Origin of the sequence: Roseburia sp. CLA-AA-H209 (assembly GCF_020687575.1) — a bacterium.
Lineage (GTDB): Bacteria > Bacillota > Clostridia > Lachnospirales > Lachnospiraceae > Roseburia_C > Roseburia_C amylophila.
Genome location: NZ_JAJEQU010000005.1, coordinates 111,752 through 208,905, shown reverse-complemented (window position 1 = coordinate 208,905; position 97,154 = coordinate 111,752). Strand labels below are relative to the sequence as shown.

The 97,154-nt window shown below is 43.8% G+C and carries 83 protein-coding genes and 2 pseudogenes (1 of these 85 cut by a window edge); 78 read left to right on the top strand and 7 right to left on the bottom strand.

All coding sequences use genetic code 11. The annotated features are described in order from the left end of the window. Window positions 1-642 precede the first annotated feature (642 nt). The gene (locus LKD41_RS06965) at window positions 643-1,128 is read left to right on the top strand and encodes a deoxycytidylate deaminase (RefSeq protein WP_022242836.1); all 486 of its coding nucleotides are present in this window, start codon (window positions 643-645) and stop codon (window positions 1,126-1,128) included. A gap of 274 nt (window positions 1,129-1,402) precedes the next feature. Here LKD41_RS06965 and LKD41_RS06960 read toward each other — a convergent pair whose 3' ends face one another. Further along, window positions 1,403-1,627: a hypothetical protein gene (locus LKD41_RS06960; protein WP_117841862.1), complete on the bottom strand. Its 225-nt coding sequence runs from the start codon at window positions 1,625-1,627 to the stop codon at window positions 1,403-1,405. Between the two features lie 223 nt (window positions 1,628-1,850). Between LKD41_RS06960 and LKD41_RS06955 the strand changes: the two genes are divergently transcribed. From LKD41_RS06955 to LKD41_RS06905, 11 genes are all read left to right on the top strand, one after another. After that, entirely contained in the window at window positions 1,851-2,105 is a 255-nt protein-coding gene (locus LKD41_RS06955) for an AtpZ/AtpI family protein (RefSeq protein WP_022242837.1), read from the top strand. Beyond that, window positions 2,086-2,493, top strand: coding sequence for a hypothetical protein (locus tag LKD41_RS06950; RefSeq protein WP_227700778.1), 408 nt, complete (start codon window positions 2,086-2,088; stop codon window positions 2,491-2,493). Before LKD41_RS06955 ends, LKD41_RS06950 begins: the two co-directional genes overlap by 20 nt. 79 nt (window positions 2,494-2,572) lie before the next feature. Next, a complete protein-coding gene (gene atpB / locus LKD41_RS06945) occupies window positions 2,573-3,259 on the top strand; it encodes a F0F1 ATP synthase subunit A (RefSeq protein WP_117698891.1) in 687 nt (228 codons plus the stop codon). 25 nt (window positions 3,260-3,284) lie between these two features. Then, complete coding sequence (gene atpE / locus LKD41_RS06940) at window positions 3,285-3,539, top strand: ATP synthase F0 subunit C (protein WP_007890533.1); 255 nt, start codon at window positions 3,285-3,287, stop codon at window positions 3,537-3,539. Window positions 3,540-3,587: 48 nt separating this feature from the next. Further along, on the top strand, window positions 3,588-4,103 hold the full coding sequence (gene atpF, locus LKD41_RS06935) for a F0F1 ATP synthase subunit B (protein ID WP_022242840.1): 516 nt from the start codon (window positions 3,588-3,590) through the stop codon (window positions 4,101-4,103). Further along, on the top strand, window positions 4,091-4,657 hold the full coding sequence (atpH, locus tag LKD41_RS06930) for an ATP synthase F1 subunit delta (RefSeq protein ID WP_022242841.1): 567 nt from the start codon (window positions 4,091-4,093) through the stop codon (window positions 4,655-4,657). The genes atpF and atpH overlap by 13 nt, the downstream gene beginning before the upstream one ends. Further along, on the top strand, window positions 4,654-6,159 hold the full coding sequence (gene atpA, locus LKD41_RS06925) for a F0F1 ATP synthase subunit alpha (protein WP_022242842.1): 1,506 nt from the start codon (window positions 4,654-4,656) through the stop codon (window positions 6,157-6,159). Before atpH ends, atpA begins: the two co-directional genes overlap by 4 nt. A 32-nt stretch (window positions 6,160-6,191) precedes the next feature. Next, on the top strand, window positions 6,192-7,046 hold the full coding sequence (atpG, locus tag LKD41_RS06920; RefSeq protein WP_227700777.1) for an ATP synthase F1 subunit gamma: 855 nt from the start codon (window positions 6,192-6,194) through the stop codon (window positions 7,044-7,046). A 41-nt stretch (window positions 7,047-7,087) separates the two neighbouring features. Further along, window positions 7,088-8,479, top strand: coding sequence for a F0F1 ATP synthase subunit beta (atpD, locus tag LKD41_RS06915; protein WP_022242844.1), 1,392 nt, complete (start codon window positions 7,088-7,090; stop codon window positions 8,477-8,479). A gap of 11 nt (window positions 8,480-8,490) precedes the next feature. Further along, window positions 8,491-8,898, top strand: coding sequence for an ATP synthase F1 subunit epsilon (gene atpC, locus LKD41_RS06910; RefSeq protein ID WP_022242845.1), 408 nt, complete (start codon window positions 8,491-8,493; stop codon window positions 8,896-8,898). Window positions 8,899-9,268: 370 nt separating this feature from the next. Then, window positions 9,269-11,734, top strand: coding sequence for a cation-translocating P-type ATPase (locus LKD41_RS06905; protein WP_227700776.1), 2,466 nt, complete (start codon window positions 9,269-9,271; stop codon window positions 11,732-11,734). On the opposite strand, the gene LKD41_RS06900 is transcribed toward LKD41_RS06905, so the two are convergent. Next, on the bottom strand, window positions 11,697-12,143 hold the full coding sequence (locus LKD41_RS06900; protein ID WP_022242847.1) for an Lrp/AsnC family transcriptional regulator: 447 nt from the start codon (window positions 12,141-12,143) through the stop codon (window positions 11,697-11,699). The genes LKD41_RS06905 and LKD41_RS06900 overlap by 38 nt on opposite strands. A gap of 729 nt (window positions 12,144-12,872) precedes the next feature. Between LKD41_RS06900 and LKD41_RS06895 the strand changes: the two genes are divergently transcribed. Beyond that, a complete protein-coding gene (locus LKD41_RS06895) occupies window positions 12,873-14,285 on the top strand; it encodes an aspartate ammonia-lyase (RefSeq protein ID WP_022242848.1) in 1,413 nt (470 codons plus the stop codon). Window positions 14,286-14,553: 268 nt separating this feature from the next. Beyond that, window positions 14,554-15,663, top strand: coding sequence for a DUF362 domain-containing protein (locus LKD41_RS06890; RefSeq protein WP_227700775.1), 1,110 nt, complete (start codon window positions 14,554-14,556; stop codon window positions 15,661-15,663). A gap of 93 nt (window positions 15,664-15,756) precedes the next feature. On the opposite strand, the gene LKD41_RS06885 is transcribed toward LKD41_RS06890, so the two are convergent. After that, window positions 15,757-15,924, bottom strand: coding sequence for a hypothetical protein (locus LKD41_RS06885; protein ID WP_227700774.1), 168 nt, complete (start codon window positions 15,922-15,924; stop codon window positions 15,757-15,759). A 285-nt stretch (window positions 15,925-16,209) separates the two neighbouring features. On the opposite strand from LKD41_RS06885, the gene LKD41_RS06880 reads away from it, so the two are divergent. From LKD41_RS06880 to LKD41_RS06870, 3 genes are all read left to right on the top strand, one after another. Beyond that, the gene (locus tag LKD41_RS06880) at window positions 16,210-18,159 is read left to right on the top strand and encodes a bifunctional UDP-sugar hydrolase/5'-nucleotidase (RefSeq protein WP_331470902.1); all 1,950 of its coding nucleotides are present in this window, start codon (window positions 16,210-16,212) and stop codon (window positions 18,157-18,159) included. Between the two features lie 61 nt (window positions 18,160-18,220). Continuing rightward, the gene (gene purM, locus LKD41_RS06875) at window positions 18,221-19,159 is read left to right on the top strand and encodes a phosphoribosylformylglycinamidine cyclo-ligase (protein ID WP_227700773.1); all 939 of its coding nucleotides are present in this window, start codon (window positions 18,221-18,223) and stop codon (window positions 19,157-19,159) included. A gap of 21 nt (window positions 19,160-19,180) precedes the next feature. After that, window positions 19,181-19,912 (top strand): hypothetical protein, encoded by a 732-nt coding sequence (locus LKD41_RS06870; RefSeq protein ID WP_227700772.1) that lies wholly within the window; start codon window positions 19,181-19,183, stop codon window positions 19,910-19,912. Window positions 19,913-19,942: 30 nt separating this feature from the next. Here LKD41_RS06870 and LKD41_RS06865 read toward each other — a convergent pair whose 3' ends face one another. Further along, window positions 19,943-20,533, bottom strand: coding sequence for a hypothetical protein (locus LKD41_RS06865; protein WP_022242853.1), 591 nt, complete (start codon window positions 20,531-20,533; stop codon window positions 19,943-19,945). A gap of 234 nt (window positions 20,534-20,767) precedes the next feature. Between LKD41_RS06865 and LKD41_RS06860 the strand changes: the two genes are divergently transcribed. From LKD41_RS06860 to LKD41_RS06795, 14 genes are all read left to right on the top strand, one after another. After that, window positions 20,768-21,457 carry a response regulator transcription factor gene (locus LKD41_RS06860; RefSeq protein ID WP_227700771.1) on the top strand — a complete coding sequence of 230 codons (690 nt, stop codon included), beginning with the start codon at window positions 20,768-20,770 and terminating at the stop codon, window positions 21,455-21,457. 15 nt (window positions 21,458-21,472) lie between these two features. Next, on the top strand, window positions 21,473-23,857 hold the full coding sequence (locus tag LKD41_RS06855) for a HAMP domain-containing sensor histidine kinase (protein ID WP_227700770.1): 2,385 nt from the start codon (window positions 21,473-21,475) through the stop codon (window positions 23,855-23,857). 176 nt (window positions 23,858-24,033) lie between these two features. Further along, window positions 24,034-26,319, top strand: coding sequence for a hydratase (locus tag LKD41_RS06850; protein WP_022242856.1), 2,286 nt, complete (start codon window positions 24,034-24,036; stop codon window positions 26,317-26,319). Window positions 26,320-26,345: 26 nt separating this feature from the next. Then, window positions 26,346-27,680, top strand: coding sequence for an AI-2E family transporter (locus LKD41_RS06845; RefSeq protein ID WP_227700769.1), 1,335 nt, complete (start codon window positions 26,346-26,348; stop codon window positions 27,678-27,680). A 181-nt stretch (window positions 27,681-27,861) separates the two neighbouring features. After that, window positions 27,862-30,306, top strand: coding sequence for a tetratricopeptide repeat protein (locus LKD41_RS06840; RefSeq protein WP_227700768.1), 2,445 nt, complete (start codon window positions 27,862-27,864; stop codon window positions 30,304-30,306). Between the two features lie 27 nt (window positions 30,307-30,333). Next, a complete protein-coding gene (glgB, locus tag LKD41_RS06835; protein WP_227700767.1) occupies window positions 30,334-32,241 on the top strand; it encodes a 1,4-alpha-glucan branching protein GlgB in 1,908 nt (635 codons plus the stop codon). Between the two features lie 315 nt (window positions 32,242-32,556). Then, complete coding sequence (locus LKD41_RS06830) at window positions 32,557-34,446, top strand: oxidoreductase (protein WP_227700766.1); 1,890 nt, start codon at window positions 32,557-32,559, stop codon at window positions 34,444-34,446. A gap of 38 nt (window positions 34,447-34,484) precedes the next feature. Further along, a complete protein-coding gene (locus tag LKD41_RS06825; RefSeq protein WP_227700765.1) occupies window positions 34,485-35,864 on the top strand; it encodes a PTS transporter subunit EIIC in 1,380 nt (459 codons plus the stop codon). Between the two features lie 135 nt (window positions 35,865-35,999). After that, complete coding sequence (locus LKD41_RS06820; protein ID WP_227700764.1) at window positions 36,000-36,857, top strand: MurR/RpiR family transcriptional regulator; 858 nt, start codon at window positions 36,000-36,002, stop codon at window positions 36,855-36,857. Window positions 36,858-36,940: 83 nt separating this feature from the next. After that, window positions 36,941-37,441, top strand: coding sequence for a PTS sugar transporter subunit IIA (locus LKD41_RS06815; RefSeq protein WP_227700763.1), 501 nt, complete (start codon window positions 36,941-36,943; stop codon window positions 37,439-37,441). A gap of 46 nt (window positions 37,442-37,487) precedes the next feature. Further along, on the top strand, window positions 37,488-37,745 hold the full coding sequence (locus LKD41_RS06810) for a hypothetical protein (protein ID WP_227700762.1): 258 nt from the start codon (window positions 37,488-37,490) through the stop codon (window positions 37,743-37,745). A 169-nt stretch (window positions 37,746-37,914) separates the two neighbouring features. Further along, window positions 37,915-41,016 carry a DUF6240 domain-containing protein gene (locus tag LKD41_RS06805; protein WP_227700761.1) on the top strand — a complete coding sequence of 1,034 codons (3,102 nt, stop codon included), beginning with the start codon at window positions 37,915-37,917 and terminating at the stop codon, window positions 41,014-41,016. A gap of 81 nt (window positions 41,017-41,097) precedes the next feature. Then, window positions 41,098-42,486, top strand: coding sequence for a flagellin N-terminal helical domain-containing protein (locus LKD41_RS06800; RefSeq protein ID WP_117841879.1), 1,389 nt, complete (start codon window positions 41,098-41,100; stop codon window positions 42,484-42,486). Window positions 42,487-42,501: 15 nt separating this feature from the next. After that, a complete protein-coding gene (locus LKD41_RS06795; protein ID WP_227700760.1) occupies window positions 42,502-42,978 on the top strand; it encodes a flagellar export chaperone FliS in 477 nt (158 codons plus the stop codon). Here the strand turns inward: LKD41_RS06795 and LKD41_RS06790 are convergent. After that, the gene (locus LKD41_RS06790) at window positions 42,942-43,196 is read right to left on the bottom strand and encodes a YaaL family protein (protein ID WP_227700759.1); all 255 of its coding nucleotides are present in this window, start codon (window positions 43,194-43,196) and stop codon (window positions 42,942-42,944) included. The two genes, LKD41_RS06795 and LKD41_RS06790, sit on opposite strands and share 37 nt — an antisense overlap. 154 nt (window positions 43,197-43,350) lie before the next feature. On the opposite strand from LKD41_RS06790, the gene LKD41_RS06785 reads away from it, so the two are divergent. From LKD41_RS06785 to LKD41_RS06720, 14 genes are all read left to right on the top strand, one after another. Further along, window positions 43,351-43,623: a pro-sigmaK processing inhibitor BofA family protein gene (locus LKD41_RS06785; RefSeq protein WP_227700758.1), complete on the top strand. Its 273-nt coding sequence runs from the start codon at window positions 43,351-43,353 to the stop codon at window positions 43,621-43,623. A 56-nt stretch (window positions 43,624-43,679) separates the two neighbouring features. Continuing rightward, a complete protein-coding gene (locus LKD41_RS06780) occupies window positions 43,680-44,225 on the top strand; it encodes an A24 family peptidase (RefSeq protein ID WP_227700757.1) in 546 nt (181 codons plus the stop codon). Beyond that, entirely contained in the window at window positions 44,225-45,226 is a 1,002-nt protein-coding gene (locus tag LKD41_RS06775) for a hypothetical protein (protein ID WP_227700756.1), read from the top strand. The genes LKD41_RS06780 and LKD41_RS06775 overlap by 1 nt, the downstream gene beginning before the upstream one ends. A gap of 54 nt (window positions 45,227-45,280) precedes the next feature. After that, window positions 45,281-46,507: a CpaF family protein gene (locus LKD41_RS06770; protein ID WP_117841883.1), complete on the top strand. Its 1,227-nt coding sequence runs from the start codon at window positions 45,281-45,283 to the stop codon at window positions 46,505-46,507. Between the two features lie 717 nt (window positions 46,508-47,224). Continuing rightward, the gene (locus LKD41_RS06765) at window positions 47,225-48,448 is read left to right on the top strand and encodes a type II secretion system F family protein (RefSeq protein ID WP_227700755.1); all 1,224 of its coding nucleotides are present in this window, start codon (window positions 47,225-47,227) and stop codon (window positions 48,446-48,448) included. Between the two features lie 96 nt (window positions 48,449-48,544). Then, the gene (locus LKD41_RS06760) at window positions 48,545-48,769 is read left to right on the top strand and encodes a Flp1 family type IVb pilin (protein ID WP_330408293.1); all 225 of its coding nucleotides are present in this window, start codon (window positions 48,545-48,547) and stop codon (window positions 48,767-48,769) included. A gap of 37 nt (window positions 48,770-48,806) precedes the next feature. Further along, entirely contained in the window at window positions 48,807-50,249 is a 1,443-nt protein-coding gene (locus LKD41_RS06755; protein WP_227700754.1) for a DUF5702 domain-containing protein, read from the top strand. 158 nt (window positions 50,250-50,407) lie between these two features. Continuing rightward, window positions 50,408-51,154 carry a TadE family protein gene (locus LKD41_RS06750; protein WP_227700753.1) on the top strand — a complete coding sequence of 249 codons (747 nt, stop codon included), beginning with the start codon at window positions 50,408-50,410 and terminating at the stop codon, window positions 51,152-51,154. Window positions 51,155-51,247: 93 nt separating this feature from the next. Next, a complete protein-coding gene (locus LKD41_RS06745) occupies window positions 51,248-51,664 on the top strand; it encodes a prepilin peptidase (protein ID WP_022242876.1) in 417 nt (138 codons plus the stop codon). Window positions 51,665-51,723: 59 nt separating this feature from the next. Further along, the gene (locus LKD41_RS06740; protein ID WP_227700752.1) at window positions 51,724-51,864 is read left to right on the top strand and encodes a hypothetical protein; all 141 of its coding nucleotides are present in this window, start codon (window positions 51,724-51,726) and stop codon (window positions 51,862-51,864) included. After that, window positions 51,848-53,080 carry a DUF6382 domain-containing protein gene (locus tag LKD41_RS06735; protein ID WP_022242877.1) on the top strand — a complete coding sequence of 411 codons (1,233 nt, stop codon included), beginning with the start codon at window positions 51,848-51,850 and terminating at the stop codon, window positions 53,078-53,080. The genes LKD41_RS06740 and LKD41_RS06735 overlap by 17 nt, the downstream gene beginning before the upstream one ends. An 87-nt stretch (window positions 53,081-53,167) precedes the next feature. Then, window positions 53,168-54,268: a rhomboid family intramembrane serine protease gene (locus LKD41_RS06730; RefSeq protein ID WP_227700751.1), complete on the top strand. Its 1,101-nt coding sequence runs from the start codon at window positions 53,168-53,170 to the stop codon at window positions 54,266-54,268. 79 nt (window positions 54,269-54,347) lie between these two features. Continuing rightward, entirely contained in the window at window positions 54,348-55,340 is a 993-nt protein-coding gene (locus LKD41_RS06725) for an SCP2 sterol-binding domain-containing protein (RefSeq protein WP_117698112.1), read from the top strand. A 15-nt stretch (window positions 55,341-55,355) separates the two neighbouring features. Beyond that, complete coding sequence (locus LKD41_RS06720) at window positions 55,356-55,775, top strand: HIT family protein (protein WP_022242880.1); 420 nt, start codon at window positions 55,356-55,358, stop codon at window positions 55,773-55,775. A gap of 51 nt (window positions 55,776-55,826) precedes the next feature. Here LKD41_RS06720 and LKD41_RS06715 read toward each other — a convergent pair whose 3' ends face one another. Next, window positions 55,827-56,909, bottom strand: coding sequence for an undecaprenyldiphospho-muramoylpentapeptide beta-N-acetylglucosaminyltransferase (locus LKD41_RS06715; protein ID WP_117947307.1), 1,083 nt, complete (start codon window positions 56,907-56,909; stop codon window positions 55,827-55,829). Window positions 56,910-57,061: 152 nt separating this feature from the next. Here LKD41_RS06715 and LKD41_RS06710 point away from each other — a divergent pair, with 152 nt between their 5' ends. From LKD41_RS06710 to LKD41_RS06700, 3 genes are all read left to right on the top strand, one after another. Next, window positions 57,062-58,465 carry a hypothetical protein gene (locus tag LKD41_RS06710; RefSeq protein ID WP_227700750.1) on the top strand — a complete coding sequence of 468 codons (1,404 nt, stop codon included), beginning with the start codon at window positions 57,062-57,064 and terminating at the stop codon, window positions 58,463-58,465. Window positions 58,466-58,584: 119 nt separating this feature from the next. Then, window positions 58,585-58,884: a hypothetical protein gene (locus tag LKD41_RS06705; protein ID WP_227700749.1), complete on the top strand. Its 300-nt coding sequence runs from the start codon at window positions 58,585-58,587 to the stop codon at window positions 58,882-58,884. A 93-nt stretch (window positions 58,885-58,977) separates the two neighbouring features. Beyond that, window positions 58,978-60,324, top strand: coding sequence for a glucose-6-phosphate isomerase (locus tag LKD41_RS06700; RefSeq protein WP_022242884.1), 1,347 nt, complete (start codon window positions 58,978-58,980; stop codon window positions 60,322-60,324). Between the two features lie 243 nt (window positions 60,325-60,567). Here LKD41_RS06700 and LKD41_RS06695 read toward each other — a convergent pair whose 3' ends face one another. Further along, window positions 60,568-62,352, bottom strand: coding sequence for a methyl-accepting chemotaxis protein (locus LKD41_RS06695; protein WP_227700748.1), 1,785 nt, complete (start codon window positions 62,350-62,352; stop codon window positions 60,568-60,570). A gap of 250 nt (window positions 62,353-62,602) precedes the next feature. Here LKD41_RS06695 and LKD41_RS06690 point away from each other — a divergent pair, with 250 nt between their 5' ends. From LKD41_RS06690 to LKD41_RS06545, 30 genes and pseudogenes are all read left to right on the top strand, one after another. Then, window positions 62,603-63,784, top strand: coding sequence for a cell wall hydrolase (locus LKD41_RS06690; RefSeq protein WP_022242886.1), 1,182 nt, complete (start codon window positions 62,603-62,605; stop codon window positions 63,782-63,784). Window positions 63,785-63,916: 132 nt separating this feature from the next. Beyond that, on the top strand, window positions 63,917-64,843 hold the full coding sequence (locus LKD41_RS06685; RefSeq protein WP_022242887.1) for an SPFH domain-containing protein: 927 nt from the start codon (window positions 63,917-63,919) through the stop codon (window positions 64,841-64,843). Between the two features lie 100 nt (window positions 64,844-64,943). Next, window positions 64,944-65,933: an ornithine carbamoyltransferase gene (argF, locus tag LKD41_RS06680; protein ID WP_022242888.1), complete on the top strand. Its 990-nt coding sequence runs from the start codon at window positions 64,944-64,946 to the stop codon at window positions 65,931-65,933. Window positions 65,934-65,939: 6 nt separating this feature from the next. Continuing rightward, window positions 65,940-66,917, top strand: a complete 978-nt coding sequence (locus LKD41_RS06675) for a biotin--[acetyl-CoA-carboxylase] ligase (protein ID WP_118088021.1) — start codon at window positions 65,940-65,942, stop codon at window positions 66,915-66,917. A 93-nt stretch (window positions 66,918-67,010) separates the two neighbouring features. Continuing rightward, complete coding sequence (locus LKD41_RS06670) at window positions 67,011-67,358, top strand: DUF6145 family protein (protein ID WP_022242890.1); 348 nt, start codon at window positions 67,011-67,013, stop codon at window positions 67,356-67,358. A 1-nt stretch (window position 67,359) separates the two neighbouring features. Continuing rightward, window positions 67,360-68,130, top strand: coding sequence for a type III pantothenate kinase (locus tag LKD41_RS06665; RefSeq protein WP_118088022.1), 771 nt, complete (start codon window positions 67,360-67,362; stop codon window positions 68,128-68,130). Continuing rightward, a complete protein-coding gene (gene dusB / locus LKD41_RS06660; protein ID WP_118088023.1) occupies window positions 68,127-69,101 on the top strand; it encodes a tRNA dihydrouridine synthase DusB in 975 nt (324 codons plus the stop codon). The genes LKD41_RS06665 and dusB overlap by 4 nt, the downstream gene beginning before the upstream one ends. Further along, window positions 69,098-69,727, top strand: a complete 630-nt coding sequence (locus LKD41_RS06655) for a hypothetical protein (RefSeq protein WP_227700747.1) — start codon at window positions 69,098-69,100, stop codon at window positions 69,725-69,727. Before dusB ends, LKD41_RS06655 begins: the two co-directional genes overlap by 4 nt. A 29-nt stretch (window positions 69,728-69,756) precedes the next feature. Beyond that, window positions 69,757-70,236 (top strand): transcription elongation factor GreA, encoded by a 480-nt coding sequence (gene greA, locus LKD41_RS06650; protein ID WP_022242894.1) that lies wholly within the window; start codon window positions 69,757-69,759, stop codon window positions 70,234-70,236. An 18-nt stretch (window positions 70,237-70,254) separates the two neighbouring features. Next, window positions 70,255-72,183, top strand: a complete 1,929-nt coding sequence (gene lysS, locus LKD41_RS06645; protein WP_227700746.1) for a lysine--tRNA ligase — start codon at window positions 70,255-70,257, stop codon at window positions 72,181-72,183. Window positions 72,184-72,436: 253 nt separating this feature from the next. Further along, entirely contained in the window at window positions 72,437-73,837 is a 1,401-nt protein-coding gene (locus LKD41_RS06640; protein ID WP_173727954.1) for a zinc-ribbon domain-containing protein, read from the top strand. A 13-nt stretch (window positions 73,838-73,850) separates the two neighbouring features. Further along, window positions 73,851-74,030: a hypothetical protein gene (locus LKD41_RS06635; protein ID WP_055194971.1), complete on the top strand. Its 180-nt coding sequence runs from the start codon at window positions 73,851-73,853 to the stop codon at window positions 74,028-74,030. 563 nt (window positions 74,031-74,593) lie between these two features. Then, a complete protein-coding gene (locus tag LKD41_RS06630) occupies window positions 74,594-75,424 on the top strand; it encodes a ParA family protein (RefSeq protein ID WP_227700745.1) in 831 nt (276 codons plus the stop codon). Further along, window positions 75,375-76,328: a ParB/RepB/Spo0J family partition protein gene (locus LKD41_RS06625; RefSeq protein ID WP_173728683.1), complete on the top strand. Its 954-nt coding sequence runs from the start codon at window positions 75,375-75,377 to the stop codon at window positions 76,326-76,328. Before LKD41_RS06630 ends, LKD41_RS06625 begins: the two co-directional genes overlap by 50 nt. A gap of 244 nt (window positions 76,329-76,572) precedes the next feature. After that, window positions 76,573-77,238 carry a hypothetical protein gene (locus LKD41_RS06620; RefSeq protein WP_173728685.1) on the top strand — a complete coding sequence of 222 codons (666 nt, stop codon included), beginning with the start codon at window positions 76,573-76,575 and terminating at the stop codon, window positions 77,236-77,238. Window positions 77,239-77,306: 68 nt separating this feature from the next. Next, a complete protein-coding gene (locus LKD41_RS06615; protein WP_173728687.1) occupies window positions 77,307-81,563 on the top strand; it encodes a SpaA isopeptide-forming pilin-related protein in 4,257 nt (1,418 codons plus the stop codon). Window positions 81,564-81,715: 152 nt separating this feature from the next. Then, on the top strand, window positions 81,716-82,027 hold the full coding sequence (locus LKD41_RS06610; RefSeq protein WP_055282132.1) for a hypothetical protein: 312 nt from the start codon (window positions 81,716-81,718) through the stop codon (window positions 82,025-82,027). Between the two features lie 18 nt (window positions 82,028-82,045). Beyond that, entirely contained in the window at window positions 82,046-82,300 is a 255-nt protein-coding gene (locus LKD41_RS06605; protein ID WP_173728689.1) for a hypothetical protein, read from the top strand. 23 nt (window positions 82,301-82,323) lie between these two features. Further along, window positions 82,324-82,971 (top strand): annotated as a pseudogene (locus LKD41_RS06600) (hypothetical protein); the annotation flags it as partial. A 1,137-nt stretch (window positions 82,972-84,108) separates the two neighbouring features. Continuing rightward, a complete protein-coding gene (locus LKD41_RS16035) occupies window positions 84,109-84,462 on the top strand; it encodes a TnpV protein (RefSeq protein ID WP_173728694.1) in 354 nt (117 codons plus the stop codon). A gap of 329 nt (window positions 84,463-84,791) precedes the next feature. Next, window positions 84,792-92,258, top strand: coding sequence for a DEAD/DEAH box helicase family protein (locus LKD41_RS06590; protein WP_349225237.1), 7,467 nt, complete (start codon window positions 84,792-84,794; stop codon window positions 92,256-92,258). Between the two features lie 155 nt (window positions 92,259-92,413). After that, window positions 92,414-92,725, top strand: coding sequence for a DUF6664 family protein (locus LKD41_RS06585; RefSeq protein WP_155219387.1), 312 nt, complete (start codon window positions 92,414-92,416; stop codon window positions 92,723-92,725). Between the two features lie 136 nt (window positions 92,726-92,861). Beyond that, window positions 92,862-93,488 (top strand): alpha/beta fold hydrolase, encoded by a 627-nt coding sequence (locus LKD41_RS06580; RefSeq protein WP_173728698.1) that lies wholly within the window; start codon window positions 92,862-92,864, stop codon window positions 93,486-93,488. Window positions 93,489-93,505: 17 nt separating this feature from the next. Next, window positions 93,506-93,925, top strand: a complete 420-nt coding sequence (locus tag LKD41_RS06575; protein WP_155219394.1) for a nuclear transport factor 2 family protein — start codon at window positions 93,506-93,508, stop codon at window positions 93,923-93,925. 63 nt (window positions 93,926-93,988) lie between these two features. Next, a complete protein-coding gene (locus LKD41_RS06570) occupies window positions 93,989-94,372 on the top strand; it encodes a GNAT family N-acetyltransferase (protein WP_055194945.1) in 384 nt (127 codons plus the stop codon). 23 nt (window positions 94,373-94,395) lie between these two features. Next, window positions 94,396-94,830, top strand: a complete 435-nt coding sequence (locus tag LKD41_RS06565) for a GNAT family N-acetyltransferase (protein ID WP_173728700.1) — start codon at window positions 94,396-94,398, stop codon at window positions 94,828-94,830. Between the two features lie 88 nt (window positions 94,831-94,918). Next, complete coding sequence (locus LKD41_RS06560; RefSeq protein WP_191868110.1) at window positions 94,919-95,548, top strand: CatB-related O-acetyltransferase; 630 nt, start codon at window positions 94,919-94,921, stop codon at window positions 95,546-95,548. A 93-nt stretch (window positions 95,549-95,641) separates the two neighbouring features. Then, window positions 95,642-95,944 (top strand): annotated as a pseudogene (locus tag LKD41_RS06555) (DUF3848 domain-containing protein); the annotation flags it as partial. Window positions 95,945-95,975: 31 nt separating this feature from the next. Next, window positions 95,976-96,299 carry a hypothetical protein gene (locus tag LKD41_RS06550; protein ID WP_173728704.1) on the top strand — a complete coding sequence of 108 codons (324 nt, stop codon included), beginning with the start codon at window positions 95,976-95,978 and terminating at the stop codon, window positions 96,297-96,299. Window position 96,300: 1 nt separating this feature from the next. Beyond that, window positions 96,301-97,154, top strand: partial view of a DUF3991 and TOPRIM domain-containing protein gene (locus LKD41_RS06545; protein WP_173728706.1) — the 5' portion only. The gene runs 115 nt beyond the window's last position; the window shows 854 of its 969 coding nt (coding positions 1-854); the start codon lies at window positions 96,301-96,303; the stop codon falls past the right edge of the window.

Below are 97,154 nucleotides of genomic sequence, written 5' to 3'. Positions count from 1 at the left end.
ATCGGCTCTGCCCATTTGTAACTATTCACAAATCTTATATCAGTTTTTAACGTTTACACAAAACTTGAAACGGTCTCGTTCTTAAGTTGAAAGGCTTGAGAACCTTTTTTACATTACTGTCTGGCGCAGTCCACATCCTTCACTTTGAATACGGCATAAAGCCTGCAGGGGACACTAAGAATTTCGAAAAAGATACAGTCTATTCCGGCAACCGGTGCAAATTCACATCCATGTTCATCTGCACCTCACCGGCACATCCCTGTGCCGGTGTTGCCTAGAAACAGACGAAATTCCAAGTGCCCCTAACAGCCTTTATCATGTATCCCAAGTGAAGGAAGCGGGCTTCGCCCATCAAGTGGCAATCAAATATTCTATTGAGCCAAATGCACCGTTAAGAAACTCATCAGGCTTCCTGACAAGCTTACTGTTTATCTGCTTATCGAAAAACGAGTCCATTGCTTCTTTGAATTTAAGAACTGTGTCATTTCCGTAAAAATCTCACAGAAACCGTATAAAACCATAAAAAAATATGGTAAAATAGCAACAGAAAAATAGCAGCATAATGATAATAAAATACAAAGCAGAAATAATGAAAAGTGAAATAAAAGAAAATGTAAAAAACCGCAGCAAGGAGGAAATAAAATGAGCCAGAAACGGGAAGACTATATTAGTTGGGATGAATATTTTATGGGCGTGGCAATGTTATCCGGAATGCGCTCCAAGGACCCGAATACACAGGTGGGAGCCTGCATTGTCAGTGAGGATAACAAGATACTTTCCATGGGATACAACGGACTGCCGAAGGGCTGCTCCGATGATGAATTTCCATGGGTAAGAGAAGGTGCACCTCTTGAGAATAAATATTTCTATACCACCCACAGCGAACTGAATGCCATCTTAAATTACCGGGGCGGTTCGTTGGAGGGAGCGAAAATGTATGTGTCCCTGTTCCCTTGTAATGAGTGCGCCAAGGCAATCATTCAGGCTGGAATCAAGACTATCGTATATGACAGTGACAAGTACCAGAATACACCGGCAGTTATTGCTTCCAAACGGATGTTAGATGCGGCAGGAGTCCGTTATTATCAGTACACCCATACCAACCGGGAAATAAATATTACCCTGTAACGAATGGAGAAATAACGAACAATGGCAGAGGTTTACAACCAATTGAACAAATGACGAAGGTGCGGGAAAAACCCGCTGGTAATATTTGTTAAAATTATGTAAAATTGTAAAATCGTAAAGCTGATTTATAGACATTTTTCATAAAATATTTATAGACAATTTCCTCAAAAATGATATAATGAGCGTAAGCGAGTGCAAATGGAAAGCGATTTGTTTTGAAACTTTTTGATTAGAAAGGGCATTTGTCTGATATGCATTGAAATGCCAGCAGTTCTTAGATATGTGTTTTGCTTGATTGTGAACTGTCTTTTCGCTGCTTTGACCGGCTGCCCGGTTGTCCGTCTGCTACAGATACTTCCACAAACCCGTAAGGAGGTCTAGGCATTCTGACAAATAAGTTTGTGATTCCGGCAACCGGCGCAAATTCATATCCATATTCAACTGCGCCTTGCAGGCACATCCATGTGCCTGCATTGCCGGTTGCATAACAGAATGCCAAGACCTTCTAACAGGCTTGTTTATGTATCTGTATGCAGGCGGACAACCGGTGCAGACTGTCAAACATTGGAAAGACTGTTTTAATATCAGAAAGCAAAACATATATCTTAGAACTGCGGTATTTCAGGGCAGAAGAAAAGTCCTTTCTATATCAAAAAAGTTTCTAAAATAAAAGCTTAGTATTTGCAGAGCGTTTCACGAAAATGTAAGGGAAGGAGCTATTCATGAAGAACAGAAATAAAGTGTATGATTCCTTGATTTTAATCATGCAGTTCGGTATCAACATGATAGTTCCTATTTTTTTATGTGTTGGACTCGGGGTTTTTATTTACCGAAGATACGGTCATCCGTGGCTGGTGATTCTGCTGTTTTTCCTTGGGGCGGCAGCGGGATTCCAGAATTGCTACCGGATGGCACAGAGGCTTTGGCAGAAAAAAGACACGGGAAAGGTTAAATCAGATGTTAAAAAGGATAAATGATGCATTACCGGAATTAATTCTGGGAATCCTTATATACGAAATTGTGGTGGAATTTACCGGTATCTGGTTTGTAAAGGACAAATTGGGATATTCCATCGGCCTTCTGATTGGAGCAGCAACCGCAATCGGAATGGCAATCCATATGGCAGTGGTTCTGCGGGACAGTATGGATATGGCAGAATCCGGAAGGACAAGACGGATCGCATTGCAGTATGTGCTGCGGTATCTCGTAGTTGTAGCAGTCTTTTTTGCTACGGCATACTTTGAAATAGGCAATGTGATTGTAGCATTTGTGGGAGTAATGGGATTGAAGGTTGGAGCTTACGTTCAACCCTTTACACATAAAGTAATTTTAAAACTTTTAGGGAGAGGTGATGAATCTTCTTAGGGTGAAGAAAAATATAATATAAGGAGGTGAAAGCGTGGATAACGGAATTTTAGCAGCGGGTGCCCAGGATATAGATTTTATGATTCATGGACTGTTTTCCTATAAGATTTTCGGACATGAGGTATGGATTACTACTTCTCATGTATGTATTCTGATAATCATGCTGATACTGATTGCCTTTTCGTTTATTGTAAAGCATAAGATGAAAGCGGCAACGGAGGTACCGGGCGGATTCCAGAATGTAGTAGAACTTATGGTGGAAAAATTAGATGGCGTGGTTGACGGTGTCATGGGGAAAAATGCACCGAAGCTGGTGAATTACATCAGCACCATTTTTATCTTTATTCTCATGAGTAATATATCTGGATTATTCGGGCTAAGACCGCCTACCGCAGATTATGGAACGACATTGGCGTTGGGACTTATCACCTTTTCGCTTATCCATATCTGTCAGATAAAGTACCAGAAACCAAAGAAAATCTGGGAAGATATGTGTTCGCCGTTACCACCATGGCTGCCACTGTGGCTGCCAATCAATATCATCAGCGAGATTGCCGTGCCGATTTCCCTGTCACTTCGTTTGTTCGCAAACGTATTATCAGGAACCGTAATGATGGCATTGGTCTATGGACTGTTGTCCAAGATTGCAATTGTCTGGCCGGCAGCGCTTCATGTGTACTTTGATTTGTTCTCAGGAGCAATTCAGACGTATGTATTCTGTATGTTGACTATGACATATGTGAACCAGCAGATGGAAACAGAATAGAACAGTATAAGGAGGATTTATAATTATGAACATTACAGGACAGGATTTAATTTTAGCATGCTCAGCAATTGGTGCAGGACTTGCAGTTATCGCAGGTATCGGACCTGGTATTGGACAGGGTATTGCAGCAGGACACGCAGCAGCAGCTGTAGGCCGTAACCCGGGAGCAAAAGGAGATATTATGTCAACCATGCTTCTTGGACAGGCAGTAGCAGAGACTACCGGTCTTTATGGTCTGTTGATTGCAATGCTTCTGCTTTTCGTAAAACCACTGGTATAAAGTGCGAAGGAATGATTACGAAAAGAAAGGAGGCACAGCAGGAAGAAAATGACCAGATTATTTAATCTTGATTTTCAGTTATTGCATGATACCATCCTTATGGCGATATCCGTTTTCGTATTGTTTACCGTAATGTCTTATAACCTTTTCGAGCCGGTTCGTAAGATGTTAAAGGGACGTCAGGAGAAGATAAAGACGGAACTGGAATCTGCGGCAAGCGACCAGGCAGAAGCAGCAGAATTAAGACAGCAGTATGAAGAGAAGCTTAAGAACGTCGATAAAGAGGCGGAGGTTATCTTAAGTGAAGCCAGAACCAAAGCCCTGCACAATGAGAACCGCATCATTGGCGAGGCAAAGGAAGAGGCTGCGCGGATTATCCGGCGTGCCAATGAAGAGGCAGAACTGGAGAAAAAACGCGTGATGGATGAGATGAAACAGGAAATGATAGAAATTGCATCTATGATGGCAGGCAAAGTGGTAGCCGCATCCATTGATACAACAATACAGGATGCCCTCGTGGAAGAAACCTTGAAAGAGATGGGTGATACAACATGGCAAAATTAGTTTCCAAAACATACGCAGATGCATTGTTTGAACTCGCCGTGGAAAAGGGATGTGAAGATGCCTGGTTAGAAGATGCGAAAGCACTTCTTGAGATTCTCCATGAGAATGAGGAACTGGCAAAATTGATGAATCATCCACAGATTGTAAAAGAAGAGAAGCTTCAGATTATTGAAAACATATTCAAGGGAAAGACCGCGGACGAGATCGTGGGATTGATGTGCCAGCTGATAGAAAAAGACCACTTTAAAGATATGGAAAGCGTATTTGCATGCTTTGTGGATTCCGTAAAAGAATATAAAAATATCGGAACGGCATATGTCATTTCTGCGATGGAGCTGTCAATGCAGCAGAAAGATGAAATCGTAAAGAAACTATTAGAAACCACACATTATGTAGAAATTGAAATGAATTATGAGGTGGATGCATCACTCATTGGAGGCATGGTCATCCGCATAAAAGACAGGGTAGTGGACAGCAGTATCAAAACCAGGCTGCAGAAGCTAACCAGTGAATTATCCAAAATACAGTTGAAAGTAGGTGAAACCGCTTCATGAAATTGAAACCAGAAGAAATCAGTTCCGTTATCAAAGAGCAGATCGAGCGGTATGCATCCCAGTTGGAAGTGGCAGACGTAGGAACTGTCATTCAGGTGGCAGATGGAATTGCACGAATTCACGGCCTTGAAAATGCAATGCAGGGAGAACTTTTGGAATTCCCGGGCGAAGTATATGGAATGGTGCTGAACTTAGAGGAAGATAATGTAGGTGCGGTTCTGTTAGGAGATAAGCGTTCCATCAACGAAGGTGATACCGTAAAGACCACCGGACGTGTAGTAGAGGTTCCGGTCGGAGATGCATTACTGGGACGAGTAGTAAATGCGCTGGGTCAGCCGATTGATGGAAAAGGACCGATTGAGACGGAGAAATACCGCCAGATTGAACGTGTGGCATCCGGTGTTATTTCCAGAAAATCCGTAGATACACCATTACAGACCGGTATTAAGGCAATCGATTCCATGGTGCCGATTGGACGTGGACAGCGTGAGCTTATCATCGGAGATAAGCAGACCGGTAAGACGGCAATTGCAATTGATACCATCATTAACCAGAAGGGACAGGGCGTAAAATGTATTTACGTTGCCATCGGTCAGAAAGCATCTACCGTAGCATCCCTGGTAAAAACATTAGAAGAATTCGGTGCATTAAGCTATACCACAGTTGTTGTATCAACAGCAAGTGAGCTGGCACCATTACAGTATATTGCACCGTATGCAGGATGTGCAATTGGTGAAGAGTGGATGGAGAACGGAGAGGATGTATTAATCGTTTATGACGATTTGAGTAAACATGCTGCTGCATACCGTACCCTTTCCTTGCTGCTTAAGAGACCACCAGGACGTGAGGCTTATCCGGGAGACGTATTCTATCTGCATTCCAGATTATTAGAGCGTGCAGCAAGACTTTCCGATGCTTTGGGTGGAGGTTCCCTGACTGCACTGCCGATTATCGAGACACAGGCAGGAGACGTATCCGCATACATTCCGACCAACGTAATTTCTATTACAGACGGTCAGATTTATCTGGAAACAGATATGTTTAACGCTGGTTTCCGTCCGGCAATCAATGCAGGACTTTCCGTATCCAGGGTTGGTGGAGCTGCGCAGATTAAGGCAATCAAGAAGATTGCAGCACCAATCCGAGTAGAGCTGGCACAGTATCGTGAGCTGGCAGCATTTGCACAGTTTGGTTCTGAGCTGGATGCTGATACCAAAGAGAAATTAGCACAGGGTGAAAGAATCCGTGAAATGTTGAAACAGCCACAGTATCAGCCGATGCCGGTGGAAAAACAGGTAGCAATTATTTATGCTGCAACCAAGAAATATTTACTGGATATTCCGGTGGATGAGATTCTGGCATTTGAAAAAGCATTGTTAGAACTGATTGATACCAAGTATCCGGAGATTTTCGAATCCATTCGTGAAACAAAACAGTTAGACGAAGAAACAGAGCAGAAATTAATTACAGCAATTGAAGCATGTAAGAAAGATTTCAAATAGGCATGTAATAGGGTAAAAGGCGGTGAGAGACTATGGCGTCCATGCGTGATATAAAGCGGCGCAAAAGCAGTATTTCCAGCACACAGCAGATTACAAAGGCCATGAAGCTTGTTTCTACCGTAAAACTGCAGAAAGCGAAGGGACATGCAGAACAGGCAAATCCGTATTTTAATTATATGTATCAGACCGTAACTTCCATGCTGGCAAAGAGCGGTTCCATCAATCATCCTTACCTTACCGGTAAAGATTCCGGGCAGAAGGCAGTGATTGTAATTACCTCGAACCGTGGACTGGCAGGAGGCTATAATGCGAATGTCGTAAAGCTGATTACAGAGAGTGACCTTCCAAAGGACAGGCTTTCCATTTATGCAGTTGGTAATAAGGGAAGAGAGTCCTTAGAACATAAGGGATATTCCATTGTAAAGGAACTTCCGGAGCTGATAGAGACACCGGCTTATGATGAGGCGTCCGCATTGGCAAGGGAAGTGCTGGCAGCCTATGAAAAAGGTGAAGTTGGCGAAATTTACCTTGCTTATACACATTTTAAGAATACGGTGGTACATGAGCCGAAATTAATCAAGCTTCTTCCGGTGGATATCGAAGATATGCCGAAGCAGGAAGAAGATAATGTGCTGATGAATTATGAACCAAACCAGGAGGAGGCGCTTAATTTAATCATACCAAAGTATGTAACGAGCCTTCTTTATGGAGCACTGGTAGAAGCAGTAGCCAGTGAAAATGGTGCAAGAATGCAGGCAATGGATTCTGCAACCAGCAATGCAGAGGATATGATCAGTGACCTGTCACTGAAGTATAATCGTGCCCGTCAGGGTTCCATTACACAGGAACTGACAGAGATTATAGCCGGAGCATCGGCAATTTCTTAATCATATCCATAAGAATAGAGAATAAGGAGTGATAGAAAAAGATGGCAGAAACAAATATTGGAAAAATCACTCAGATAATAGGTGCTGTATTGGATATTAAATTTACCGAAGGAAAGCTTCCGGCAATCAACGAAGCAATCCGTATTACCAGAAAAGATGGTGAAGTTCTGGTAGTAGAGGTATCACAGCATTTAGGAGATGATGTCGTACGTTGTATTGCCATGGGACCAACCGACGGATTAATCCGTGGCATGGATGCAGAGGCAACCGGTGCACCGATTTCCGTACCGGTAGGTGAGCATACCTTAGGCAGAATGTTTAACGTATTAGGCGAACCAATTGACAATGAGGCTCCACCACAGGATGTGGAATATATGCCGATTCACCGGAAAGCACCAAGCTTTGATGAACAGGCAACTTCTACAGAAATGTTAGAGACAGGAATCAAGGTGGTTGACCTTCTCTGCCCTTACCAGAAGGGTGGAAAAATCGGACTTTTCGGTGGTGCAGGAGTAGGAAAAACCGTATTGATTCAGGAGCTGATTCATAATATCGCAACCGAGCATGGTGGATATTCCGTATTTACCGGTGTAGGTGAGCGTACCCGTGAGGGAAATGACCTTTATTATGAAATGAAGGAATCCGGAGTTATTGATAAGACCACCATGGTATTCGGTCAGATGAACGAGCCGCCTGGAGCACGTATGCGTGTAGGTCTTACCGGACTTACCATGGCGGAGTATTTCCGTGATAAAGGTGGAAAGGATGTACTGTTATTCATTGATAACATTTTCCGTTTCACACAGGCAGGTTCTGAGGTGTCCGCACTGTTAGGACGTATGCCTTCCGCAGTAGGATACCAGCCGACCTTACAGACTGAGATGGGTGCATTGCAGGAGCGTATCACTTCTACCAAGAATGGTTCCATTACATCCGTTCAGGCAGTCTATGTACCGGCGGATGACCTTACTGATCCGGCTCCGGCAACCACATTTGCCCATCTGGATGCCACTACTGTACTGGATCGTTCTATTGTAGAGCTTGGTATTTATCCGGCAGTAGACCCGCTTGGTTCTACATCCAGAATCCTTGACCCTCGTGTTGTAGGGCAGGAGCATTTTGAAGTAGCCCGTGGAGTACAGGAGATTCTTCAGAAATATAAAGAATTACAGGATATTATCGCAATCCTTGGTATGGATGAGCTGTCAGAAGAGGACAAGCTGGTAGTAAGCCGTGCAAGAAAAGTACAGCGTTTCTTGTCACAGCCATTCTTCGTAGCAACCCAGTTTACCGGTCTTGATGGAAAATATGTACCGGTAGCCGAGACCATCCGCGGCTTCCGTGAAATCTTAGAAGGAAAGCATGATGATGTACCGGAGAGCTATTTCCTGAATGCCGGAAGTATTGACGAAGTACGTGCCCGTATGAAGTAAGGGGTGAAGCCATGGCAGACGAGAAGAAAGCATTTGAGGTAGAAATCATTACCCCGGAGCGAATCTTTTATACCGGGGAAGCAACCATGATAGAATTCAATACAACAGAAGGAGAAATCGGTGTCTATCCGGACCATATTCCGCTGACAACGGTGCTTGCTCCCGGTGTTGTGACCATTACCAATGGCGAAGATGTAAAAGAAGCTGCGGTTCATGCAGGCTTTGCAGAGATTTTGGGTGATAAGGTAACACTGCTGGCAGAGATTGCCGAGTGGCCGGATGAAATCGATGAGAAGCGTGCCGAAGCAGCAAAAGAGCGTGCCGAAGCCCGTATTGCAGCTAAGGCTGCAGATACAGATATGCTCCGTGCGGAATTTGCATTGCGTAAGGCGTTGGTGCGAATTGAAGTGAAACATTAAAAACGGTGTATACAAAAGATAAAATATGATGTAAGAAAGGTACCCTCTTTACCGTAGAAACCGGCAGAGAGGGTATTTTTTACTTTACAGGAAATTACTTTCCTGTAAAGTAAAAATGCTCCGCGAGGATGCACACTGCGGCGTATAAGGTAGATGTCGCAAGCGACCGCCGCAGGCGCGAGAATGTGCCGAGGCACATTCTTTGTTTCCTTTACAGGAAACTGTTTTCCGGTAGAGTGAAAAAGGGGGATATGTTTTAAGAAAGGTTTCTACATAGTTTATAATAATTTAAGAAAATATTTATACCATACCATAGGGGAAAGCTATATAATGAATTTCAAACAGAATGAAAAGGATGAAGAAACAGTTTATGAGTGAAAACAGAATGCCGGAAGAAAAACGTATCCTGCGGGGATTATCAAAGGAAGAAGTAGAAGAACGCTTTATAGAAGGATTTGTAAATAAAACAGACATCAGCACGGAGAAGAGTGCAAAGGAAATCGTAAAGTCCAATGTATTTACATACTTTAACTTTATTTTCTTAGTCATTACGATTCTGCTTTGTGTGGTCGGTTCTTTCCGGAACCTGACTTTCCTGCCAATCATTATCGGAAATACGCTGATTGGAATTATTCAGGAATTGCGGGCGAAGAAAGTCTTAGATAAGATGAGCCTTCTGAATGCACCCCATGCCATTGTTATCCGGGATGGAGAGCAGAAGAAAATTTTATCGAAGCAGCTGGTGAAGGATGATGTCATTTTACTGACTGCAGGAACCCAGATTTGTGCAGACGCCGTTGTTCTGGAAGGCACGATTCAGGTAAATGAATCATTGCTGACCGGAGAAGCCGATGAAATTGAAAAAACACCGGGAAGCAGGCTGATGTCCGGAAGCTTTGTGGTATCCGGAGAATGTTATGCGAGACTGGAGAAGGTAGGAAAGCATTCTTATATTTCCAAGCTGACTGCAGAAGCAAAAGCGATGGGAAATGAAGAACAGTCCGAGATGATTCGCTCTATTAACCAGTTGGTAAAATGGATTGGTATTGTGATTATTCCGATTGGAATCATTTTATTCTGGCAGGGCTATATCGTAAATGGAGAGACTTTCCAGAAGAGCATCGTTTCCATGGTGGCAGCAATTATCGGAATGATACCGGAGGGATTATATCTTCTGACGACCATTGCCCTGGCACTTGGAACCATGCGTCTGGCAAAGCGGCATGTATTGCTCCATGACATGAAGAGTATCGAAGCACTGGCAAGAGTTGATGTGCTCTGTGTCGATAAAACCGGAACCATAACGGAAGCCGGTATGGAAGTGGCAAAAATTGTTCCGGCAAAGGATGCGGAAAATACATTTCTTCAGTCTCTGCTTCGGGATTATGCGTCAGCAGTGCCGGATAATAATGCTACTATGGAAGCAATTCGTGATTATCTGGAGCGGAAGGGCAAAGATAAGGATAGAGATAGTGATACCGATACCGATAACGACAGCAATAAAGATAAAACAGCGGAAGTACAGACCTTTATGGCTGCCCGGCGGAAAGCACTGGAGGTTATGCCGTTTACTTCTACAACAAAATACAGTGGCGTTGTATTTGAGGATGGAAAATATCTTCTGGGTGCGCCGGAATTTGTCATGGGAAATGCTTTTGAAGAAATTGCAGATGAGATTAGGGAATATACGAAAAAAGGTTATCGTGTGCTTTTACTGGCAAAATATCCGGGAAGTGATATCAAGGGAACCCTGACCGAAAAACCGGAGCCGCTGGGTTATGTGATTCTTTCCAATCCAATTCGTGAAAATGCGAAGAAGACCTTTGGTTATTTTAAGAATCAGGGTGTAGCAGTGAAAGTAATTTCCGGTGATAACCCGGAGACCGTATCCGAAGTGGCACGATGTGCCGGAATCGAGCATGCGGAGAAATATGTGGATGCAGGCACACTGGATACCGATGAGAAAATTTATGATGCGGCAGACCGCTATACCGTATTTGGACGGGTAACTCCGAAACAGAAGCAGAAGCTGGTACATGCATTGCAGGATGCGGGACATACCGTAGCAATGACCGGCGATGGAGTTAACGATATTCTGGCAATGAAGGATGCGGATTGCAGCGTGGCGATGGCGTCCGGAAGTGAAGCAGCAGCACAGGCGGCACAGGTAGTTCTTTTAGATTCCGATTTTGCCCATATGCCGGATGTGGTATCAGAAGGACGGCAGGTAGTAAACAATGTGCAGCGTTCTGCCAGCCTGTTTCTGGTAAAAAATATATTCTCTCTGTTAATGGCAATCTTTGCAGTGGTATCGACAATTACTTATCCGTTAGAGCCGGCACAGATTTCCCTCATCAGTATGTTTACCATTGGGGCACCGGGATTCTTACTGGCATTGGAGCCAAACCGCAACCGTATTGAAGGACGGTTTTTACGGAAAGTATTATTAAAAGCATTTCCGGCAGGACTGACCGATGTATTAATCGTTGGTTCGCTGGTAGTCTGCGGAGAAGTATTTTCTATACCTGCTTCCGATGTGGCAACTGCATCCACCATGCTTTTATGTGTTGTAGGATTTATGATTCTGATTAAAATCAGCCATCCGATGAATAAGTTTAAATATGGAATTTTAATTTTTAATATCGCCGGGCTGCTTTTCTGCGGCATCTGCTTAAACCAGTTATTTGCCATGAGCCAGATGTCTAAGATTAGTATTCTTCTGATGATTGTATTTGCTTTTGCTGCAGAGTCACTGTTCCGTTACCTGACAATCGGGGTGGAAGGAATTGCAAAATTCATCAGTTCACGGGCACATCGCGGTGCTCCACAGAAGTAGAGAATACAATTAGTGTTTTGGTTCGTCCGAAATGCTGCAGTTCGTTGATGAAGTGGTCAAGCTGGATGGTAGTCTGAAACATGACTTCCACCAGCATGGCATAATCACCGGTGACACAATTACATTCAATCACATTGGGAATTCTATCGATGAAAGGGTAGAATTCCTTTTTTTGTGCCGGTTCCACCTCAAGATTAATGAAAGCCTTAATGTGATAGCCAAAGAGCATGGGATTTACAGTGGCATGATAGCCGGTTAAAATCCCTCGTTTTTCCAACCGCTCAATCCGGGCAGAAACCGCCGGGGAAGATAAAAAGACTTCCTTTGCAATATCCTTGACCGGAGTGCGGGCATTTTCCTGTAAGATCCGGATGATGCTTTTGTCAATGTTGTCTAATTCTTTTTCCATAAAGGCTCCTTTCGTTTCCTGAAAAATACAGTTGATGTAAAAAATGAATTTATCTGCAAATATAATGCTGAAAAATGACAAATGAAATAGCAGGTAAAGTAATATATAAAATTTTGTAGCCGGTGAATATCAAATGGCAGGCAGCTGCAGAAAATATCCTCCTGCCTCTGCGGGCAGATATATTTATGACACGGTTAGAGGCACTTGGCATTTTGTAGAAACATAGGCAACGCTGGTGCATGGACGCACCAGCGAGGCACAGATGAACATGGATGTGAATTTGTGCCGGTTGCCGGTTATTTTTCTATTCCTATCAAAATGCCTTAGTGCCCCTTGCCGTGGAATACATATCTGCGCAGAGGCAGGAGAATATTTTGCTGTATACACTGTCTGGATTTTACACATACAAGTATGTTGGCTTATTTTCAAGTATTATATCATACCTCTATTTTGCTGAAAAGACAGACACTTAAGAAAATAAAGAAAACAACAAACAATATTAAAATAATTAATCAAAACTACACTAAAAACAAATATAAAGCACGTTTTGACTTAAAACTATTTACCTTCTGGTCAAAGAGTGCTAGTCTTTGACAGAACCAAAAAACAAAAAATAAAAATTGAAAACAAACCCTTGTGACAATGGCGTCAGGACAGGATAAGACTGTCTTGACGCTATTTGCGTTACTAAGTAGGGTTAAAAAAATAAGAAAGAGAGAGGGAAACATCATGACAGAAGAAATGCGTATGGAATCCGATTCAATCGGAACAATGGAAGTGCCAAAGGAGGCTTATTATGGCGTACAGGCTTTGCGGGCAAAACAGAATTTTCCGATTACAGGACAGAGTCTGCATCCTGTATTTATCCGCAACCTTGCAAAAGTAAAGAAGGCAGCGGCACAGAGTAATCGGAATGCGCTGGCTCTTCCGGCAGATAAGGCAGAAGCAATTATAAGGGCCTGTGATGAAGTGATTCGTGGATGTTTTACCGATGAATTTATTGTAGATGCTATTCAGGGTGGCGCCGGAACCAGTGCCAATATGAACATGAACGAGGTGCTGGCAAACCGTGCCAATGAATGGATGGGAGGAAGAAAAGGTGATTACAGCCGGATTCATCCGAATGACCATGTGAATATGTCCCAGTCCACCAATGATGTGATTCCAACAGCCGGAAAACTTACGGTGCTGGAACTGTTAAAACCGTTGCTGGCAGAACTGGATGGACTGGAGAGGGAGCTTCGGATTAAAGCAGCAGAATTTGATGGAATCTTAAAGATGGGAAGAACGCAGCTTCAGGATGCAGTGCCGATGCGCCTCGGACAGACCTTTCATGCCTATGCAACCATGGTAAAACGTGATTATGAGCGGCTGAAAGAAGTAAGATGTGAAATGTTTACTGTAAATCTGGGGGGAACCGCAATTGGAACTGCCATCAATGTTTCTCCGGCATATTTATCTAACGTGGTGCCGGCACTGGCAAAGATAACCGGTTATCCGCTGAAACAGGCAGAGGATTTATTTGATGCTACAGAGAATCTGGATGGATTCGTGATGGTATCCGGTGCACTGAAAGCATGCGCCGTAGACCTTTCAAAAATGTGTAATGATTTAAGACTGTTATCCTCCGGACCAAGAACCGGGTTTGGTGAAATTAACCTTCCGGCAAGACAGAATGGTTCTTCTATTATGCCGGGCAAAGTAAATCCGGTTATTCCGGAAGTGGTAAGCCAGGTAGCGTTCCATGTCATTGGAAATGACACAGCAATTACCATGGCGGCAGAGGCAGGACAGATGGAACTGAATGCTTTTGAGCCGGTGGTATTTTACAGCCTTTTTGATTCCATCGATACTTTAAAAGAAGCGGTTGAGACACTGACAAAGAATTGTATACATGGAATCACAGCCAATGAGGCACACTGCCGCAGTCTGGTAGACAAGAGTGTTGGTATTTCCACAGCACTTTGCCCGTATCTTGGATATAAGGAATCTGCCGACATCGCAAAGACAGCACTCCGGGAGAACAAGAGTGTAAGAGAAATCGTTCTGGAACGGAAATTGATGAGCGAGGCAGATTTAGAGCATGTGCTGAATCCGGAAATGATGACAGAAGTACATTTTGAACAGAGAAAAGCAATGTAGCCAATATAAAAATAACAGAAGCAGCGTCACGATTGAGGAAAAGCGAAAGTTTTATCCTACGAAACCGGATGCTGCTTTTTTTTCTGGTGAAATATAGAAGAAAAAATTTCATGCCTGCATGCAGATTTAATGAGTGCTGCAATAATTTTAAGAACGCACAAAGATACAAAACAGTCTGCATTTTATTGAAAAAAGCGGCGGATTATATTATGATATGAAGTATAAAAAGTGTGTAAATAATAAGTAAAAACAAGTAGGAGAACAACATATGGAAGCGTCCAAAGTATACTATACCAGTTTTAAAACCAGCGGCTCAGAAAATTTGTTGCAGAAGCTGCGTCGCCTTTGTATTACAGCTGGAATGAAAAATATTGATTTTGAAGATAAATATGCAGCAATTAAGATTCATTTCGGAGAGTTAGGAAATCTTGCATTTCTGCGTCCGAATTATGCCAAAGTAGTGGTGGATCTTGTAAAAGAATGTGGAGGAAAAGCATTTCTTACGGATTGCAATACCCTTTATGTAGGAAGCAGAAAGAATGCACTGGATCATATGGATACAGCATATGAAAACGGATTTACACCATTTTCCACCGGATGCCATGTGATTATCGCAGATGGGCTGAAAGGAACGGACGAAGCATTGGTTCCGGTAGACGGGGAATATGTGAAGGAAGCCAAAATCGGAAGAGCCGTGATGGATGCAGATGTATTTATTTCCCTGACACATTTTAAAGGACATGAGGGGGCCGGATTTGGTGGTGCTTTAAAAAATATCGGAATGGGCTGTGGTTCCCGTGCCGGAAAAATGGAAATGCATTGCTCCGGCAAACCGGCGGTAGACCAGAGCCTGTGTGTAGGCTGTGGAGCCTGTGTAAGAATCTGTGCCCATGATGCACCACATATCACAGATGGCAAGGCAGGTATTGATGAAAATAAATGTGTGGGCTGTGGCAGATGTATCGGCGTATGCCCAAAAGACGCAGTCAATCCAACCAACTGGAATGCATCCAATCTTTTGAATTACCGGATTGCAGAGTATTCCAAGGCAGTCTGCCAGAACCGCCCGTGTTTCCATATTTCGCTGGTATGTGATGTGTCACCGAACTGCGACTGCCATCCAGAAAATGATATTCCTATTATCCCGGATGTAGGAATGTTTGCATCCTTCGATCCGGTAGCACTGGACATGGCATGTGCAGATGCCTGCAATAAGCAGCCGGTAGTACACGGCAGTGTATTGGAAGAACAGATGCAGCATGTTCATGAGAAAGACCATTTTCATATGGTGCATCCGGATACCAACTGGGAATCCTGTGTAGAGCATGCAGAAAAAATCGGACTTGGAACCCGGAACTACGAGTTAATTCAGATTTAATTATTTTGCTGCAGAAGTGATTAGAGGCAGAGAGATTTTGGCGGACAGGATTATCGGGTGGATTTCTTTTTAAGCAGAATTCATTTGCTTCTTTTAGACGTTTTTTCTTGTTGTCATGCTGTCTTTCCGGTTGCTTTGACCGGATACTTCCGGCTGTCCGCCTGCTACGGATACCGAAACTTCGTCAGCAAGGGACTCTAAGAATTTCGTTGTACAAATTATATAATGCGGCAACCGGTGCAAATGCACATCCATGTTCATCTGCGCCTCGCTGGCACGTCCCTGTGCCAGCGTTGCCGGTTATTGCCGAAATTCTAAGAGTCCCTAACTGACTATGTAAATGGTATCCGTATGCAGGCGGACAGCCGGAAGTAATCGGTCAAACATTGGAAAGACAGAATGTAATAAACAAAAGAAAAAACGTCTGAATTAGAAGCAACGGAATTCTGCTTGAGAAATTCACCTGATAATCTTGTCAACGACAAAAACCTGCCTCAAATCACACCGGAAACAAAAAATAAAATATAAAATACAAAGGAGAACAATATGAGGGGACAAAAAATAAGAGCAAAGCTACAAGCACTATTACTGGCAGCATGCATGGGGGTATGCAGTCTACAGGTAACAACAGCATCCGCAGCAGAAGAAAAGCCGAAGTCGGTGGATATCGTATTTACCCATGATACCCATTCCCATTTGAACAGCTTCCGTACGGTAGTAGATGGAGAAAATGTGGAAGCAGGCGGATTTGCACGAATCAAAACAGTCATTGATGAGAAGAAGGAAGAAAATCCGGATACGCTGGTGGTAGACGGTGGAGATTTTTCCATGGGAACACTGTTCCAGACAGTTTATGAAGAAGAGGCATCTGAGCTTCGGATGTTAGGCTATCTTGGCTATGATGCAACGACCTTTGGAAACCATGAATTTGATTATCGAAGCAAAGGCTTAGCGCAGATGCTTGATACAGCGGCAGCCAGCGGTGATGTAGTGCCGTCCCTGCTGGTCTGTAACGTTGACTGGTCAGAGATGAATGATGAGAGACAGCTTTTAAAAGATGCCTTTGATCATTATGGGGTAAAGGATTATGAAGTCATCGAGAAGGGCGGTGTAAAAATCGCATTGCTTGGAGTATTCGGCAAAGATTCCCTTTCCTGTGCACCAACCTGCGCACTTGAGTTTAAAGATCCAATCGAGGCGGTGAAGGAGACTGTGGCAGCCATAAAGGAAAAAGAAGATGTGGATATGATTGTCTGCCTCTCCCACAGTGGAACCAGTGAAGATCCGAAGAAATCCGAGGATGAACTTCTTGCAAAGGCAGTGCCGGAGCTGGATGTTATCATCAGCGGACATACCCATACCACATTGGAAGAGCCGATTATCGAAGGAAATACAGCTATTGTATCTGCCGGAGAATATGGCATTAATGTAGGAAGTATGCACCTTTCCCAGAATTCCGAAGGACGCTGGGAGGTAGAGGATTATAACCTGATTCCGATTCGCCCGGATATTGAGGCAGATGAGGCGGCCCAGGAGAAGATAGATGCTTTTGAAGCCAATATTGATGATACTTACCTGAAACAGTTTGGATACACTGCTTCTGAAGTATTGTGTGAGAATGATTATGAATTTGCATCAGTAGATGATTTATATACGAAGCATACGGAACATAATCTGGGAGATATTATGGCGGATGCCTATATTTACGGGGCAACCCATACGAAGGATTATGATGGAGAAGAAATTGATGTGGCAGTCGTTCCAAGCGGAACTGTCCGTGATACCTATGTGCCGGGGGATGTTACGGTAACAGATGTCTTTAACTCCTTCTCCCTTGGAATCGGGGCAGATGGTGTGCCGGGTTACCCGCTGATTAAGGTATACCTGACCGGAAAAGAATTAAAGACGGTAGCAGAGATTGATGCTTCCATTTCCGATTATATGACAACGGCAAGACTTTACTGCTCCGGACTGAATATGACCTATAATCCGAACCGTCTGATATTAAACCGGGTAACAGATGTATATCTGACGAAGAATGATAAGAGAGAAGAAATTGAAGATGACAAATTATACTGCGTCGTAGCTGACCTTTACAGCGGCCAGATGCTTAGTGCAGTAACGGATATGTCATATGGACTGCTTTCCATTGTGCCAAAGAATGCAGATGGAAGTAAAGTAGAAGATTTTGAAGACTGCATTATTTATGATGGTGACCAGGAATTAAAGGCATGGGTATCCATTGCCCGTTATATGGAATCCTTTGAAGAAGGAGAAAATGGTATTGCAGAGATGCCGGAATATTATAACGGACTTCATGACCGCAAGGTGGTAGATGATGATAAGAGCCTTGGCGCAAGACTGAAAAATCCGAATAAATATGCAGCAATGATTGTGGGAGTTGTTCTTGTGGTACTCCTTGTTCTGATTTTCATAATCGTATTGATTGTCAAAGTCATACGCCGCATCCGTAGAAGAAAATTGAAAAAAAGTTAACACATGAGTGGAAGTGTGGTATGCTATAGAACAGATGAAAAAAGTTTGGAGTAGTTAGAGAGTGCGAGATAAGTTTGACTTAAAAGAATTGACAAATGAAATACCTTTGGGAGAGTTCTTAAAATATGATGAGCCGCTTCTGGTATCAAGAACTAATGCGGTAAGTGGAAAATTGCTGCTGGCTTCGGAAATGTCGAGATTTAACACGGTAGGTTATGATTGTGTAGCTGTCTGTATCAATGATATGTATGCCATGGGAGCAAAACCGCTTCTTTTTTATGACAATATTTCCTGTGCCCGTCCCAAGTTTGAATATATCCGGGACATGGAAGAGGGTATGGAAAATGGCTGCCGGCAGGGAAATGTGACTTATGCCGGAAGTGAAATTAAGGAGCTTTCCGATATTTTCTCTTATGACCAGTATGATCTGGTTGGCTTTATTGCCGGAATTGTAGAGAAAAAAAAGAAAATAGGAATAGCACCGGTGAAAGCTGGAGATGTTATTATTGGACTTCCATCCAATGGACTTCATAATAACGGCTATGTGGCAGCCAGGAGAAAATTATATCTGACGAAGACTTCTATGGAAATCTATTATGAATCATTAGGTTCTACGTTAGGAGATCTGCTTCTGGCACCGACCCGTATGTACCGGGATGCCATGGAAGCATTGCTTCAGAGTGAGATAGAAATTAAATCCTGCGTACAGGTGGCTCATGGAGGTATTGATAAGGCAGTACATACTCTGATGCATAATACTGCCGGTGCAGTGATAAAACAGCGGGAAGAAGATATTCCACCACTTTACGATATGCTGCATAAAGATGGTAATATCAGCAAAGAGCAGATGAGAAATATTTTTAATATGGGAATCGGAATGCTGATACTGGTGGCAGAAGAAGATACCGACCGGGTGGTAGAACTGTTAGAAGCAGCGGGAGAAGAACCGGTGGAATTAGGTCTTGCAGAGACAGGCTCGGACATTGTACGCTATATATAGCCAAGGTGAAGGGAGAATATCATGAGTACACAGGACAAACTGGAGAGGGTATTACGGGATATACATGTATTAATATCCAGAAGTGAACTTTATGACAATACAGGTGAGAAGATTATTGTTGAGAAGAAGAAAATGTTTGAATATCTCAATCATCTGAATGACTGTATTTACGAGATGATGGATGAATATGAAGTGACACAGCAGAGCAGGGACAAGGCAGAACGGGAGGCACGCAAAAAAGGCGATGCCATGATTTTTAAAGCAAGCCGGAATGCTGAAGATGTCTATGCAGCCGCTGTGTTGTATACCGATGATGCCCTTCAGCGGGTACAGCATATTATGCAGGATACAACAGATGCCCTTCAGGATATTCTGAAGAAAGCCCAGGATGATATGAAGACCCAGAAGGTGGTTATCCGGGAGAACCAGTCAGAGCTTAAGAGCCAGCTTCAGGATATGGTAGATACCGAAAAGTATCTGAAATTAATCGAAGAACGTAACCACGAACTGGAAAAGGAACGTGAAAAAGAGAAGAAAGAGCCGAGGGAAGAAAAGAAATCCTCATATCAGGCAATCAAGCCGGAAATCCGGATTAATCCGGAATACTTTAAGAAAGCAGGAATTCCTTTAGAGGATGAAGAACCGGAGGAAGATGCGGCCGAAGGAAAGAAAGAGATTCCGGAAGTTACGGTGGATCTGGATGCAGAGTACTTCAAGTGGAAAGCAAAAGAAAAAGATAACAAAAAGAAATAGAACTACGTAAACCAAATTGCAGGAAGGACTTTAGAGAAGTTCCTCCCTGCAATTTTTTAATTTGTCATATGTGGCAAGAATATCCACATTTCCTTTTTCCAATTGTTTTTTAATAATCTCAATATAGATGACGCCTTTGTTTATTAATTTTTCATCACCGCTGTTGATGCAGGATTCCAGATAAGCAAAGAGTGGATTCTGAGTTTCGCAGTTGGCGGCAAGTTCAGCGAGTACTTCTTTGCTGGTAGATAACTCTACCAGATTAATTGGCTCGGTCTGGATAATAAACCCACCGGATAATTCCTCCGAATAGAAGGTATCGTCTTCTTTGGCAGTATGAATAAAAGGAAGCAGGCTGGATTTACGCAGGGTGCTGACCTGATGCAGATTGGCAAGTTCTCGTATCATGCGGTAGAGAATGAAACCGGCAGCAATTCCATAGAGAATGAGAAAATACATCTCACTGGTGAGCACCGCAAGCTTCCGGTAACCGATAATGCCAATGACAATCAGGGCAAGCAGGCAGGCACAGGGGCGGAACCACAGGCTGCTGATTAATGCTTTCCGGAAGGAAGATAAATCTTTTTCCTTTAAAGGAATAAAGGTATAATGCTTCTTCATAAACAATCCTTTCAAAAATAATCAATCATAAAACAGATATTTTCACAACAAAATGCTATGAAAGATACGAATTTAATATAGTATAACACAATTTTAAAGGTTTTTTAAGAAAAGTACGCTTTTCCTATTAAGAAAAATCTGATACGCTATAGATAATTATGAGGTAGTTTATGTGTTCGCGGTATGAAGTATTCAAAAATCAGTAAAGATAGAGCATGAGGACAGGAGGACGAAATGAATATACTGGTATGTGATGATGATAAAGAAATTGTAGAAGCAATCGAGATTTACCTGCAACAGGAAGGCTATCATGTCTTGAAAGCATATGACGGAGAACAGGCACTGGATATGCTTAAGAAAAATGAGGTGCATCTTCTGATTATTGATGTCATGATGCCGAAACTGGATGGTATCCGGGCAACTTTAAAGATTCGGGAGGAAAGCAGCATTCCAATTATTATTTTATCAGCAAAATCCGAGGATTCTGATAAAATCTTAGGACTTAACATCGGTGCTGATGATTATGTGACCAAGCCATTTGACCCGCTGGAACTGGTAGCAAGAGTAAAATCACAGCTTCGCCGTTATACCCAGCTTGGCAATGTCAGCGAAAGCAATGAGACAGTATATCAGGTTGGCGGTCTTATGATTAATGATGATTTGAAAGAAGTCACCGTGGATGGTGAATTAGTGAAGCTTACTCCGATTGAATATAATATTCTTCTGCTTCTGGTAAAGAATCAGAGTAAAGTATTTTCTATTGAACAAATTTATGAAAATGTCTGGAATGAAGATGCAATTGGTGCAGATAACACCGTTGCTGTTCATATCCGTCATATCCGTGAAAAGATTGAAATTAATCCGAAGGAGCCAAGATACTTAAAAGTAGTATGGGGTGTTGGATATAAAGTTGAGAAGAATTAACGAAGGAAAGCAAATATGAAGAACAGACACTATGGAAATGTATGGAAAAATACCATTATTCTCCTGCAGTTACTGTTTTCTGTCCTGCTGCTGATGTCCGTCTTTATGGTAGCGGCATTAAACGGAAAGCACATGATAGACATGGATAATCTGACGAATCAGAGCTATGTGGATTCCAGTTACTACAGCTATGTCTATGAGCAGAAGGTAACGGAACTGACTAATTTCTTAATGACCCGGAAAAATTTTGAGACCAACGGGGAATACGATTCGGAGAAACCGGTCAATGTTATCAAATACGCAAGAAGCGGCATTATCCGTAACGACGCAGAAGAAAGCTATACCATGACGCTGGTGCGGAATGGTGCTTCGGCATACTGGATGTATGATGACAGCAGTATCTCCAACACAGAAGAATATGACGGGGAAAATGACAAGGCACAGTTTGAAAATTATACCTTAAGTGCTCTGGTGGCATGGTCGAAGGAAGGTTATGTACAGTATTCCGATAAAATCGAGGAAAAATATCTGCCACAGAGCGGTATTTCCATTGCCCAGGGCGTACAGGAGGGCAGGCTTACGGAAGAGGAAGGACAGGAGCTGTATCAGGCACTGGCAAAGACCTTGGACCGTATCGGCCAGGAAGAAACTGCCTACCGGAAAGCACTGAATGAATTTGATGATTCTGAGACGAATTTATCTTATGTCTTTATTGAAAATGAGCAGGTTATCTACACAAATATGTTAGAGGATACGGAAGAAGATATTACCTCGTATGTATTCGGAGACAAAGCACATAACCTTTTGGATTACGGAAAAGAAAAGGGAAGCTATCTCTACTGTAATGATAAAGATTTGAAATTTCGCAGCAATGTAAAGGGAATGGAAGATTATTATTACAAATACATTGATGGAACCATGTCCGGCATAGGAAATAATGCAGTCTTTCTGGTGGCAGTAGATACCACATTCCCAAATGAAGATGGATTTATAAAAGCAAAATCGGAATTTATGACGCTGCATCCCTGGGGCATGATTTCGATTGTAACCATTGTGGTAAGTCTTTTGGGCTGGATTGTAACACTGGTTTATCTGACTCTTGCAGCAGGACGTAATCATAAGGATGATAAGATTCATTTAAACTGGATTGACCATATTAAGACAGAATTTTTCTTTTTGATATTTATTGTATTTTCTGTACTGATATTGGTTTTAAGTTTTTCTGCGGCATCCTATGAGTGGGATATTCCGGGAATGCTTGTGGTAGTAGGCGTGATTTCTTTTATCTATGACGGCGTGTTCCAGATTTTCTATACCAGTGTTATCCGGCGGATGAAAGCCGGCGTGTTCTGGGAATACAGCTTTACCAACTGGGTATATGTCAGCACTTTGCGAGTACTTGGAACATGGAAAGCATCGGTGCGTGTCATTGTTACCTTTGTATTTAATGCGTTGTTATTTTTGTTTTTGGCGTATCAGTTCTTTACGAGAAGACATTTGTTAGGTGGAATTCTTCTGGCACTTCAGATTATTGTTATCGGTGTAATCTATCTCCGGGATGTAGTACAGAAGCAGGAAATCATGAAGGGAATCAGACAGATTACGGAAGGAGATTTATCCTATAAGATTCCGTTAGAGCATCTTCACAGCGACAGCAGAAAGCTGGCAGAGGCAGTAAACAGCATTGGAGACAGCCTGCATCTTGTGGTGGAAGAGAATACCAAAAACGAGCGTATGAAGGCAGACTTAATCACCAATGTATCCCATGATATCAAGACACCGCTGACTTCTATTTTGAATTATGTAAATCTTATGAAAATGGAGAAGCCGGAAAGTGAGCGGATGCAGAATTATCTGAATGTACTGGAAGAAAAATCCCAGCGGTTAAGGCAGCTTACAGAAGATCTGGTAGAGGCATCGCGAATCAGCTCCGGAAATATTACACTTCAGATGACAAGAATTAATTTTGTGGAACTGATTTACCAGACTGCAGGTGAATTTAATGAGAAATTCGAAGCCAAGGATTTGACCACGATTACAAAGCTGCCGAAGGAATCCGTTGTCATTATGGCAGACGGCAGACGAATCTGGCGTGTGGTAGAGAACCTTTATAACAATGTGGCAAAATATGCCATGGCACATACCAGAGTCTATGTGACCATGGAGACATCGGAGCAGAAGGTAATCTTCTCTATTAAAAATATTTCCGAGCAGCCACTGCATGGAAGTGCGGCAGAGCTGACAGAGCGTTTTGCAAGAGGAGATGAATCCAGAACCACGGAAGGAAGCGGACTGGGACTTTCCATTGCCCAGAATCTTACCACGATTATGGGCGGAACCTTTGAAGTAACTCTGGACGGTGATTTATTCTCTGTTACCATTACCTTTCCGCTGGCATAATAAGGAACCTTGCAAACCGTGGGGAATCCTTGAAAAGGGTTGATTTTTAACAGACGTTTCTTTATAATAACGAATTAGAAAAAGAGTATCGGCGGTGGCTTTTTCCCCGCCGATTTCTTCCTATATAGGAAGAGGTATAAAATAGTAATCAGTTCAGAAAACAGGAGGAAACATTCATGAAGTTACATGAGACAGGGGCATATCTCGTAAACGGATGTACCGTAGTAGAAGACAATAGCGAAGCATCCGCAGCTATTGCATCCATGACAGGCACTGCGGTAAGCAAAGAAGAAGCAGCAAAAAATACCATTGCATACGGTATTTTAAAGGACCACAACACATCTGGCAGCATGGAGAAGCTGAAAATCAAATTTGATAAGCTGACTTCCCATGACATTACATATGTTGGAATTATCCAGACAGCCAGAGCATCCGGACTGGAAAAGTTTCCAATTCCTTATGTACTGACCAACTGTCATAACAGCCTTTGTGCAGTCGGTGGAACCATCAACGAAGATGACCACATGTTTGGACTGACCTGTGCAAAGAAATACGGCGGAATCTATGTACCACCTCATCAGGCGGTTATTCACCAGTTTGCCCGTGAAATGCTTGCAGGCGGCGGAAAAATGATTCTTGGTTCTGATTCCCATACCCGTTACGGAGCACTGGGAACCATGGCAATGGGCGAAGGTGGACCGGAGCTTGTAAAACAGCTTTTAGAGCAGACTTATGATATCAATATGCCGGGCGTTGTAGCCGTATATTTAACCGGAGAACCGGTAAAAGGCGTTGGACCGCAGGATATCGCACTGGCAATCATCGGTGAAGTATTTGCCAATGGCTATGTAAAGAATAAAGTAATGGAATTCGTAGGACCTGGTGTTGCAAACTTAAGCGTAGATTACCGTATCGGCGTAGACGTAATGACCACAGAGACTACCTGTCTTTCCTCTATCTGGGCAACCGATGAGAAAGTGAAAGAATTCTATGACATTCACGGAAGAGTAGAAGAATACAAAGAATTAAATCCGGGACAGGTTGCTTACTATGATGGCATGATTGAAATTGACTTAAGCACCATTCGTCCAATGATTGCAATGCCATTCCACCCAAGCAATACCTATACCATTGAAGAACTGAATGCAAACCTTATGGACATCTTGGATGACTGCGAGAAGAAAGCACAGGTAAGCTTCAATGGAGCAGTAGACTTAAATCTTAAGGATAAAGTCCGCAATGGAAAACTATATGTAGACCAGGGAATCATCGCAGGCTGTGCCGGTGGTGGATTTGAAAATATCTGTGATGCAGCAGACATCTTAGCGGGAAGCAGCATCGGACCGGATGAATTTACCTTAAGCGTATATCCGGCAAGTACCCCGATTTACATGGAACTGGTGAAAAACGGAGCTGTAGCAAAATTAATGGAGACAGGAGCAATCGTTAAGACTGCATTCTGCGGACCATGTTTCGGAGCAGGAGATACACCTGCTAACAATGCATTCTCCATCCGGCATTCTACCAGAAACTTCCCGAACCGTGAAGGCTCCAAGGTACAGAACGGCCAGATTGCATCCGTAGCATTGATGGATGCCCGTTCTATTGCAGCAACCGCAGCAAACAAGGGATATTTAACCGCAGCAACTGATGTGGATGTAAACTTCAGCAAGCCGAAGTATTTCTTTGATAAGACCATATATGAGAACCGTGTCTTTGACAGCCATGGTGTAGCAGATCCATCCGTAGAAATCCAGATGGGACCAAACATTAAAGACTGGCCGAAGATGGTAGCATTAACCGATAACCTCATCTTAAAGGTAGTATCTGAGATTCATGATCCGGTAACTACAACCGATGAGCTGATTCCTTCCGGAGAGACATCTTCTTATCGTTCTAATCCGCTGGGACTGGCAGAGTTCACACTTTCCAGAAAAGACCCTGCATACGTTGGACGTGCCAAAGAAGTACAGAAGGCAGAAGCAGCAAGAGAAGCAGGCGAAGAGCCATACGCAGTATTGCCGGAATTAAAGGCAGCTGTAGATGCAATCCGTACACAGTTCCCGGATATCAACGAAGAAAATACCGGAATCGGAAGTACCATTTTTGCAGTAAAACCAGGCGACGGTTCTGCCCGTGAGCAGGCAGCATCCTGCCAGAAAGTATTAGGCGGCTGGGCAAACATTGCCAACGAATATGCAACCAAGCGTTATCGTTCCAACCTGATTAACTGGGGTATGCTTCCATTTATCATCAAAGAAGGAGAACTGCCATTTGCCAACGGAGACTATCTCTTTGTACCGGAAATCCGCAAAGCAGTAGAAGAGAAAGCTCCGGAAGTAAAAGCGTATGCCGTAAAAGACGGACAGTTAACCGAGTTCTCATTAACCTTGGGTGACCTTACTGACGAGGAGAGAGAGATTATCCGTAAAGGATGCCTCATTAACTATAACCGGAAATAAAATTCCGGAAAAAGAAGGAGAACGGAATGGAAGAAGATAAGAAAAAGAGCGGGAAAACAGAACATGAGATGCGCTGGTACATCAGCCTTGCAGTGCTGGTATTTGTACTGTTCTGCTGCTGCACAATGTTTTTCTTTATGATATACCGGTACAATGGTGTCTCAAAGGGCTGGGACACTATAATGAGGGTATTACAGCCGATTACCTTCGGACTTGTGATTGCATACCTCATTAATCCAATTATGAAATTCTTTGAAAAGCATTTGCTGCATTTCTTAGAACCAAGAGTGCAGAAAGAGAAGAAGTGCAAGAAGATTGCAAGAAGTATTGCAACCGGTGGAGCCGTAGTTGTCTTTGTATTAATTGTAATCCTGCTGTTTGCCATGATGATTCCGCAGTTAATCAGCAGTATTTCTGGAATGGTAAATTCCCTGCCAAAGCAGGTGGATTCATTTATTGACTGGTTCAATGGGCTGACAAATTCAGATAATGAAATCATACAGTCCTTAGAAACGAACATGATGGATATGGTAACGTACCTTGAAAACTGGGTAAAGGATTCCTTTTTGCCAAACATCCAGACTTACATTACATCCATTACAAGTGGTGTAATCAATATGGTAAAGGTACTGATGAATGCAATCATCGGACTTATCGTATCTGTTTATGTGCTGATGACGAAGGAGAAATTTATCGGTCAGTCCAAAAAGATTGTATATGCCATTTTCAAACCGGTGCGGGGCAATGTAATTATTGACACCTTCCGGAAGAGCAATGAAATATTCGGTGGATTTATTTCCGGTAAATTATTGGATTCCGCCATTATCGGTGTATTGTGTTATATCTGTCTTCTGATTATGAAGATGCCATATACCCTGCTGGTTTCCGTATTTGTGGGACTAACTAATATTATTCCGTTCTTTGGCCCTTTTATCGGAGCAATACCGAGCGTTATTATCATCGCACTGGCAGACCCGATTAAGGGAATCTATTTCCTGATATTTATATTTATTTTGCAGCAGGTAGATGGAAATATTATCGGACCGAAGATTTTAGGGGATTCCACCGGACTGAATTCCTTCTGGGTGGTATTTGCCATCATGGTAGGCGGCGGACTCTTTGGAATCGGCGGAATGATTCTTGGTGTTCCAACCTTCGCAGTCATCTATTATATTATTGATAAGACCGTGGATTACTGTCTACGGAAGCGAAAGCTGCCGGAGGATACGGACGAATATATCCGCCTGGAAAAAGTCGATGAAAAGACCAATGAAATCGTACATCTGGAGGAGCCGGTAGAGGAAGCCTCTGAGAAAAAGGAACTTCATATTCCATCCTTAAAGAAAAAAGAGAAAAAGTAAATTCTGGTAAGGAAATAAAAAATCCGGAGAATCATAGCAGATAAAATGTTATGATTCTCCGGATTATTTTTGACAGAAGGCACCCCTTATGGTACACTTAAAACAATAATTGGGGTCAGTATACCCTGACGAAAAAAGATGAATTTAAGTTTACTTGAAATAGATATTGAGGTGACATATTTTGGATAAATATGAATACAAATTAAAACTAGATGAAATAAAAAATCTGATGGCGAAGAAGCAGTATACAGAAGCTGCTGAAATTGCTGACAGTATCAACTGGCGAAAGGTCCGTAATGTCAACGCACTGATGAAAGCCGGAGATATTTATGCACAGATTGGTCGTTATGATGAAGCAAAAGAGATTCTCCTGATGGCATATGACCGTTCTCCTATCGGACGAATGATTATCTATAAGCTGGCAGAGATTGCCATCAAAACGAAGGAATTTGATGAAGCACAGGAATATTATGATGAGTTTGTAGAGATTGCACCACATGATAATTTGAAATATATTCTCCGCTATGAGATGAATAAAGCAAAGGGTGCAGGTCTGGATGTCTTAATTCAGATTCTCGAAGAATTAAAGGAACAGGAATATACCGAGAAATGGGCATTTGAACTGGCATATTTATATCATCAGGCAGGACGCAGCGAAGAATGTATCAATGCCTGTGATGAACTGATTCTCTGGTTTGGCGATGGTCCATATGTAGAGAAAGCACTGGAATTAAAGATGCTTTATCAGCCATTAAACCGGGCACAGGAGGACAAGTACCGCCAGTTTAAACAACGGAAGGACGGAATCGTGGAAGTGCGGCCGGAGGATTATCTGGAATCCGGTGAGATTATCAAGGAGCCGGTACAGATTAAACCGGTAACCACCAATGCAGAGAAATTTAATACGGTAAACCTGCAGGAAGAATTAGCCCGCAGCATGCAGCAGATTATGAATGCCACAGAGAAGGAAGAAGTGGCAGATACCATGCAGGGAATCAAGAAAATTGTAGAAGAGATTCCTTATTTACAGCTCCCACAGGATGAAGAAACACAGAAAGAGCGTTTTGCGGATATCCCAACCGATGAAGAAATCGATGGCTCCCTGAAAATTAATTTCCAGGAGATGTTAGGCGAAGATTATGATGGTCAGATGCGTATGGTAGTTCCGGAGAAGAGTGCATTAGAAGCACAGATTACCGGACAGATGAGCATACAGGATATTTTAGAGGAGTGGGAGAAGACCAAGCGTGCCGCAGAGAAAGCATTACAGGAAGCGGAGCAGCAGAAGTTAGAATCTGCCAAGGCAAAGGCATTAGCAGAAGCCGGAGATATCATGGAGCGTCTTGCAGATGTAATTCCGCAGCTGGATGCAGGACTTACCTCCAAAGAATTATTAGAAAAAGAATACTTAGGCAAGCTGCCGGAGGAAGAAGCCGGACAGCTTGTTGCCAATATGAATGATATTTTGCAGCAGCAGATTGATTCCATCAGTCAGGCAAATGCGAAAATCGATGAATTCCTAGCTGCCGGTGTACCGGGACAGAACGGAGAGGCGGCTGCAGGTGCAGCAGATGCGATGGAAATTCCGGAAGGAGAAGGTATTGCAGCTGCCGATGAAGAAGAGCCGGCTGGCACAGAAGAAATGACAGAACTTTCTCCGGAAGAAGAACTCCCAGAGATTGCACTGCCGGACGATATAGCAGAAGAAGTGGCAGCAACAGAAGCAGAGGAAGTATCCGATGCTGCAGAAGAAGTCTTACCGAAGATACAGTTAGAACCGGAAGCTGAGACAGAGGATGCAAAGCCGGAGGAGAAACTTCCGGAGATTGCAGAGCCGGATTCAGATGAGGATAACATCGGAGAGAGAAAACCGATTACCCATCTTTCCAAGGAGCAGAAAGCTATCTTTACTTATTTTGTTCCGGTATCCGGAATGGAGCCGCAGATTTGTCAGGCAATGGAAGGATCCATTGAACATTTAGAAAAGGGAATCAAAGGTGGCAACATCCTGATTCAGGGAGCAAGAGGAAGCGGTAAGACGGTACTTGCCACCGCACTGGTGAAGGCAATCCAGAATGAAATCGGAAAGCCGGGCAAGCGTGTCGGAAAGATAGATGCCGTTTCATTAAATCAGAAAAATATCCCGGAGCTTTTAAAGAAAGTTGCCGGTGGATGTCTTATTATAGAAAAAATCGGAGGAATCAGCCGGGAAACAGCCGTGAAATTATCACTGGCATTAGAAGCAGATGCCACCGGAATCCTTGTAATCGCAGAAGATACCAGAGAGGGAATCACCAAAGCAATGGGAAGAGATGAGTCCTTTGCCAGACGATTTACCGAGAAGATTACGCTTCCGATATTTACCAGTGACGAGCTGGTATCCTTTGCAAAATCGTATGCCCACGAACTGACCTATGAAATAGATGAGATGGCGGTTCTTGCTCTATACAACAGAATTAGTAACATTCAACGCTTAGACAGAGCGACCACGCTGACCGAGGTGAAAGAAATCGTGGACGAAGCAATTGCCAATTCCGAGAAATTCAGCATTAAGAAAGTATTTTTTTCAAAGAAATACAAGGATGATGATTACGTCATTCTCCATGAAAAGGATTTCGAAGAATAGGAAAGAAAGAAACGAGGTGTAGTATAAATGGGGAACTTCACAGAACTGGACATGTATTTATTTGGCCAGGCAACACACTATGATATTTACAAGAAACTGGGAGCTCATCCGGCAGAGATAAGGAAGAAAAAGGGGATTCTTTTCGATGTCTGGGCACCACATGCTGCAGAAGTCTATGTCATTGGAACTTTTAATGACTGGAATGAGACAGCAAATCCGATGCGGCGGTTAGAGCCGGCGGGAATTGGAATTTTTGAAGCATTTATTCCAAAGGCAGAGCTGGGAGATTTATACAAATATCTGATTATCACACCAGATGGACGGAAATTGTATAAAGCAGATCCATATGCCAACTATGCAGAGGTACGTCCGGGAACAGCATCCCGTATTGCAGACATTGAGCATTTCAAATGGACTGACGATAAGTGGATGGACAAACGGAAACAGACAGAAGATGTTTATGCAGAGCCAATGGCAATTTATGAGGTACATCCGGGTTCCTGGATGCGCCATCTGGGAAGAGAGGATGATGGATATTATTCCTATCGTGAAATGGCAGCGGCACTGACGAAGTATGTTAAAGGCATGGGATATTCTCATGTAGAATTAATGGGAATTTCCGAATACCCATACGATGGTTCCTGGGGTTATCAGGTAACCGGCTACTATGCACCGACTTCACGGTATGGAACGCCGGAGGATTTTGTTTATCTGGTAAACTACCTGCATAAGCACGGCATCGGCGTTATCTTAGACTGGGTACCGGCACATTTCCCGAAGGATGCCCATGGACTGGCTGACTTTGACGGCTGCCCGTTATATGAATATGCCGACCCGCGGATGGGTGAACATCCAGAGTGGGGTACCAAAATTTTTGATTATGGCAAATCAGAAGTAAAGAACTTCTTAATCGGAAGTGCCTTAATGTGGATTGAACATTATCACATTGACGGACTCCGTGTAGATGCGGTGGCATCCATGTTATATCTTGACTATGGCAAGAAGGAAGGACAGTGGATTGCCAATAAATATGGCGAGAACAAGAACTTAGAAGCCATCGAATTCTTCCGCCATATCAATACCTTAATCACCGGAAGAAATCACGGTACTGTCATGATTGCAGAGGAATCTACCGCATGGCCGATGGTAACCGGACCGGCAGACAAGGGCGGATTGAATTTCACATACAAATGGAATATGGGATGGATGCATGATTTCTTGGATTATATGTCCTTAGACCCGTATTTCCGCAAAAATAATCATCACAAGATGACTTTCGCCATGAGTTATAACAACTCTGAAAAATACATTCTGGTGCTGTCTCATGATGAAGTGGTGCATCTGAAGAAATCCATGTGGGAGAAGATGCCGGGTGATGAGGAAGACAAGTTCCGCAATTTAAAGAGTGCATACTCCTTTATGATGGGACATCCGGGCAAGAAGCTTCTCTTTATGGGACAGGATTTCGGACAGCTTCGTGAGTGGAGTGAAGAGCGTGAGTTAGACTGGTATCTTATGGAAGAACCACGTCACAGACAGTTAAATGAATACTTCCGTGAACTACTTCACATTTACCGGAAATATCCGGCAATGTATGAGCAGGACAGTGACTGGAACGGATTTGAATGGATAAATGCGAATGATGCAGACCGAAGCATCTACAGCTTTGTCCGCAAGAGCAAGAATGGCAAGAACTCACTTCTCTTTGTCTGCAATATGACACCGGTAGCCAGAGACGATTACCGTGTGGGTGTACCAAAGAAAGGCACTTACCATCTGCTGTTAAACAGCAACGAAGCCCGTTTCGGCGGTACAGAAGCAGATAAGAGCAGACCGGCAAGCTATAAGGCAGTGAAGTCGGAATGCGATGGAAGAGAATATTCCATTTCCTATCCACTGCCGCCGTTTGGTGTAGCAGTGTTCCGGGTAATGTAGAGGACAGAAAATCACAAGACAAAGCAGCACGTTAACCAGATTGGTTAACGTGCTTTTTTGCTTTACAGGAAATTGCTTTCCTGTAAAGTAAAAAACGCTCCGCGAGAATGTGCCGGTGGCAGGTTCTGTAGATAAAAATAGACAAAAAAGCAAAAAGTGAAGCCCAAAATTATAAAAAGATAATAAATTTCATAAATAAATGATGAAAAAATACAGATTGTGAAAAATATTTTCCAGTTGTTTTCAATGGCTTGTTTCTGCAGTTTAAGTGCCTTAAGATGAAGGTAAATAAAATACAGCAGAAAGGAGAAGAACGTGTATAATCATTTATTTCAGCCAATTTCTATTAATGGAATGATATTAAAAAATAGAATTGTGGCAACACCGACAGGTGATGATTTTGAAGAAAAAGCATTGGGCGGTGCAGCACTTGTAATTGCGGGACATGCAATAGTAGAACCGGGACGTTCCAGTTTTGCAAGTCCGGAAGAACCGTATCCATTTGCCAAGTATGAAAGAGAAGCAACCAGAAAGAAAGTGCTTAAGATTCACAAAGGCGGAGCGAAAGCTTCTATCGAAATCTTTCATGCCGGACAGGATGCAAGAACGGTGGATTATGCGAAAGGACCGTCTGGATTTATCCGCCCGGATGGAGTGGAAGTAAAGGAAATGGATGAAGCGTTGATGGAAGAAACACTGCAGTGGTATGCCGAGACCGCAGCAAGTGCAAGAAAAATTGGTTTCGATTCCATTTTTCTTCACTTCGGACATGGCTGGCTTCCGGCACAGTTCCTTTCCCCACATTACAATCACCGGACAGATTCCTACGGTGGAAGTATCGAAAACCGCAGCCGTTTTCCACTTCGGATATTAGAAACCGTCCGGAAAGCAGTTGGAAAAGATTATCCGATTGATATGCGTGTCAGTGCCTATGAATGGATTGAAGATTCCATAAGCTTTGAGGATGTGATGTACTTCCTGAAGCAGGCAGAGCAGTATGTGGATACCGTTCAGATTTCATCTGGAATTGATAAAGTGTTTGAAGCAAATGTGCATTGCATCACAACCAATCTGGAAGAAGAAATGCCGAATCTCAAATGGGCAAAAATTGCAAAGCAGGAGCTTAAGATTCCGGTTTCTGTGGTCAGCGCCGTTATGACGCCGGAAATGGCAGATGAAATTATTGCAAAGGGCTACGTGGATATGGTGGCATTTGGAAGAACACTTCTGGCAGACCCGAACTGGCCGAAGAAAGCACTGGAGGGGCATCCGGAAGACATTGTTCCGTGTCTCAGATGCTCCAACTGTTATCACATTTCCACAGACCACTGGAATGTAGGCTGCTCGGTAAATCCAAGATATCACAATGAGGAATTTATTCCATCAGGGCTTGATTTGCCGGAAGCAAAAGAGAAAAAGCATGTGGTAATCGTTGGCGGAGGTCCGGCAGGCATGAAAGCTGCCATGACAGCATATGACCGGGGACATCAGGTGACATTGCTGGAAAAAGAAAGTGAACTGGGCGGCATGCTTCGCTTCATTGAAAAAGAAGCACACAAGGAAGAAGTTAAGCGGCTTTTAAATTATTACCGGACGCAGATGGCAAAAAGAAAGATAGAGGTTCGTCTGAACACAGAAGCAACACCGGAGTTCATAAAAGAGCTTCAGCCGGATTCATTGATAGTTGCCCTTGGTGCTACGGAGCGGGTTCTTCCGATTCCGGGAATTGACGGTTCCAAGGTACAGCTTGCAACAAAAGCAATTGCATATCCGGAGCAGTTAGGACAGGAGATAGTAATCCTCGGTGGAGGAAGTATTGGATGCGAGATAGGATTGGAACTTGCCGAGCAGGGAAAGAATGTTTCCATTCTGGAACTGACCGATACACTGGCAGCAAATGCCAACTCTTTATACCGGGAAGCATTACGTCAGAAGTTTTTGCAGTATGAGAATCTTCACAGCCTGTTAAAATGCGGTTGCAGCAGAATCGAAGAGGATGTTGTTGTTTATAAGGATGAAAAGGGAGAAGAGAAGAGTATTTCCTATGACAACCTGATTCTTTCTACCGGACTTTCGGCACAGAAAAAGCTTGTAGAAGCATTTTACGGAATCTGTAAAGATACCATAGCAATTGGGGACTGTATCAGTCCATCGAACATTATGAATGCAAATTTTGAAGGGTTTGCAGCAGGATTAAATATATAAGAAAAATGTGAATTACACAAATGAAAGGGGTAATACGAATGAAAGACTACTCAGAATTAATTCAGGCGGTTATCGCCGGCGTGGGTGGCACAGATAATATTGAAAGTTGTATTCACTGTGCAACAAGACTCCGTTTTACATTAAAGGATGGAGCAAAATTTGATCAGGCTTCCTTAAAGAAAGTAAAAGGTGTACTGGGAACCTTAATCGGCTCCGGATATTATCAGGTATTAATCGGACCAAATGTAGGTGATGTTTATGCACAGCTTGCAGAAGTTCCGGCACTGAAATCCAAATTAAAAGCAGAAAATCCAGCAGAAGCTGTGGATGACGGGAAGAAGAAAGTCGGACTTTTAGACAGATTTACAAAAATGATGTCCGATGTATATGCACCGTATATTCCGATTCTGGCAACCGGTGGTATCGCATCCGGATTAATTGGATTACTGGCAAACCTTGGCGTAGTAGACAGCACAGGTCTTACTTACCAGACCTTTTATTCTATTTTTTATTCGCTGATTTATTTCTTCCCGATTCTGTTGGCATTTACAGCAGGAAAGCATTTTAAATGTAATCCTTATGTAGCCGTAACACTGGGTGCATCCATTATGTATCCTGGCGTAGCAGACCTTCTGGTAACCGGTGAGAAAGCTTCCTTATTGGGAATTAACTTTACCGCATATAATTTCAGCGGTTCTTTTATCCCGATTTTACTGGCAGTATTCTGCATGAGTTATTTTGAAAAATGGCTGAAAAAGATTTTGCCACAGGTAGTGCAGTTTATCCTTGTTCCATTCTTATGTTTGATTGTATTTGTTCCACTTAGCATTCTTGTATTTGGACCACTGGGCGGACTTGTTGCAAACGGAATTAATGCCGTATACGGTGTAGTAAGCGCAAGCAAGATTCTTGTAGGCATTGTATTTGGTGGATTATTCTCCTTGGTAATTCTTCTTGGTATGCACTGGGCAGTTACTCCGATTCTTCTTGGAATTATGGCAGAGCAGGGCTTTGAGCCAGCACTGGCAGCAGGTGGAATGGGTAACTACGCAGCACTTGGAATCTGCCTTGCAGTAGCAGTATTTGCAAAAAATGCAGGAGACAAAACAACTGCAGGTTCAGCAGCATTTACCAATGCACTTTGCGGTATTACAGAGCCTGGACTTTACGGTATCATTTTAAGAAGCAAATGGTTGCTTGGAACAATGATTGTTTCCGGTGCAGCAGCAGGATTAGTTCTTGGAATCGGCGGTGTTGCAGCAACAAACTTCTCCTTCTCAGGACTTCTTGCTTTCAGTGGCTGGTTTGGATGTGTCAACTTCCCGATGTACTGTGTAGGAATTATCGTATCCATTGTTTTGGGATTCGGAATTACAGCATTCCTGCTTAAGAGCGGTAAAGTAAAAGAATATGACTAGAATATAATTGATGCGGGGAACCCGCAAAGCATATTTCTGGTAATTTACAATATCTTCCCTTTTTTTCCGGTGGATTCTCTGCTAAAATAAATGTAAAATTATTTGGCAAAAGCTGCCGGAAGAAAGGGAAGTGCTATGATTATAGAAAAACTGATGAAGCAGGCAGACTTTACAGATGTTGAAAAAAGTATTGCAGCTTATTTGATGAAAAATGGGTTTGATGTAAAAAATATGTCCATTCAGTCCTTGGCGCGTGCGACTTTTTCGTCGCCATCTACTATTACAAGATTTTGTAGAAAGCTGGGACTGGATGGATATAAAAAATTTCAGATTTTGTTTTATTCAGAATATGAAGCATTTGCAAATCAGGGCGTAGTAGATGCAAACTATCCTTTTTCGGGGAATGACTCTTTTGAACAGATAGTAAGGAAACTTGCAAAATTAAATAATGAGACTATAAGAAAAACAGTGTCTGGATTTGATTATAACCAGCTGCACCGCATTGTACAGCGGATGAGCAGAGCCGATATGATTAATGTTTTCAGTGTCGGAACCTCTGCCACAGTAGCACTGGAATTTCAACAGAAAATGCTGCGTTTTGGTAAAATAGTAAACTTGACGATGAGTTCCTGTTTCCTGCCGGGCTATGCACTGACGGCAACGGAGCACACCGTCAATCTTGCAATTTCCCAGTCCGGCGAAAACCGGGATGTGGTAGAAAGCTTAAAACTTTTGAAAAAGAATAAACGGTACTGCATAGGAATTACGGCAACTCCAGACAGCTCCGTGGCGAAAATGTGTCAGGAAGTCATTCTGGTGGATATTCAGGAGCAGTATTCCTATGAAGAAAAGATAGACACCTTTGCCGTGTACAGTGCGTTCCATTTTATATTGGATTGCATGTTTTCCTTTTTGTATCAGCTTGATTATGAAAGCAATGAAAAGGAGACAAAGGAAAAGGCGTATTTCATAAAAGAAAGTAAAGAACAGTAGAAAGGATGTTGCCTATAGTTATGTAAACCAGCCTGGCTTGGCAGCATAGAAGTGAAAAAAGAAAAGAAAGGCGGGAAATAGAGATGTTTTCCATTTTTAAAAATAAAGAAAATTCCGCAGAAGAGAACCAGACACTGGTTCTGAAAGCATATCTGCCAGGAAAAGTAATTCCGATTGAAGAAGTAAAGGATGAGGTATTTTCCTCAAAGGCGTTAGGTGATGGACTGGCAATTGAGCCGGAAGGAAATATCGTTACTGCTCCATGTGCCGCAACAGTATCTTTATTAATGGATGATTCGAAACATGCGGTTGGATTAACCTTATCAAACGGAGCAGAACTCCTGATTCATGAAGGAATCGATACCGTAAATATGCAGGGAGATGGCTTCCGCTACTTTGTAAGGCAAGGACAGAAAGTAAAAGCGGGAGACAAGCTCTTAGAATTTAACCCGGAAGAAATCAAAGCACAGGGATATGAGAAAACCTGCATTCTGGTATTTACCAACGGAGATGAGTACCCGGATATGAAGATTCATACCGGAATGGATGCAGTACAGAACGAGACTGTAATCGTAGAATTTTAAGATTGGAAATTTGTAATTAAAAAACACAGAAACTTCACATATTATAATGTTAGGACTTGTACTTAGTTTTTCAACTTTAAGCGGATGCGGAAACAATACAGCAACCGACACGGAGGTTTCTACGGAGGCAGAGGAAAGCGATACCTTATATGGCGAGGTCAGTAGCGTCAGTGATGATTCCATTACGATAGAGGTTGGAACATACAGTTCCGATGACGGAACGCTTACACTGAGCGGAGAAGCCATCTCAGGAGATGAGTCTTTCGGATTTGACAAAGCCGGAAGAGCTGTAAATCAAAAGTAATTTATAGAAAAATAGTAATAAAATAAAAAGTGTATAAAACCAGATAGTTCTTTCTTTCATAAGAAAATGGCTATCTGGTTTTTCACTTCCTTCTTAAGTTTTTCACTCAATCAGCCGACATAATAAAATAGCAGGACATTTGATAAGACCGTGAAAATGGAGGAATTTCATGCGGATAGAACAGAATCAGAAAATGGATGCCAATGTAGTGGTGACAGGAAACGCCAGACAGGACAATGTGGCAGCTGCGAAGAAGGACGCATCCATTGTAAGAATAGAAAAAGACAGAAAGGCAGACCGTCTGTTAGAGCAGCCGACTTATGGCAAGCCGGAAAAAGAGGAAAATGCCTTGGAGGAGATTCGGGAGCAGGCATCTAATCTGGACGCAACCCAGATGAAAAATGAGATGCTTTTTGCATCAGACCATATTACGGGAAAAGACGCAAAGACAATGGAAGAAGATGGATTTTCCCTGACGGATACGGAGATTCCAACAGTAGTAACCGAGACCGATAAGATGAAGATGCGGCTGGCAAAATCAGGAGAGGACATCAGCTATTTCGGGGACGGACTCAGTGATGCCCAGATTGAAGCAATGGCAGGAAGTACTGCAATGGCAAAGCATATTGAGTCAGCTCTTAATACCGTCAATATTCCGGTGACTGAGAATAATGTAAAAGATATTACAGAGACTGCCAATATGATGGAAGAACTTCATACACCAGATGAAGGAAGCATGAAATATATGCTGGATAATGAGCTGCCGGTTACCACTGCAAATTTATATAAAGCAGAATTTTCCGGGAGTGCAACCTATGCCGGAATGCAGCAGATGACAGACCTTGATTATGATGCGTTAAAGCAGCAGATAGAAGCCGTAATATCCGAAAGCGGTATGGATGTCAATGAGCAGAATATGGCAGATGGCAGATGGCTCATTGAAAATGGTATTCCACTGACTGCAGAGAATTTAGAGAAGTTATCCACATTGCAGCAGTTACAGCTTCCGCTTGGTGAGGAAGAAATTGTAGCGGTATCGGCAGAGGCAATTTCCGATGGAATCCGTCCGCAGGATGTCGTACTTTCCGGAAATGATTTCAAGGATCAGGCGCAGGATGCATTGGACGTCATTACCAATGTAACGGATGAGGAACTTGCCTATGTGGTAAATTCCGGAGAACCACTTACTATTGAGAATCTGAAAAAAGCTGCGGATGAGATAAAGAACAAGGACACAAAAGTTTCAGCGGCAGCGGATAAAACAGCTTATACGAAAAGCGGCTTAGACCTTCTGACTGCAAGAAGACAGTTAGAGGAAACCAGACTGAAAATGACCAGTGAAGCGAACCTTTCTTTACTGAAAAAAGGAATTTCCATTGATACCATGGAATTGTCCCAGCTGGTGGAAGAACTGAAAACACAGGAAAATGAATATTACAGCAGACTCCTTTCCGGGGATGGCATTGCACCAAAGGAAACCGATGTGGCATTGTTCCGGAATGTCATGGACACATCTGAAGCATTAAAAGCGATGCCGGCATATGCCCTAGGAATCCATCCGGTAGATGAAACAACATTGCAGAGTCTTTATGAAGATGGAGCTGCCTTAAAGGATACCTTTGAAAAGGCAGGGGAACGATATGAGACCATGATGACAGCACCACGTCAGGACATGGGAGATTCCATTTCCAAGGCATTCCGCAATGTGGATGATATTTTAAAGGATTTAGGCCTGGAAACAAGCTATGGAAATCAACGTGCCGTCAGAATCTTAGCTTATAACCAGATGGGGCTGACACCGGAAAATATTGCGGAAATGAAAGCTGCGGATGAAGAAGTGCAGCGGGCATTTGACCATTTAAAACCGGCAGTTGTCCGTACCATGATAAAAGAAGGCATGAATCCGCTGGATATGAGCTTTGAAGAGATAAACACCGTATCTGAGCAGATTCAGGAAGAACAGGGCATTACCGAAGAGGAAAAATTCAGTAAATACCTTTATAAATTAGAGCAGAATAAGGAAATCAGCGAAGAAGAACGAAGTGCTTATATCGGTGTATACCGGCTGATCCGTCAGGTAGAAAAGACAGACGGCGCAGCAATCGGAGCCTTGCTACAGCAGGGCGGAGATATTACATTGCGTGGACTTCTGACCCAGGTTCGTTCTGCAAAGCACGGTGCAATGGATTATCAGGTAGATGATGATTTTGGAGGCGTACAGACCAAAGAAGGAGCCGGCATTTCCATTACGGAACAGATTGAGGGAGCGTACCAGAAGAATAAGCTTTCCGATGTGAAAGACGGACTGGCACCGGAGAAGGTGGCACCGTTTATGAAGGATGAAAAATGGCTTTCCATGACACCGGAAGAACTTGCAGATGCCATGAAAGAAGTGGAGCAGAAAGAAGAAACAGAGGCAGCTTACCGGAAGGAACAGGTACAGGAGCTGTCCCAGGCAGCAGCGGCACCACAGGAAGTCTATGAGTGGTTAGAACAGCTTGATATGCCGGCAACCGTCAACCGGGTGCTTGCAGCGGTAGATTATATGAATAACCGGAATCAGGTATTTAACCGTCTGTTTAAGATGGCAGACCGGAGCGAAAATCTGTCAGAGGAACTGGAAAATATCAAAGAAAAAATATTTTCTGATTTTGCAGAGGCAGTTAAGACACCGAAGGAAATGGCAGAGGCTCAGCGGAAGCTGGCAGATACCGCAGAGAATGTCATGAAGACCATGATGATGTCGGAGGATAATCTTACAAGCCTTGATTTGCAGGAACTGAAAATGATGCATACCCAGATTGCATTGGGAAGTGCGGCAGCAAAGAAAGAAGAATATGCAGTTCCGGTGCTGGTACAGGGCGAGACTTGTAATGTTTCACTTAAGATTGTCCGTGGTGAAGAAAAGAAAGGTCTGGTGGATGTTGTTTTTGAGACAGACCGGTTAGGAAGAGTGGCAGCGCAGCTTCGTGCCGGCAAGGAAAAGATTTCCGGTTATATTGCAGCAGAATCCAAAGAGACAACGGCATTATTTGAAAGCCATGCGAAAGAGTGGGAAAATCTTTTTGCACAGGAGCCGGGACAGGAAGTCAGCATCAGCTATATGACCGGGGAAATAAAGAAGGATGGAATCCATCACAGCACAGAAGTTTCTTCTGAAAATACAGACAAGACAGAAGAAAAGAATTCTTCAGATACGGAAATTCAGACAAAGACACTTTATGGAATGGCAGAAAGTTTCCTAAAAGCGGTTAAGTCCTTAGAAAGGTAGTCCGATATAGAATATATAAGACATGGAACGTCGATAGACCGCAAGGATGCGAGCATGAATGGAAGAAAGGAATTAAGATAAATGAAAGTAAACCATAACATGTCAGCGGTAATTACAAATAAACAGTTATTGCGTACAGAAAATAAAGTAACCGAGGCAATGGAGCGTCTGTCCTCCGGATTAAAGATTAATCATTCCAAAGATAATCCGGCAGGTATGGCAATTTCCAATAAATTAAATTTACAGATTGAAGGACTTGACCAGGCATCCCAGAATGCGTCTGATGGTATTTCCGTATTACAGACAACCGATGGAGCCTTAAATGAAGTGACTTCCCTGATACAGAGAATGCGTGAGCTTTCTGTACAGGCAGCCAGTGATTCCAATACACCGGATGATAAGAAAGCAATTCAGCAGGAAGTAGAAGAATTAAAGAAAGAAATTAACCGTGTCAGCAAGGATACCGAGTTCAATACTAAATCCTTACTGGATGGCAGCATCCAGCGAAGAGTATATGGAACCAACGCTACAAGAATGGCAGTATCCAGTAATGTAACCGCAGCAGATTATACCGTAACCATCAATCAGGCAGCTGAGACTGCAAAGAAGGATGCAGATACCGTTGCATTTAATGATATGACAGCAACAATCGGAGCGTCCGGTAAAATGAAAATTAACAGTTCATCCGTAGAAATAGAAGCAACCGATACCTACGAGCAGGTCTTTGAGAAAATCAGGACAGCCGGTGAGTTAGGCGAGACTACCGTAAAAGCAGATGGCGGTAAGCTTTCCTTTGAATCCACTGCATATGGCGAGACAGGCAAAGTAGAAATCACAATCAGCGATGCTGCGTTGGCAGCACAGCTTGGATTTAATTCCATGACACCGGCAGTATCTTACGGAACCAATGCTGAGGTAGATATTCATGCCGCAGGAAGCGGATTTTCAACCACTGCAACTGCCGCAGTCGATGGCAATAAAGTAACTATTACAGACCGTGATGGATTTGAAATGTCTTTTCTTACCAAGAGCGGACTTGCCGCAGGAAGCACTGCTAAATTAGAAGTGACCGACATTGGAACCATGGATCTTCAGGTAGGAGCCAATGAAAACCAGACCATTAAAGTAGATATTCCGGAGATTGATACCGAGACCTTATATCTGGATGATTTAGATGTAACAACTGTAACCGGAGCAGACCGGGCAATCGTTGCATTAGATAATGCACTGGCAAGAGTATCTTCCGTACGTTCTGCCATCGGAGCCTGTGAGAACCGTCTGGATTCTACTGTAGGAAGTCTTGATGAGACCAGCGAGGATATGACATCTGCACTTTCCCGTATTTCAGATGTAGATATGGCAGAGGAAATGACCAATTATACACAGCAGAACGTATTGTCCCAGGCAGCAATTTCCGTATTGTCCCAGGCAAATGACATTCCACAGCAGGTATTACAGTTACTTCAGTAATCAAAGGAGACTGTCATGGATAGTAGAACGAAGCAGGACTTTACCAGAAGGATTACCCAGAGTAACCGCAGTGAACTGGTAGTGGTCTTATATGATATCTGCTTTTCTTATCTTGATGAAGCAGAAAAAAATCTGAAGGAAAAAGATTTTGATGTATACAAAGAAGCCATCCGGAAAGCTGATGCAGTGATTGGAGAACTTCAGGCGGCATTGAATTTTCAATATGAACTTTCCCTACAGCTTTATCCGCTTTATTCCTATTGCAGAAGAGAGCTGATGCGCAGTATGTATCAGCAGAGCGGTGACGGCATTGCCCATGCAAAAAGAGTTCTGAGCGGTTTGTATCAGGCCTTCTGCGAGGTCGCAAAGCAGGATACCTCAGAACCCTTAATGCACAATACCCAGCAGGTATATGCGGGTATGACGTATGGAAAAGAACAATTAAATGAAAATTTTCAGGAGTCAGATACTTCCAGAGGATTCTTCGCATAAGAATCCTCTGTTTTTTGTTTTAAGCGGCGCAGCAGAAATTTATATTTAAGCTGCATGGCATTTACTTCATAAATATAGGCATCAATCAGATCCGGTTCTACAACATTCTGAAAATTCGCATATGCGAAGTCCAAGTCATTCTTTGTCCGGTTTAAATCATCTAAAAGTAAGCGGTAGCCGGCATCCGGCGCAGGTGTGTTTTTTACAATTCCAAACAATACGATCCCCACTTTCTTTATGGAAAATAAATCCTCTTTTTACTAAGTATAATCAGAAAAATCCAATCTATACAAAAAAAGGAATATTTTTTTTTGCAGAAAAATATGTTAATGGTAAGGAAATGGATACTTGAAAAGGATTTTAAGCAGTGTAATGAGTAAAGAAACAGGAATTATGGTGATTATAGGCATTTGTCTGCTGGTTTTGTTTATCGGAATATTAAAACAAAGGGCAGATCTTGTCTTAAATTTTGCTGTCCGGATGGCAGCAGGAGCGGTGGCAATTGTCTTTTGCAACCAGCTACTTTCGAAGAATGGCATAGATATTATGGTGGGACTGAATCCATGGAGCCTTACAACGGTGGGACTGCTGGGAGCAGGAGGATTTACCCTGCTTTATGGAATTATGGCATATCGTCTGATGTAATATTTTGTGGAATGTGACGAAAGAAAAAACTTTCCCAATTCGACATGTACAAGGTCATGGGTACATCGTATAATGCGATTACAGCGAAGGGGGAAGGAATTATAACAATACTGGTGATAATCATGCTTGGACTGGCAGTTTGCTTTGACTTATGGAAGTCAAAAATACCGAACTGGTTGACGGGCATGGGGGTGATGACAGGATATGCAGCACATATCCGGGGAGAAGGAGAAAAGGGAATCTTACTGGTAACAGTAATGATGTTAATTCCCGTGATTCTATTCTATTTATTATTCTTGATGCATGCAATGGGAGCCGGAGACATTAAGCTTTTTATGGCACTCTCCTGCATGACAGATTATTCTATTGTGCTTCACACAATTATTTTTTCCTTATGTTTGGCAGCAGTATACGGATTGTTCCGGCTGATAAGGCAGGGAACATTAATACAGCGCATATTGTATTTTAGAACTTATATGCAGAGCAGTCTGGTGAAAAAACAGTGGGTGCCTTATCGGGAGCAGTCCGGTATGGATGATTCCTGCATGCATCTGGCACCGGCGGTACTGGGCGGCTATTTACTGACATTGGGGGTGGTGTAATGAATCAGATATCAATTGCAATCTGCGATGCGGACAGTGCCTATGGAAATAAACTGGCAGAATATCTTCTGGAGACAGGAAATGTGGCAAAGGCAGAAGTATATACAGACTGGAACAGTGTGGAGGCAGATTTAAATGAAGAAAAAAGAGATATCTGGCTGATTAATTCAGGGCTGTTGAAAGAAGCAGAAACCCTTCCTTTAAAGAAAGAAATGGTATGTCTGGCAGAAGAACGGCTGGGAGCAAGAGAGGCAGCATTGCCGCATATTTATAAGTACCAGTCTGCCAATGTCATCCTGCAGGAAATGTATGCATTACTGGCGGAGCGTCCAACGGAAATCTGTCTGCGGGGAAGCAGGAAGGGTCGTACCATAGGACTGCTGTCACCCTGGTATGACGGGCTGTCTTTATTGGCAGGACTGGCTGTAGCACAGGTTTTGGCAGAGAAGGGAAAGGTTTTATACATTAATACCAGAGGATATTGCGGCATGAAGCTGCCGGAAATGGAAGAAAGCCATAATTTATCCGATGTTTTGCTATCTCTCCGGCTTGGAAGTACCAATGGGGGTGCCAGCGTGATGAGCGGAATTACTACTGTGGGCGAACTTGGCATTATGGTTCCGGTAGAACAGGCAGTTTTATTGGGTGAAGTAAAAGCACAGGATTATCACAGACTTTTAGAAATTATCTGGCAGGAATTGTCCTTTGATTATGTGATATTAGAGATACAGCCGGAGCTTGCTGATACGGGAAGAATTATCGAAGAGTGTGACAGGGTGTATGCATTTTTAAAGCATGAATATGGAATGGATACAGTAGAGCAACAGCTTATGTCACAGGAAGTAAAAGGAAAGATTCAGATTATAAAGATTCCGGAACGATTGCAGACAGGTGAAAGATATGAAAATTCCGGCAGTCCGGTTGCAGCAGCAGGCTATTTCAAAGAGTGGATAGAGCAGGAAATAGAAAGAGAAGAAGGCAATGAAAAAGGAATGCCTTAGGAAAGAAGTAGATAAGGAAATGCATAAGAAGATGTATGGGGGAAAGGCATTCAGATGGAGACAAAGGAGAATTTAAAGGAACGCTTGAAGCATCAGGTAATGGAACGGATGGACATTTCAAGAACCATGGAAGATGAAGAAATCTTAGAACTGGTGCAAAAGACTTTGGAAGAAGACAGCCATAGAATGCCTATGAGTATTTCCATGCGGCAGAATCTGATTCGGGAAATCTTTCATTCCCTGCGGAGGCTGGATATTTTGCAGGAGCTTATTGAGGATGCTGACATTACAGAAATTATGGTAAATGGGACCAAAGGAATCTTTTATGAAAAGGCAGGGAGGCTTTATCAGTGGGATAAACACTTTACATCAGAAGAAAAGCTTCAGGATGTCATACAGCAGATTGCAGGAGGCAGTAACCGTATGGTAAATGAATTACATCCTATTGTAGATACCAGACTGCCGGATGGCTCCCGGGTAAATATTGTCTTAAAACCTATTGCCATAGATGGAACAGCGTTGTCTATCCGCCGTTTTCCCAAAGAGCCTGTCCGGATGCAGACACTGATAGAATGGGGGTCTATTTCAAGGGAAGTGGCAGATTTTTTAAAGCATCTGGTATGTGCCGGTTATAACATTTTTGTGTCAGGAGGAACAGGAAGCGGCAAGACAACATTTCTAAATGCCCTGTCGGAATTTATTCCAAAAGAAGAACGTGTGGTTACCATTGAGGACTCAGCGGAGCTGCAGTTGCTTGGGCTACCCAATCTGGTGCGTCTGGAGAGCCGGGATATCAAGCTTCCGGGGGCAGAGGAGATTACCATCCGGGATTTGATAAAAAGCGCACTTCGTATGCGGCCAAACCGGATTATCGTCGGGGAATGCCGTGGGGCAGAAGCACTGGATGTCCTGCAGGCAATGAATACAGGACACTCCGGCAGCCTGAGTACCGGACATGCCAATTCGGCAATGGATATGGTAAGCCGCCTTGAGACGATGGTGCTGATGGGAATGGATATGCCGCTGGCAGCAATCCAGAGTCAGATAGCATCGGCCATTGATATTATCATACAACTTGGCAGAATCCGGGATGGCAGCAGAAAATTGCTGCAGGTTGTGGAAGTGAAGGGGGTAGAAAATGGCAAGGTATGTTTACACGAGCTCTTCCGGTTCCGGGAGAAAAAAGAACAGGGAAGCATCGGCGGAATCTGGGAGAAGAAAGGAGAACTTCTCTATCAGGAAAAATTACAGGCTGCCGGATTATCGTCAATATCATTTTAAGAAAAGACAGTTTTTATTATATGTTGGAGAATTTCTGCTGCTGGATATTCTGATAGGCTGGCTATTTTATCAGTCCACTCTGGCAATTCTTGCAGGATTTGGTTTATGCCCAGTATTTCTTCGAAACAAAAGGAATTCTGCTAAGATACAGCGCCAGAATGATTTAAAGCTTCAGTTTAAGGATGCACTGCTATCGGCAGCAGGAGCAATGCGGGCAGGCTATTCCATTGAAAATGCGTGGCGGGAAGCAAAAAAAGATGTGATACAGCAGTATGGCATGGAAAGTGATATGGCGGTGGAAATGCGCCAGATGATACACCAGATGGACTGTAATGTGCCATTGGAGCAGCTGTTAGAGGATTTTGCAGAGCGGAGCCGGATGGAGGATGTAGAGCAGTTTGCGGGAATTTTTTCTTATGCCAAGCGGAGCGGCGGGGATTTTACTGCAATTATGGGAAATACAGTTCAGCAGATGGCAGACCGGATGGAATTGCAGGAAACCATAGAGACAGCATTGACAGCAAGGAAGATGGAACAGAAGGTAATGAATGTAATTCCCTTATTTATACTGGCATTTGTCAATGTGACATCGGGAAGCTTTTTGGAAGCATTGTATGGGAATGTGGCGGGGGTGCTGATTATGACAGGGTGTCTTATTCTCTATGGACTGGCATATCTTTGGTCAGAGAAAATCGTAAGACGTATTGGAGAAAGTATATGTTAAAGCAAATGAAGAAGCAAAAGAAAAAGCTGGCAATTCTGGTACTTCTGGCAGCAGTTTTACTGGGAATTGCAGCGGAGTGGATGCAAAAGCAGGAATCTCATTTTAAGGAGAACCGTTTAATAAGAAATGAACCGGGGGAAGGAGACTATCAGGAATCTTTAAATTATATAGAAGAAGATAGCGGGGAAAAAGGGCAGATTGTATTAAATCTACAGGAACGCACTTTAACAGCAGCGGAATGGAAAGAGATATTGCCGGAAGCAGAAAAAGAAGCAGAAGAAGTATTTCGAAACGGGCAGCAGGCAGACCATGTCAGCGGACAGGTGGTTTTATGCGACCGTGTTAAAAATGGTCTCATTTCTGTGAAATGGAAGTTAGAACCGGATATCTGGATTGATTTACAGGGAAATATAGAGGAAGAAAATCTTTTGCCGGGGCAGGTGGTGAATGCTACCGCAATTTTGTCGAATGGAAAAAATCAGGCAGAGTATTCCTTTCCCATCTGTCTTTATCCTTCAGAAAACCAGAATGAAACCAATCTGGGGAAAAAGATAGAACAATATCTTTATAATCAAAATGTAGAAGAAAAAGAAGTGGAGCTGCCACAGAATATGGATGGTGTAGCACTTCACTGGGAAGAAGAAACCGAGAAGCCGTTGGTTATTTTTCTCTTCCTGGGGATATTTGCAGCAGTAGTGATTCTATGGAGTGGGAAAAAGGAACAGCAGGATGCAAAAAAACGTTGGGAAGAGGAATTGGTAAAAGATTATCCGGAAATGGTTAGTCGATTGGGATTATTATTAGAAGCCGGTATGTCATTGCGTCAGGCGTGGAAGAAGCTGACAGATACATATGAGAGTAAGCAGAAGAAGCAAAGACTACCAAAACGTGCCGGTTACGAGGAAATGCTGCTTACCAGAAGAGAATTAGAGGATGGAATGGGGGAAAGCCTGGCATATGAGCGGTTTGGAGAACGATGCGGGCTGGCATCCTATCGCAGGTTTGCATCTATTCTGACACAGAATCTCAAGAAGGGAACTGTAGGAATCGGCAGAATTCTTGCAAAAGAATCAGAGGATGCATTTTCCCAGCGAAAGACTATGGCGCAGAGACTGGGAGAGGAAGCAGGAACAAAATTATTGTTTCCCATGCTAATGATGATGGTGGTGATTATGGTCATTCTTGTTGTGCCTGCATGTATGACCATGCACATATAAGTTACCAGGCAGCCGTAAGAAGCTGTCGGTGGCAGGCTTCGGCTGTAAGCAGATAACAGGTAACTAAAACAATAGGTAAATAAAGGAGGAAGGAACATGAAAGATGTAGTAAATGTAAAACGAACAAATCCAATGAACGTTGTAAAAAGAATAAAAGGAAGTCTGACCCGGTTTTTAAAAGAGGAAGATGGAGTAGGTGTTGTGGAAGTGGTTCTGATTCTGGTGGTTCTGATTGGACTGATTGTTATTTTTAAATCAAAACTGACGGTTCTTTTAAACAGTATCTTTTCGACAATTACCCAGCGGACCGGTTCTTTGTAGAAAAATGGAAAGAGCAAGGGAAAAAGGGAGTATTACATTGTTTTTAAGCCTTGCATTGACGATGATTTTAAGTCTGGTATTTACTCTGCTGGAATCTGCACGCCTCTATGGATTAGAGGCGCAGAGCAAAATGGAAACGGAGCTTTTGCTGGAATCCAAAATGGCAGAGTATGATACCGCACTTCTTGAGCAGTATCATCTCTATTTTCTGGAGGCAGGCAGGAAAGGAGAGCCGGAACTTAGCAGTCTGGAACAGTCATTGCAGGAACTTGGAGAAGAGAACCTTAGGGCGAAGCCGGGATTCTTAAAAATGTCATATACCAATCTTTATGAGATGCAGTTAGAGAACTGCTATATTACGAATTATACGATGGCAACCGATGATGCGGGAGCTGAATTTCGAAGGCAGGCAGCAGATTATGTAAAGCGTACCATGGGAATTGCGGCCATTGAAAAATTATATGAAAAGGCAACAGAAGCAAAGGAACTGACGGAAGACAATAAAGACATCGAGAAGAAGTTCGAAGCTGCTATTCAGGAGACCGATACACAGAGTGGGCTGGAAAGAAACACAAAACGGAATAGCGCAAATCAGAAGAATGAGAATCCACTGGATTATGTAAAAGAACTCAAGAATAAAAGTATCCTGTCACTGGTGGTAGAAGATGTATCAGCGGTATCGACACAGACCATTGATTTATCCGATGATATTGCAAAGAGAACCTGTTTTACAGGAAATGGAGAGGCACAGCAGGAGGATATGACAACGGGACTTTTCTTCCGGGAATATTTACTGAAGCAGTTTAGTGATTACCGAAATCAGAGTGAGTCGGAAGTGTTGCAATATGAGATGGAATATCTCATTGCAGGGAAAGATTCTGATGTGGCAAACCTTGCTGGCGTTGCAGAACGCATGCTGGCGATTCGTGAGGTGGCAAACTATATTTATTTGAAAGGGGATGCCGAGAAAACGGCACTGGCGAATACCATAGCACTTGTAACTGCGGGCTGGACAGCTAATCCGGCGGTAGTCAAGGTGGTAGAAGAAGGAATTCTTGTGGCATGGGCATTTTCAGAAAGCATAAAAGATGTAAAAACGCTTTTAAAGGGTGGCAAGGTTCCTTTTTTAAAAGGAAATGCCGAGTGGACATTAGACGTTGGAGCATTGTCGGAATCCTTTGCAAAAGAAGAGGAAAGTAAGACCAGTGAAAGTGGTTTAAGTTATGGGGATTATTTAAGAATTTTATTATATCTTACCGGACAGGAGAAGCTTACCTATCGGGCAATGAATCTGATGGAGCAGAATATCAGGCGGCTGCCGGACCGGGAGAATTTTCGGATGGACTGCATGATTGGTAGTATGGAAATACAGTGCAGTTATCTGTCAAAACCATTGTTCTTCGGGTGGTTTGGAAGTGGCGAAAGCTTCAAAGGAGATTATCATTTTCAGGAAAAAAATTCATTTTCCTATGTTTATTAACAAAAGAAGAAAGGGGGTGCATAAAGGTGTCTCTTCTCAGAATTCAAATAAAAAATCAATATAAAAAAACTCTCTCTAACCCAGATAATACAAATCTATTGTATAGCAATTCTACAAACAGAAAAGAGACACCTTTATGTGCCTCCACAACGGCGTCTATGACAATAGAAGCAGCTATTGCATTGCCACTGTTTGTAATCTGTATACTATCGGTAATCTTTCTTTTCCGGGTATTGGAATTACAGCAGGATGTGGAATATGCCTTGCAATATGCCGCCAGAAAAAGTGCCATTCATGCACATATGACACGTGAAAGCGGGCTGGATTCCGTTGTGCCAATTGCAGAAGCAAAAATCCTGTTTCAAAGAAAATTAGAAGAACTGAAAGCACCGGTAATTTATGTGGAAGGGGAAGAAAAGGGGTTCTCTTTTTGGCGTTCTGAATTAATGGGAAATGATATTGATTTATGTGTATCTTATCGGATTGAAAATCCATTGCAGTTATTGGGACTATTTTCTTATGACATGGATCAGCGGGCAAAAGTGCATAAATGGATTGGTTATACAGGCAGTGGAAATGAAGATGGAACTTATGTCTATATTACAGAGACAGGGAAATCCTATCACCGGTTTTCGGACTGTACCTATTTGGATTTGAGCATTCTGGCGGTGCCGGAAGAGACGGTATCCGGATTACGGAATGATTCCGGGGCGAAATATAAAGATTGCGAAAAATGCCGCATAGGAAAGAAAGATACCAAAACAGTATTTGTAACAGAATATGGAGAGGCAGTGCACAATAGTCTTTCCTGCAGTGGGTTAAAGCGTACCGTATACCGTATTTTGCTGGAAGAAGCGGGAAATCATTCACCCTGTGGAAAATGTGAAAAGAGAAAAGCTTCCTGAGGAAATAAATGTATCAGATAAAGAAACGGCAGATAGCAGGTTATAAGCAGTAAGTAGTAGCTAGCAAATAACGAATAATAAGGAGATAAGGGGATGGTGACGATATGTTCTGTACTTGGAATGTTGGGGATATGTTCCATCGAAGATATCCGAAAAAAAGAAATACAAAGCGTAAGAGTATTGTGTTTTGGCATTGGTGGGATTTTACTGCATCTCTGGCAGAGAAACCAGTCATTATACAGCATGTTAGGAGGGATTGCCGTCGGGGCAGCAGTTATTATTCTGTCACTGGTGTCTGGTGGAATTATTGGAATTGGCGATGGATTGGTACTTTGTGTAGCGGGAATTTATATTGGAGGAATCAATACCATGCGGCTGCTTTTGACGGGACTTTTCCTATCCTCTCTGTATGCACTGGTATTGCTGTTCATGCACAGAAAAAGACGAAAAGACACCATTCCTTTTATTCCGTTTCTGCTGGCAGCATATCTCATTCTGTTGATTTTATAAGACAATGGAAAAAGAAATGTTATCTGCCGGCTTCTTATACCATAGAGGCGGCAGTTATAGTGCCAATGATATTGGCAATATTCTGTACCCTGATTGTAGTCAGCTACGAACTGCATGACAGGGTAAAGCTGGCAGCAGAAGAAAGCAGCAAGAATAAAATAGAATGTATGGAGGAAATTTATATTGGAGATATGTTATAAGAGAAATCTGAATCAGAGTTATATGTTTATTACATCAGATCCCGCGTATTCCGGATATCAGATTCATATGTGCCGGCAGAATCATATTCATAATTTATTGCAGTTTGAACCGGTAGTTTCAGAAGGGGAGACACAGTTTCGATATGAAATTACCGGAAAACGTTCTTTGGACCATGTTTTGGAGAGCAGTGATTTTGCCATAGATATGTTTGCAAAAATGTTAGAAACTTTACTGGGAATCTGTCAGGAAATCCGGCCATATCTTTTGGAGGAAGAGGGGATTCTATTAGACCCGGAGAGTATTTATCTTGAGAATGGAACCAAGAAGTTCTACTTCACCTATTGCCCCGGCAGACAGGAACCTGTTACAGAAGGATTCCGAAAGCTGATGGAGTATCTTCTGGCAAAGATTAATCATGAAGATGAACAGATGGTTCTTGCATCTTATGAGGCATATCAGAAATCAACAGAAGAAGGATTTTCTTTGGGTGAAATCCTAAGGATATTATATCAGTACCGGCAGCAGGATGTAGAGGATTATGTACCGGCCCGACAGAAATCTGTTTCATCTAAAAAGGTAGAGGCATTGCAGAAGGGCATTATGCCATGGGAGCAGGAAAAGAAAGATGCAGCTGTGGAGGAAAAGCCAATTACAAAGAAAAAGAAGGGGTATTGGAAAAAATATGAGATAGATACAATTGAAAAGGATGATGAATATTATAAGAAGGATGCTCAAAGCCGTGGCTGGAATATGGCAATGGAAGAAAAATTGCAGGAATGCATTGCTGCAATCAGCCGGATTCCGGCATTCTTAACAGGGAAGATAAATCATGAGAAGGAGGAAGAACCAATCGTGTGTACACCTATGGATTACAAAGAAATGCAGGAGGAAAATCCGACCGTTTATCTTGGAACGGAGCGGGCTCCGGAAGGAGTTCTGCGTTATGATGGAAAAGAGGATATTTCGAATATCCGGATGGAGTATTTTCCTTTTATCATAGGCAGCAGTGAGCAGGCAGATGGAAATGTATGTATACAGGGAGTCAGCCGCATGCATGCCCGCATTACCAGAGAGAAAGAGGATTATTATGTGGAAGATTTAAATTCCATGAACGGAACATGGCTCAATGGGAAAATGCTGGCATATCGGGAGAAGGAGCAGTTATGCATGAATGATGTGATTCAGTTGGGACGTGAGCGGTTTACATTTCTTTAAGAAAAAGGTTATATTTCCTTCGTTGACAGTGCCTTTTGAAAGTGTTATTGTCAGATTCATAAAAGACTGGAAGAAGGATAAGTTATATTGATTCAGAAAATAGATGCATGTTTAAAAGAGCGGGGATATTCCTTTATCAAAGTGTCGCCGGAAGAGGTTGGGGTATACTATAGATTTACAGAAGGAAGGGCACAGGTGGTTGCTGGAATCTTTATGCATCCGGGATTTGTACTGGAAACAGAAAAATTGCAGGCAATTCAGAAAAAACTGCAGGAGCTGTTTCTTCATCCGGAAGGAAGGATTCCGGGTTGTGAACAGAATATGGCAATCTATCAGGTGGAGTTACTGACGTTACTGGTTGCAGATGATATAGGACAGGCACGTATGCTCGGTGGCAGCTGTCGGAATGTCTGGCTTATTAATGAGCAGACAGGGCAGCTTATGATTTTTGAAAACCAGCCGGGAGATTTCTATGGATTAAGAGATGCATTACAGGAACAGATATCCGGTGGTGGGAGGCAAAGAGGTTATGCTTCACAGGGGTATGCACAGATGGACAATTACCGTAGAACAGAAGAGAAGCGAGGTCTTACTTTGTGGCAGAGGATAAAACAGTATCCGTCCTGGTGTAACGCCGGCATTGTTTTGATAAATATCATAGTATTTCTGTCATTGAGCGTACTTGGCGATACGGAATCTGCAGCTTTTATGGAACAACATGGAGCAGTATTTCTGCCGGATGTATTTGGACAGGGAGAATGGTGGAGACTGTTTACGGCCATGTTTTTACATTTTGGACTGGCACATCTTGCAAATAATATGATTGTATTATTCTGGACTGGAGACAGACTGGAACGTCTGATAGGAAAGTGGCGCTATCTTATCATTTATTTTGGCGCAGGATTGTGCGGTAATCTGCTTTCACTTCTGGTAACACAGGGCAAAGGAACCCTGACGGTGTCAGCAGGTGCCTCAGGTGCCATTTTTGGTGTATTTGGAGCTTTACTCTGGGTAATAATTGCCAACAGAGGAAGGGTAGAAGAACTGAATATCAGAGGAATTGTAATTATGATTGCATTGAGCCTATATTATGGATTTACCAGTACCGGAGTGGACAACTGGTGTCATGTAGGCGGACTGATTAGCGGATTTTTCCTGTCACTGCTTCTATATCGCAGAAAGGATTGATTTTATTCCGGAAAATTTATATACTGTTGATATATGATTGAATGAAGTAAGATGAAAAACTTAAGATACGGAGGCAGAAATGAAAGTAAATATATATTACGGTGGTAGAGGACTTCTGGATGATCCTACTTTATATGTAATCGGGAAAATGGAAGAAGTTTTAAAAGAGCTTCGTGTCAGTGTGGAACGATATAATATATACGAGCACAAGAATAGCATCTCTACGTTGCCGCAGACCTTAAAGGATGCAGATGGAATCATTCTGGCAACGACAGTAGAGTGGCTTGGAATCGGTGGTTATATGCAGCAGTTTTTGGATTCCTGCTGGCTTTACGGAGACAAGGAAAAGATTAAGACAACCTATATGCAGCCAATCGTTATGTCAACCACGTATGGAGAACGTGAAGGGGAACTGACATTGTCCAATGCATGGGAAATTTTAGGCGGTCTGCCGTGCAGTGGAATGTGTGGCTATGTAGATGATTTGGTAAGCTTTGAAATGAATCATGACTATTCCCTGATTATTGAGAAAAAAGCAGAAAATCTTTATCGTACAATTTCTCAGAAACAGAAGAGTCTGCCGACTTCTAATCAGGCGGTAACCAGAACTATCCTGCGGACACAGCAGATGGATTTAACACCACAGGAGAGTGAGCAGTTATCACAGTACGTGGCAGATGATTCTTACGTAAAGAAACAGAAAGAAGATATTGAAGAATTAGCATCCATGTTTAAGGATAAGTTAAGTGTACAGCAGAATGACACGCAGACAGAATATATTACAGAATTAGAAAGCCATTTTGTGCCACAGGGGGATTTCACGGCGAACTATCTCTTTATGATTGAAGAGAAAAAGAAACCATTGGTAGTCGAAGTAGCAGGAGAAGAGTTAAACTGCTATTATGGACAACAGGAAAATGTAGATGTATATGCGAAACTTACGGGAGAAGTCATGAATAATATTTTAGCTGGCAGAATGACATTCCAGAGAGCATTTATGACCGGTGAGATGACTGCAAAAGGAAACTTTAAGACATTGCGTACCTTAGATCAGATTTTTATTTTTGAATAGAAAGAAGGAGTAACCATGAAAGACGATAATTGTATTTTTTGTAAACTGGCAGCAGGCGATATTCCGACAAATACCGTATATGAGGATGATACATTCCGTGTCATTATGGATGCCAATCCTGCAACAAAGGGACATTCCTTAATTATTCCCAAAGACCACTTTGCAAATCTTTATGAAATGGATGAGGAAGTAGCAGCAAAAGCAATGAAGCTTGCTAAGAAAATGGCAGTTCATATGAAAGAAAAATTAAACTGTGATGGATTTAATTTACTTCAGAACAATGAAGAGACTGCAGGACAGACAGTATTTCATTTCCATATGCATCTGATTCCAAGATACAAGGGAGACAAGAATGATGATATTTTAAAATATACTCCATTAGAGCTTTCTGATGATGAAATGAAAGAAATTCTGGATATGATAAAGGTAAAATAAAAATAAAGGTGTAAAGTCTTATATAGAATCAGGACTTTACACCTTTTGCACTTATGCTTTCTTCTTCTTTTTCTCACTGGCTTCTTCAATGAGCTTAAGAATGGTATGAATAGAATCTAACTGCTGGCTGGACTTCATATTAGAAATATAAGTCTCTTTTTCTGTCATGACTTTCTTAATGGCAGCATCTAAGGTTTCTTTGGTCAGATTCTCTTCTTCAATTACATAGCTATACCCTTGTTTTTCAAAAGAGCGGGCATTTAAAATCTGGTCACCACGGCTTGCAGCAGCAGACAGTGGAATCAGAATATTTGGCTTGTGAAGAGCAAGCAATTCACAGATTGCATTTGCACCGGCACGGGAAATGACAAGAGAGCTTAAAGCAAACATATCCCGAAGTTCTTTCCCGGCATATTCAAACTGGACATAGCCGGAACGGTTGTTATATAATTTATCGATATTTCCTTTCCCACAGAGATGGATAATCTGATAGTTGGCAAGTAGGTCATCTAAGAGACCACGTACCGCATCATTAATAAATTTGGAACCGCTGCTTCCACCGACTACTAAGATAACCGGTTTATCCATGGTAAAACCACAAAGTCTGGCAGCCTGTTCTTTGTCGCCGCTTAAAAGTTCCTGGCGGATTGGAGAACCGGTAAGAACTGCCTTATCCTTCGGAAGATAGTCTACAGTTTCCGGGAAATTACAGCAGACCTTGCAGGCTGCCGGAATTGCAATTTTATTAGCAAGACCAGGTGTCATATCGGATTCATGAATAATAGCAGGAATACGGAGGCGTTTCGCTGCGAGAACGACAGGAACGGAAACGAATCCACCTTTCGAAAAGACAACGTCCGGTTTGATTTTTCTTAAAAGAGATACAGACTGTGCGTAGCCTTTGATCACACGGAATGGATCTGTGAGATTACGGAGATCCTTATAACGACGGAGTTTTCCTGAGGAAATTCCATAATAAGGAATGTTCTGTTCTTCAATTAACTGTTTTTCCATGCCGGCATAGGAACCGATATAAGAGATTTCATAACCAGCCTCTTTTAAAGCAGGAAAAAGAGCAATGTTTGGAGTTACATGACCGGCGGTACCACCGCCTGTTAAAACGATTTTTTTCATGAAAAGAATCCTTTCTTTAATATCAGATTACTTATAATGTAAAATGATTTGCTGAATAATATATTATACTCTTGGTAAAAAAAGTCAACTCAATTTAAAACCTTATACAATCGTAAAAATACCAAAAAATAAAGCGGGGGGGGTATGTGAAAATGAAAGCATTATATTATCGGTACTTATTTGAAAATGTGGAAAATGGAATGATTCAGGCAGGCAGTATCTATAACGAGGAGAATGACTGCAGTGTGAATTATGTATACTTATCCGGAAATCCTACGAACAGTAACATAAACGACGGTGTAAGCAGCAAAGACAGCAGCAGAACAAATGATATAACAGGCATCGGTATCTTGGACAAAAGAACCATCAGAAGACTGGCCGGTGCACCGATAGATCTTGTGGTAGTAGGAGAATATACGAGGGACTGTCTTGGCATATTGTATGCACTATTGCAAAATACGACGATTCAGACGGTGATTATGCCTTATGTAGCACCGATTCACCGGATGCTGGTGGAGCAGTGGATATCGGAGGAACAGGATATGGAAGAGAAGGCATTACCGGAACAATGGATATTGGAGCCGGAAATGTCACCGGAAAAACGATTAGAATTTTCCTGCCTCATTCGGCATCCTTACCATGCATTAAAGAATATGGGGGTGGAAAATGTCTATTTATTATATGGAAATTGTCCGCCCTGTTCCCTGGACGCAGTGCAGAATGCCAGAAAAGGAAATTATTTCGAACTGGCAGATGCAGAGGATTTAGAAACGATAAAGATTATGGAACGGGAATACATTCCGGTGGTCAAGGCCGGATGCATCATTGAAAATAAGTGGGTATTTTATTTTTCTGCATATGGAATGGATGTAATGGAACTATATCAGTTTACCAGAAGATATTATACGAAAGAAGGCTATGACAGGGCGCTTCGTCATCCGGAAAATACACAGTATCAGGCGGGCATGCAACGGTTATTAGAGGCATATAAGAAGACTTACGGTTTGGAAGCATATGCAGCAGTTATTATGTATGCAGGTCCGGGTCAGGTAAAAGAAAGCGGAAGTAAAATCAATGGTGCCATGTATGAACAGTCTTTTGGCAGGGAAAATCATTGTTCTCCGTATCTGGATGCCGGCAGAACGGTATGCATGTTAAAATGTATCCAGCGAAATGATTATGGAATGCTCCGGAACCAGTTTACCAGGGAGAGCAGAACCCTTCGAATGGGCGTACTGTTTTTGGGAAATATTGATATGCACAAAAATATGGAAGAGATTTTAAAACGTTATCGGGGCTATGGAAAGACGGTACGGATTGTATCGATTCCCGGCAATGAAGATGTGTCAAAATGGAATCCGGAATTTCCGTGGAAATTTGAAGGAGAAGGTATCCGTTATTGGATTGGAAATATCAATGAGCGAATGGATACGAAGATACTAAAAGATATTCTGCTGGCGGGGTCCTATAACCGGATTATCAGCGTAAATGAAGAATATGGCTGCTGCCTTTCCGGCTATATGTTGGATGGGGAAGAATATCAGCAACTTTTGTAGAAGACCGCAGAAACAAAGGGAAAAATGGAAAAAGATGCGGCGAAAACACGGCGTTGTCCTCTTTTCAAATGGAATGTTCCTTTTTATAATAGAAAGAAAAAGGAAAAGAGGTTATAAGAATGGGAGCTTTCGTGAATTTGGTGTATGAATATGCAAATTACATAATTCTGGCAGGAATGCTCTTACAAATGATAATAATTCTGCAGGTTCTGGTTAAAGTGAACCGGACAGACCGCAGATTACAAATGATACAGGGAAAAGTAGAAGATTATCTGAATGTCATATTAACAGAAGACAGTGGGAAAGAAGAACCATTGGTATCGAGACAGGAAGAACTGATGCGGGATTCTATTGAAAAGAAGAGAAAACAGCAGGAAGAAGCGGTATTTAATGCTGTTTTGAAGGAAATTTTTCCTTGATAAATGCATATAGGTTTGATAAAATAAACTCTAATGAAATTTTATTCATAATTAGGGAATTGTGTATAGAAAAAACAAAGGAGTGAATTTGAAATGAGTAAAGTAACATTTGATTACTCAAAGGCAGCTTCCTTCATCAGTGAAGAAGAAGTTGGCTATATGAGCAAACTTGTAGACAATGCAAAAAAAGAGTTATTGGATAAAAACGGAGCCGGAAATGATTTCTTGGGCTGGCTGGATCTTCCGGTAGATTATGATAAGGAAGAGTTCGCAAGAATTCAGAAAGCAGCAGCTAAGATTCAGTCTGATTCTGAAGTGTTAGTAGTAATCGGAATCGGTGGTTCTTACCTTGGTGCAAGAGCCGCAATCGAATTCTTAAGACATGGATTCTATAATAATGTATCTAAGGATGTTCGTAAGACTCCTGAGATTTATTATGCAGGAAACAGCATCAGCGGAAGCTACTTACAGGGACTGCTTGATGTAGTAGGAGACCGTGATTTCTCCGTAAATATTATTTCTAAATCAGGAACAACAACTGAGCCTGCAATCGCGTTCCGTATCTTCAAAGAGAAGTTAGAGAAGAAATATGGTAAAGAAGAAGCTGCAAAGAGAATTTATGCAACCACAGATAAAGCAAAGGGAGCATTAAAACATCTTGCAGATGAAGAAGGATATGAGACATTTGTAGTACCGGATGATGTCGGAGGCCGCTTCTCTGTACTTACCGCTGTAGGACTTCTTCCAATCGCAGTAAGTGGTGCAGATATCCAGAAATTAATGGATGGAGCTGCAGAAGGAAGAAAACTTGCTTTAGAGCAGGATTTCGCAGAGAACGATGCATTACAGTATGCAGCAGTTCGTAACATTTTATTAAGAAAAGGCAAAGCAGTAGAAATTCTTTGCAACTACGAGCCAAGTCTTCATTATGTATCTGAATGGTGGAAACAGTTATTCGGAGAGAGTGAAGGAAAAGACCAGAAGGGTATCTTCCCGGCATCTGTAGATTTAACAACAGACTTACATTCTATGGGACAGTTCATTCAGGATGGTTCCAGAATTATGTTTGAGACTGTTATGAACGTTGAGACTCCGAAGCACAATATCACAATTCAGGAAGAACCGGTTGACTTAGACGGATTAAATTATCTTGCTGGAAAAGATATGGACTTTGTAAATAAGAGTGCAATGAACGGAACCATTCTTGCACATACCGATGGTCAGGTTCCAAACTTCATGGTAAAGATTCCAGAGCAGAACGAATTCTACTTAGGAGAATTATTCTACTTCTTCGAGTTTGCATGTGGTGTCAGCGGATACCTGCTTGGAGTAAATCCATTTAACCAGCCAGGTGTAGAAAGCTACAAGAAGAACATGTTCGCATTACTTGGAAAACCAGGTTATGAAGAAGCAAGAGAAGCATTAATGAAACGTTTATAAAAACTGCTGAAGCAGGGTAAGATAAAATCATTTAAATTTGAATCAGTCCTTGCATTACAGCAAAAAAGAACTCCATCCGATTGGAATATCCAGTCGGGTGGAGTTCTTTCTTTGCTTTACAGAAAATTGCTTTCCAGTAAAGCAAAAAACGCTCTGCGAGGATGTGCACTGCGGCGTATAAGGTAGATGTCGCAAGCGACCGCCGCAGGCACGAGAATGTGCCAAGGCACATTCTTATGCATATTATAAAGTAAATGAATTCATATTTTCTTCCAGGATGGAAGCAATCTCTTTCAGACGATTTGCATTTTCCATGATTTCCTGCATAACATTGCTGACTTCCATAACGGAAGCGGAAGTTTCTTCGGTACTTGCTGCATTCTGCTGGGCAATTGCGGTAAGATTCTGTACGACATCCACAACATCTCCACGGGCTTTATCAAGCTGTGTTGTTTTGGTAGCAATCTCGCCTACGCCACTGATAGAAGAACTGATTCCATCACGAACCTGTTCGAATACCTGACCGGTCTTATGCACGTTTTCGCTCTGCAGGTTCATAATAGTTTTAACCTCATCCATGGTCTTAACTGCTTTTTCAGAATCTTCAATCAAAGCATGGATAATCTGGTCAATCTGGTTTGCAGATTCATTGGACTGGTCAGCCAGTTTCTGAATCTGCGATGCAACAACGGCAAATCCACGTCCTGCCTCACCGGCACGGGCAGCTTCGATAGAAGCATTTAAGGAAAGCAGGTTTGTTTCTTCTGCGATGGAAGAAATCAAAGTTGTAGCCTCTTTAATCTTCAGGGCAGAGATATTAGTTATATTGGTCTGTTCATAAATAACATCAATAGAAGCAATTGCCTGCTGGTTGATGTTGTCCAGTTCTTTCAGGGTGGCAGCAGCTTCCTCGCTGGATTCACGCATCAGGTTAGCAGTGCTTGTAAGATTTTCAACCTGACTGTTGGTATGTTCAATCATGTTACCCATATTAACGATATCATCGGTAGCTTTCTGGGTTTCGGAAGCCTGGTTGGTAGCTCCGGTAGCAATTTCATTTACTGCGGTTTCAACATTTCCTACGGTTGATGTTGTGTGGGATGCATTGGTATCCAGTTCAGTAGATGCATTGTAAAGCAGTTCACTCTGGGACTTAATCTGTGAAACAATTGTAACTAACTTTTCACGTAAATCTCCGATAGCTCTTGCCATCTGCCCGGTTTCATCCTTACGTTTGCTGATGCGGATAGTAGTCGGGCTTTCTGCAAAGTTCAGGGAAGAGAAACGTTTGATAACATTGGTAATCTCTACAATCGGACGGGTCATTTTACTTGCAATAAGGAAAGAAATGATTCCCAGTACAATAAAGATAATAATAGCGGCACCACCGGCGCGGGCATAAATTGCATCCTTAGCACTTAAAATATCTCCACGGTCAGCAGTAATGACCAAAATAGCTGCTTTATTGGAAGTAACATAGTAAGCCGCATATTTTTCAGCACCTCTGAATTCATAGATTGCCATACCCTTCTGCTGTTCTTTACCTGCTTCTAAATCAGCTACCACCTGTTTAATTGCGGCATTTTCTACAGGTTGTCCGACTTTACTTTCATCCGGATGGTAAATCATGGTTCCATCTGAACCAACCACATAGGCGTAACTGGAATCCAGATCATTGATATGGACATCACCGACCAGAGTTTCTAGATATGCCTGATTTAAAATAACGTTACCGCTCCGGTTCAGGGCGGCATCAACATTTAAACCGCAGGTATCACAGACATCACGCATATAGCTTTCTGCCAAAGTGGAAATTGCATTATCCGCAACCGGTATAATCATAATCAGAAGAGAAGCAACACTGATGATAATACTCAGCAGAACTAACTGTACAACATTAAAGCGCATGGAGTGAAGTCCGGCCTTTTTCTCCTTCTTTTCCTTAGGCACTTTCTGTGCTTTTGCAGGCTTTGGAGCCTTTACTGGATTCTGCTTCAAAGCAGAATCTTTTTGCTTACGTTCCTTCATAAAAATACATCCTCCTTGATAACCATTACGAAAAAAGACGAAATCTTTTCTTGTGATTTTGCGTAATTATTATTAGGAAATTATACCATGAATTGGATAAAAAGTACAGAAACTTGACAAATAAAAATTACTTTGTTATAATCCATGATGTAACAAATTTGTAATAAATGTAATAAAAATGAATAAAATGACATATACTTGTTAATAATCCTTAAAAAAGAAAAACAGGGTATATGTTATGGAGGTCAAAATGAATTTAAGAAAAAGAGTGATTGAGAGCACAATTATAGCAGTGATGCTTACCGTTGTAACCGCAGTCACAGCAGTTATGCAGACAGCATCAGTAGAAAATGTACCAGAACCGCAGCAGGAAACAAAAGCTGTGGCAGATGTACAGGCAGATGGCTCCGCCGGCATTATAGAAGAATTGGCATCATTGGGAGACGCGGCAACCGAGCAGGCATCCATTGAACGTGCAGATGTAGTGGTTGTTGCAGAAGCACAGGAAGAGGAGCCTCAGCTCAGTGAGGAGCAGCAGGCATGGAACAGTAAGCTTATGGCAGATGTGGATGATTTCTTATATATAAGAAGCTCCGCAGATGGAGAGTCTGAAGTAATTGGAAAATTATATAAAGGTGCAGCAGCTGATATCGTAGAGACATTAGATGGCTGGTATCATATTACATCCGGTTCTGTAGACGGATATGTAAAGAGCGAATATTGTGTGGCAGGTCAGGAAGCATATGCTTATGCACAGACCGTATGTGACACCGTAGCAACCGTAACCACCGGTGGTCTTCGTGTCCGCAGTGAAGCAAATCCGGATGCATCTGTTATCAAGGCAGCATCAGAAGGAGATAAGCTTGTAGTTGATACACAGACAGAATCTCCGGAAGGATGGGTCGCAGTCAGCTTAAAGAATTCCACTGCATTTGTATCTGCAGATTATGTAACCGTATCCTTAAATGTAGCATCAGCAGTTTCCATGGAAGAAGAAAGAGCTGCATTGGAAGAGAAGGCTGCAGAAGAGGCAGCAAAGAAAGCTGCACAGACTACAACAACCATGGTAACACAGAATGCATCTGTAGCAGCAAACTGTGATGAAGTAACACTTCTTGCTGCATTAATCCAGTGCGAAGCAGGCAGTGAGTGTTATGAAGGCCAGCTGGCAGTCGGAGCAGTTGTTATGAACCGTCTGAGAAGTGGTGCATATCCATCCAGCCTTTATGATGTAATTTACCAGAGCGGTCAGTTTACACCGGCAGGAAACGGAAAAGTTGCATCTGTTATTTCAAGCGGTGTCAGTGGAAGCTGTTTACAGGCAGCACAGGAAGCATTATCCGGTGTAGATAATACCGGTGGTGCATTAAGCTTCCGCCGCGCAAGTTCCGGTCAGGCAGGAGTAGTCATCGGAAACCATGTATTTTTCTAGGAAAATGTAAGAAAATATAAGAGAGTATAAAGTCAGGGTGTCAAAAGAAGTTTTTGGCACCCTGTTGTAATCTTGGAAAAAGTATAGTAATATGTGAATAGTTATTCAAAATATAAGTTTTGGAGGGTAAAAATGGAAGGATTAATAGCACTTATCATTTTAGTAATACTAGTACTGGTAATTATTGTATCCTGTATCAAGATTGTACCGCAGGCAAATGCAGTTGTTGTAGAGCGTCTGGGCGGATATCTTGCAACCTGGGGCGTAGGTCTTCATTTTAAAGCACCGTTTATTGACCGTATCGCAAAGAGAGTTCTTTTAAAAGAGCAGGTGGTTGATTTCCCACCACAGCCGGTAATTACCAAAGATAATGTAACCATGCAGATTGACACCGTTGTATATTTCCAGATTACAGACCCGAAGTTATTTGCTTACGGTGTTGAAAATCCGATTATGGCAATCGAAAATCTGACAGCAACCACACTTCGTAATATCATCGGTGATCTGGAATTAGATGAGACCCTTACTTCAAGAGAGACCATCAATACCAAGATGAGAGCTTCCCTGGATGTGGCAACAGACCCATGGGGAATCAAGGTAAACCGTGTAGAGTTAAAGAATATCATCCCACCAAAGGCAATTCAGGATGCTATGGAGAAACAGATGAAGGCAGAGCGTGAAAGACGTGAAGCAATTCTTCGTGCAGAAGGTGAGAAGAAATCTACGATTCTTGTAGCAGAAGGTAAGAAAGAATCAGCAATCTTAGATGCAGAGGCAGAGAAGACTGCCGCAATTTTACGTGCAGAGGCACAGAAGGAAGCAACCGTAAAAGAAGCAGAAGGTCAGGCAGAAGCAATCTTAAAGATTCAGCAGGCAAATGCAGACGGACTTCGTTTCTTGAAAGAAGCAGCACCGGACGATGCTGTATTACAGCTTAAGAGCCTGGAAGCTTTTGCAAAGGCTGCGGACGGAAAGGCAACAAAGATTATCATTCCATCTGAGATACAGGGCGTTGCAGGACTGGTAAAATCAATTACAGAGGTTGCCGGAGATAAATAATTAAAAAGGAAACCATAAACCTAAAATGAAATCGGGCTGCCACATCTATGTAGGACAGCCCGTTTTGTATCAAAGAGTAAGAAGAAAAGAGGAAAAAGCAATGAATTTAAAAGGACGTAATTTCTTAAAATTGATGGATTTTGAACCAGAAGAAATCCTCTATATGATAGATTTGGCAGCAGACCTGAAAGCAAAGAAGAAACAGGGTATTCTGCATGACAGCCTGATTGGCAAAAACATTGCCCTGATTTTTGAAAAAACCAGTACCAGAACCCGCTGCTCATTTGAAGTGGCAGCCCATGACCTTGGCATGCACGTAACTTACCTTGACCCGTCAGGCTCCCAGATTGGAAAGAAAGAGAGCATTCCGGATACTGCAAGAGTTTTGGGACGTATGTTTGACGGAATCGAATATCGTGGCTATGGACAGGATATCGTAGAAGAACTGGCAAAATATGCAGGCGTTCCGGTATGGAACGGACTGACCAATGAATTTCATCCGACCCAGATGTTAGCAGATATGTTAACCATCCGCGAGCATCTTGGCAGATTAAAGGGCGTAAAGCTGGCATATATGGGAGATGCCCGTTATAATATGGGAAATTCCCTGATGGTAACCTGTGCAAAACTGGGAATGCATTTTGTGGCTTGTACTAATAAGAAGTATTTCCCGGATCCAAAGCTGGTTACATATTGTGAAGATGTGGCATCCCGCACAGGCGGAACCATTACCTTAACAGAGGATGCCATGGAAGGAACCAGGGGTGCAGATATTGTCTATACTGATGTGTGGGTATCCATGGGTGAGCCGGAAGAGGTATGGAAAGAGCGTATTACAGACCTGATGCCATATCAGGTAAATAAGAAGCTGATGGATAATGCAGGAGAGCAGGCATTGTTTATGCATTGTCTCCCGGCATTCCATGACCTTAAGACCAGGATTGGACAGGATGTCTATGAGAAATTCGGATACTCCGAACTGGAAGTAACCGATGAAGTATTCGAAAGTGAGAAATCCATCGTATTTGATGAAGCAGAGAATCGTATGCATACGATTAAGGCAGTTATGCTTGCAACTTTAGGAGAATAGGAACCTATGAAAGCAAAAATACTTGCAGCACTGCGGGAAGCGGAAGGTTATGTTTCCGGACAGGAGCTTTGTGAACGCTTTGGTGTATCAAGAACCGCAGTGTGGAAGGCAATCAATCAGTTGAAAAAGGATGGCTATGAAATTGAAGCGGTGCAGAACCGGGGCTACCGGATTGTAGGCACACCGGATATCTTAAGCGAAAATGAATTGAGCAGTATCCGTAAAACAGATTGGATTGGGAAAAAAATCTATTATTATGATGAAACAGATTCTACTAATGTAAGAGCCAGCCGTCTTGCAGAAGAGGGTGCAGAGCATGGAACCCTTGTGGTGGCAGACCAGCAGGATGCCGGAAAAGGAAGACGTGGAAGAGGCTGGAGTTCCCTGCCGGGAACCGGAATCTTTATGACACTGATTTTAAAACCGGAGCTGAATCCTTCCAATGCATCCATGCTGACACTGGTGGCAGCTATGGCGGTGGCAAAGGGCATTACCCGCTGCACCGGTATGGAAGCAAAGATAAAGTGGCCAAATGATATTGTCATCAATGGTAAGAAGGTAGTAGGAATCCTGACGGAAATGAGTGCACAGATGGATTATGTAAACCATATTGTGGTAGGCATTGGTATCAATGTGAATAATGAAAGTTTCCCGGAAGAAATTGCGCAGAATGCCACCTCACTTCTGTTACAAAGTGGAAAACGGGTAAACCGTGCAGCATTAATAGAAGCTGTCTGGGAAGAATTCGAGCATTATTATGACCGGTTTATGGCATATCAGGATTTACGGGATCTGCGGAAGGAATACGATGCAAGCCTTGCCAATAAAGGGCAGAAGGTAAGAGTGTTAGACCCGAAAGAGCCATTTGATGGAGTGGCACAGGGCATTACCGACCGGGGCGAATTAATCGTGGATACCTGGGAAGCAAGAAAACTGGTGTCTTCCGGGGAAGTATCTGTCCGCGGGATTTATGGATATGTATAGATATGCATAGAGATAGATGTTTATAGGATAGACAGGAAAAGCCACATTTACCAGATATAAAAAAGGCATAAATAAAAAAAGGAGTATGAATATATGGAGCAGGAAGAAATCGTTTTATGCGGTTCCAGCGCTTATACCAAGAAATTCTATCTGAATCCGTTGTTTAACGGACTTCCGGAGGGAATCAAAGAGGATTTGAATATTCTTTGTGTACTGTATACAGAGGATATCGGAGGAACACTGCAGCTTATATTTGACAAAGAGGGAAATCTTAATTTCCGGACGGAATGTGAGGATGGAGATTTCTTTTATGATGAAATCGGCAGTGTGTTAAAAATCAAACAGATGCAGCGGGAAAAGACAGAGCTCTTTGAATCGCTTGAAATGTATTACCGTGTATTTTTCCTGGGAGAAGAATTCACAGAGGATAAGGAGGACTAATATGTTACTGGCAATTGACGTAGGAAATACCAACATTACCATCGGGGTGTTTGATAAGGAAAAATTAGTTACAACATTTCGTATGACAACAAAAATGCAGAGAACTTCTGATGAATACGGTATTACAATCATTGATTTGTTAGAGCATAACGAGATTTCCCATAATGAAATCAAAGATGCCATCATTTCATCGGTAGTACCAAATGTGATGCACTCCCTCTGCAGTGGAATGATTAAATATTTTGGGATTCAGCCAATGGTGGTGGAGCCGGGCGTGAAGACAGGAATCCGTATCACATCCGAGAATCCGGCACAGATTGGCGCAGACCGTATTGTAGACGCTGTAGGTGCATATGAGCTTTATGGCGGACCGGTTGTAGTAATTGACTATGGTACAGCAACCACCTATGACTTCATCAATGGAAATGGAGATTTCTTCGCAGGAGTAACTTCACCGGGAATCCGCATTTCTGCAAAGGCACTCTGGGAAGATGCGGCGAAGCTTCCGGAAATCGAGATTAAGAAACCGTCTACCATCCTTGCAAGAGAAACTATCAGCAGTATGCAGGCAGGACTGATATTCGGACAGATTGGACAGACAGAATATATCGTAAAAAATATGATAAAAGAATCCGGACTTAAGGATGTAAAAGTAGTTGCAACCGGCGGACTGGGTAAAATCATCGCAAATGAGACAAAATATATTCAGTACTACAATCCGACACTGACATTAGAAGGAATGCGTCTTATTTACGCAAAACAGAAACGATGAAACTGACAATAGGAAATGTAACACTTGATAATAATTTGATATTAGCACCAATGGCAGGGGTAACAGACCTGCCATTTCGTGTACTTTGCAAAGAGCAGGGAGCAGGACTTATCTGCATGGAAATGGTCAGTGCTAAAGGCATTTATTATAATAATAAGAACACCGAGAGCCTGCTTGCCATTGATGAGCGGGAACATCCGGTTTCCCTGCAGCTTTTTGGCTCCGACCCGGAAATTATGAGCGAGATGGCAAAGCGTATCGAACATCGACCGTTTGATATTCTTGACATCAATATGGGATGTCCGGTGCCAAAGGTAGTCAATAATGGTGACGGCTCTGCACTGATGAAAAATCCGATTCTGGCAGGTGAAATCATCGAAAAGACAGCGAAAGCCATAAAGAAGCCTCTGACGGTAAAAATCAGAAAGGGCTTTGATGAAGCCCATGTCAATGCAGTAGAGATGGCACATATTGCGGAAGAGTCCGGGGCAGCTGCCATTGCGGTGCATGGACGGACCAGGGAACAGTATTATTCCGGCAAAGCGGACTGGGAGATTATCCGGAAAGTGAAAGAAGCAGTAAAGATTCCGGTCATCGGAAACGGTGATATTTTTACACCGCAGGATGCATATCGGATGCAGCAGGAAACCGGCTGTGACGGGCTGATGATAGCAAGGGGAGCACAGGGAAATCCATGGATATTTGCACAGATTAACCATTTCTTAGAAACGGGGGAAGAACTGCCGAAGCCATCCGCCAAAGAAATGGTGGATATGGTGCTGCGTCATGCAAAGATGCAGATTGCCTTTAAGGGCGAATTTACCGGAATGCGGGAAATGCGTAAGCACGCAGCCTGGTACACCGGCGGCTACAAGCATGCATCCAGGCTTCGAAGCCTGCTCAATGAAGTGGAGACTTACGAACAGCTGGAGGAATTATTAGAAACCTTTGCATCATATAATGAAGCATGAAATGGTGGAAAAAATTAAAAAGTCTTTTACGCAGGAATAAAAGCAATCTGCAATCAGAAAACAGGAATAGCCATCAGGATGACCTGATTGAAAAAGAAATTTATTTTCCCTGCAATGCATTTTTTCGGAAAATAATCGAAGCAGTATTAGAGCAGAAAGGCATTTCCTACCGGGACATGCGGCTATTTGTCATTGATGCGGAAGATGGCGCATATCTAAGACAGGAGGAAGAACAGTATATGCTCCGACAGCTTTATCCGGGACTTAATGCATATACGCTTTGCACCGGCCAGCCGGAATGTCACCGGAAGGAAATGGATTATCTTTATGAAGAGATGGGACTGATTGTAGAAGTGATTGGAAAAGAGGAAAATGCAGTTCAAAAGGGAACCGGTCCGGAAGAGGGCAGACTGATACTGGATTTTGAAGCTGAGGGAAGAATCCGGGAAGAATTTCTATCGGAAAAAAGTATCTATATTTCCATTTATAAAAGGAACTGGTATCAGCGGGCAAATCTTGACATTGAAGTACCTATTGGGTATAATATTATGATTGTTAAGGGAACCGGTTTTACAGGCTGTGAAGCGGTTTCAGATCGATTAGAGCGAGAATTTTATGCAGAATAGAAAATCTATAAAAGGAAGGGCTAATAAGCATGGATAAGAAAAACATTTTGACCTATCAGGGTTTACAGAAACTGGAAGACGAGTTACAGAATCTGAAAGTGGTCAGAAGAAAAGAAGTTGCACAGAAGATTAAAGAAGCAAGAGAGCAGGGAGACTTATCTGAGAACGCTGAGTATGATGCAGCAAAAGATGAGCAGCGTGATATCGAAGCAAGAATCGAACAGATCGAGAAAATCTTAAAGAATGCAGAAGTCGTAGTAGAAGAAGAAGTTGATTTAGACAAGATTAACATCGGATGTCAGGTAAAAATCCTTGATATGGAATTCGATGAGGAACTGGAATATAAAATTGTTGGTTCTACAGAGGCAAACAGCTTAAAGGGAAAGATTTCCAACGAGTCTCCGGTTGGTAAAGCATTAATCGGTGCCGGCGTTGGTGACGTAGTAGAAGTTGAGACCCAGATGGGTAACTTAAAATATAAAGTATTAGGAATCCACAGATCAAACTAATAGATTAGGAGAACAAAGATGGCGGAACAGAAGAACGTACAGGAACAGGATATTAACCAGTTAATCAAGGTGCGCCGTGATAAGTTAAAAGAACTTCAGGAAAATGGAAAAGATCCGTTCCAGATAACCAAATATGATGTAACAAACCACAGCACAGATATCAAAGACGACTTTGATGCTTTTGAGGGAAAAGAGGTATCTATCGCAGGTCGTATGATGTTCAAACGTGTGATGGGAAAAGCTTCTTTCTGTAATGTACAGGATTTAAAGGGAAGCATCCAGGCATATGTCGCAAGAGACGAAATCGGAGAAGATTCTTATAAAGATTTCAAGAAATATGATATCGGAGATATTTTAGGAATCAAAGGAAAGGTATTTAAGACCAAGACCGGAGAAATCTCTATCCATGCATCTGAGGTAACTTTATTATCCAAGAGCTTACAGATTTTACCGGAGAAGTTCCACGGACTTACTGATACCGATACCAGATATCGTCAGCGTTATGTAGACCTTATCATGAATCAGGAATCCAAGCAGACTTTCATCAAACGTTCCCAGATTATCAAGGAAATCCGTAATTTCTTAGCTGGACGTGACTTCATGGAAGTTGAGACTCCTATGCTGGTTTCCAATGCAGGTGGAGCAGCCGCAAGACCGTTTGAAACACATTACAATGCATTAAATGAAGATGTAAAACTCCGTATTTCTCTTGAGTTATACTTAAAGAGACTGATTGTTGGTGGCTTGGAGCGTGTTTACGAAATCGGACGGGTATTCCGTAACGAAGGTGTTGATACCCGCCATAATCCGGAATTTACATTGATGGAGTTATACCAGGCATACACCGATTATGAAGGCATGATGGAACTTACCGAGAGCATGTTCCGTTATCTTGCAGAAAAAGTATGCGGCACTACAAAGATTACTTACAATGGCATTGAAATCGACCTTGGAAAGCCTTTTGAGCGTCTGACCATGAACGATGCCATCAAGAAATATGCCGGCATCGATTTTGATACCGTAGCAGATGATGAAGCTGCAAAGGCGCTGGCAAGAGAACATCACATTGAATTCGAAGAGCGTCATACCAAGGGTGATATCATCAACCTCTTCTTCGAAGAATTCTGTGAAAAAGAACTGATTCAGCCGACCTTTATCATGGATCATCCGGTAGCAATTTCTCCGCTTACCAAGAAGAAACCGTCTGACCCAACCAAGGTAGAACGTTTTGAATTATTTATCAATACATGGGAAATGTGTAATGCATATTCCGAGTTAAATGACCCGATTGACCAGCGTGAGCGTTTCGCAGCACAGGATGCCGCATTCGAAGCCGGTGATGAGGAAGCAAACCATACCGACGAAGATTTCTTGAACGCACTGGAAATCGGTATGCCACCTACCGGTGGAATCGGATATGGAATCGACCGCCTGGTTATGCTGTTGACAGATTCACCGGCAATCCGTGACGTATTGCTGTTCCCGACAATGAAACCCTTGAATGGTGTAAAGGACGAAATTGGTGTAAACTCTCAGCCGATTGAATCCCCAAAAGCCGAGCCGGAAAAGATAGATTTCTCCAAAGTGGAGATCGAGCCTTTGTTCAAGGATTTCGTAGATTTTGAGACTTTCTCCAAGTCCGATTTCCGGGCAGTCAAGGTGCTTGCCTGCGAAGCCGTACCGAAGTCCAAGAAGCTGCTCAAATTTACGCTGGACGACGGAACAGGCACGGAACGCACGATTTTAAGCGGTATTCACGCCTATTACGAGCCGGAAGAACTGGTTGGTAAGACCTGTATCGCTATTACCAATCTTCCGCCAAGACCGATGATGGGCATTGATTCCTGCGGTATGCTGATTAGTGCGGTACACCACGAAGAAGGCGAAGAAAAGCTCCATCTTCTAATGGTAGATGACCATATTCCGGCGGGCGCAAAGCTCTACTAAAACGAGATGTACTTCATTTTCCGAAAACCTCGGATTTTACACAAATACACCAATTTTACACCAATCGGTGCTAAAATCGGTGCAGCAACAAAAAAATCGCATAATTTTTAGTTTCACACAGCCCCTGAGAAGTTATAGCTTCTCAGGGGCTTCTGTATTTTCTCATAGTTTTACTACCCATTATCGCAAACTATACCAATCCACGCTTTCCCAATATAATGAAGCTAATCGCAGAGGAAGGAGAGGATTAAGTATGAGCAATATTTTATCAGAGGTACACCCTGAACTTATTGCGGAATGGTCGGATAAAAACCTGCCGCTTACTCCGGATAAGATTACATACGGCTCAAACAAAGTCGTTTGGTGGAAAGGCGCTTGCGGTCACGAATGGCAGACAAGTGTTAAAGCTCGTTCAAACGGCGAAAACTGCCCAATCTGCTCAGGCGCAAGAGTGATAGAGGGTATCAATGATCTGGCAACGCTGAAGCCGGAGCTGGCTGATGAATGGTCGAGTAAGAATGATCCGCTGAAACCGACAATGGTAACGACAGGCTCTCATAAAAAAGTGATTTGGCAGGATAAATATGGTCACGAATGGACAGCAACGGTTAAGAGCAGGGCGTTAAACGGTACAGGCTGTCCGTATTGCTCCCATAATAAAATCTTAGTAGGATTTAATGACCTTGCCTCACAGCGCCCTCAAATCGCTTCTGAGTGGTCTGAGAGAAATTACCCACTAAAGCCTGATATGGTTACGGTCTTTGCAAATCGGAAGGTATGGTGGCGGTGCAGCAAAGGTCACGAATGGAACACGCTCATTTCCACTCGTTCAGGCGGAAGCGGGTGTCCTTATTGCAGCGGTCAACTTCTGCTGAAAGGATTTAATGATTTCGCTACGACACACCCTCAGCTTGCACAGGAATGGTCGGATAGGAATCTGCCTCTTACTCCTGATATGATAAACGAAAAGTCCCGCAGAAATGTCTGGTGGAAGTGCAGAGAGTGCGGGTATGAATGGCAGTCAGTCGTATATGCTCGTGTAAAAGGAACGGTATGTCCTGTCTGTGCAGATCGGGCGGTTATGACAGGGTATAATGATTTAGCAACGACGGATACACATCTTCTTTCGGAATGGGATTACGAGAGGAACAAAGATATTTTCCCAAACAAAATATCAAGGAATTCAATGCAGAGTGTATGGTGGAAGTGTTCGCTCGGACACTCGTGGAAGGCAAAAATTTCAGAAAGAGCGATTGAGGGAAAAGGCTGTAAGGTGTGTGAAAAAGACTATCTGACGGTTTTTCCAAAGCTGGCGGTTATGTATTATGCAGCGAAGAAGCACATAAAGGTACAGATGGATACGGATAAGATTATCGGCATACCTCTTGAAATATATTTACCTGAAGAAAAAGCAGCGATTGAAACGGTTAGTCGGACAGAGAATGTAGAAACCTTGAAAGCATATCTGTGCCGGAAGCGGGAGATCAAACTGATTAAAATCCCATATACATTAGGAAACAGCGAAATAGACTTCGCTATGAAAATCAAAAAAGCGTTTCGCAGCTTACATATTTTCATAACCTCGAATGAAGATGAGGATACAGTGTTTATCCGGCAGAGGTTTTTTGAATGGAGAAAAGGACAGATAAAATAAAGGAGACGATTTGATGAAAGACAGACAATTTCATATCTATCTTGATGACGAGGAGTACGGACAGGTTTTGCAGGCGTTAATCGCCCTTAAAAATAATCTGATAGCACAAGGCAGATATACGGACGCAGTAGATGATGTCCTTATCAAATTTACAAAAGCACGAAAGAAAAAGATGACCGTGCAATACATCTGAATAAAACCGCAGTTATGCCGCTTGTTTCTTTACGGAGAAGCAGGCGGCTTTTTTGCGTTTTTAGGGCAATTTTCAAGGTCAAAAAATTTTTTTCAAATTTTTTTCGGAAAAGGGGCGATTTTGGGTGTGCATTTTGCCCCCCTTTGTCCAAATGAGTGAAGGGGTTATTTTCCCGCAGGGGATTTCCCCCTTCAAAGTACCTTGAAAATTGAATAGACAGGCGCTAAGGACATTAGTTCTGATGAATAGCCCGAAGGTGGGTACGCCGTGACTTTTCCTATTGATATACGGAGAACGAGCGAGAATCCCCGACCTGAAATTCAGCTTGCTACTGAAACGGCAATGACAGTCAGAATGATAATGATACTTCTCTACGGAGCTGGCGGAGTACCCGGCAGAGGTGAGATTCCTATGATACGGTTTCGCAAACCGTAACCTTAGTGCTTCCCGTACAAAGCAAATCGCTTTCCGCAGGGGGTGTTGAGAACAAATGCTGCGGTCTTTACATAGCCGCCTCTTATTGAGGCAGGCTGTGAAATCTATGAAAGGAGGTAAAGCCGGAGATGTCAAACTGCAAGACGATTGCGGTATGCAATCAAAAAGGCGGTGTGGGCAAGACCACGACTACGGTTAATTTAGGCATTGGACTTGCTATGCAAGGGAAAAAGGTGCTTCTGATTGACGCTGATCCGCAGGGAGATTTAACGACCTGTCTCGGCTGGAGGGATAGCGACAGCCTTTCCGTAACGCTGACAGAGAAGCTTCAGGCAATCATATCGGAGCAGGAGCAAAATCCCTTTGACGGTATCCTGCAACATAAAGAGAAGGTAGACCTTGTACCGTCCAATCTCAGCCTATCGTCATTGGAAATGACGCTTGTAACGGCGATGAGCCGAGAAAGCGTCCTGAAGAATTATCTGAGCCTTGTAAAAGACAAGTACGATTATGTCCTTATTGACTGTATGCCGAGCTTGGGTATGATTACCTTTAACGCTCTAACGGCGGCGGACAGCGTGATTATCCCCGTTCAGGCGCAGTATCTTCCCGCTAAGGGAATGACGCAGCTTTTGGGGACGATTGCGAAAGTGAGGAAACATACAAACGCCGATTTGAAAATCGACGGTATTCTTCTGACGCTTGTGGACGGAAGGACAAATCTTGCGAAAAGCACAGTGGAAGCGCTCAGGGAGAATTTCGGCAGCCATATCAGGATATATAGATCAATGATTCCGGCAGCCGTAAAAGCCGCAGAGGTATCTTCTAAAGGGACAAGTATCTACGCCTATGAGCCGAACAGTCCGGTGTCTAAGGCTTACGCCAGTTTCACAAAGGAGGTGTTAGCCGATGGCAGGCAGAAAGAGCGACTTCACGCTGCCCACGAACACGCTCGATGAATTGTTTTCCTCTCAGGAGGAAAGGGACGAAGCGAAGCTGTCAAAAATCAGGGATATTCCGCTTGAGGAAATCGACGATTTCCCCGATCACCCGTTTCAGGTGCGGGAAGATGAGGATATGTTTCAGCTTGTGGAAAGTATCAAAGAGCGTGGCGTGATTACTCCCGCTACCGTAAGGCAGAAGGAGGACGGAAGATACGAGCTTATTTCAGGACACAGGCGAAAAAGGGCTTGCGAGCTTGCCGGATTTGAAACGCTCAGATGTGAGGTGGTAGACCTCGACCGTGATGAAGCTACGATTTTAATGGTCGAAAGCAACTTTCAACGGTCGCAGATACTTCCCTCGGAGAAAGCTCACGCATATAAAATGCGGCTGGACGCTATGAAAAGACAGGCAGGCAGACCGAGTAAAAATAATTCTGCAACACTGTTGCAGAATTTCGGTGGCAAGACCACTCGTGAAATTATTGCCGCAGAAAGCGGCGAAAGTCACGAACAAGTCCGAAAATATATCCGCCTTACAAACCTTGTTCCCGAACTGCTTGAATTTGTGGACGAGGGCAGGATTAAAATGCGCCCCGCCGTTGAGCTGTCCTATCTGAACGAGGACTGCCAGAGGGATTTGGTGGACGAAATCGACCTAAACGACTGTACCCCGTCCCACGATCAGGCAATCCGTATGCGGAAGTTTTTTGAAGAAGGCAAGCTGACTACGGAGGCGATCTCTGCGATTATGAGCGAGGAAAAGCCGAATCAGCGTGAGAAGATTGTTTTGCGTGGGGACAGGGTGCGAAGCCTGATCCCGAAAAATATCCCCATCAACCAAACGGAGGAGTATGTCTGCAAGGCGCTGGAGCATTACAACAAGTTTCTGCGTAACCGTGCCGAGCGTGACAGCAGGTAAGGCGGAGTGCGTTTTTTTCTTCCCCTTCCTCACACTCCAACCCCTGAAACTACCTGACTATCCGAAAGAATAAATCTATCTCTCCTGATTACAGCTATCTCACCTAACTCAATCTATCTCAGGAAAACGCACCATTCCAAAACACAGGAGGTATGCCCTATGATGTAAGATTACCCTTTGTTTCACACCTTTGCCTGAAACGCTGTTTCGCATTACAATGGCGGCAGAAAAGGAGTGAAGCGCAATGAAAATCAAAACAATCGCTTTTTTAACGGCTCTTTTGCTGGTCGTGCTTGCAGGCTGCAACAATGCCCCGCTGAATGAAGATAAGCCGCAGCCGTTTTCTTTTTCGGAGAGTGTTCAAAGCACCCCTGAATCCGAAGCGCCTGCGGGAGAGGAAAGCAAGGAGGTTGAAACAACGCCTGAAGCCGTGCAGGAAGAAACGACGGAAAAGCAGGAAGAAACGACGAAAACGGATACGGTCTGCACCGAACAGCCTCAGACTGTTTCTGAAACCGGGCAGGCGGCACAGCCCGCCGAACAACCCGATAAAGCGGACAAAACCGAACATTCCGTATCCACACCGCAGCCGGATATTCCACAAGAAAGCGAAACGCCTGCGCCGCCTGAAACGGAAGAAACACCGAGCGAAACTAAAACTGACTTTGACATTGACTACTGGATTTCCTTTGCAAAAGGCTACGCTCAGAGCGTGGGACTTCTGTTAGACAGCGAGGCAATTTACTGTTGGGATAATCCGATCCGTGCCGGAGCGCACTGCAAATATCTTGAAAGGGATATTCACAGCCGCTTGGATCGGTACAAGGCTGACGAAGAAATCACAGCCGTATGGATTTGGGCGGAGGAAGTCTCTGACGGACTTTACGACATCTATATCGGCTACGCTTAAATTAAATATTCCATTTTGAGGACGCACCGAAAAAACGGTGCGTTTTTTCATTTCAAGGAGGATTTCAGATGAAAATTAAGAAACCAAAACGCATTATGTCGCTGTTTCTTGCGGCGCTGATGTGCGTGACTTCCCTTGTAGGGATTGGTACGACCGCCTATGCCGCAGAGGAAACGGACGATGTGTACCTTATCTCGTATCCCCGTGACGGGGACTCGAATTACAACGCCGAATGGGGACACGGAAGCCTTACCTTTATGAACGGCTGGAAAACAGGCAATTCCCGTTATACAACCGTCCGTGCGATGGGATCATATACGGGAAATATCTGCTACTGTATTGAGATCGGCGTCCCGCAGCAGACCGGAGACAGCTTTACCAAAAAGGGCGAGGATTTTTGGGACAACTACCCTTCGTCCTATAACAGCACCATTTCTCCTGACGATATTAAGCTGTTCATCGGTCGTATCTTCCAGTACGGCTACACGGGAACCATCTCAACCTCGTGGCGTTCTCAGAACGAGGGCGGCGATAAGCTGGCTCACGCAGTCGCTACACAGCTTCTCATTTGGGAAACCGTGATCGGTGAGCGTGACGAGAACTTCAACAAGGTCAGCACAGGCGGCAAGGACGCTGTTCTGGATCAGATCAGTCCTAACCACCCTCTTTACGACAAGATTATGAGCTACTACAACTCAATGGCGGCAAGTGTGCAGAAGCATTCCAAGCTGCCGAGCTTCCTTTCCAAAACACCGGGGAGCGCACAGGAAATCGAGCTTGAATGGGATGGCTCTAAGTACACGGTTACGCTGACGGACAGCAACAATGTCCTTTCGGGATATAAGTTTTCGTCCAATGATTCGGGCGTTCAGTTCTCCGTAAGCGGAAACAAGCTGACGATTACTGCCGAGAAAGCGCCGAGCGACGGGCTGACGATTACCGCAGAGAAAACGGCGCAGAGAAAAGGCGTTATCACTTGGACGGACGGTATCTATGGACCAAACGGCGGTGTGCAGGATACCGTAACCTACGCTCAGACGGTCAATGATCCGGTTAAGGGATTTCTTAAATCAAAGGTTTCCTACGGCTCGGCGAAGATCGTCAAAACCAGCGAGGACGGAAAAGTTGATGGTATCTCCTTCCGTATTCAGGGCAACGGCATTGATAAAACCGTTAAGACAGAAAACGGCGGTCAGATTCAGGTCGATAACCTAATGCCCGGAGTATATACCGTAACCGAGCAGGAATATGACAGATACGAGCCGCAGGAGTCCCGCAGAGTAACCGTAGTTGCGGGGCAGGTTGCGACCGTCAACTTCAACAATACCCTGAAGCGTGGCGATATTGAGGTTATCAAATCCTCGGAGGATAACTTCAATGAGGGCGTGACCTTCCACCTTTACGGCACATCGCTCTCCGGCATTGCCGTGGACGAGTATGCGGTTACGGATAAAAACGGTGTGGCGACCTTTGAAGATGTGCTGATCAGCGGCACAACGCCGTACACCATTGAGGAAGTGGATACCGCAATCCGTTATGTCATTCCCGCAGATCAGAGCGCACCCGTCAAGTGGAACGAGGTCACTACCCGCAATTTCACGAATATCCTGAAGAAGTTTACCGTTACCGTGACCAAGAGCGACGCTGAGACGGGAACGGCTCAGGGAAACGCCTCTCTTGCGGGAGCAAAATACGGGATTTTCAAGGGCGAACAGCTCATTGATGAATACTATACCGATGAAAACGGTCAGTTTACCACAAAAGAATATATCTGCGGTGCGGACTGGACAATCAAGGAACTGGAGCCGAGTGAGGGCTATTTGCTCGATCCGACCGTCCATAAGGTCGGCGCAGAGCCGGAGCTTTATACCATTGAGCATAACCAGACCGCAAATGATGTAACGGAACAGGTCATCAAGGGCAATATCGCCATTATCAAACATACGGACGATGGCGAGACGCAGATTGAAACGCCCGAAGAAGGCGCAGTTTTTGAAGTGTATCTCAAGTCCGCAGGCTCTTTTGCGAACGCAAAGGAATCCGAGCGTGATACGCTCATCTGCGATGAGAACGGCTTTGCACAGACAAAGGATATGCCTTACGGCACATATACCGTCCATCAGGTATCCGGCTGGGAAGGCAGGGAGCTGATGGATGATTTTGATGTGTTCATCGCAAAGGACGCCCAGACTTACCGCTATTTGATTAACAACAGCAATTTTGAAAGCTATATCCAAGTAGTCAAGGTGGACGCAGAAACGGGCAAGACCATTCCCTATGCGGGTGCAGGATTCCAGATTTACGATCCGTCCGGCAATCTCATCACGATGGAGTTTACCTATCCTACCCCGACAACCGTTGACACTTTCTATACCGACGCTAACGGCTCGCTCGTAACGCCGGAAAAGCTGCCATACGGTCAGGGCTACTCTATCGTTGAGGTACAGAGTCCTTATGGATATGTCCTTGATTCCACACCCGTCTATTTTGATGTAACGGAAGAAAATTCTTCTGAGGAAAGCGGGGTAACAGTGATTAAAGTTGAAAAGACCAATATGCCGCAGAAAGGCACGATCAGCATTGAAAAGACGGGCGAGGTATTCTTCGGCGTTTTGGTAAGCGGCGGGACAGATGAAAACGGGCAGGAGCTTCCCGTTATCTATCAACCGATCTATGAAACACAGGGGCTTCCCGATACCGTTTATGAAATCCGTGCCGCCGAAGATGTGGTAACGCCAGACGGTACGCTGAGGTACAGCAAGGGCGAGCTGGTCGATACGGTTACGACCGATGAAACCGGCTTTGCAAAAAGCAAGGAACTCTATCTCGGAAAATATGAGGTAAAAGAGGTCAAGGCAGGCTATGGAATGGTGCTGAGCAGTGAAGTCCATACCGTAGAACTCATTTACGCCGGACAGGATGTAGCCGTGACTGAAACGGCGACTTCCTTCGTCAATGAACGGCAGAAGGTTGAGGTCAGCCTTGAAAAAGCGCTGGAGACAAACGAGCTGTTTGGTATCGGCAATAACGGAGAAATCAAAAATATCAGCTTCGGCTTGTTCGCCGATGAGGAGCTTGTATCCGCAAGCGGCACTTCCATTCCGAAAGACGGTCTGCTTGAAATCATCACGCTTGATGAAAACGGCAGGGCGACCGTAGGGACTGACCTGCCTTTGGGCAGCTATTATGTCAAAGAACTGGCGACAGACGAGCATTATCAGCTCAACGGCGAAAAATATCCCGTTGTATTTGAATATGCAGGACAGGAAACTGCAACGGTAGCGATTGCAGTGAATAATGGCGAGCCGATGGAAAACAAGCTGATCTACGGATCGGTTTCCGGCAAAAAGGTTGATGAGAACGGCGAGGGACTCGGCGGTGCGCTCATTGGTCTGTTTAAGAGCGATGATGTGGAGTTTACCGAAGAAAACGCCCTGATGACCGCCGTATCCGGCGACGATGGCAGCTTCTCCTTTGAGAATGTGCCTTACGGAAACTGGTATATCCGTGAGATCAAGCAGCCGACCGGATTCGTGCTTGACGATACCGTCTATGATGTGAATATCTCAGAGAATGAGCAAGTCGTTGAGATTGAAATCGTCAATGAGCTGGTGCGTGGCAATATCGCTCTTACGAAGGTGGACGCTGAATATACCGATACGAAGCTGACGGGCGCTGTGTTTGAGGTCTATAAGGACTCCAACGACAACGGCGAGCTGGACAGCGAGGACGAACTGATCGGCACACTGACCGAAAAAGAAATCGGGCAGTATGAAATGAACGATCTGCTCTATGGGCGCTACTTCATTTTGGAATCAGCAAGCCCGGATTCGTATATCCGTGACGAGGGCGTGTATGAGGTATTTATCGACACGGACGGTAAGACCTATCAGGTGGAAAACACAGAGGGCAAAGGCTTCGCAAACGAGCCTATGCGTGGAAACCTGAAAATCGTGAAAACATCGTCTGACGGAAAGGTGGAAGGCTTTGCTTTCCGCATTACCGGAGCAAACGGCTATGATGTTACCCTTGAAACAGACGAAAACGGCGAGATTTTCCTTGAAGGACTGCGGATCGGCGAGTACAAGATTTCCGAAGTGAACAATTCGGCTTCCGCTATGTATATCCTGCCTGCCGACAAGGAGGCTGCGGTACAGACAGGCTCTACCACGGTCGTTGAAATGCACAACGAGCTGAGAGATACGCCGAAAACCGGAGATGACAGCAAGCTCGGTCTTTGGCTTGTCCTTGCGGGTGTGTCGGTAGCAGGCATTGCGGCTTGCGGTATCATCGGCTTTAAGAAAAAGAAGAAGGAGGATAACTAATGGAACTGAAAGCGATTATCGGAATTGCTCTGGTCGTCTTTATCGTAGGCGGCTTTATCTTTTTGCAGATCCGTAACAGAAAGAAAAAGTAAGAACTTCTGCGGGGGCGGGGCTTAAAAACTCCGCCCCTTTTTCTATTTTGGGAGGCTTAAATGAGAAACCTGAAAACGATTGAAAACCGAGTGCTTGCGGTGTTAAAGGAACACCCCGAAGCACGAAATGACGATATGAAGCTGTATCTGCTCGTCAGCAAGGCGTGTATTTATGATACCCACGGTATCAGCCATTTCAGCTTTGAAGATGTGATGAGCAATTATAAGGCTTACGGTATCCCCTGCTTTGAGAGTATCCGAAGGACAAGACAGAAGATTCAGGCAAAATATCCTGAACTCGGCTGCTCCCCCGAAGTACGCAGGGCAAGACACAAAATGCAGCGTGTCTATTCCGACTACGCTAAAAGCTAAGATGGGAGGTAAAAGAAAATGGCAGCGAAGAAAAGCGCAAACACCGCTTTGCAGCAGAAAGTAAAGGTGCTGGCGAAGCTCTATGATTCCGGCTGTAAAACCGAAAAGGATTTGAAGGCGCTGAGCCTGCAAAGCATTTTGAAAATTCCCGATATATCCGTTTCCGATATGACGGTTATCACAGAGCTTCAGGAGCAGATCGCAAAAAACAGGCTCTTTTCCTATTTGGGAGGCGCTGATGATGAGCAGAAGTCAGAGGAAAACACGATTTAGGCAAAGGAAAGGAGCAGACAGAAATGGCTTTTACAATCCGACCGCTTCATACGGACGAGCAGAAATACACTTACAGGCAGAGTACGCAGATCGAGGGACAGACCGGAAGTATCGGGTATCTTCGTGGCGATTTCGGCGCAGGCGGCAAAGAGTTCTTTTCCTCTTGGTTTGATCACAGGCGGGATTTGAAAACGGACGAGTTCAAAAGCGAGCTGGACGAGGTTATCAACGCCCTGCGTTCGGAAGAATACGGGCTGTTAAAGAGCCGCACGACTATGGCGCAGTATGCGGCGAAATATCCCGACAGCGCCTTTCAGGGCAACTATGCGACCGAGTACGGTTTCCGTGCCGATACCGAAAAACACAGCTTCCTGATACGGTGTAATCCTGCCCGTGGGGACTACAATTTTTACTGCTACTGCTATGTGCGGGAATGGCTTGACCGCCATATGGAAAAGGCGAGCCGTGGAATCCGCTTTATCACGCCGGATTACAAAGAAAAATTCAAAATCCCCGATGGAGATAAAATCAGGATCACTTTAAGCGACGGGGAACAGCTTGACCGCACCTGCCGATATATTGACGACTATCATTTAGAGGTTGGCAGCAACCTCTACCATATCTGCGAGTTTGCCGAGCGGATGGAGCAAAACGGCAATACCGTGATTCCGCTCCGTTCTTCTCTGCCGGAGCAGTGCTATGTGTTCGTGCAGACGGAAAACTGCGTCGGCATTGTCAAAAAGGGCGAAAGCGGATTTTACCGCACGGATATTCAGGGCGGCAAGCCCAGTGAAACAAACGCCCTTGTGAATGAGATGAACAAAAAGCTCGGCTTGTCAAAAGGTCAGGCAGAGGCGATGAAGGCAGGTTCAATGTTTGGTTGGGATACCCCTGCCGCCGATCCGAAAAGCTATGATAAAAACGGTATCCCCGTAAGACCGAAACAGAAAGACTATGAAAGATAGGAGGTGCATAACCGATGGCACGAAAGTACGACCTGATTTCCGAGCTGTACCGCCGTACCGCACACGCTGTTGTGTCCGATGTTCAGAACTGGCAAGCCTTTTTGCGCTGCGCCTGCCGGAACTATCGTCTGCGCTTTGACGAGCAGCTTCTCATCTACGCCCAAAGACCGGACGCAACGGCAGTGCTGGAGATCGAGCGCTGGAACGACAAATTCGGGCGTTGGGTAAACCGTGGCGCAAAGGGTATCGCCGTATTTGAGGACGCCGACCGGAGCAGGCAGCGCTTAACCCATTACTTCGATATTTCCGATACCCACGCAAGCCGCTACTCCCGCCCCGTTCCGATTTGGGATATGAAGCCGGAATATACGGACGATGTGATCGAATCCCTTGAAAACACCTTCGGCGAGCTGGAAAACAGGGAAAGCCTTGCGGACGCAGTTCTGAGCGCCGCTAAAAACGCCGTGGAGGATAATATCCCCGACTATCTGGGCGATCTGATGTATGCCGCAGATGACAGCTTCCTCTACGGTCTTTCGGAAGATATGATTACCGCTATGTATAAGAAAGCGGTAACAAACAGCGTGGCGTATATGATGATGACAAGGCTTGGGATAGATACCGAGCCGTTTTTTGAAGCGGAGGATTTCTCTGTCATTACAAATTTCAATACGCCGGAAGCCTTAAACGCCCTCGGTATTGCGTCAAGCGATATTGCGGAGATGGGGCTTGGGGAAATCTCCCGTACTGTTCTTGCCCTTGAAAGGCAAAATCGCATCATTGCGGACAGAGAGAAACCGGAATACAATAAGGCTGAAAATAAGAGCGAAAGGAGCTTTGAAAATGAACGAGCTGACTTATACAATGCAGGGCGATTACAATCTTCCCGATCTGACAATGCCGGAGCAGCCGGAGGTAACTTTGGGCAGGTACGCTCAGATGAGACGGAAATTTCTCAAAGAACATCACAAAATCCGGTATTACAATCTTCTGACGAGCTGCACCCTGACACAGCATTTGGCGGAAACAGAGCAGACAGCGATGAAGCTGGAAGAAACCCTGATGAAGCAGATGGCGGTGCAGGAGGGCTTGACCGAGAGCCTGAAAGCAGCGGATATGATGAAGTGGGTGCAGGGAATGAACAATCTGCGGAACAGAGTGCAGGAAATCGTGAAAGCGGAGGTCATCTTCGCTTAGATTACTACGACCGAAGCAACGAAGATAAGAGCCTGCCGTTTTTCGGCGGGGACGATACCATTCGTGAAATCCTCGGTACAACGCCCCACCTGAAAGCCTCGAAAGAGGAAATTCGTGCTTTCTATGAAAGCAATCCCGATAACGCCGCCCGTACCGAATATATCAAGGGTATTTTCAATAACGATTATACTGAACTGATTTTGAGCGACGGGCGGCGAGTCGGGTACAAAACTTGGCAGAATGTGCTTCAGCTTTGGGAGGGTAGCTATCTGTCCCGCACAAAGCAGAGCTTCTATGATTGGGGCGTAATCGCACAGCATTTTGAAGCAATGCGGCTGCTCGGCGAATTGCAGGATACGATGAAGCCGTTACCTTCCGTAGATGGACAACTGAACTTTTTGGATATGCAGGCAGAGGAAAAAACCTCTGCTTTTTCTTTTTCTCAGGAGATTATCGACGCTGTTCTCACCCGTGGGAGCGGCATATCTGAGGGAAAGTTCCGTATCTATGAGCAGTTTGAAAAAAGCTTGTCCACAAAGGAAAACGCCGATTTTCTGAAAGACGAATACGGTTGGGGCGGCGCTTATCCTGTTATTGTCGGCGCAGGCATTGACGAGCAGCACGACGGGAAAGGCATTTTGATCTCAAAAGGCATTGGGGACGATAAGCCGCATATCCGGCTGAATTGGAATCAGGTAGAGAAGCGGATTGCCGAACTGATACGCCTCGACCGTTATCTCAATCCAAAGGAAAAAGAGATTTACCCGCAGTGGCTTGAAAAGCAGGAGGAACGCCGAGCCGAACTTGCCGAAGAACAGAAAAACCGTGAAATCCTCTCCACTGCTCCACCCGAACGGGAATCGGTGCAGGCGGCTGAAAACGAGCCGCAGCAGGAGGCGCAGTATGCCTATCATCTCGGCGATACGGTATATATCGGCGCTGACGAATACGAAATTCTTGCTTTTGATGATAAGCGTGTCGTTCTTCACGATATGCAGTATCCGCTGTTTCAAAAGGAATTGGAGAGAGCAGAGTTTGACAGCAAAGTGCGGGAAAACCCGATGAACGACCACCTGAAGGTAACGAATCAGGCGGCGGTTGCAGAGCAGCAGCCTCGTTTCAATTCTATCGAGTTTGAAAAGCTCATTCCCCACCATATGCGTTTCAAAGAAACTTCTTTGGTAAACGGCGATGAGATGTATTGGGTAACGCAGGAGATTTTTACTGCCGGGGATTTAAGGAAGTTCCAGCAGGCTGTTCAGAGCTACGACGGGGATATTAAAAAGTTTTATGTTACACCCCGTGATCTAAGCCCGTCCTACTCTTTTGAGGAGGATATGGAAAACAAGGTTTTGGCAGTTGTCACGCCCGACACTATCCTGCAAGACGATTATATTCAGGCTGTCCGAAGCGAAGGACTCGGCGATTACCTTCAGCCGGAGGAAAAAGCTGATCCGGCTGAAGCGCCTGCTTTTGACATTGGTATGGGGTATCTTGGAAACGGTCTTACCGTCTGGAACAGAGCCGTTGAGGAAAACGGCGACTACCAAACGATTGCCCATATCAGCAGCGAGGGCGAAATCCATTACTATGTGGACGGTCTGCCCGAAGATGTAGTGGCAAGGATTGAGCAGGCGGCAGCACGGGAACAGCAAAAATCGTTATTCTCTGCCGCTTATAAAGTCGGCGACAGAGTGTATTTGGACGGAAAGCCTTTTGAAATCACACGGGTAGATGACTGGAATGTGGAGCTGATGGATCGCTCTGTGCAAAATCCGCAGCCCCGTTTGGAGCGCAAGGACAACTTTATGCGGCTTGTTCAGCAGAACGAGCGCAGCAGCTTTACGGACACTTATCGTGCGTACAGCGAAATCAAGAGTGCTAATCCCGACAGCCTTGTTCTGTATCAGATGGGCGATTTCTTTGAAGCCTACGGTGCGGACGCACAGACCGTAAGCGAAGCGCTGGAGCTGAATCTTGCGTCCCGTTCTATCGGCGGCAATCAGCGAACACAGATGTGCGGCTTTCCGGCAAACCGCTTGGAAACCTATGTCAATATGCTGCTTGACCGTGGCTTTGATGTGGCGGTCTGCTCTTTGGAAAGCGGAGAGCGCAGCACCCGAAACATCGTATCGACCAATAAGGAAGATCCGGTGCAGTCGCAGCCGGTCGGCAGGATTGACTATCTGCATACGGACGGGACGGTGCGGGAAAGCGTTGAATATACCAGCCCCTATCAGTTTGAAAAGGATATAAAGGAAGAAAATTACTACGGTGTTCCTTTTACCGTCGTTTTCTATAAGGATAAAGACGGGAACACTATACCGCAGGATTTTATCAGCAGCCTTGATCCGCAACCGAAAGGCGTAGAAATCATTGATTCGCCCTATCTTGCAAACGACAGGGCGGCAGAAAATACGCTCCCGCCCGACGAGAGATTTTTCGTCATTGAAACCGATGATGGTTATGCCATTTGGGACGATTTGACGGAAGCGATCTATATCGACGATGAGGGCGTCAGCGAGGAGTTTAAGAGCGAGTGGCAGGCAAACGACTACTTGGAACAGGTCAAGAAATCTGTTTCCGAACTGGATACGGCAAAAGCGCTCATAGATGAGTATTGCCGTGAGGAGTTTGAGCGTGACGAGGGTGCGGATTACACAGACCTTTCCAATGTGGAGCTTGCTTATACGACAACCGAAGATGATAAGCACGAAATTCAGGCGAGAGTTAATCTTGTGGATTACCGGCTTGAAACCCTTGTAGACGGAAAAGTTATCAGGAGCGAACAGTTTTCTTCTCTTGAAGATATGATCGAAAGGAGTTTGCAGAGCCTTTCCTTTAACGATCTTGTGTATCTGTCTGATGAGGAAATTGAAATAGCAGAACAAAATTCTGTCGAACAGCCTGAGCAGAAAGAAGCCGAGCCATTCACACCTACTTTCAGCCAGCCGAAGCGCTCACGGGTACAGACCTTTGATCTGCACCCTGAAATCCCGCTGTCCGAACGGCACACCTTTGACCTTGCTTCCCACGAAGTTCCGGAAACAGGCAAAAAAGAACGCTTCCGCAGAAATATGGCAGCAATCAATGTGCTGAAGGAATGTGAGTTTGACAATCGCTTTGCAACGCCCGAAGAACAGGAGATACTATCACAGTATGTCGGTTGGGGCGGTATTCCAGAAGCATTTGATGAAAATAATCCCTCGTGGGCGGACGAGTTTATCGAGCTTTATACCGCCCTTTCTCCCGATGAGTATGAAAGCGCAAGGGCAAGCACCCTGACCGCTTTCTACACCCCGCCCGTTGTCATTTCCTCGATCTACAAGGCAATGGAGCAGATGGGCTTTCGGGAGGGCAATATCTTAGAGCCTTCCTGCGGTATCGGCAACTTTATCGGTATGCTGCCCCAGTCTATGCAGGACAGCAAAATCTACGGCGTGGAGATTGATAAGATTTCGGCGGGTATCGCACAGCAGCTTTATCAGAAAACCTCGATAGCGACGCAGCCGTTTGAGGAAGCAAATATCCCCGACAGCTTTTTTGACGCTGTGATCGGAAATGTGCCTTTCGGCGATATTCGAGTGAATGACAGGAGGTATAACAAGCATAACTTTTTAATCCACGACTACTTTTTTGCGAAGTCCTTAGACAAGCTCAGACCGGGCGGCGTGATGGCGCTTATCACAAGCAAAGGCACAATGGATAAGGAAAATCCAGCCGTGCGGAAGTATATCGCACAGAGAGCCGACCTTCTCGGCGCAATCCGACTGCCGAACAACACCTTTAAGGGAAACGCCGGAACGGAGGTCGTTTCGGATATTTTGATATTACAGAAGCGGGACAGGCTTATTGACCTTGAGCCTGAATGGGTACACCTGAACACCGATGAAAACGGCGTGAAGATGAACGCCTACTTCGTCGATCATCCCGAAATGGTACTTGGTGAATGGAAAACCGTATCCGGCAGATTCGGCGAGGAAGATACCGTTGTCCCTTACGAAAACGCCGACCTTGCCGAGCTTTTGGACGAAGCCATTTCCAATATCCACGCAGAGATTACGGATTACGAGGTGGACGAGGAACTGACCGAAGAAGATAATTCCATTCCCGCCGATCCCGAAGTCCGCAACTTTTCCTATACGGTTGTGGACGATAAAATCTATTACCGTGAAAATTCCCGAATGACGCCGGTGGAGTGTTCCGCTACGGCAGAAAACCGCATTAAGGGTATGATTGTCATTCGAGATTGTGTCCGCAGCCTGATTGAAATGCAGATTGCCGATTATCCCGATTATGAAATCGAAAAGGAACAGCAGAAGCTAAATGCGCTTTACGACACCTTTTCCAAAAAGTACGGGCTGATCAATTCCCGTGCGAATGTGTCCGCTTTTTCGCAGGACAGCTCCTTTGCCCTGCTTTCCGCACTGGAGGTACTGGACGAAAACGGGGAGCTGGAACGCAAGGCGGATATGTTCACGAAGCGGACGATCAAGCCCCATACACCCGTTACCACGGTGGATACCGCCAGCGAAGCGCTTGCTGTATCTATGGGCGAAAAAGCCTGTGTGGATATGGAATATATGTGTTCCCTTACGGGCAAGACCGAGCAGGAAATCTATGAGGAATTAAAGGGCGTTATCTTCCTAAACCCGATGTACGGCTACGGAAACAGCACCGAGCGAAAGTACCTGATGGCAGACGAATATCTTTCCGGCAATGTGAGAGAAAAGCTCGCTTGGGCGAAAAAATCCGCAGAGGTCTACCCCGAAGATTACAAAATCAATGTGGAAGCGCTCGAAAAGGTACAGCCGAAAGACCTGACTGCCAGCGAGATTTTCGTGCAGCTCGGCACGACTTGGCTGCCGGAAGAAATCGCACAGCAGTTTATGTACGAGTTTTTGGATACGCCCAGATATGCACAGTGGAACATCAAAGTCCATTATTCAAAGCTGACAGGCGAATGGAATGTGGAGGGAAAATCCTACGACCGTGGAAACCTGAAAGCCTATAATACCTATGGCACAAAGCGGGTAAACGCCTACAAAATTATCGAAGATACGCTCAATATGAAAGATGTGCGTGTCTTTGACTATATGGAAGATGATGAAGGCAAAAAGAAAGCTGTTCTCAATAAAAAGGAAACGGCTATCGCCCAGTCTAAGCAGGAGCTGATCAAGCAGGGCTTTCAGGATTGGGTATGGCGTGATCCCGCAAGACGGGAAAAGCTGGTGCGGCTGTATAACGACAAGTTCAACAGTATCCGTCCCCGTGAGTATGACGGAAGCCATATCATTTTCAGTGGAATGAATCCCGAAATTGAGCTTCGGGAACATCAGAAAAATGCGGTCGCCCATATCCTTTACGGCAGGAATACCCTCTTAGCACACGCCGTGGGTGCAGGCAAGACCTTTGAAATGACTGCTGCCGCTATGGAATCCAAGCGGCTCGGACTTTGCAATAAATCCCTCTTTGTCGTGCCGAATCACTTGACGGAGCAGTGGGCGGCGGAGTTCTTGCAGCTCTATCCGGCGGCGAATATATTGGTCGCTACGAAGAAAGACTTTGAGATGAAAAACCGAAAACGCTTCTGCGGCAGGATTGCCACGGGCGATTATGACGCTGTGATTATCGGTCACTCGCAGTTTGAAAAAATCCCAATTTCGATTGAACGGCAGAGGGCTGTTTTACAGCAGCAGCTTGACGATATTATCGAAGGGATTGCGGATATAAAGCGAAACCGTGGCGACCGTTTTTCGGTCAAGCAGCTTGAAAAGACGAAAAAATCCCTGCAAACGAAGCTGGAAAAGCTGAACGATCAATCAAGAAAGGATGATGTCGTAACCTTTGAAGAACTTGGTATAGACAGGCTTTTCATAGATGAAAGTCATTATTACAAGAATCTGTATCTTTACACGAAAATGCGGAATGTAGGCGGTATCGCTCAGACGGAAGCGCAGAAATCTTCCGACCTTTTTATGAAATGCCGCTATCTTGATGAGATTACCGGAGGGCGTGGCGTTGTGTTTGCGACGGGTACGCCGATCTCGAACTCAATGGTAGAGCTTTATACGATCCAGCGGTATTTGCAGTACCGGACGCTGCAAGAACACGATTTACAGCACTTTGACGCTTGGGCGTCGATGTTCGGCGAGACGGTCACGGCAGTTGAGCTTACACCCGAAGGAACAGGATACAGAGCGAAAACACGCTTTGCGAAATTCAATAACCTGCCTGAACTGATGGCGATGTTCAAGCAGGTGGCGGACATCAAAACGGCGGATATGCTCGATCTTCCCGTACCGGAAGTGGAGTATCACAACATCGCCGTGAAGCCGTCGCAGGTGCAAAAAGATATGGTCGCCTCTCTCGGCGAACGAGCCGAAAAGATAAGGGGCGGCAATGTGGATTCCAGCGTGGACAATATGCTGAAAGTCACAAACGATGGGCGGAAGCTCGCCCTTGACCAGCGAATGATGAATCCAATGTTACCCGATGAGGAAGGCAGTAAAGTCAACGCCTGCGTAAACGAGGTGTTCCGTATATGGGAGGAAAACAGTGATAAAAAACTGACGCAGCTCCTCTTTTGCGACCTCTCCACTCCAAAGGGTGCAGGCGAGTTTTCCGTCTACACGGATATACGACAGAAGCTGATCGAGCGTGGTATTCCCGAATCGGAAATTAAGTTTATCCACGAGGCGGATACTGAGACGAAAAAGCAGGAGCTGTTCAAAAAAGTGCGCCGTGGCGAAGTGCGAATCCTGATGGGCAGCACGCAGAAAATGGGCGCAGGTACGAATGTGCAGAACAAGATTATTGCTTCCCACGACCTTGACTGCCCGTGGCGACCTGCCGATCTGGAGCAGCGTGCCGGACGGACGGTGCGGCAGGGCAACGAAAACCTGAAGGTCGGTCTGTACCGATATGTTACGGAAGGGACTTTTGACGCATACTGCTGGCAGCTCGTTGAGGGCAAGCAGAAATTCGCAAGTCAGATTATGACAAGCAAATCTCCCGTGCGTTCCTGTGAAGATGTGGACGCTACTGCTCTTTCTTATGCGGAGATCAAAATGCTTGCGGCGGACAATCCGCACATAAAAGAGAAAATGGATTTGGATATTCAGGTGCAGAAGCTGCGCCTTTTGAAGTCCAACTATCTCTCCGAAAAATATGAGCTGGAGGACAAGATCATCAAATACTACCCGACAACAATCGCTCGGACGAAAGAGACGATTGCGGGGCTGGAAAAAGACATATCGCTTGCAAAAGAACACCCGAAGCCTCTGGACGATACCTTTGTAGGGATTGAGGTTAAGGGTGTTTCTTATTCCGAAAAAGCGGAAGGCGGACAGAAAATCATTGACGCCTGCAAGGAAATGACTTCGCCTGATCCCATCCCTCTCGGCAAGTACAGAGGCTTTGATTTGGAGCTTTCCTTTGATACCTTTGAGAAAGCCTATCAGGTAAAAATCAAGGGCAGCCTTTCCCGTTCCGTCTCTTTAGGCACGGACGCTATCGGCAACATTACCCGAATCGACAATGCCATTGAGAAAATCCCTGAACGGCTGGAGGCAAAAAGCAGGGAGCTTTCAACCCTCGAACAGCAATTCGTTACTGCGAAAGCAGAGGTGGAAAAACCGTTTGACAAGGAAGAAGAACTGACCGAAAAGACAAATCGGCTCAATGTCCTTAACGGCTTGCTCAATGTAGACAAGCGGGAAAATGAACTGGTGGACGGTGCGCCGGACGAGGGCGACAGCGTACCCGTTTCAAAGGAAAGAGCTTATGAGCGATAACCTTCTTAGCGGTATGGGAGAAGTCTCATACCGCTTTTACATAGTAAGTTCTCTGAACTGCTGTGTCAGTAAAAATAGAACTGTGGCTTCCTTGTGCGGGCAATGATTTGTCTTTATAATATGAGACATCATATAAAGAAAAGAGGTAAAACCCGATGGAAGAAAACTGTTCTATCAAACTGTTTGAAAGCGATCTTGAAAGTATGCTGTCTCAGGTAATCGCTAAAGCCCGTTCCCGTGATGAGAAATTGAAGGCTGCAAAGGAAAAGGCGGCAAAGATTAAACATCAAAACGAGAAACTCAATGCTGTCTTGGATTTGGAAAAGCCATCTGCTCTTACCGAAGAAGAATGCGAACTTTTAATCCAGTACCTGCTTGCAGAAAACAATGTTGTATTGGAAGAATACCGCATTTGTTATATGCGGGGGCTGATGGACGGAATGGAAATCAAAAAAACAGTAGAATAAAACTTACATAGCCGCTTGGTTTTACAAAAATCAGGCGGCTATATCTATCACGGCAAGGTGGAAAAAGACATAGTGCTGTGATATAATAAAGTGGCTCTTTGAGAGTCAATGTCAAGAAAACTGAGGTTATTTTCCTATGAAAAATATTTTGATTCACGGCTTGGGACAAAACAGTAAGGATTGGGATACCATTAAAAATGAGTTGGAAACGAGGGGAATTTCCTCTGTCGCTCCTGATTTATTTGACCTTGCAAAAGGCAGGAAATTAGACTATCCCACAGTATATCAGGCATTCAGCGAGCTGTGCGAGTCTTACCAAGACAAACTAAATCTTTGCGGGCTTTCCCTCGGCGGTCTGCTTGCGCTCAATTATGCTATCCAGTATCCGAAAAAAATAAACTCTCTTGTTTTGATCGGAACGCCGTTTGAGATACCGAAAGGACTGCTGAAATTTCAAAATATTGTATTTAGATTTATGCCCAAAGCCGTATTTCAGAATATGGGCGTAAGCAAAAAAGATTTTATTCGTTTGAGCAAATCAATGGTTGATCTCAATTTTATGGATTCGGCGACAGCGCTTGATTGTCCCGCCCTTATTCTTTGCGGCGCAAAGGATAAAACGAATATGGAGAGTGCTAAGCGGTTTCACGAAGCAATGAAAAACAGCAAGCTGGTCATTGTGGAAGCTTCCGGTCACGAAGTAAACAAAGATAATCCGAATGAGTTAGTTCGTGTTTTGCAAGACTTTTGGGCAGAGAGGTAGAGATGAGGTTTTTAATAATGAATGAGAGAGAAAGAATTATCCGGTTATGGTTTGATATGTGGCTGAAACAACAGGATTTGGGCATAGATGATATTTTTACAGAAGATGTGGTTTATACGGAAAGCTGGAGTCCAAAATATCAGGATCGCAAAACTGTTAAGCACTGGTTTAATGAGTGGAATACACGGGGAAAAGTCCTTATTTGGGACATTAAGCAGTTTTTCCATAAAGGTAATCAGACTATCGTGGAATGGTACTTCAAAAATGAAATGAACGCTGGAAGCATAGAAGAATTTGACGGCATTTCACTTGTAGAGTGGACGGATGATAACAAAATTAAGTCTTTAAAAGAATTTGGCTGCAACCGTAATAACTATAATCCGTATCAATATGGCGATCAACCTCGATTTAGAGATGAAAAGGCAAATTGGTTTTGATATGTTGATTATCGTGGTAGATTTCCGTCACGAATTTAATAAAGGAAATATGGAGACAGAAAGATGGAATATATAGTAGATGATAAAAAACTGGACGCATTTACCTTTATTGCGTTCGTCAAACAAGTATGGCAAGGCAATTATGATATTGAAAAAACACAGTGTGCATTGTCTCAGACAATCAATATTACTGCTTATGAAAATGAGGCACTGATTGGCTGCTTGCGTATTCTTACAGACGGATATTATTTCGGTACGATTACAGAGTTGCTCGTCCTTCCTGAATATCAAAAACAGGGAGTCGGCAGTAAACTCTTGCAACTTGCAAAGGATAATACCCCTACTATGCTGTATTTTGGAGCGCAGCCGGGGATAGAAAAGTTTTACGAAAAGAATGGTTGCAAAAGAAGCTTGCAATCCTATGTGATCGAAAAGGAACGGTCATAACGAAAATTTACGAGGTGCTTAGTATGGAAGTCAAAAAAATAGATGATACTCAAATTACAAATGCCATTGACTTGATTTGGCAAACTTTTTTACAATTTGAGGCTCCCGATTATTCTGAAGAAGGAGTTAAGTCGTTTCAGGATTTTATTGAGAACAAAGAGATCATCAAAACATTAGAATTTTGGGGCGCTTATGACGAAGAAGAACTAAAGGGAGTTATCGCAACAAACGAAAACCGGAAGCATATCTGTTGCTTTTTTGTGAAAGCACAGTATCAAAGACAAGGCATTGGTAGAAAGTTGTGGGACTTCCTACGAGAAAATAGTTCAAGCAAAACCATTACAGTAAATTCTTCTCCGTATGCAGTTCCGGTCTATCATAAACTGGGTTTCGTAGATACCGATACGGAGCAACTTTCGGATGGTATGCGATATACACCTATGCAATTTATAAAATGAACGATTGGTTTGAAAGAGGTGGTTTGTAGGTGAAGCGTTGTATTGTAGTAACCGAAATAGTCTAAAATAAAATATCAGGAGGTTAATAATGACTATTTCGGAGACAAAAATCTATCCTCGTACCGGGGACAAACAAACGGTATACTTAAAAAGCGTAGTAAAAAATCCTAATATTATTGTTGGCGATTATACGATGTATAATGATTTTGTAAATGCTCCAACGGATTTTGAAAAAAACAATGTTTTGTATCACTATCCAATCAATCACGACAGACTAATTATTGGAAAGTTTTGCTCTATTGCGTGTGGTGCGAAGTTTATTTTCACAAGTGCTAATCACACTTTGAAGTCATTGTCTACTTACCCTTTCCCATTGTTTTTTGAAGAATGGGAACTGGACAAAAGCAATGTGACAGATTCGTGGGATAATAAGGGAGACATTGTTATCGGTAACGATGTATGGATTGGATATGAAGCTGTTATTATGTCCGGTGTTACCATTGGTAACGGAGCAATCGTTGGGACTCGTGCAGTAGTAACGAAAGATGTGCCGCCTTACACGATTGTAGGCGGTATACCCGCACGACAAATCCGAAAGAGATTTTCTGAAGATACCATATCATCATTATTGAGTATTAGATGGTGGGATTGGTCGGATGAAAAAATTAAAAAAAATATTTCCGCCATTCAAACAGGAAGTATTGATGATCTAAAGTAATGGGACTTACCGAATAACAAATACCTTTACATAGCCGCTTGGTTTTTACAAAAAATCAGGCGGCTATATTTTTGTTTAAGGAGGTGTTCGCTTATGGGCGAAACAGACTACAACGCCCTGCTCTACGATAAGATGAAAGCCGAGCAGGACAAGTACAGAGACTGGCTGCTTAATCAGCCGCCGGAGGAAATTTTGAATCATACCTACGAGTACACGATGAGAGAGGACATCGTGATGTGTATGGAAGAACTGGAGCTTTCTCCGAAACAGGCAAAGGCTTTGCTTCGTTCCCCTTGCCCTCTTGACGATGTCTATAAAGAGTTCAGGGACAGAGAAGTGGAGCATATGGATACCATTCGTGATTCCATCGAAACGAGGGCAAATGATGTGCTCAAACGAGACAAAAACAGAGAAAGCAGGTGAGAAAATGGTGTGTAAATTAAAAACAATCCGTGCGGATATGCTGGTGTTGCAGTGCCAGCTTGAAAGAGAATTGATCAGATATGTGAAGCGGTATCTCTGCCAGCCGCAGGTCACAATCATCACAAATGATAAGCAGTTTGCCTTTATGTGCGAGCTGTACGACTATGTGGAGAATACGGAGCTTCCGCCTGAAATGGTAAGTTCCCTTATGAAAACGAAAAATGTCTTGGAGCTGTCTTGGGACGAATGGCTGATGAATGCCGAAGTTGAAGATATGGAAGATTCCATTGAGAAAGTCGCAGAGCTTCTCAGGAAAGGGAAGATCTGATATGCCATATATTCCGCCGGAAGTGGTCGAACAGGCTCGGCAGATCGACCTTTTAACTTATCTAAGAAGGATGGAGCCGGATAATGTTGAACAAGTCAAAGGAACGAGAAATGTATATCGTACCGTTGACCACGACAGCTTAAAGATTTCAAATGGCAAATGGTTTTGGTGGTCGCAAGGTTTCGGCGGCTATACTGCGCTTGACTATCTGATAAAAGTCAGGAACTATTCTTTTATGGACGCAGTGGAAATCCTAACGGGAAAAGAACTGGCAAAGTGGACGCCGCCACCGAAAAAAGAAGAAAAAACTGAGCCGAAGGCACTGCGTTTGCCGGAAAAATATCAAGACAGCAAACGGGTAATGCAGTATCTTTTTGATCGTGGCATTGACTATCAGATTATTCAGGAGTGTATTGCGGACGGTGTGATTTTTGAAAGCAACGGGCGCTATCATAATGCGGTTTTTGTCGGGAAGGACGAAACAGGGACGCTAAAGTATGCCGCCTACCGTGGTTTAGGAAGCAGCACCTTTAAGGGAGACGCATACGGAAGCGACAAGCAATATTCCTTTCGCCTGCTTGCAAAAGAGCCTTGCCAGTCGGTGCATTTATTTGAAGCCGCCATTGATTTGCTGTCCTATGCCACTTTGCTGAAAGCTCAGGGTAAGGACTATAAATCGGAAAATCTGCTCTCTCTTTCGGGTGTGTATCAGCCGAAGAAAGAGAGCAAAGACAGTAAAATTCCGATTGCGCTTTCCGTTTTCCTTGAGAAAAATCCGCTTATCAAGACGATTCATTTGCATTTGGACAATGACAAAACGGGAAGGCTCTGTACCAAAACCTTAAAAGAGCTGCT

Excerpts from the sequence above, each read along its gene's own strand:
- LKD41_RS06965 (WP_022242836.1), top strand. The coding sequence starts at position 643 with ATGAGCCAGAAACGGGAAGACTATATTAGTTGGGATGAATATTTTATG.
- LKD41_RS06955 (WP_022242837.1), top strand. The coding sequence starts at position 1,851 with ATGAAGAACAGAAATAAAGTGTATGATTCCTTGATTTTAATCATGCAG.
- LKD41_RS06950 (WP_227700778.1), top strand. The coding sequence starts at position 2,086 with ATGTTAAAAAGGATAAATGATGCATTACCGGAATTAATTCTGGGAATC.
- atpB (WP_117698891.1), top strand. The coding sequence starts at position 2,573 with ATGATTCATGGACTGTTTTCCTATAAGATTTTCGGACATGAGGTATGG.
- atpE (WP_007890533.1), top strand. The coding sequence starts at position 3,285 with ATGAACATTACAGGACAGGATTTAATTTTAGCATGCTCAGCAATTGGT.
- atpF (WP_022242840.1), top strand. The coding sequence starts at position 3,588 with ATGACCAGATTATTTAATCTTGATTTTCAGTTATTGCATGATACCATC.
- atpH (WP_022242841.1), top strand. The coding sequence starts at position 4,091 with ATGGCAAAATTAGTTTCCAAAACATACGCAGATGCATTGTTTGAACTC.
- atpA (WP_022242842.1), top strand. The coding sequence starts at position 4,654 with ATGAAATTGAAACCAGAAGAAATCAGTTCCGTTATCAAAGAGCAGATC.
- atpG (WP_227700777.1), top strand. The coding sequence starts at position 6,192 with ATGGCGTCCATGCGTGATATAAAGCGGCGCAAAAGCAGTATTTCCAGC.
- atpD (WP_022242844.1), top strand. The coding sequence starts at position 7,088 with ATGGCAGAAACAAATATTGGAAAAATCACTCAGATAATAGGTGCTGTA.
- atpC (WP_022242845.1), top strand. The coding sequence starts at position 8,491 with ATGGCAGACGAGAAGAAAGCATTTGAGGTAGAAATCATTACCCCGGAG.
- LKD41_RS06905 (WP_227700776.1), top strand. The coding sequence starts at position 9,269 with ATGAGTGAAAACAGAATGCCGGAAGAAAAACGTATCCTGCGGGGATTA.
- LKD41_RS06900 (WP_022242847.1), bottom strand. The coding sequence starts at position 12,143 with ATGGAAAAAGAATTAGACAACATTGACAAAAGCATCATCCGGATCTTA.
- LKD41_RS06895 (WP_022242848.1), top strand. The coding sequence starts at position 12,873 with ATGACAGAAGAAATGCGTATGGAATCCGATTCAATCGGAACAATGGAA.
- LKD41_RS06890 (WP_227700775.1), top strand. The coding sequence starts at position 14,554 with ATGGAAGCGTCCAAAGTATACTATACCAGTTTTAAAACCAGCGGCTCA.
- LKD41_RS06885 (WP_227700774.1), bottom strand. The coding sequence starts at position 15,924 with ATGAACATGGATGTGCATTTGCACCGGTTGCCGCATTATATAATTTGT.
- LKD41_RS06880 (WP_331470902.1), top strand. The coding sequence starts at position 16,210 with ATGAGGGGACAAAAAATAAGAGCAAAGCTACAAGCACTATTACTGGCA.
- LKD41_RS06870 (WP_227700772.1), top strand. The coding sequence starts at position 19,181 with ATGAGTACACAGGACAAACTGGAGAGGGTATTACGGGATATACATGTA.
- LKD41_RS06865 (WP_022242853.1), bottom strand. The coding sequence starts at position 20,533 with ATGAAGAAGCATTATACCTTTATTCCTTTAAAGGAAAAAGATTTATCT.
- LKD41_RS06860 (WP_227700771.1), top strand. The coding sequence starts at position 20,768 with ATGAATATACTGGTATGTGATGATGATAAAGAAATTGTAGAAGCAATC.
- LKD41_RS06855 (WP_227700770.1), top strand. The coding sequence starts at position 21,473 with ATGAAGAACAGACACTATGGAAATGTATGGAAAAATACCATTATTCTC.
- LKD41_RS06850 (WP_022242856.1), top strand. The coding sequence starts at position 24,034 with ATGAAGTTACATGAGACAGGGGCATATCTCGTAAACGGATGTACCGTA.
- LKD41_RS06845 (WP_227700769.1), top strand. The coding sequence starts at position 26,346 with ATGGAAGAAGATAAGAAAAAGAGCGGGAAAACAGAACATGAGATGCGC.
- glgB (WP_227700767.1), top strand. The coding sequence starts at position 30,334 with ATGGGGAACTTCACAGAACTGGACATGTATTTATTTGGCCAGGCAACA.
- LKD41_RS06825 (WP_227700765.1), top strand. The coding sequence starts at position 34,485 with ATGAAAGACTACTCAGAATTAATTCAGGCGGTTATCGCCGGCGTGGGT.
- LKD41_RS06820 (WP_227700764.1), top strand. The coding sequence starts at position 36,000 with ATGATTATAGAAAAACTGATGAAGCAGGCAGACTTTACAGATGTTGAA.
- LKD41_RS06815 (WP_227700763.1), top strand. The coding sequence starts at position 36,941 with ATGTTTTCCATTTTTAAAAATAAAGAAAATTCCGCAGAAGAGAACCAG.
- LKD41_RS06810 (WP_227700762.1), top strand. The coding sequence starts at position 37,488 with ATGTTAGGACTTGTACTTAGTTTTTCAACTTTAAGCGGATGCGGAAAC.
- LKD41_RS06805 (WP_227700761.1), top strand. The coding sequence starts at position 37,915 with ATGCGGATAGAACAGAATCAGAAAATGGATGCCAATGTAGTGGTGACA.
- LKD41_RS06800 (WP_117841879.1), top strand. The coding sequence starts at position 41,098 with ATGAAAGTAAACCATAACATGTCAGCGGTAATTACAAATAAACAGTTA.
- LKD41_RS06795 (WP_227700760.1), top strand. The coding sequence starts at position 42,502 with ATGGATAGTAGAACGAAGCAGGACTTTACCAGAAGGATTACCCAGAGT.
- LKD41_RS06785 (WP_227700758.1), top strand. The coding sequence starts at position 43,351 with ATGAGTAAAGAAACAGGAATTATGGTGATTATAGGCATTTGTCTGCTG.
- LKD41_RS06780 (WP_227700757.1), top strand. The coding sequence starts at position 43,680 with ATGGGTACATCGTATAATGCGATTACAGCGAAGGGGGAAGGAATTATA.
- LKD41_RS06775 (WP_227700756.1), top strand. The coding sequence starts at position 44,225 with ATGAATCAGATATCAATTGCAATCTGCGATGCGGACAGTGCCTATGGA.
- LKD41_RS06770 (WP_117841883.1), top strand. The coding sequence starts at position 45,281 with ATGGAGACAAAGGAGAATTTAAAGGAACGCTTGAAGCATCAGGTAATG.
- LKD41_RS06765 (WP_227700755.1), top strand. The coding sequence starts at position 47,225 with ATGTTAAAGCAAATGAAGAAGCAAAAGAAAAAGCTGGCAATTCTGGTA.
- LKD41_RS06760 (WP_330408293.1), top strand. The coding sequence starts at position 48,545 with ATGAAAGATGTAGTAAATGTAAAACGAACAAATCCAATGAACGTTGTA.
- LKD41_RS06750 (WP_227700753.1), top strand. The coding sequence starts at position 50,408 with ATGACAATAGAAGCAGCTATTGCATTGCCACTGTTTGTAATCTGTATA.
- LKD41_RS06745 (WP_022242876.1), top strand. The coding sequence starts at position 51,248 with ATGGTGACGATATGTTCTGTACTTGGAATGTTGGGGATATGTTCCATC.
- LKD41_RS06725 (WP_117698112.1), top strand. The coding sequence starts at position 54,348 with ATGAAAGTAAATATATATTACGGTGGTAGAGGACTTCTGGATGATCCT.
- LKD41_RS06720 (WP_022242880.1), top strand. The coding sequence starts at position 55,356 with ATGAAAGACGATAATTGTATTTTTTGTAAACTGGCAGCAGGCGATATT.
- LKD41_RS06715 (WP_117947307.1), bottom strand. The coding sequence starts at position 56,909 with ATGAAAAAAATCGTTTTAACAGGCGGTGGTACCGCCGGTCATGTAACT.
- LKD41_RS06710 (WP_227700750.1), top strand. The coding sequence starts at position 57,062 with ATGAAAGCATTATATTATCGGTACTTATTTGAAAATGTGGAAAATGGA.
- LKD41_RS06705 (WP_227700749.1), top strand. The coding sequence starts at position 58,585 with ATGGGAGCTTTCGTGAATTTGGTGTATGAATATGCAAATTACATAATT.
- LKD41_RS06700 (WP_022242884.1), top strand. The coding sequence starts at position 58,978 with ATGAGTAAAGTAACATTTGATTACTCAAAGGCAGCTTCCTTCATCAGT.
- LKD41_RS06695 (WP_227700748.1), bottom strand. The coding sequence starts at position 62,352 with ATGAAGGAACGTAAGCAAAAAGATTCTGCTTTGAAGCAGAATCCAGTA.
- LKD41_RS06690 (WP_022242886.1), top strand. The coding sequence starts at position 62,603 with ATGAATTTAAGAAAAAGAGTGATTGAGAGCACAATTATAGCAGTGATG.
- LKD41_RS06685 (WP_022242887.1), top strand. The coding sequence starts at position 63,917 with ATGGAAGGATTAATAGCACTTATCATTTTAGTAATACTAGTACTGGTA.
- argF (WP_022242888.1), top strand. The coding sequence starts at position 64,944 with ATGAATTTAAAAGGACGTAATTTCTTAAAATTGATGGATTTTGAACCA.
- LKD41_RS06675 (WP_118088021.1), top strand. The coding sequence starts at position 65,940 with ATGAAAGCAAAAATACTTGCAGCACTGCGGGAAGCGGAAGGTTATGTT.
- LKD41_RS06670 (WP_022242890.1), top strand. The coding sequence starts at position 67,011 with ATGGAGCAGGAAGAAATCGTTTTATGCGGTTCCAGCGCTTATACCAAG.
- LKD41_RS06665 (WP_118088022.1), top strand. The coding sequence starts at position 67,360 with ATGTTACTGGCAATTGACGTAGGAAATACCAACATTACCATCGGGGTG.
- dusB (WP_118088023.1), top strand. The coding sequence starts at position 68,127 with ATGAAACTGACAATAGGAAATGTAACACTTGATAATAATTTGATATTA.
- LKD41_RS06655 (WP_227700747.1), top strand. The coding sequence starts at position 69,098 with ATGAAATGGTGGAAAAAATTAAAAAGTCTTTTACGCAGGAATAAAAGC.
- greA (WP_022242894.1), top strand. The coding sequence starts at position 69,757 with ATGGATAAGAAAAACATTTTGACCTATCAGGGTTTACAGAAACTGGAA.
- lysS (WP_227700746.1), top strand. The coding sequence starts at position 70,255 with ATGGCGGAACAGAAGAACGTACAGGAACAGGATATTAACCAGTTAATC.
- LKD41_RS06640 (WP_173727954.1), top strand. The coding sequence starts at position 72,437 with ATGAGCAATATTTTATCAGAGGTACACCCTGAACTTATTGCGGAATGG.
- LKD41_RS06635 (WP_055194971.1), top strand. The coding sequence starts at position 73,851 with ATGAAAGACAGACAATTTCATATCTATCTTGATGACGAGGAGTACGGA.
- LKD41_RS06630 (WP_227700745.1), top strand. The coding sequence starts at position 74,594 with ATGTCAAACTGCAAGACGATTGCGGTATGCAATCAAAAAGGCGGTGTG.
- LKD41_RS06625 (WP_173728683.1), top strand. The coding sequence starts at position 75,375 with ATGGCAGGCAGAAAGAGCGACTTCACGCTGCCCACGAACACGCTCGAT.
- LKD41_RS06620 (WP_173728685.1), top strand. The coding sequence starts at position 76,573 with ATGAAAATCAAAACAATCGCTTTTTTAACGGCTCTTTTGCTGGTCGTG.
- LKD41_RS06615 (WP_173728687.1), top strand. The coding sequence starts at position 77,307 with ATGAAAATTAAGAAACCAAAACGCATTATGTCGCTGTTTCTTGCGGCG.
- LKD41_RS06610 (WP_055282132.1), top strand. The coding sequence starts at position 81,716 with ATGAGAAACCTGAAAACGATTGAAAACCGAGTGCTTGCGGTGTTAAAG.
- LKD41_RS06605 (WP_173728689.1), top strand. The coding sequence starts at position 82,046 with ATGGCAGCGAAGAAAAGCGCAAACACCGCTTTGCAGCAGAAAGTAAAG.
- LKD41_RS16035 (WP_173728694.1), top strand. The coding sequence starts at position 84,109 with ATGAACGAGCTGACTTATACAATGCAGGGCGATTACAATCTTCCCGAT.
- LKD41_RS06590 (WP_349225237.1), top strand. The coding sequence starts at position 84,792 with ATGCGGCTGCTCGGCGAATTGCAGGATACGATGAAGCCGTTACCTTCC.
- LKD41_RS06585 (WP_155219387.1), top strand. The coding sequence starts at position 92,414 with ATGGAAGAAAACTGTTCTATCAAACTGTTTGAAAGCGATCTTGAAAGT.
- LKD41_RS06580 (WP_173728698.1), top strand. The coding sequence starts at position 92,862 with ATGAAAAATATTTTGATTCACGGCTTGGGACAAAACAGTAAGGATTGG.
- LKD41_RS06575 (WP_155219394.1), top strand. The coding sequence starts at position 93,506 with ATGAATGAGAGAGAAAGAATTATCCGGTTATGGTTTGATATGTGGCTG.
- LKD41_RS06570 (WP_055194945.1), top strand. The coding sequence starts at position 93,989 with ATGGAATATATAGTAGATGATAAAAAACTGGACGCATTTACCTTTATT.
- LKD41_RS06565 (WP_173728700.1), top strand. The coding sequence starts at position 94,396 with ATGGAAGTCAAAAAAATAGATGATACTCAAATTACAAATGCCATTGAC.
- LKD41_RS06560 (WP_191868110.1), top strand. The coding sequence starts at position 94,919 with ATGACTATTTCGGAGACAAAAATCTATCCTCGTACCGGGGACAAACAA.
- LKD41_RS06550 (WP_173728704.1), top strand. The coding sequence starts at position 95,976 with ATGGTGTGTAAATTAAAAACAATCCGTGCGGATATGCTGGTGTTGCAG.